Annotated in this window: 64 protein-coding genes, 2 tRNA genes, 1 pseudogene and 1 riboswitch (1 of these 68 running past the window's edge); of the genes and pseudogenes, 26 read left to right on the forward strand and 41 right to left on the reverse strand. The window is 49.8% G+C overall.

Going from position 1 to position 86,484, the window contains the following annotated elements; genetic code table 11:
- Positions 1–454: the start of an ACP S-malonyltransferase gene (gene fabD, locus B5F83_RS01190; RefSeq protein ID WP_087276005.1), read on the reverse strand. The gene continues 455 nt to the left of window position 1, outside the view; the window shows 454 of its 909 coding nt (coding positions 1–454); it begins with the start codon at positions 452–454; the stop codon falls past the left edge of the window.
- Between the two features lie 91 nt (positions 455–545).
- Here fabD and B5F83_RS01195 point away from each other — a divergent pair.
- A tRNA-Arg gene (locus B5F83_RS01195) sits at positions 546–617 on the forward strand.
- Positions 618–651: 34 nt separating this feature from the next.
- On the opposite strand, the gene B5F83_RS01200 is transcribed toward B5F83_RS01195, so the two are convergent.
- Together B5F83_RS01200 and recQ are read right to left on the reverse strand one after the other, a co-directional pair.
- Positions 652–6,111: an MG2 domain-containing protein gene (locus tag B5F83_RS01200; protein ID WP_087276008.1), complete on the reverse strand. Its 5,460-nt coding sequence runs from the start codon at positions 6,109–6,111 to the stop codon at positions 652–654.
- Between the two features lie 11 nt (positions 6,112–6,122).
- The gene (gene recQ, locus B5F83_RS01205) at positions 6,123–8,327 is read right to left on the reverse strand and encodes a DNA helicase RecQ (RefSeq protein WP_087276011.1); all 2,205 of its coding nucleotides are present in this window, start codon (positions 8,325–8,327) and stop codon (positions 6,123–6,125) included.
- 122 nt (positions 8,328–8,449) lie between these two features.
- Here recQ and nhaA point away from each other — a divergent pair, with 122 nt between their 5' ends.
- From nhaA to B5F83_RS01225, 4 genes are all read left to right on the forward strand, one after another.
- On the forward strand, positions 8,450–9,802 hold the full coding sequence (gene nhaA, locus B5F83_RS01210; protein ID WP_204207295.1) for a Na+/H+ antiporter NhaA: 1,353 nt from the start codon (positions 8,450–8,452) through the stop codon (positions 9,800–9,802).
- Between the two features lie 44 nt (positions 9,803–9,846).
- Positions 9,847–10,659, forward strand: coding sequence for an FKBP-type peptidyl-prolyl cis-trans isomerase (locus tag B5F83_RS01215; protein WP_087276014.1), 813 nt, complete (start codon positions 9,847–9,849; stop codon positions 10,657–10,659).
- A 71-nt stretch (positions 10,660–10,730) separates the two neighbouring features.
- Positions 10,731–11,165: a DUF3127 domain-containing protein gene (locus B5F83_RS01220; RefSeq protein WP_087276018.1), complete on the forward strand. Its 435-nt coding sequence runs from the start codon at positions 10,731–10,733 to the stop codon at positions 11,163–11,165.
- 346 nt (positions 11,166–11,511) lie between these two features.
- Positions 11,512–12,894, forward strand: a complete 1,383-nt coding sequence (locus B5F83_RS01225; RefSeq protein WP_087325203.1) for a hypothetical protein — start codon at positions 11,512–11,514, stop codon at positions 12,892–12,894.
- A gap of 104 nt (positions 12,895–12,998) precedes the next feature.
- Here B5F83_RS01225 and B5F83_RS01230 read toward each other — a convergent pair whose 3' ends face one another.
- The 8 genes from B5F83_RS01230 to B5F83_RS01265 all read right to left on the reverse strand — a co-directional run bounded on the left by B5F83_RS01230 (position 12,999) and on the right by B5F83_RS01265 (position 23,555).
- On the reverse strand, positions 12,999–13,160 hold the full coding sequence (locus tag B5F83_RS01230; RefSeq protein WP_087276023.1) for an Arc family DNA-binding protein: 162 nt from the start codon (positions 13,158–13,160) through the stop codon (positions 12,999–13,001).
- Between the two features lie 13 nt (positions 13,161–13,173).
- Positions 13,174–14,109 (reverse strand): SPFH domain-containing protein, encoded by a 936-nt coding sequence (locus B5F83_RS01235; RefSeq protein WP_087276218.1) that lies wholly within the window; start codon positions 14,107–14,109, stop codon positions 13,174–13,176.
- Between the two features lie 220 nt (positions 14,110–14,329).
- A complete protein-coding gene (locus B5F83_RS01240; RefSeq protein ID WP_087276026.1) occupies positions 14,330–15,772 on the reverse strand; it encodes a DUF4465 domain-containing protein in 1,443 nt (480 codons plus the stop codon).
- A gap of 120 nt (positions 15,773–15,892) precedes the next feature.
- A riboswitch (cobalamin riboswitch) is annotated at positions 15,893–16,130 on the reverse strand.
- A 388-nt stretch (positions 16,131–16,518) separates the two neighbouring features.
- On the reverse strand, positions 16,519–17,952 hold the full coding sequence (locus B5F83_RS01245; protein WP_158094121.1) for a TolC family protein: 1,434 nt from the start codon (positions 17,950–17,952) through the stop codon (positions 16,519–16,521).
- A gap of 8 nt (positions 17,953–17,960) precedes the next feature.
- Positions 17,961–21,077 carry an efflux RND transporter permease subunit gene (locus B5F83_RS01250; protein WP_087276032.1) on the reverse strand — a complete coding sequence of 1,039 codons (3,117 nt, stop codon included), beginning with the start codon at positions 21,075–21,077 and terminating at the stop codon, positions 17,961–17,963.
- Positions 21,078–21,089: 12 nt separating this feature from the next.
- A complete protein-coding gene (locus B5F83_RS01255; protein ID WP_087276035.1) occupies positions 21,090–22,124 on the reverse strand; it encodes an efflux RND transporter periplasmic adaptor subunit in 1,035 nt (344 codons plus the stop codon).
- A 61-nt stretch (positions 22,125–22,185) separates the two neighbouring features.
- Complete coding sequence (gene miaA, locus B5F83_RS01260) at positions 22,186–23,043, reverse strand: tRNA (adenosine(37)-N6)-dimethylallyltransferase MiaA (RefSeq protein WP_087276222.1); 858 nt, start codon at positions 23,041–23,043, stop codon at positions 22,186–22,188.
- A 2-nt stretch (positions 23,044–23,045) separates the two neighbouring features.
- A complete protein-coding gene (locus B5F83_RS01265) occupies positions 23,046–23,555 on the reverse strand; it encodes a hypothetical protein (protein WP_087276039.1) in 510 nt (169 codons plus the stop codon).
- A gap of 128 nt (positions 23,556–23,683) precedes the next feature.
- Here B5F83_RS01265 and B5F83_RS01270 point away from each other — a divergent pair, with 128 nt between their 5' ends.
- From B5F83_RS01270 to B5F83_RS01305, 8 genes are all read left to right on the forward strand, one after another.
- A complete protein-coding gene (locus B5F83_RS01270; protein WP_087276042.1) occupies positions 23,684–24,319 on the forward strand; it encodes a YigZ family protein in 636 nt (211 codons plus the stop codon).
- Between the two features lie 11 nt (positions 24,320–24,330).
- Complete coding sequence (gene pyrB / locus B5F83_RS01275; RefSeq protein ID WP_087276044.1) at positions 24,331–25,236, forward strand: aspartate carbamoyltransferase; 906 nt, start codon at positions 24,331–24,333, stop codon at positions 25,234–25,236.
- A gap of 31 nt (positions 25,237–25,267) precedes the next feature.
- A complete protein-coding gene (gene pyrI, locus B5F83_RS01280) occupies positions 25,268–25,741 on the forward strand; it encodes an aspartate carbamoyltransferase regulatory subunit (RefSeq protein ID WP_087276047.1) in 474 nt (157 codons plus the stop codon).
- A gap of 81 nt (positions 25,742–25,822) precedes the next feature.
- A complete protein-coding gene (gene serC / locus B5F83_RS01285) occupies positions 25,823–26,896 on the forward strand; it encodes a 3-phosphoserine/phosphohydroxythreonine transaminase (protein WP_087276050.1) in 1,074 nt (357 codons plus the stop codon).
- A gap of 38 nt (positions 26,897–26,934) precedes the next feature.
- Positions 26,935–27,858, forward strand: a complete 924-nt coding sequence (locus B5F83_RS01290) for an NAD(P)-dependent oxidoreductase (protein ID WP_087276225.1) — start codon at positions 26,935–26,937, stop codon at positions 27,856–27,858.
- 32 nt (positions 27,859–27,890) lie between these two features.
- A complete protein-coding gene (locus B5F83_RS01295) occupies positions 27,891–29,138 on the forward strand; it encodes a DUF1015 family protein (protein ID WP_087276053.1) in 1,248 nt (415 codons plus the stop codon).
- Between the two features lie 152 nt (positions 29,139–29,290).
- Complete coding sequence (locus B5F83_RS01300) at positions 29,291–30,562, forward strand: MFS transporter (RefSeq protein WP_087276056.1); 1,272 nt, start codon at positions 29,291–29,293, stop codon at positions 30,560–30,562.
- Positions 30,563–30,590: 28 nt separating this feature from the next.
- Complete coding sequence (locus tag B5F83_RS01305; protein ID WP_087276059.1) at positions 30,591–31,556, forward strand: ROK family protein; 966 nt, start codon at positions 30,591–30,593, stop codon at positions 31,554–31,556.
- 104 nt (positions 31,557–31,660) lie between these two features.
- Here the strand turns inward: B5F83_RS01305 and B5F83_RS01310 are convergent, their stop codons facing one another.
- From B5F83_RS01310 to rpsO, 5 genes are all read right to left on the reverse strand, one after another.
- Complete coding sequence (locus B5F83_RS01310; RefSeq protein ID WP_087325205.1) at positions 31,661–32,389, reverse strand: hypothetical protein; 729 nt, start codon at positions 32,387–32,389, stop codon at positions 31,661–31,663.
- 19 nt (positions 32,390–32,408) lie between these two features.
- Positions 32,409–33,767 (reverse strand): C10 family peptidase, encoded by a 1,359-nt coding sequence (locus B5F83_RS01315; protein ID WP_087276065.1) that lies wholly within the window; start codon positions 33,765–33,767, stop codon positions 32,409–32,411.
- 330 nt (positions 33,768–34,097) lie between these two features.
- A complete protein-coding gene (locus B5F83_RS01320; RefSeq protein ID WP_087276068.1) occupies positions 34,098–34,793 on the reverse strand; it encodes a hypothetical protein in 696 nt (231 codons plus the stop codon).
- Positions 34,794–34,951: 158 nt separating this feature from the next.
- Positions 34,952–37,210 (reverse strand): polyribonucleotide nucleotidyltransferase, encoded by a 2,259-nt coding sequence (gene pnp, locus B5F83_RS01325; RefSeq protein ID WP_087276071.1) that lies wholly within the window; start codon positions 37,208–37,210, stop codon positions 34,952–34,954.
- A gap of 145 nt (positions 37,211–37,355) precedes the next feature.
- A complete protein-coding gene (gene rpsO, locus B5F83_RS01330) occupies positions 37,356–37,631 on the reverse strand; it encodes a 30S ribosomal protein S15 (protein ID WP_087276074.1) in 276 nt (91 codons plus the stop codon).
- 126 nt (positions 37,632–37,757) lie between these two features.
- Here rpsO and B5F83_RS01335 point away from each other — a divergent pair, with 126 nt between their 5' ends.
- Both B5F83_RS01335 and B5F83_RS01340 read left to right on the forward strand, forming a co-directional pair.
- Complete coding sequence (locus tag B5F83_RS01335; protein ID WP_087276076.1) at positions 37,758–38,687, forward strand: YgjP-like metallopeptidase domain-containing protein; 930 nt, start codon at positions 37,758–37,760, stop codon at positions 38,685–38,687.
- Between the two features lie 56 nt (positions 38,688–38,743).
- Positions 38,744–38,826: transfer RNA gene (locus B5F83_RS01340), tRNA-Leu, on the forward strand.
- A gap of 1,409 nt (positions 38,827–40,235) precedes the next feature.
- On the opposite strand, the gene B5F83_RS01345 is transcribed toward B5F83_RS01340, so the two are convergent.
- The 8 genes from B5F83_RS01345 to B5F83_RS01380 all read right to left on the reverse strand — a co-directional run bounded on the left by B5F83_RS01345 (position 40,236) and on the right by B5F83_RS01380 (position 54,149).
- Positions 40,236–42,047 (reverse strand): BACON domain-containing carbohydrate-binding protein, encoded by a 1,812-nt coding sequence (locus B5F83_RS01345; protein ID WP_087276079.1) that lies wholly within the window; start codon positions 42,045–42,047, stop codon positions 40,236–40,238.
- 40 nt (positions 42,048–42,087) lie between these two features.
- The gene (locus B5F83_RS01350) at positions 42,088–43,521 is read right to left on the reverse strand and encodes a hypothetical protein (protein WP_087276081.1); all 1,434 of its coding nucleotides are present in this window, start codon (positions 43,519–43,521) and stop codon (positions 42,088–42,090) included.
- Between the two features lie 122 nt (positions 43,522–43,643).
- Complete coding sequence (locus tag B5F83_RS01355) at positions 43,644–45,308, reverse strand: helix-turn-helix domain-containing protein (RefSeq protein WP_087276084.1); 1,665 nt, start codon at positions 45,306–45,308, stop codon at positions 43,644–43,646.
- 105 nt (positions 45,309–45,413) lie between these two features.
- Positions 45,414–45,986: a hypothetical protein gene (locus tag B5F83_RS01360; RefSeq protein ID WP_087276088.1), complete on the reverse strand. Its 573-nt coding sequence runs from the start codon at positions 45,984–45,986 to the stop codon at positions 45,414–45,416.
- A gap of 195 nt (positions 45,987–46,181) precedes the next feature.
- The gene (locus tag B5F83_RS01365) at positions 46,182–46,805 is read right to left on the reverse strand and encodes a hypothetical protein (RefSeq protein ID WP_143822433.1); all 624 of its coding nucleotides are present in this window, start codon (positions 46,803–46,805) and stop codon (positions 46,182–46,184) included.
- A gap of 6 nt (positions 46,806–46,811) precedes the next feature.
- Positions 46,812–51,404 (reverse strand): multidrug efflux RND transporter permease subunit, encoded by a 4,593-nt coding sequence (locus B5F83_RS01370; protein ID WP_087276096.1) that lies wholly within the window; start codon positions 51,402–51,404, stop codon positions 46,812–46,814.
- A 6-nt stretch (positions 51,405–51,410) separates the two neighbouring features.
- Complete coding sequence (locus B5F83_RS01375; RefSeq protein WP_087276098.1) at positions 51,411–52,622, reverse strand: efflux RND transporter periplasmic adaptor subunit; 1,212 nt, start codon at positions 52,620–52,622, stop codon at positions 51,411–51,413.
- Positions 52,623–52,760: 138 nt separating this feature from the next.
- Positions 52,761–54,149, reverse strand: coding sequence for a Gfo/Idh/MocA family oxidoreductase (locus tag B5F83_RS01380; protein WP_087276101.1), 1,389 nt, complete (start codon positions 54,147–54,149; stop codon positions 52,761–52,763).
- A gap of 150 nt (positions 54,150–54,299) precedes the next feature.
- On the opposite strand from B5F83_RS01380, the gene B5F83_RS01385 reads away from it, so the two are divergent.
- The 4 genes from B5F83_RS01385 to B5F83_RS01400 are packed head-to-tail and all read left to right on the forward strand — an operon-like array spanning position 54,300 to position 56,935.
- Complete coding sequence (locus B5F83_RS01385) at positions 54,300–55,418, forward strand: aminoglycoside phosphotransferase family protein (protein ID WP_087276104.1); 1,119 nt, start codon at positions 54,300–54,302, stop codon at positions 55,416–55,418.
- A gap of 31 nt (positions 55,419–55,449) precedes the next feature.
- Complete coding sequence (locus B5F83_RS01390) at positions 55,450–56,370, forward strand: BACON domain-containing protein (RefSeq protein WP_087276107.1); 921 nt, start codon at positions 55,450–55,452, stop codon at positions 56,368–56,370.
- A 26-nt stretch (positions 56,371–56,396) separates the two neighbouring features.
- On the forward strand, positions 56,397–56,774 hold the full coding sequence (locus B5F83_RS01395; RefSeq protein ID WP_087276110.1) for a hypothetical protein: 378 nt from the start codon (positions 56,397–56,399) through the stop codon (positions 56,772–56,774).
- On the forward strand, positions 56,756–56,935 hold the full coding sequence (locus B5F83_RS01400) for a hypothetical protein (protein ID WP_087276113.1): 180 nt from the start codon (positions 56,756–56,758) through the stop codon (positions 56,933–56,935). Before B5F83_RS01395 ends, B5F83_RS01400 begins: the two co-directional genes overlap by 19 nt.
- Before the next feature lie 942 nt (positions 56,936–57,877).
- Here the strand turns inward: B5F83_RS01400 and B5F83_RS01405 are convergent.
- From B5F83_RS01405 to glyA, 5 genes and pseudogenes are all read right to left on the reverse strand, one after another.
- On the reverse strand, positions 57,878–59,032 hold the full coding sequence (locus B5F83_RS01405; protein ID WP_087276116.1) for a cytochrome d ubiquinol oxidase subunit II: 1,155 nt from the start codon (positions 59,030–59,032) through the stop codon (positions 57,878–57,880).
- Between the two features lie 12 nt (positions 59,033–59,044).
- Positions 59,045–60,637: a cytochrome ubiquinol oxidase subunit I gene (locus B5F83_RS01410; protein WP_087276119.1), complete on the reverse strand. Its 1,593-nt coding sequence runs from the start codon at positions 60,635–60,637 to the stop codon at positions 59,045–59,047.
- A gap of 8 nt (positions 60,638–60,645) precedes the next feature.
- On the reverse strand, positions 60,646–60,870 hold the full coding sequence (locus B5F83_RS01415) for a DUF4492 domain-containing protein (protein ID WP_087276122.1): 225 nt from the start codon (positions 60,868–60,870) through the stop codon (positions 60,646–60,648).
- A 7-nt stretch (positions 60,871–60,877) separates the two neighbouring features.
- Entirely contained in the window at positions 60,878–63,469 is a 2,592-nt protein-coding gene (locus B5F83_RS01420) for a zinc-dependent metalloprotease (protein WP_087276125.1), read from the reverse strand.
- A gap of 272 nt (positions 63,470–63,741) precedes the next feature.
- Positions 63,742–64,941: pseudogene (glyA, locus tag B5F83_RS01425) on the reverse strand (serine hydroxymethyltransferase); the annotation flags it as partial.
- 132 nt (positions 64,942–65,073) lie between these two features.
- Between glyA and B5F83_RS01430 the strand changes: the two are divergent.
- Positions 65,074–65,610, forward strand: a complete 537-nt coding sequence (locus B5F83_RS01430) for an RNA methyltransferase (protein WP_087276131.1) — start codon at positions 65,074–65,076, stop codon at positions 65,608–65,610.
- Between the two features lie 137 nt (positions 65,611–65,747).
- Positions 65,748–67,013, forward strand: a complete 1,266-nt coding sequence (locus B5F83_RS01435) for a PepSY-like domain-containing protein (protein ID WP_087276134.1) — start codon at positions 65,748–65,750, stop codon at positions 67,011–67,013.
- A gap of 996 nt (positions 67,014–68,009) precedes the next feature.
- On the opposite strand, the gene B5F83_RS01440 is transcribed toward B5F83_RS01435, so the two are convergent.
- From B5F83_RS01440 to B5F83_RS01470, 7 genes are read right to left on the reverse strand one after another with little or no spacing between them, the layout of a single operon-like run.
- Positions 68,010–68,585 carry a DUF4252 domain-containing protein gene (locus tag B5F83_RS01440; protein WP_087276137.1) on the reverse strand — a complete coding sequence of 192 codons (576 nt, stop codon included), beginning with the start codon at positions 68,583–68,585 and terminating at the stop codon, positions 68,010–68,012.
- Positions 68,586–68,611: 26 nt separating this feature from the next.
- A complete protein-coding gene (locus B5F83_RS01445; RefSeq protein ID WP_087276139.1) occupies positions 68,612–69,175 on the reverse strand; it encodes a hypothetical protein in 564 nt (187 codons plus the stop codon).
- A gap of 13 nt (positions 69,176–69,188) precedes the next feature.
- Positions 69,189–69,671, reverse strand: coding sequence for an RNA polymerase sigma factor (locus B5F83_RS01450; RefSeq protein WP_087276142.1), 483 nt, complete (start codon positions 69,669–69,671; stop codon positions 69,189–69,191).
- Positions 69,672–69,694: 23 nt separating this feature from the next.
- On the reverse strand, positions 69,695–70,183 hold the full coding sequence (locus B5F83_RS01455; RefSeq protein ID WP_087276145.1) for a DUF4252 domain-containing protein: 489 nt from the start codon (positions 70,181–70,183) through the stop codon (positions 69,695–69,697).
- Between the two features lie 49 nt (positions 70,184–70,232).
- On the reverse strand, positions 70,233–71,585 hold the full coding sequence (gene murF / locus B5F83_RS01460) for a UDP-N-acetylmuramoyl-tripeptide--D-alanyl-D-alanine ligase (RefSeq protein WP_087276148.1): 1,353 nt from the start codon (positions 71,583–71,585) through the stop codon (positions 70,233–70,235).
- 48 nt (positions 71,586–71,633) lie between these two features.
- On the reverse strand, positions 71,634–72,065 hold the full coding sequence (gene dut, locus B5F83_RS01465; RefSeq protein WP_087276152.1) for a dUTP diphosphatase: 432 nt from the start codon (positions 72,063–72,065) through the stop codon (positions 71,634–71,636).
- The gene (locus B5F83_RS01470) at positions 72,062–73,561 is read right to left on the reverse strand and encodes an oligosaccharide flippase family protein (RefSeq protein ID WP_158094122.1); all 1,500 of its coding nucleotides are present in this window, start codon (positions 73,559–73,561) and stop codon (positions 72,062–72,064) included. The genes dut and B5F83_RS01470 overlap by 4 nt, the downstream gene beginning before the upstream one ends.
- A 99-nt stretch (positions 73,562–73,660) precedes the next feature.
- On the opposite strand from B5F83_RS01470, the gene B5F83_RS01475 reads away from it, so the two are divergent.
- The 3 genes from B5F83_RS01475 (at position 73,661) to rimM (ending at position 76,979) form a co-directional block, all read left to right on the forward strand.
- Positions 73,661–74,413, forward strand: a complete 753-nt coding sequence (locus tag B5F83_RS01475) for a peptidylprolyl isomerase (protein WP_087276157.1) — start codon at positions 73,661–73,663, stop codon at positions 74,411–74,413.
- Between the two features lie 1,472 nt (positions 74,414–75,885).
- Positions 75,886–76,470: a 30S ribosomal protein S16 gene (locus tag B5F83_RS01480; protein WP_087276159.1), complete on the forward strand. Its 585-nt coding sequence runs from the start codon at positions 75,886–75,888 to the stop codon at positions 76,468–76,470.
- A 2-nt stretch (positions 76,471–76,472) separates the two neighbouring features.
- Positions 76,473–76,979, forward strand: a complete 507-nt coding sequence (rimM, locus tag B5F83_RS01485; RefSeq protein WP_087276162.1) for a ribosome maturation factor RimM — start codon at positions 76,473–76,475, stop codon at positions 76,977–76,979.
- Between the two features lie 36 nt (positions 76,980–77,015).
- Here rimM and B5F83_RS01490 read toward each other — a convergent pair whose 3' ends face one another.
- The 5 genes from B5F83_RS01490 to B5F83_RS01510 are packed head-to-tail and all read right to left on the reverse strand — an operon-like array spanning position 77,016 to position 84,381.
- The gene (locus tag B5F83_RS01490) at positions 77,016–79,664 is read right to left on the reverse strand and encodes an OstA-like protein (protein WP_087276165.1); all 2,649 of its coding nucleotides are present in this window, start codon (positions 79,662–79,664) and stop codon (positions 77,016–77,018) included.
- 15 nt (positions 79,665–79,679) lie between these two features.
- Positions 79,680–81,038 (reverse strand): peptidylprolyl isomerase, encoded by a 1,359-nt coding sequence (locus B5F83_RS01495; RefSeq protein WP_087276167.1) that lies wholly within the window; start codon positions 81,036–81,038, stop codon positions 79,680–79,682.
- 17 nt (positions 81,039–81,055) lie between these two features.
- The gene (locus B5F83_RS01500; protein ID WP_143822434.1) at positions 81,056–81,889 is read right to left on the reverse strand and encodes a hypothetical protein; all 834 of its coding nucleotides are present in this window, start codon (positions 81,887–81,889) and stop codon (positions 81,056–81,058) included.
- 10 nt (positions 81,890–81,899) lie between these two features.
- Positions 81,900–83,366: an IMP dehydrogenase gene (guaB, locus tag B5F83_RS01505; RefSeq protein WP_087276173.1), complete on the reverse strand. Its 1,467-nt coding sequence runs from the start codon at positions 83,364–83,366 to the stop codon at positions 81,900–81,902.
- Positions 83,367–83,403: 37 nt separating this feature from the next.
- Positions 83,404–84,381 (reverse strand): TIGR01212 family radical SAM protein, encoded by a 978-nt coding sequence (locus B5F83_RS01510; protein WP_087276176.1) that lies wholly within the window; start codon positions 84,379–84,381, stop codon positions 83,404–83,406.
- Between the two features lie 92 nt (positions 84,382–84,473).
- Between B5F83_RS01510 and B5F83_RS01515 the strand changes: the two genes are divergently transcribed.
- Together B5F83_RS01515 and B5F83_RS01520 are read left to right on the forward strand one after the other, a co-directional pair.
- The gene (locus B5F83_RS01515) at positions 84,474–84,764 is read left to right on the forward strand and encodes a hypothetical protein (RefSeq protein ID WP_087276179.1); all 291 of its coding nucleotides are present in this window, start codon (positions 84,474–84,476) and stop codon (positions 84,762–84,764) included.
- Positions 84,765–84,877: 113 nt separating this feature from the next.
- Positions 84,878–85,483, forward strand: coding sequence for a recombinase family protein (locus B5F83_RS01520; RefSeq protein ID WP_087276182.1), 606 nt, complete (start codon positions 84,878–84,880; stop codon positions 85,481–85,483).
- Positions 85,484–86,484: the final 1,001 nt, after the last annotated feature.

Consider the following 86,484-nt stretch of genomic DNA (forward strand, 5'->3'; position numbering starts at 1 on the left):
ATATCTCTTCTATCTTCGAGCTGTCAAGGCCGAGGATGGCCGCCATTGTCGAAGGTTTGATTTCACAGGCTTTCTGCATGGCCGAAGCACGGATTGCCACCAAACGGAGCCCGTCTTCGAATGAAAGCGCCCCGGCAGCCGTAAGTGCCGAAAACTCGCCAAGGGAATGGCCGGCAACCATGTCAGGGCAGAACCCTCCTTCGTACCCGCCTATCACGTCCCCGTCCTTCAGGCAGCTTGCCAGAAGCACCGAATGCACAAAGATGGCAGGCTGTGTCACCTTGGTGGCCTTCAGTTCTTCCGCAGTCCCGGAAAACATCACATCGGTAATATTAAAACCCAAAATCTCATTTGCACGTTCAAACAATTCCTTGGCCTTTGCATTCCCGTCATAAAGGGATTTGCCCATTCCCGTAAACTGGGAACCCTGGCCTGGAAAAACATACGCTCTCATAACTTTACGTTGTATTAATTAAGCAATTGATAAAATTTACCGCAAAGATAATACTATTTTATCTTTTTCGTATATTTGCACCTCCAAACCGGCTCCCGTAGTTTAATGGATAGAATTGAAGATTCCGGTTCTTTAGGTTGGGGTTCGATTCCCCACGGGAGTACTCACAAAGCCGCAAGGCACTTAGAAACTGTTTCTCACCAGGCCGACACAACCTTCTGCACGGCAGTCCTGCCCCCGTATTGAGGGGCGTACAGCGAAACGGCTTCCACATTCCCCGCCGAGAACACACCCGGAACCGACACGAAAAACTCTTCAGTAATCTCGGTAACCCCCTCCGGAAGATAATCGATGTAGTAATCCGTACCGCTATCCCTTATGTCCCTGTAAGAGGACAAGGAGGCTTTCCACGAATAAGTATAGCCGGAACGTATGTCGGAAACGGCGAAACAGGCAGGCCTCATCGCCCCGAGCCGCACGAAAGAACGGGCTTCGTCATTGTCAATCACATATTTGCATACGACGACATCCCCGGTCTCCAATGAAGAGCCTTCGGACAGAGGTTCCAGTGACGAAGAAGCAAGAGGACGTCTGTAAAATTCACGTCTGACGGATATGCCGTTGGAAGCATCGTCGAGTTCCCAAATCTTCGTGCTCCATATCTTCGACACGGAAACTATTTTCATATTTCCGCTTTCCGAAGCCGGCCGGCCATCGCTGGCGGATGAAGGAATCCTGAGAATACCGTCCTCATCGGCCATGGAAGCAAGCCCCTCCTCATCGGTAACGATACTGCCATGCTTGACCGGAAAATCTCCCGCGGAACGGGAAACCAGGGCTGCAACGGCCACCGAAGTCCTTATACCGTCGCCCCAGTCCAACCCCTCCTTCAGGGTGAGAAGATGCCTCTCTGTCCCGGAAATCAAAGAACTGATTTTCCCTGAAGTTCCTTTCCTGTCATCGAAGCCCGCCGCTTCCAGCCTGTCGAAAAGCATCAGGGCCGACGAATTGACATAAATCCCGCTGTCGAACATACCATAAATCCCCGGAGCTCCGGAACTGAAACAGAGATTGCCCCATCTGTCTTCGGAAGCATGCTCGTACAACGAAGCGACGATATCGGCCATACGGCGCGAACCGGCATAACGGTCTCCGTTCAGCAAGACTCTCGCATATTTGATTTTCGAAGAAACATCCGCCTTCGAAGCCCTTTTCGCCATCAGCTTCTCGCATTTTTCATAAAAACGCCCCGCCGTTCCGGAAAAAGCCACCGAATTCCGGTAGAACGACCTTACGAACATATAATCATGGACGAAACCGTCGGAATCGAAATGACGGGAAGAATATTTTCTCCACCCGACGGAATCCGACATATTTTCCATATAGGAAGAAAATTCACCGTCAAGGTAGCTTATCGCATCCGAAATATATTCCGCCTCCTCCCGCGAATGGACGATTCCGAAATCCTCCGCCACGGCATACCTTTCCAGAAGCATCAACGTCATGTAAACCGAAGGCTTTCCTCCCGGAAACCATGAAAACGCCCCGTTCGAATAACGGAAACCGCTTATCTTGCCGACGGCCTCCGCTGCGAAGCGCTGCCTCCATGACGGGGACAGGAGCGAATCCAGCAATGCCCTCCTGTCGTTCTGGCGGGACATGTAGGCATACCACGGAGTATTCCTGTAATTCTCCAAATCTTCCGGCTCAATGGATTTTATATAATCCGCCATGCCCGGCTTTTCAGCGAGCAGCATTTCGGCAATCTTCATCGTCACAAGGGCATCGGTCCAATCGGTCAGCGAGCCGGCCGAAGGAGCCAGGACAACCGGCATCGCATCGACGGCGGCAGAAACAGGCGTGGATAGGTCTATCCTGTAGACAGCAGCCCCGCCATCCGCAGGTTCTCCGTCCAGCAATCCGGAAACATCCACCGAAATATCGCCATCATGCGCATCCGAGATGGCGGAAACAGTATTTACAGCCATGACATCGGAAGACACGACATGGACGGTATGCTCTTCGGCATCGCTTACTTTCGTATCATTTTCCCCTATAAACGCGAAACGCAGCACATATTCGGATATATTGCCGCCTATTTCCGGCAATACTGCCTTCTCCACAGCGGTCTTCCCGGCCTCGACCATCATAGGTTCGCTTTCCCAAAGAAAGACCGGGGCTGCTGACGTCTCCACACCGCATGAGGCATCGTACATTTCCACGACGAAACGCCCGGAAGCAGGCAGGGACATATCATTCTTCACTGTCAGCACAAAGGCAGGACAATCGCCCTCACGCAGGAAATCCGGCACGGAAGCCGAAACCATGAGTTCTTTCTTCACGACAACCTCGTCCCTCGCAACGGCACGCCTCATGGACCTGTCATGCGCAAGAATCTGTACCACGAAAGTGGACAGGCGGGCAGAAGTGGCATATTCCACCTCAAGCCGGCCCTCGGCATCAGGCCTCAGATGAGGATAAAACGCAAGAGTGGAAGAAAAATCCTTTCTCAGTATGTCTTCAGGGATATAATCCGCCAGACCGTCCGAAGCCGACCCGGCCTCCGAAACTCGTGCAGCCTCTTCCACGACCGCCCCATCCATGACCGCCTCGTTCCTGGCCACAGGGGAAGCGGAAGAAGATTTCATCGCTACGGCATTCAGGGAAAACCCATAGTCACGCCGGTAACCGGCCCCGCCGAAATAAGCCGAAGCATAAGGGATATAAGCCCGTCTCAATACATTCTCCGGAGCGAAATAATAATTGTTCGGTACAATGTCTTCCGAGGCCTTGTCGAAAATATCCACCAAGACCTCCGCATCCGCCAATTCCGGGAACACGAGAGTAAAATGCTCGGTCACACCGGAAGTCGTCACCTTACGGAGCGATGATATCTCCATATCGAGGACATAATCCTTCTCGCCCGCGATATCGGTACGGAACACTTTGGCCTCCCCTTCCTTAACGACAAAGAGCGAGCGCACGAAATCCCTTCCGGGATAAACGCCGGAAATGCCTTCCTCGACCCTCCGGATTCCCGGAGCAAACGTATCGTGCCGTATTTCAAGCAATTCGCCGGTATTCGAATCAAAATATTCCGTCAAGACCCAGAGACTGTCGCGGCCTCCGATATAATAGGCACCAGAAGTATCGGGAAGGAAAACATAAGGTCTCTCCATATCAGGATAATCCTGGAATGCTCCCGTGTCAAGCAGTACAAAGTCCCGCGACACACTGCGCCTGAGGCCTTCGACCTCCATTGAAGCATATACCCTATAGCCGCCCGTCTCCAAATCCCGCGTATCTATCGCCAAGCCGCTCCCGGAAAGAGCCGTCCCACGTTGCACCAGGTGTTTCATCCCGTCCGCACCGATACGGAAGACAGAATAATCGCAGCCGAGGCTGTCTAAAGCCACCCCATCCATGTTATCGGCCTCCAGCGTAAAGACGAGGCTGTCCGGTTTTCTGAAATAAAACCCTCCGTCCCCCGAAACTTCGAGAGCATCGGTCACCAGCGCCAGTTCAACACCGTATTCGTCCGTCACAAGGGATTTTCTCAATTCGAGAGACTCCCCGTCCGGCAATGTTGCGACCGCATTTATCGAAATATAACCGGCAGTCATTACGACCGGGATTGAAAAACTTCCGTCCGCACCGGTATAGGTCTCTCCCGAAAATTCCTCGTAATACCAGTGGTCTTCGACAGTATAGGCTATCCTTACCCCATCGGCCCCGTAACCGCGGTAGCTTCTGACATGGCCGGTCACAGTAAGCGTATCGTCATATCTGAAAATGCCATCAACCGGGTCGAAAGAAGCCGTAAAAGTCGGAGGTTCCGCATTTTCGACCCTGAAATATTCCATTACGCCATCATCCGTCCTTATGCTGAACATGCCGTTCATCAGATTTTCAGGAATATCGAAACTCCCTGAAAACGAACCGAAACCGTTCGTAACCGCGTAAAGGCTGTCAATCTTACGGCCATCGGCGGCATAAAGCCCCACCGATACCTGTTTTCCTTCTTCAGCCACAAGGGACTTCCCGTCGGAACGGTATGCGATATACTTGAAAGAGACCTCCTCTCCCGGCCTGAAAAGCTTCCTGTCCAGAAAGAACTCCCCGTATGAAGCATCGTAAGGCCGGCTTCCCGAATAATAAGGCCGTGCCGGATATACCGGAATCGCCGGAGAACGCTTCCCGTCAGGGGAAACAAAACTCAGCCTCGCATAACAGTCCAGGTCGACAGGGAGTTCCGTAAAACCGTCGAAATCCATCACTCCCGAAAACGGGTCGCGCCCCCTGTCATCGAATTCGACAGTAAAGCCCGAGCGCTCCACAGGTTGTCCTGTCTTCGCATCGGTCAGATAGAATTCCTTCACCCCGCCGGCATCGGAACGTACCGCTACCGCGTATGAAGACACATCGAGATATCTACGCTCCTGCTTCCATTTGTCGGATTCTTCTCCGACTATATCATACCTTATATAATAATAACCGTCCTCAAGCGCAGGAAGGGTCATGACCGACACGGTATCCGGAATCCCGAAACTCCTTTCGCCCGGGCAATGCACCACCGTGTCCAGAACGAGGGTAGAATCCGATTTTTCTATCCTCACGCGCACATCGCTGCAATTCTTCATGGCAAGGACGATTTCCGTTTCGGCAGGATAAGGGAAATAGGCAGTCTGATCGGATATGGTTTTTTCCCTTAATTTTTCAACATACAATTCCATATAGCCCGTTTCTTTCTCGAGCAAATGTCTTTCATAAGGCCGGAGGCCTTTTTCAGAAAGCTTCTTCTCGGCCCAGTCAAAGGTCTGCCTCAGAAATGAGTCTGCTTCAAGACATTCCTCTTCGGTTTCAGGATAGATATAGGCAAGCCTGTAGGCTATGGACGAAAGGGGAAGTATCTTGGCCGGATTGTCCCCGCATTCTTCGGCAATCTCGTAAAATCGCCTGATTAATTCCCTGTCCGAGTCCACTACGGAAGCATGCCGTACCTCGCGGCCCGCCTTCATCATCTTGGAACTGACAAGATTGATCATGTATTCTTCCCCCGCTTTCGAACGATATTCCAGCAATTCGTCAACATAACGCATCGGGACTTTGTCCCCCTCGGCACTGTACAACGTAATGTATGAAGAAAGGAAAAATTCGTAGTCGTCGATATAGTGGAAGTCGTCACCTATGCCATAAGGCATAATGGAAGCCAGTTCTTTTGTCATATATTTCGCACCGCAAAGCTCTTCCCTGTATTTTTCCAGCCAGGAAGTAAGCGAATCCGCCCCGCGTGCAGGGTGTTCGTCCATCATGCGCAGACACATTAACATCTTCAACTGCACCGGGGAAAGCCCGTCGATTACTTCATAGACATAGTCCAATCTTTTATCCCTGTCCTTGAAATCATACCCGGCCATCCGTAGATATTCATCGAAAGCATAGAACAAATCGAGACAAGCCTTGTCCGAAGCGGCCTTGTCCATAATCCTTTTGAGTATTTTCTCCTGTGTCTTGGGCAAATCCTTTTCCTGGGCTTCGGAAAATTCCACCCAGTCCTTCCTGAACCTTATACGCTTGTCATCATAACGGTTGTTGATGGCATACGCAGCTATCGAAAAGACGGCCACGAATACCAGAAAACATAAAAAACGTTTCATGGCAGTAATGTCTAATTGCTAACTTCGCAGAGGAACTTGATTCTCACCAGACGGACTTCTTCTTCAGTAAAATCGGGACCGAGTTCCCTGATGGCATCGGCTATGGAATCGGATTCGGCTTCATTCCTGAAATAATCGTATATTTCCTCCACCTTGTCTTCATCCACCTCCTGCCTGATGTAGTAGTCTATGTTCAGTTTGGTACCGGAATAGACGATGGATTCTATCTCGTCCAAAAGCTCGTCCATCTCCATTCCCCTGGCCTCGGCTATGTCATCCAACGGGTGCATCCGGTCTATGCCCGTGATAATATGCACCTTGTTGGCGGACTTGTTCACTACTGTCTTGACAACGAAGTCGTTAGGGCGGATAATCTCATTTTCCTCAACATAACGCTTGATGAGTTCGGCAAATTCCTTGCCGAATTTTTTGGCCTTTCCCTCGCCCACGTTCTGGCAATGCTTCAGCTCGTCGACGGTTATCGGATAAAGGATTGTCATGTCTTCGAGGGCCACATCCGTAAAAATCACCCACGGCTGCAATTTCAGGCGCTTCGACATTGAGGAGCGCAGGTCTTTCAACATGGCGAGCAGGGTCTCGTCCCCACCGCCTCCGCCGCCGGCCTTGACCGGAGAAGACACCATATCGTCATCGTCATCATCACCTTCGGCGAATTCCCTGTCTTCGGTCATCATTACAGGATAAGGCTCGTCATAGAATTTTCTTCCTTTTTCGGTAACGCTGACAAGGCCGAAGGTCTCGATATCCTTGTCGAGGAACTTGTCTACTATGCCCTGTCTGATTACCGCAATCCAGTGCCGGACCCCTTTGGACTGCCCGATGGCGAACATTTCATGCGAGTTGTGATGATAGGACTTCACCAGGGCCGTCTCGACCCCGGCGAGGATATTCGCAAGATGCTCCGTCTTGAAGTTCTCGGGCATCGACGATATCAGTTCTATTACCGTAAGCAAATCCTCCTGGGCATCGAAAGTCTTTTTAGGATGCAGGCAATTGTCGCAGGCCCCGCAATTGTCTTCCGTATATTCCTCCCCGAAGTAATTCAGCAGTATCTTCCGGCGGCACTGGTTGGACTCCGCGTATGCCACGGTTTCCAGCAGCAGCTGCTTGCCTATTTCCTGCTCGGACACGGGCTTCCCCTGCATGAATTTTTCCAGTTTCACCATGTCCTTATAGCTGTAATAGGCTATGCACTTGCCTTCACGGCCGTCCCTTCCGGCCCTTCCGGTCTCCTGATAATATCCTTCGAGGCTTTTCGGCATGTCATAATGTATCACGAAACGCACGTCCGGCTTGTCTATGCCCATGCCGAATGCAATGGTGGCCACAATGACATCGACTTCTTCCATGAGGAACTTGTCCTGATTGGCCGCACGGGTGTTGGAATCCATGCCCGCATGGTAAGGCAGCGCCTTGATTCCGTTGACACTCAGCAGCTCGGCTATTTCCTCGGTCTTCTTGCGCGAGAGACAGTAGACTATGCCCGATTTTCCTGCATTCTGCTTTATGAACCTGATCATGTCCCGCTTCGGGTCAACCTTGTCCCTTATCTCGTAATAAAGATTGGGACGGTTGAACGAGGACTTGAAAACCTTGGCATCGAGCATCCCGAGATTTTTCTGGATGTCATACTGCACCTTCGGAGTGGCCGTGGCCGTAAGGGCGATGATCGGAGCACGCCCCACCTCGTCCACTATGGCCCTTATGCGCCTGTATTCCGGACGGAAATCATGCCCCCATTCCGAGATACAGTGTACCTCGTCCACGGCATAAAACGATATCTTCAGCTGTTTAAAGAAAGCCACGTTCTCATCCTTGGTCAGGGATTCGGGAGCCACATACAGCAGCTTCGTCACCCCGGACAGAAGATCCTCGTGCACCTCGGCTATCTGGGCCTTGTTGAGAGACGAATTCAGAAAATGGGCAATTCCTTCTTCATCCGAGATGAAACCCCGGATTGCATCCACCTGATTCTTCATAAGTGCAATCAAAGGAGAAATCACTATGGCAGTTCCGTCCATCACAAGCGCAGGAAGCTGATAACACAGCGATTTTCCGCCGCCCGTCGGCATCAGCACGAAGGTATCGCGGCCGCTCACGAGATTCATTATTATGTCTTCCTGCTGGTTCTTGAACTTATCGAAACCGAAGAACTCCTTTAGCTTAGCATGCAATGACTCAGATGTAATTTCCATTTCCGTTCACATAATTTCCCTTAAAGGTATCAAATACCGCACACCTATCCAAATTTTTTTTACCTTTTCAAGCAAGATTTTGCTAATTTTGCCCCCGATTAACCATTAATGACGGAATAATTATGGCCACCGACAGGGAACAGAGCCTGAAAAAACTGCGGATGTACGAAATCCGGAATATTTTCAATACATTTTTCCACAACGAATCGACCGGAGGCATCGTCCTGGTGATATGCACCATCATCGCTCTGATAGCCGCGAACGTGGATTCCATGACCGGACTGGAAACCCTATGGACAAGGGAAATGGGTATCTCCGTGGGGAATTTTTCCCTGCACATGTCCCTGATGGAATGGGTGAACGACGGGCTCATGGCAATCTTCTTTTTCGTGGTAGGCCTCGAAATAAAACGGGAGCTTCTGGTCGGGGAACTCTCATCGTTCAGACATGCTTCGCTTCCTGTTTTCGCGGCAATAGGCGGAATGCTGGCACCGGCCCTCATCTATTTCGCATTCAACGCGGAAAACCCTGTGACTCAAAAGGGATGGGGGATACCGATGGCTACGGACATAGCCTTCGCCATAGGCATCATGTCGCTGCTCGGGAAAAGGGTCCCGATGGCGCTCAAGGTCCTGCTTACCGCCCTCGCCATAGTCGACGACCTGGGTGCGATAATAGTGCTTGCGCTCTTCTACCCTTCGCATGAACTGCAAGCCGTCTTCCTTCTGTACGCCGCAGCCGTAGTGGCCGGGCTCGCACTTCTGAATTTCCTGAACATCAGAAACAAATACGTCTACATCATTGCAGGCGTTTTCCTTTGGTATTTCGTTTATATGTCAGGAGTCCATGCGACTATCGCCGGGGTGCTCCTGGCGGCGGTGACACCTGCAAGGAGCGTGATAAACGAACTCCGCTTCGGAACGAAACTCCAGTACCTCATAGACAAATTCAAGATGTCGAGCAATGCGGAAGTAGAGGTGATAGCCAATCCGGAACAACAGCACATAATCCATACGATGCACAGCATGGTGAACAAGGCCGACCCTCTCATGCACAAATTCGAAAGCACCCTGCACCCGTGGGTCACCTTCTTCATAATGCCGGTCTTCGCCCTTGCCAACGCGGGGGTCGTTTTCGACAGCAGTATTTTCAGTGCAGGAATACCCGACATCTCATCCGGGATTTTCTTCGGCCTCCTTCTCGGGAAACCGCTGGGAATATTCGCCTTCAGCTGGCTTGCAGTCAAGGCCGGACTTGCCAAAAAGCCGGAGAGCATAAAGTGGATGCAGATTCTCGGGATAGGTCTTCTCGGAGGAATCGGCTTCACGATGTCCATCTTCATAAACAACCTGGCATTCTCCGAAGCAAGCATAACGGACATAGGAAAGATGACAATCCTCGTAACTTCACTCTGTGCAGCCGTCATAGGACTAACTTTCCTGTACTTGTCTTGCAGAAAACAAAATAAATTGTAATTTTGCGGAGATTAGAAATTTTTAATAAAAATTGTCATAGAAAAATGAAAATTATCAAGATTCTTTCTGTAAGCGCACTCGCTATCGCGCTTGTGTCCTGCGGCACCGGTTCCGCTCCGAAAAATCCGGGATTCGAAGTTGAAGCGGAATTTCCTCAGCAGTCCCTTATCGATTCAGTAAGCTACTACATCGGTTTCAATTTCGGATATTTCATAAAGAACAACGGTTTTGACGAGAATGTCGTGAACATGAGCAAAATAAAGGAAGGCATGCGCGATTACTTCAAGGCATCGTCTCCTAACGACACCAACGCGTTCAAGCTGAATCCTCAGGACATGAACAAGACTTTCAGCTATTATATCGGAAAAATGAACGCTTACAATAACGAAATCAACCTCAAGAAAGGAGAAGCGTTCCTGGAAGCCAACAAGGAAAAGGAAGGGGTCGAGACTACCGAAAGCGGCTTGCAGTACAGGATTCTGGCTGAAGGCAGCGAAGTCCGTCCTACCAGCACAAAAGATACCGTTGAAGTAAGATACGTGGGAACATTCATCGACGGGAGCGAATTCGATTCTTCCAAGGATGAAACCGTAAGCATGCCTCTTTCAATCTTCATCGAAGGCTGGAAAGAAGGTTTGCAGAAAATAGGCGAAGGCGGTGAAATCGAGCTTTACATACCGGCCAATCTGGCTTACGGCCCGACAAGAAGGGGCATGATACCTGGAAACTCCACGCTGATATTCAATGTGGAGCTCATAAAGGTCAGCCCTTATGACGAAGAAGCTAACAAAAACAAGATTTCAAAAGGAAAGGAATTGCAGAAAGTCACTTTGCCAGTAAAACCGGCAAATAAATAAGCGGACTCTTCGACAAAAGACATCAGGAGGGTGGCCCGCGGGGCGCCCTCTTTTTTTAAAAGACACGGATTATGGATATAACTGGAAAAATAACACGGAAACTGGCAGTGCAGAAAGGCGTATCGGCAAGGGGCGAATGGCAAAAACAGGAATTCGTCATCGAATACCAGGAAGGCCAGTATCCAAGTTTCGTATGCTTCAATGTATGGGGCGCGGACAAAGTAAATGAACTCGCAGGATACGGCGAGGGCGACGAAGTAAAGGTTTCTTTCAATATTTCGGCAAGGGAATATGCCGGAAGATGGTACAACGACCTCAGGGCATGGAGGATTGAGCGTGTCAACGATGCCGCGCGCCAACCGGCGGCAGGCGCTTCGGCTGCCGGCACGACCGGGACAGGCACGGCTAACAATACGGCCAGCGGACAACCGGCGGCCGGCAACGGCATACCGGCCCCTACGATAGACGACCTGTCCGAACCGGAAGAGGACGATCTGCCGTTCTGATTTGGGACCAGCGGATAATTCCGGTCGGAATCTTCAGTTTTCCACCCCACAGCCAGCCATCGTTTTTGTAAAATATTGATAATAAGTAGTTTATAAAAATCACATCTGCACTTGGGTACTTTCTAAGGTACCCAAAGACAGCCTGTATTTTTGTAAGTTATTGATTATCAACCACTACGAAAGAGACCGACTGGCTGTGGGGTGGAAAATGACACTACAAATCCGCAGGTCCTGTTTTTTATTATGTAATAAAGCCATATCTTTGTAAAACAATTAAAACGTACTATTACATGAAAACGATTACAAACCCTGCCCGGGGGGGGGGTATTTTAGGAATCTCCGGATTTTGTCGCTCCTGAGCATCTTCGCTCTCTTTACCGTCTCATGCGAAAAAGGGGAAACACCTGCCGACGACCCTGAAAACTTCGTAAACCTTTCCATCTCCGATGTAAGCGACGGACACTTCACCGTCGATTTCCAAGCCGGAAAAAGCACAAAGACCATCGAATATGCCGTCTGCCGTGCCGTGAACATGAAGGCCGACTCCGTAGCCTTTATGGAAGGTTCGCTCGACAACATACGGCAGGCCATTCCCGAGGGAGACGGCAAGATATCAGTGCATTTTGATTTCTCAAATCCTCTGGATTTCGGCCCGTATACTGTCTATGCCCGCGCAATCTCCGAATCCGGACAAGCATCCCGATTCGTGAAAGAGCAGGTCTGCGCGCTGACTACGGGAGTCACCGTAGAATATGTAAGTCGCGCAAGATATAAAATGAAAACATCTTATCACGGAAAGGACTTCATCATCGCAGGATACAGACAATCAAAACAGAATTTCTTCCGGAACCTTGAGCGTAACGGATATGAACAGAGTCTGGACAGGATAGTCGATTTTATCATGAATGATGCTACCGAGAGCGTACAGAACGGCTGGCTTGATTTAAGCACCCCGATATTTAATGACGGACAGTCATGGGAAGAGCAGTTCTTTTGGGATTTAAGCTCGGATAACAGCTACACATGCCGCGACGACCAAATCGTAGGATTCGTCACGTCTGACGGGACAAAAATCACCGGTGCTTATGCTTTCGAGATTCCGCTTCAGGAATACGACCCGTCCATACCTCTTCCGGACAGCATGAAAGTTGAAATCGATTTTTCACAAACCTTGACTGAAACCGAAGAATGGAACGACGGCGGCGGCACCGCCACCACTACATACGAATATTTCCCTGTTGAAATCTCTATGGGAGATGATTATGAACACTATTTTTATGGTCATTTCACAGGCAACTTTTATGACTTTGTTTATGAATACGACGGCCTGATGGACAGGTTTGGATACCTATTCGGGCAAAACGAAGAAGAAATGTTAAAATGGTATTTTACAAGCGGAGGGTTCAATTACATATTAGACACTGAAAAGATCGACTCTTCCTTACTGTCATTCCATGGAATTACCGTTTACAGCAATGGGGAAACAGTCGAAGACTATTATCCTGAAATGACGATAGTCGCCTGTCCAGTAAACTGGAACGACGAGAGCGTCCTCGGCATAACAGTCGTACAAGTCCCTGAAGAATACCTGAAAGGTGCTGGAACGACAACAGACATGGAAACGAAGGGCATTGGTAAAACGGACATGGGTAAAACGGCTACATTCACTGTTCCGGTCACCCGTTTTACGGAAACACCGCCTTGCAAAGTCATGCCGACGGTACAATAAATACACCTGGCTGTCAGCAAAACAACAACTTACGCGTGTGGCCCGGACGGGGTTTTCCCATCCAGGCCACACTTGTTCTTTTGAAGCTGTTTCTCAGAAGCTTCTTATTTCATCCTGCCGCTTTTGCGCAACGCTTCGGCAATAATCCATTGGAGCTGGCCGTTCACGCTGCGGAACTCATCGGCAGCCCACTTTTCAAGAGCCTCCCATGTCTTCGAATCCACTCTGAGGACAAAAGATTTTATGTCGGAAGAAGGCTTCGCCATGACCAGCCGCGGTTTAATTGTACAGCGACCCTGTATTGACTACAGGCTGTGCGGCCTCATCGGCGCAAAGGACAACCAACAGGTTGCTGACCATTGCCGCCTTGCGTTCCGGGTCAAGGGTAACGACCTTGTCCGACTCGAGTTTGTCCAGAGCCATCTTGACCATGGACACCGCGCCTTCCACAATCTTTTCCCTTGCCGAAATCACGGCCGAAGCCTGCTGGCGGCGCAACATCACGGCAGCTATTTCAGGAGCGTATGCAAGATAATTTATACGGGCCTCGATGACTTCTATGCCGGCCATTTCCAGCCTCTCGTTCAGGGTCTTTTCAAGGATGTCGTTGATTTCATCGCCACCGCTGCGGAGTGTAATCTCGTCGTCCGGCCCCTCGTTATTGTCATAATTGTAATTGGTAACCACCTGCCTCAAGGCCGCATCGCTCTGGATATTCACAAAATTTTCGAACGCCTTCATCACAGACGACACTGAAGCTATGCCCTGTCCGGCTCCGGCCATAGTCTGCGAATCTATTTCGAACATGGCCTTGTAAGTGTCCCTGAGTTTCCACACAAGCACCATGCCCACCATAATCGGATTGCCCGACTTGTCATTCACCTTGATAGGACTTACATCGAGGTTGCGGGCACGAAGCGACAGTTTTTTCTTCTTATAAAACGGATTAACCCAATGGAAACCGGTACTGACAAAAGTTCCCTTGTATTTTCCGAAAAAGACCATCACCCTCGCCTGATTCGGCTCCAGCTGGAAAAACCCGAACAGCGAGAACAGGAAAACTATCAGAAGTATGGCACAGACTATCGGACACCATAGGGCATCCGTCGGCAAAGCCGCAATATAAACAATCGCCGCGACAATGACGGCCAAGAGAAAAAGGGCCAAAAACCCGTTAAGAACCAATCCTTTAAATCCGTATTCTTTCATAATGATATTATTTTGATATCGCAAAGATATAAAAATTCAGGAATACGCAAAAATTTTTCAGGCAAATTTTTAATTTGAAGCCAGGGGCACAGGTCACATCGGCCGATGCCAGATGATACAAAAAAGTTCAGGGGCCTTCATACATACTATGAAGCGCCTCCTGAACTTGGAATTAAGTTTTTATCTAAAATATATCCTTACAGCAGCCGGCTGCCGGCCCTTATTTTCATAACCTGATTTTCACCGTTTCTCCCTCGCCTTCATATACCAAATCGTCGAAGCAGAAGTACGCAGGGGTATTGAGCCCGTAATCGCCCGTATCGGAACCCTGCATGTCGAATTCCACGAACTGGCATTCGGGAAGCACGCTCAAATCGAACTCATGCCACCCTTCGAGCAGGCCAGGGGCATCCGGAGTACGGAAATCCGCAAGATAAAACTCGGCGGACCCGACCCTTTCCATGTTTTCGTCGAGAGCATAAGCCACAATCTTGAACCAGTCTCCGGTTTCATAACCGAAAGGCTCACCTGTGCCGAAAGGATTGCCGTCCCGCATCAGCAGATATGCGTATGTCGAATTGGCCACATACATGCGCAGGAGCTTCCTCGGCGTAGCAAAGTTTATCCTTGTCGGCTCGCCATAGCCTCCTACGACACTGAAATTCACCACGAAATGTTTGGAACCCCCATGTCCGCCCAGGCCTGTCACCGGGTCGGAGAAATAGACACTCAGCTGATTGTTAAAGTCACCCTGCTCCATATCGTTGCTGTATGAAACAAGCAAGGAACCGTTGTACATCTGATAACTGCCATAGGAAAGATTGGTTCCGAAGAAAACATCATAATTTTCATCACTGACAAAGTTCATCCCCTGCCATTGGTCGTCTTCGGGCACATTGTAAAAACAGTTGCCGTAATTGTCACCGGCTTCAGCCAGCCTTACATAATAGTAGTCGCCTTCGAAATCCAGGGTTATCTCCTCGGTCCCCGGCCTGTATACGTAAGCATATACAGGGAGTTTGGCTATGATACTTTCGCCATGACCCACGGCGATAAAATCTATCGTGCCCTCATATTCAGCATAGTCCAGACCTTCCTGCGGCGCCGTCACCGAAACCTCGTTTCCGGAAACAGCAACAGTCCAGCCTACCGGTTTTATCACGGAAAAATCATCCACGCCTTTCGTCTCAATAGATACGGAAACGGTTTTACCGGCCTCTACCCCATCGATTGAAGAAGCATCGATGACAAACTGCAATTCTTCATACATCGGAAGCCGGATTTCCGTGCCGTCCGCAAGCACTACGACAAAGACATCCCCGTCCACGTACGCCTCTTTGAAAAGAGCCTCCGGAATCTCGGGCGTTTCCGCTTCCGACGGATGGTTTATCGTGATGGAAGAGCCGTCGCTGAGGTTGATTACGGTAGTTTCACCGGTCTCCGCAACCGAAACAATGTGAAGGTTTTTCGAAAGGGCATCCACTATCTGCCTCAAGGCCTCGACATCCTCCTCCAGGGCATCTGTCGAAGCGAGCAAATCATTGATTGACTCCTCCAGACGGTCCAGTTCGCTGTTGATACCGCTGTCATCGTAAGGTTCATAATCCTGACATGAAAACAAGGCCCCTGCCAGAAGGGCAGCAAAAACAAAACGTAAAAATTTCTCCATAATTGAATCTATTAAAATTTAACAATTTCAAAATTCAATCAGGATAATAGTAGCGGCAAAAAAAGCGTAAACAATAATGTTCCCGTAAACAATAATGTCCGCACCTGTGGTCCCGCAGGCTAAAACCCCGAAAAGCAAGGCAGGTCTTCTGACTCGTCCTTTCCGGAGCCTTCCCGGCGGCAGACTTGCAAAGTCCGCGAAAGTGCCTGAGCAACTTTCTGGTGCCAGTGGCGCAGATTTCCGAAAAACTCAAAAGCCGGTTGTCACACGGCTTTTTGGACTCACAGCAGCGGGTACTGTCGCCGATTCGCACGGCGTTCCCTTGGCCATTGCGGGGGCAAAGATAGGCATATTTCCGAAAAAACAAGAGCCGCCTCAAAAAAAACGATGCGCAAAGTTTTCGGACGGCGAGGTGACAAAGGAACGAAAATCTGATTTTTTTCCGCCGATTTTTACCGCATTCCTGTTTTCGTGACCGGAAAAGCAATTTCCCAGCAAATTTTTCACCCCACAGCCATCTTTCCCATTTTGAACATATTGATAATCAGTATATTACAAAAACACAGGCTACTTTTGGGTACTTTCTGAGGTACCCAAGCGCAGGTCGAATTTTACTAATTTATTGATTATTAGCCATTTATCAAATCACTGGCTGGCTATGGGGTGGAAAACAGGCCCGATAGCATCTCACAAGCGCTCAACCACTCCAAGTTCCCGGCCTTGTGCAACCGAGGCCCGGGACAATGTCACTCAATCATATTGTCGTACTCCAGGACCTTGAGCTTGTAGCTGATACATTTGTCGACATACTGCCCGACACTTTGCTGGTAAAGTGCCTGCGCTTCAAGCAGGTCTGAAAGTGGCACCATTCCGGAGGCATAGTAATCACTGTTCACTTTCAGGTTTTCTTCCGCCTGGACGATTGTCTGCTCATAAATCCCCACCTGGCGGTAAAGGTCGCAAAGCTCATCCCAGGCCTGTCTGACCTGAAGCGACAGCAGGCCGCGGTAATCTTCGCGTTCGTTCACGGCTATCTGCTCCATGACCTTCTGCCTGCGGTAATTGAAAGTATTGTCCCACCATGAAGAAATCGGGATGCTCAAGGTTACGAAAACCCCGGCATTGTGGGTGTTCGCCCCCCAAAGGTTACCGTAAAAATAGCCCGCACCCAAGCCGAGCTGAGGGAGAGACTCGCCGAGAATCAGGCGCTTCTTGTATTTTTCCGCCTCTACATTGAGGCTCAACAGCTTATATTCGTCACGGCGGCTTATTTCCGTACTGTCGGGCACCATCGGAAGACGGGGCAGCGAATGCATCCCTTCCAGACCGTCGACAGGCACGACCGTATCTTCCAAAGGGAGACCTATATACTGGCAAAGGGACATATTGGCAAGCGCTATGGCGCTGTTCAGGGTAGAACGTCCCGACATCAGTTCATTGCGCTTCAGCTCCACCTTCAGCAAATCGTTCTTGTTGACAAGCCCCGCCGAATACGCCGCCTCCACATCCCGGTACAACGTATCCACAAGGGCGGACATGCTTTCGAGTGTCTTCATCTTCTCATTCAGCGAAACAAGAAGCCAGTAACGCTGCTCGGCACCATACGAAACGTCTTTCAGAGTCATCGACTTCTGGATTTCGGCAGCTTCCACCCCTACCCTGGCCAGTTTGTTCCCGTTTATGATGCGGCCACCAGAATAAAGCGGCTGCAAGGCCACGACCGAAGCCGAAACGCCTTTCTTGACCATCTGCAAAGAAGCATTATAAGACAGCCCCGACACGAAATCGCTGACTTCCTGCTTAATATCCACGCCGAACTGCTCGAACAGAGGGGCTATCTCGTCCAGAGCCTCACTGATGTATGACTCTATCGATTTTCCGTCGGAATACATTTCCACCGATATTTTCCCGTCGGTGACATCGGAAGTGGAAACATCCACCAGATAATCATGCAACAGAAAAGCGGAAACATTCGCGGAAACCGAAGGAAAATATTTCGCTACCGCGGAACGTTTCGTTTCGACAGCCGCCTGCACCTTCAGATCGGCATTCCTGACTGCCGCATTGTTTTCCAGAGCCCTCGCGCGGCAACTGTCGGCATTGAATTTCCATACATTCTGCGCCGGGCAGGTTCCGGGGACAGCCATAAACGACAGTACCAGAACCACAAATATTTTCATGACGGTTTTCATGCCACTGTTTCCTCCTTACCTGATTTTGCTTTATTGAAACATTTCCAATACGCCACCGGAAGTATCGTAACCACGAATCCGATAGCGAAAATGGTTCCGAAACATATCACAACGCCCATAGGCATCCACAGCGTACTGCGGCTGATAATCATCGGAAGCACTCCCACGGCCGTAGTCAGGGACGTCAGGAATATCGGCCGCATCCTCCGTTTTCCTGCCTCGAAAGCGGCTTCCCGGGCAGTATAGCCTTTCTGGAGCCTGAGTTCCTCGGCCAGCTCGAACAGTATTATCGTATTCCTTATATTGATTCCGAAGAGGCTTACTATACCGACGACAGCGGTAAGGCTGACATCCAGCCCGAAAATCCTGAGCCCGAGAAATGCCCCGAAAAGGCAGAGGGTCGTAGAAGCCAGCGACAGCAGCGCGATGGATATTTTCTTGAAATTGAACATCAGGAAGAAAAACAGGATGGCAAGAGAGGCTATCAGCCCGAGTATTATGCCCGGCCCGTTATCCTGATTGATGGCAGTAAGTCCCCCGTAACGGATTTCAACGCCCTCCGGAAGGGTCTTGCGGAAATCCTCCTCGACGTATTTTTGTATCTTCTTCATCGCCACCGGCTGGCTCGCCCCCTCCCTCAACTCGGAAGAAACCGTAACGGTCGGAACCCCGTTATAATGCGTAATGACCGCCGGAGTCCAGTCCGGAGTCAGATCCGCCACCTGGCGCAAAGGCACCCATACCCCTGGCACTGCGGCAGGTACCATCGCATTGTACAGGTCATTGTAGGACGGAGAACCGCCGAATCCTGTTTCCAACACTACATTTACCGAATAATCGTCCTCCCAGACCGTAGTCAGCGGGATTTCGCCGAAAAGTACCGTAAGGGCGGAAGATAGCGAAGCCCGGGAAATCCCCAGTTTTGCAGCCTCCTCCGGCTTCATGTCGATTCTGATTGTATACAGGGACTGGCCATAATCCGAATGCACCCATACCAGCTCATCGTCCATGCCATGCATGAAAGCCTTCAGGGTATCCGCATATTTTTCCAGCACGGCCCTGTCATTCCCGCACAAACGCAATTCGATAGGGCAGGTCGAAGCCTGGTAATCAAGCTGCTTGACCCTTACCGTAGCCTCGGGATACAAATCGAACGAACTATCCTTAAACTTGGCTATCAGAGCCTTTGCATCATTGTTACTCCTCGTGTTCACAATAAACTGGGCATAATTCGAGGCCGGAAGATTTGGCGAATACGCCGCCATGAAACGCGGAGAACCGCTTCCGATGAAAGCCGTGACCGAAAGCACCCTCCTGTCGGTCTTCAGATAATCCTCGAACTCCTGCGCGACCCGTGCCGTCTCGTCCAGCGTGCGGCCTTCGGGAAGATAAATCTCGACAGCGAAAGAGTCGCGTTCCGCCTTCGGCATCAACTGTATGGGGGAGAGCAGGAAAATCACCACCGCAAGGGCTACCGAACCCACAGCGGCAGTTATTGCCGCATACGGATATTTCATGCATTTCGACAGCACGAACTCGTAAGTACGGTTGACGAAAGCGAAAAACCGTTCCTGAATCCTCTCGACGAGATTCAAATCCCCCGAAAGGGACTTGCTCCCGAGCATCTTATATTCCATCAAAGGAACCAGCAACATGGCCATTATCAATGAAATGAACAGCGACAGGGCAATCATCGGAGGAAAATATCCCACGAATTCCCCGAGGTATCCGTCGATGGTGAAAATGAACGGAACGAAAATCGCGCTTATCGAGAAAGTCGCCACGAACAGAGGCATGAAAAGGCTTCTGGTACTTTCGACAGCCGCATCCCAACGGGACATACCCCTTCTGAGGTTGTCCACGAAAGCGTCCACCATCACTATCGAGTCGTCCACCAACATACCGAGGGTGACTATGAGGGCCGCGAGGGTTACGGTATTGAGTTCCATTCCGAGCACATACATGACGGCAAGGGTGATGAACGTAACTATCGGTATCTCCACGGCCGCCACTATGGCCGAACGCAACGGGAACATCATGAGCATCACCGCTATGACTATCAGGATGGAAATCATCAGGTCACGAAGGAATTCGAACACGGATATCTTCACAACCTGTGGAAGATCCGTTATCCTGAACATATCCACACTGTCGGGCAGCCCGTTTCCGAATTCATCTATTATGGCATTGACTTCCTTTCCGAACTGGACTATATTATTGCCGCTGCGCATCTCCACCGACAGCACCAGGGACTTCACCCCGTCATGGGTAATATACGAGGACGGATTGTCGTAGCGCCGTTCTATGACGGCTATATCCTTCAGCCTGACCATATTGCCGGACGTCGTAAAGGCAACGACCTGCTCCCCTATCTCCTTTTCCGTAGTGAAAGGGACGGTCACTTCCAGCGGAACATCGGAACCGTCCAGTTCAAGAGACCCTCCTATGGAAAGGAGCCCCTGAGGGAACAAAGTCGCGAAAACCGTTTTCGCATCGATGCCGTAGGATGTGATTTTCTCCTTGTCGAGCCTTATGGCTATCTCCTCGTGACAGTCGCCGTAACGTTTGATGTTGCCGATTGCAGGCACTTCACGCAGCCTGTCTTCGAGCAAGCCCATGTATGTTCCGAGCTCCCTGTAATTCTTGTCGGCCGAAGAAAGGGTTATGAGAAGCGACGTAGTGTTCCCGAAATCGTCATTCACCGATATGGCAAGGACCCCGGGAGGAAGGGTCGCCTTGAAATCCTTCAACCCGTGCCTGATTTTCGACCACGCCTGACCGTCGTTTTCGACCGTCTCGTCGAGCACCACATAGATATAGGTTATCCCGTTTTTCGTAACTGAAAAGGTATTCCTCTTGTCGACCTCTTCGTATGAAAACAGAAAGTCTTCGAGAGGTTCCGTAAGCTGTTCCTCGACCTGCTCCGCATTGGCCCCGGGATACACGCCGGCGACGACACCGAGCCTTACCGAAAATTCCGGGAACTCCTGCTTGTTCATGTTAATCAGGCCATAAACGCCGAAAACGCACAGCACGGTCACCAACAATATGACTATGCCCGGACTGCGCATTATGTTTTCGACTATGCCTTTGCCGCGATTATGCTCAGCCATATCCGTCCCCCGCTAATTTTTAACGACTACCTTCATCCCTTCGGAAATCTTCTGGATACCGTCCGAAACGACGGCATCACCGGCTTCGAGGCCTCCGGAAACGAGGACACCGTCCGGCCCGGCACTGTAGACATCCACATATTTTCTGGATACGGTTCCATCCCCGGCCACTACCCACACATACCGTCTTCCGTCATTCGAAAGCGACACCGCCCGTCCGGGAACCATGAAAACCTCCGCCGCACCGGCCTGCGGCGCGAAAGACACTTTGCAGGTCATCCCGGGCAATATGCCGAACCTCCCCGTAACGGCCAAACGCACGGAGTATCCATGGGACAGCAAATCGGCCTCCACCCCTTTCGACACGATGACGGCCGGGACTCCCTCCAGATTCATGGAAGGAACGGCCACGGAGGCCTCATCGCCGAGTGAAAACGAGGATATCTCATTTTCCGGGACGTTGATTTCAACCTCTATGGCATCCGGGTCGGTAAGCTCGGCTATCGGCCTGTAGGGCGGGACATTCATGCCCTGCTCGGCAAGCACCGACGATATCACCCCTGAAGCCGGGGCGTAAAGCCTGCAATCCTCAAGATTCTTCTTCGCAATATCGAAGAGGGCCGCCGCCTGATCGCGCTGTGAAACGACCTCTATCCATTTTACTTCCGGCAGACTGCCCTTTTCATAGACCTCTTTCGCCCTTCTGTAACCGTCCTCCGCCCTGTCGTACGAAGCCCGTGCGGCAGCAAGCGCATTTTCGGCCGTTCTCGGATCGAGTTCCGCTACAAGATCCCCGGCCTCGACACGCCCGCCCTCACGGACATATATTTTTCCGACATTTCCGGAAACGGGAAAACTGAGTACGGCCGTAAAAGAATCGTCTGCCTTGCCGACAAACTCCTTCGAAACATGGGACATGCAAGAAGAATCGACTGCAAAAACCCTGACTTCGGGCACATATCCGGCAACCTTGTTCCCTTGATTGCCGCCACATGATGACAGGACAAGGGCCGGAATCAAGACATTGAGGAAAATACGTTTTTTCATATCAGTCCAAAATAATTATCGTCAGAAACAAATCAAAAGCAAAGGCAACCACCCTCAATTTTCATTCCAACATCTTCCATTCGATACTTTTGTCACGGCCCCAGTAAGACATCTGCCGTTTGGCATAATGCCTGGTATTGCGCTGAATCAGTTCCACCGCCCTGTCCAGGGCAGTCTTGCCGTCAAGGTAATCGAAAATCTCCCTGTAGCCCACTGTCTTCAACGCCGGACAATCCCTGTAGGCCTCCAGGGAACGCACCTCGTCCACAAGGCCTTCGTCCATCATGGCGAGCACCCTGCGGTCTATCCTGCCGTAAAGTTCCGAGCGATCGCGGCAAAGGCCGATTTTGTGTATGTTGAAAGGACGTTTTTTCGAAGGGGCGCTTTTGAACGACGAGAAAGGCCTGCCGGTCATAATGCAGACTTCGAGAGCGCGCACCACCCGCTGGCCGTTGGCTATGTCAATCGTATTGTAACTCACAGGGTCGAGCATCTTCAACTCATTCCTCAGTACGGCCACGCCCTCCTCTTCCAGCCTGCGCGAAAGGGTCCTGCGGAGTTCCATGTCGGCCGGAGGGAAATCGTCCAGTCCGTTGCAGAAAGCATCTATGTAGAATCCCGAGCCGCCCACCATAACCAACCTGTCATACTCCCCGAACAGCCGGCACACAAGTTCATTCGCCTCTATTTCGTAACGCCCGGCAGTATAATATTCGGTCACGCTGTGCGTACCTATCATATAATGTTTCACCCGGGCCAACTGCTCATCGGAAGGCACGGCCGTGCCAATCCTCATTTCGCGGTATATCTGCCTCGAATCGCAATTGATTATGGGGCATGAAAACCTCTCTGCGAGTTCCACGCCCCAATCGCTCTTGCCTACGGCCGTAGGCCCCAGAACTATGTACAGATCGTTCACATTCAATCCTCGTCCTCGTCTTCCGCAGTCTCTTCGGGAATATCGTCGAATTCCTCTTCAGGCTCCTCCGATGCCGAAGACTTCACGGACGCATGGAACTCCTCATCGGTATCGTGCTCCGAAGAAAACTGGTCCGGGCGTATCCCGCGCTCGTTCACCAGCCTCGGATAAGTCTCCTTGTGCAGTTCCTCCACCTCGCCCTCGAATGCAATCAGCATGGAACGCCTGTTGAATATATCGTAGACGTATTCGAAAACAATCTCCCCCTTCATTATGCACTCGTGCAGGGTGATATTGTCCAGGGTGCCGTCCCCCATGTCGAAAAGCCCGTATTCGCTGCAAATCACCCCGTCCTTGTCCACTCCGCGGAATATGACGAGCTGGTCAGGCGAAAATGCGAGGTCGCCCACAAGAAAATTATGAAAATCATACAGCGTGGCCGATGAGGAAATCTCGTATTCCCTTAAAAACTGTTTGTTGCCGCGCATCGTGGCTTTGAATCTGTAAATCATATCCGTTATCTTTTATTCAACCCGACATCGGCCTCCATGGCGGAAACCGCGGCTCAAAAGTACAAAATCTTTCCCTCTTGTCAAAATCGTTTGCAGAATAAATAATATTGGCTAATTTTACATTTTAAATGGCAAATCCGGAAAGCATTCTCGATTTTGACGATTGCTACAAGAGCATCGGCGCCCCTTCCGAAGGCCTTTACAAGGACAACGGAAGTCGTTTCATAGCTTTGGCCTTCCCTGTAACCAGCGAAGAGGAGGTCAAGGGAATCCTGTCGTCCGTAAAGAAGAAATATTATGATGCGCGGCACCACTGCTACGCCTACCGCATAGGGTGGAAAGGCGAGACATTCAGGAGCAACGACGACGGGGAGCCCTCATCTTCGGCCGGAAAGCCCATCCTCAACCAAATCCTGTCGCACGGGCTCAGCGACATACTCATAGTGGTGGTGCGTTATTTCGGCGGCATCAAACTCGGCATCCCGGGGCTGATACGCGCATACAAGACCTCGGCGGCCGACGCAATCGGGAATGCCGCAATCATAGAAAAGACGGCCTGCAAGACATACAGGCTCGATTTCGGTTATATGGAAATAAATCAGATAATGAAAATAATAAAGGACATGGGCCTCGTGCCGGAGCGACAGGAATTCGGTATGACCTGCACCATGACCGTCCCCGTGCGAATCGGAATCTGCGCGGCTTTCGAAAAAGCCGTTTCCGAAGCCGGAGGCTGCAATTTCAGAACAATTGGAAACGACTAAAACATTGCGATATGCCTAAAAGTTTAATTTCAATCCACGATTTCACCAAGGAAGAAATCCTTCATATCCTCGATGTGGCGAAGGGATTCGAGGCCAACCGCTCCCAAAGGCTGCTCGACGGCAAGGTCGTGGCCTGCATCTTCTTCGAACCCTCCACGAGGACCCGCCTCAGCTTCGAGACCGCCGCAAACAGGCTCGGGGCAAGGGTAATCGGCTTTTCCGACTCGACCAACACGAGCGTGTCGAAAGGCGAGACATTCAACGACACCATCAAGATGGTAACGAACTACGTAGACCTGATTGTCATGCGCCATCCCCTCGAAGGAAGTGCGAGGTACGCGTCCGAAATAGCCACGGTCCCTGTCATCAACGCCGGGGACGGAGCGAACCAGCATCCTTCGCAGACCCTTCTGGACATGTACTCGATACTGAAGACCCAGGGAAGGCTCGACGGATTGACCATCAACATGGTAGGAGACCTCAAATACGGAAGGACCACACATTCCCTCCTCCAGGCCATGTCCGGTTTCGGGGCGAAATTCATTTTCACGGCTCCCGACGAACTCCGCATGCCGGACGAATACAAGGACTTCCTCGATGAAAGGGGAATCGAATACACCGAAACCGACAAAATAGAGAACCACATCGACGACACCGACATCCTTTACATGACGAGGGTGCAGCAGGAACGCTTTACCGACGTCATGGAATACGAAAGGGTCAAGGATGTCTACAGGCTCGACGCATCCATGCTGAAAAACGCAAGGCCCAACATGAAGGTGCTCCACCCGCTTCCGAGGGTCGGGGAAATCAGGACCAACGTGGACGACACCCCTTACGCATACTATTTCAAGCAGGCCGAGAACGGACTTTACGTCCGGATGGCCATAATCGCATACCTCATGGGATGCAGGTAATTTTCATGAAAATTTTAAAAAATCCGGCAAAATGGAAGAAAGACATCTAATAGTAACGGCCATTAAAAACGGAACGGTCCTCGACCACATCCCGGCCGACCAGATATACAGGGTGATGGACATACTCGGACTGCGCGGTGCCCCGAACCAGATAACCGTGGGTATAAACCTCGACAGCAAGACCCTCGGCAAAAAGGGAATAATAAAAATCGCCGACAGATGGCTCGAAGATTCCGAAGTGAACAGGCTCGCCCTCGTGGCCCCGAACGCCACCATCAACATCATAAAGGATTTTCAGGTAACCGAAAAAAAGGTCATCCGGACCCCGAAGGAAATCGTCGGAATCGCCCGCTGCAACAACCCCAAATGCATTACGAACCATGAACCTATAAAAACCAGATTCACGACAATCGAGAAAAACGGGGAAATATCCCTGCTCTGCCATTATTGCGAAAAAATCACTCCGGCACAAAAGATTAAAATTATTTCCGGAGATGATGAGTAATTGGCATAAAAACTGTAACTTTGCGGAAAGTCACGCCTTATAGACTGAAATGATTTAAATATAATTTATACAAAATTTGTAATGAAAACAGCTTATAACTTCAACGCAGGCCCTTGCGTTCTGCCTAAACAGGCAATCGAGGCTGCTCGTGCAGCGCTTGTTGATTTCAAAGGTACCGGAATGTCGGTAATCGAAGTTTCCCACAGGTCGAAAGAATGGGAAGCGGTAATGGACGAATGCCGTTCACTGTGGAGGGAGCTCCTCAATATTCCTGACGAATACGAAGTGCTTTTCCTCGGCGGCGGTGCAAGCCTCCAGTTCCTTTATGTAGCGATGAACCTCCTCGAGAACAAGGCAGGTTATCTTGAAACAGGAGTATGGGCAAAGAAAGCCCTCAAGGAAGCACAGGGAATCGGAAATGCAATCTGTGTCGCTTCTTCAGCCGACAGGAATTTCTGCTACATCCCTAAAGGATACGAAATTCCTACCGACCTCGACTATTTCCACATCACTACCAACAACACTATCAAGGGTACCGAAATCAAGTACGATATGGACTGCCCTGTAAACCTGGTTGCGGACATGTCATCCGACATCATGAGCCGTCCTGTCGACGTTAAAAAATACGCCCTCATCTACGGCGGCGCGCAGAAGAATGTCGGCCCTGCAGGCGTTACTTTCGTCATCGTCAAGAGGGACATCCTCGGAAAGGTAAGCCGTTACCTCCCTACCATGCTCGACTACCGTACACACATCGACGGACAGAGCATGTTCAACACCCCTCCTGTATTCTCCATTTTCGTGATGACCGAGACCCTCAAATGGCTCAAAGGCATCGGCGGAGTGGAAGCCATCCACAAAATCAACATGAAGAAAGCCGAAATGCTTTACAATGAAATCGACCGCAACTCCATGTTCATGGGTACAGCCGACAAGGAAGACCGTTCAATCATGAACGTATGCTTCGTAATGGCTCCGGGACACGAGGCGCTCCAGGACGAATTCCTCGCATTCGCAAAAGAACGCGGCATGGTAGGCATCAAGGGCCACCGTTCAGTAGGCGGATTCCGCGCTTCAATCTACAACGCATGCCCTGTAGAGAGCGTTGAAGCCCTCATCAAGACCATGCAGGATTTCGAGGCTTCACACAAATAACCGGCTTTAATCATTTGAAAATCATAGGAGGAAAAAACATGAAAGTACTCGTTGCCACGGAAAAACCATTTGCGGCAGCAGCCGTAAACGGAATCAGAAGCATCGTAGAAGGCGCAGGTTATGAACTCGCCCTCCTCGAAAAATACACGGACAAATCCCAGCTTCTTGAAGCAGTGGCCGATGCCGACGCGCTCATCGTCCGTTCAGACAAAGTCACCAAGGATGTAATCGATGCCGCAAAGAACCTCAAGATAGTGGTTCGCGCAGGCGCCGGCTTCGACAACCTCGACCTCGAAGCATGCTCTGCACGCAAGATTGTGGCCATGAACACTCCGGGACAGAACTCCAACGCCGTTGCGGAACTTGTAATGGGCTTCATGGTTTACATGTCGCGTAACTGCTTCACTCCTGGAACCGGCACCGAGCTCATAGGCAAACGCATAGGCATCCAGGCTTTCGGCCACGTGGGACGCCTTGTAGCTGAAAAAGCGAAGGCCCTCGGAATGAAAGTAATGGCATTCGACCCGTTCGTACCTGCCGACAGAATCAAGGCCGAAGGAGTTGAAGTCGCAGAATCATTGGAGCAGCTTTACTCTGAAAACGATTTCGTATCGCTTCACATCCCGGCAACCCCTGAAACGAAGAACTCCATAGGATACGCTTTGGTTTCAAGGATGCCTAAGGGAGGCTGCCTGATTAACTCTGCAAGGAAGGAAGTCATCAACGAAGAAGAACTGGTGAAAGTCCTTGAAGAGCGCACCGACCTCAAATACATCACTGATATCGCAGCCGGCAACCAGGCCGAACTGAACGAAAAATTCGGAAAGAGGGTATTCGCAACCCCTAAGAAAATGGGAGCCGAAACCGCCGAAGCAAACATCAACGCCGGTCTTGCCGCTGCAAACCAGATCGTAGGCTTCTTCACCAAAGGCGAAACGAGGTTCCAGCTTAACAAATTTTAATTAACGGGCTGTTTTTAATTTTTAAAGAAAACATCATGAGAGTAAAACCTTTTGCAGCCGTAAGGCCGCCGAAAAACATAGTTACCGAAGTAGCCGCACCTCCTTACGATGTGCTCAACTCCGAGGAAGCGAAGGCAATGGCAGGCGAGAAATCCCTCCTGCACATAACCAAGCCGGAGATAGACTTCAACCCTATCATCGACGAGCACTCCCAGCCTGCATACGACAAGGCAGTCGAGAACTTCAAGCTCTGGCAGGAAAAGGGCTGGCTCGTTCAGGACAAGAAGGAAGAGTACTATGTATACGCACAGACCATGGACGGACGTACCCAGTACGGAATCGTGCTCTGCGCCCATACGGACGACTATTCCAGCGGAAAAATCAAGAAGCACGAACTCACCCGCAAGGACAAGGAGGACGACCGCATGGTTCACGTGCGCATCCAGGATGCGAATATAGAACCGGTATTCTTCGCTTACAGGGACAACGAAGAGCTTAACAGGATAGTGGAAAATACCGTCAAAGGCAAACCGGCCGAGTACGACTTCGTTGCCGAGGACGGTTTCGGACACCATTTCTGGGTAATCGATGATGACAAGACAATCGCACGCATTACCGAAATCTTCGCTGGCATACCTGCATTCTATGTAGCTGATGGGCACCACAGGACGGCGGCAGCCGCTCGCGTGGGAGCCGAGAAACGCGCACAGAACCCGCACCACACGGGCGATGAAGAGTACAACTTCTTCATGGCTGTGGTATTCCCTGAAAGCCAGCTCAAGATTATCGACTACAACCGCGTTGTCAAAGACCTGAACGGAATGACTCCGGAGCAGTTCATAGAAAAACTGAAAGAGGATTTCGAAGTCGAAATGAAAGGCAAGGACATCTATGCTCCGGCCGGACTCCACAACTTCTCGATGTACCTCGGCGGCAATTGGTATTCGCTGACGGCAAAACCGGGAAGGTACGATGACAAAGACCCTATCGGTGTCCTCGATGTAACCGTGCTTTCGAATCTCGTATTCGACAAACTGTTGGACATCAAAGACCTCCGCACTTCGAAGAGAATCGACTTCGTAGGAGGCATCCGCGGTCTCGGCGAGCTCAGCCGCAGGGTAGATTCAGGCGAAATGGTTGCGGCCTTCGCACTGTACCCTGTTACCATGGACCAGCTGATTACGATTGCGGACACAGGAAACATCATGCCGCCTAAGACGACATGGTTCGAGCCTAAACTCCGCAGCGGACTCGCAATCCACAAACTGGAAAGCAGGTAACACCGGCACATTTATTAACGAAGACGGCCAGAAGAGATTTTTGGCCGTCTTTTGTTTTTGCTATTTTTTCAAAAAATCCATACCTTTGACAGTCTTTTGCGAGACATTTTCGGAAACTGCACGAAATAAATAATTCAATAAAGCAAAATATTATGAGTTCAAAGAAAAACGTTCTGGCAATCGCAATCATGTTCGCTCTGTTTTTCATGATAGCTTTTGTTACCGGCATTCAGAACCCTCTCGGGGTCATCGTCAAATCACATTTCGAGCTTAGCAACTTCCAGTCGCAGTGGGGTACGCTCGCCAATTTCCTCGCATACCTGTGCATGGGCATACCTTCCGGCATGATGTTGCAGAAAATCGGATACAAGAAAACCGCTCTCGCCGCAGTAGCTGTCGGATTCACCGGAGTACTGATATCTTTCCTGTCCGGAGTGGCCGACAATTTTTACATTTACCTGCTCGGAGCATTCATTTCCGGATTTTCGATGTGTATGCTCAATACGGTCGTGAACCCGATGCTCAACACCCTCGGAGGCGGAGGCAACAAAGGAAACCAGCTCATACAGTTCGGAGGCTCCATCAACTCCATAGCGGCGACCCTCGCGCCTGTCCTCGGAGGCTATCTCATAGGTAATCTCGCCGGGGCGCAAATCTCAAACGCCAACCCTGTATTCTACCTTGCCATGGGCATTTTTGCAGCGGCATTCATCGTGCTCGCACTCTCGAAAATACCTGAGCCTTACATAATCAAGAAAGAGGAAGGCCAGGCCAAGGAAAAACACAGCGCCTTATCGTTCAGGCATTTCAAACTCGGAATCATCGCCATATTCATCTATGTGGGAGTCGAAGTCGGCATTCCAAACATCATGAACCTGTTCATGACGGATCCGGCAAGCGGAGCTGGCATAGACCCTACCATTGCAGGAACGGTCGTCGGAACATATTGGCTGCTGATGCTTGTCGGAAGGCTTATCGGCGGAGTATTGGGAGGCAAGATTTCGAGCAAGGCCATGCTTACGGCCGTTTCGACACTCGGCATCATACTGATTTGCCTGGCAATTTTCCTTCCGAGCCACAATCTGATAAACATGCCGGTATTCAAGAGCGACCTGTCCTTCGGACTTGCCGAAGTACCAGTCAACTGCCTGCTGCTCGTGCTCTGCGGCCTCTGCACGTCGGTAATGTGGGGAGGAATATTCAACCTTGCAGTCGAGGGACTCGGCAAATATACATCGGCGGCATCCGGAATATTCATGATGATGGTATGCGGAGGCGGCATACTTCCTGCCATCCAGGGAGCAATCGCTGACGGAATAGGCTTCCTCAACAGTTACTGGCTCCTCGTAGCCGGACTCGCCTACATACTTTTCTTTGCCGTAGCCGGTTCAAGAAACGTAAACAAGGATATTCCTACAGAATAATTCACAATACCTTTTATATTATATCGACATGAACGAAGGACTCAAACCGTATGTAATCGGTATCGACATAGGAGGCCAGACGACAAAAATGGGAATTGTCGACGCCCGCGGCAACGTACTCGCGAAAAACGTCGTGCGGACGGACACCCATGACGAAGTCGGACCCTATCTCGAAGATGTAAAAAACGGGCTGAAAGAACTTATAAGCCATGCAGGTGCAGAAGGCATGGTACGCGGAATAGGCGTAGGCGCACCTAATGCCAATTATTATACAGGAGAAATAGCCAACGCTGTAAACATATCATGGTCGGCCAGGAACGGGGCGACTCCGCTTGCAAGGCTTCTGTCCGAGAAAATGGATGGCCTGCCGGTCGTGATAACCAACGATGCCAACGCCGCCGCGATGGGTGAAATGACATACGGGGCAGCCAAAGGCATGAAAGACTTCATAATGATTACCCTCGGCACGGGGATAGGTTCCGGGATAGTCATAAACGGGCAGATTCTATACGGACACGACGGTTTCGCCGGAGAACTCGGGCACACCTGCGCCGTGAGGGGCGGAAGGGCCTGCAACTGCGGAAGGAACGGTTGCCTCGAAACCTACTGTTCCGCTATCGGTGTCGCACGCACAGCCCGAGAATGGCTTGAGACCTATCCGGATGCCCGGACGGTGCTCAGAGGGAAGGTAGACATAACCTCAAAGGACATTTATGAGGCGGCCGCCAGAGGTGACGAATTTGCAAAGAAAATTTTCGATTTTACCGGAAGGATACTGGGAGAAAACATCGCGGATTTCGTCGCATTCAGCGCGCCCGAAGCCATAGTGCTGTTCGGAGGGCTTGCAAGGGCCGGGGATTTGCTGCGCATCCCTCTTGAAGAGGCGATGAACAAAAACATGCTTTCGATTTGGAAAAATAAAATCAAAATCGTTTTCTCGCAGTTGAAAGAATCCGACGCGGCAATCCTGGGAGCCAGCGCCCTGGCATGGTAATGCGTAAAACGGGGATATTGCAATAATATTCAAAAGGAGGCCGTGCATTTTCGCATAGCCTCCTTCGGTTTTTCCGTTCCCTGGCAGATTTTGTTTATCGAAGATTATGCATTTATCGTTATGGGTATAAATTTTCCCGGATTGCCGAATTCATCTACAGCAACGACAAAAAGCATTACAAACATATCGGCTGGGATACCGCTGCTTATCACAAAGTCTTCGCCGGCCTCTTTTGCCGCCAGATAGTCTTCATAATCATACACATCCTCACCTCCGGCCAAGACATCTCCGATATATTTATCATAAGGGATATTACCTTCGTTAGACAAAACATTCTGCTCCGTATATATTTTCATCATCATATCGGAAGCCCCTCCTATCAAAGTGACGGATTCGACAATCAGCGAAATCCGGCCTGCATCATCTTTGAACGGCTGTCCGGTAAAATCGATTTCTACTTCGGCATAACCTACCTGTGATATCTTCATACAGGATTTTGCCCCGTCATCATACAGCAAATCTATTACGGCACTTCTTTCTTCCGTATCCTCATTCTTATAGATATCCATGTGCAGAATCTCACCGTCCAGACGTAAAGAAAGCCAATCTTCGCTTATCTCAGAAAGTCCTTTGACTTTCCCTACCTTGATTTCCTCTGACTCCGAAGTACCGGCAAATGAAAACAGCAAAGTAGTATCGCCCAATTTAAATACTTCTTCAGTATTCCCTCCTGTCTCCTGAGAAGGATCTTTCCCGGAATTATTGAATTTATCACACCCACCTATCCCGAAACACATAAAAGGGATAAAGGCTAAAAACAGATATTTTTTCATAAAATTTCAATTTTTTATATTATTTCCTTATTTTCCCATAATAACCAATCTGATAACTATAATTACCTGGATCATTAATAACTTCACTTTTTACATTAGGATCAAAATACGAAGGACCTTTGTTAGTATTATAAACATCTGCCAAATAATATCCGTCTGCATATCCTCCCCATCCGAAGTTACACAGGAAATAATAAGTTATATTAAATAAATCATAATATTTAACACTCATTAATCCATGCAAGAGCCAGATATGCCCACTCCCATCTTCATATGAACACGGAATTACTACCGGAGGATCCGTGCCGATGATATCATAATCCTTAGCTTGAACAAAACAATAGTACCCATTACTTAATTCTTCCAGAAGTTCATCGAAAAAAATCCATGAACCTCCGTTTGAAAAGTTAAAATTCAACAGAGTATTATCTATATTATAACTATAGGCAGCAGTGCCATAAGGGCTATATATATTATCTAAATTCTCGGGAAGCCCTAACTGTTGCATCAGTCGGGCTATCTGAAGCATTGCGGAATCAGGTTCCGGCTCATACATAACAGATTCCCGAATAAGAGGCGGGGTAATAGAATCATTGCCTCCACCTATTTCTATGGGATCTGCTGATATTGGCGGAGCTACTGGAGGTTCATAATTATTGCTCGCTTCTATCATTGCATCCCAGTCGAAGGTATAACCATTATAAGATTCCGGATATTTATAACATGCCATCAACTGCGCTATTACCGTACCAGTACAACCGGTCAAACACTTATATCCAGATACCGAATCAACAGGGCACAAATAATTGTACGGATAATATTGGTCCCATTTTACCGGACAGTATCCGTTAACCATTTCAGTTATATAAACATCACCATAGATTAAATAACCTTTATCCGTTATCTGATCTGAATTCAACGTATCCAATGTCACTGTAATGTAGTCATTCAATTTGGACATGTATATCGCCAAACCCGGATTATCTATGGAGTCTCCCGCATTAAGGTTACCTTTGAACGTATAGGCCAATAGCGGCGCAATACGCCTATCAGCAGACATTATAGCAAAACCTGACTCGTTTTCGAAATTAAAAACATGGACAGTTGGACTCTCATCTCCCGACTTAGTTTCCGTTGAAAGAGTCATACTGTAACGGCCGGATATCGTCTTTTGCATACTTTCATCTCCGGATTTCGTACCAAGGGCATTCATTCTCTCCATTATCTCAAGCAGCATGTCCTCTGCCTCATCAATACTTACAGACACTTTATTGCTTTCAGATTTGTTTGGAATATCCGTGGAACCAAACTTATTACAAGCGTTTAGAATTATGGTTGCCAATATCATCAAACTGACAATTTTTATATTCATTTTCATATAAATTCAATTTCTTAATGTATTTTTTTTAGATTCCAACGCTCTACTTGTATTCCGGGCACGTCATACCCGGAAAGAAATTTCGAATTTGTTCTTTCCGAGAATGGCCAGCTTCCTGGACGTGGTCATATGGTATAGACTTACCATAAACTAATAAAACGACTTAAGACTCGAACGGCCGCAATTTAATATTTTTTTTCACAAAAACAATGTTTTATCTATTTTTTTGCGCAATTTTTAAGAAACGCCCCAAAAGTCAATGACTTTAAGGGGCATCCTTTTGATTTTTCCGTTCCTTGACGGTTCACGTCCGTGCAGCGCCGGATTCTCCTATTCGAAGGTCATCTCAAAATCCCCTTCGATCGTGATTCCCTCTCCGATGAACCTGATTGTAATTGTGTGGGTTCCGGGCTGTTCGGGCTGCTGAAGGAATTCGATAATGGAATTTGAATCAATCAGTATCAAATCATTTTCCGTTATTTCGCCGATTGGCTTGTCTATCCTTCTGAATCCGTTGCAGTAATAAGGAGGCCCGCTAAAATCTTTCATGGGATTCCAGTAATCCGGGCATGACACGTTTAATGTGCGTGAATCCGGACATCCTGCATTGATATATTCCCAAGCTGACGCACCATGGAAAACTGCTATGTCAGCAAGGGATGCTCCTGCCTTATGTCCGGCATCGAAGTCCTTGTCGCTTGTGATTTCGATTCCGGTAAATTCGATGGCAATAGCTCCTGTCGGTTCAATAAGGGTAGAGTTGAAGGTAGTGTCCCCGTATTTTTCCATCAGGATATGTTTCTCTTCATCAGTGGCAGAATCCCCTCTGATCAGTACTTTAAGGCTGTCGGCATCTCCTCTCTGTATGTCCAATTCGCATGGGTAAATGTAACTTATCAAAAACCCTTCACTATTGACAGCTCCGGTAATGTTGTCGTCGTTTCCCAGATCCTTGTCGTTTCCTCCGTGCCTTTCGCAAGATGCGCATAATAAAACGCACAATATTATGGCAGATATTCTTTTCATGATGATATGTTTAAGGTCCAATATCACAAATATAAGAAAATTATGGCACAAAACAAATTTCAGATATTTTGTTTTACGAAAAGGGGCTGCACAAAAAAACTGCGGCACATATTGGTACCGCAGCCTTTTATTATCATTTCCGTACGTACCGGAAAATCTTATTCTTGCGTATTTCCGCCCTGCCTTCTCGGCTTGCGAGGGCCTCTGTCCGCACCTCTTCTGTCGCCTTTGTCACCGTCGCGGCGTGAAGGACGCGGCCGACGCTCGGGTTCTACGTAACCTTCCGGTTTTTCCAGAAGAGCCCTGCGGGAAAGACGCATCTTGTTGTTCTTAGGGTCGATTTCCAACAGTTTTACTTCCACTTCGTCACCGACTTTGAGAACGTCCTCAACCTTGTCCGTCTTGCCCCAGCCGATTTCTGAAATGTGCAGCAACCCTTCCTTGCCTGGCAGGATTTCGATGAAAGCACCGAATTCGAGAATGGATTTTACCGTACCTTTATATACCTTTCCGACTTCCGGCACGGCCACGATGCCTTTAATCCATTCAAGGGCTGCATCCATTGACTGCTTGTCATTGCCGAATATATCGACAACGCCTTCCGTAACACCGCCTTCCTTAGCCTCTTCGGTAATGGTTATGATAGTATTGGTTTCCTTCTGAATCTTCTGTATGACTTCTCCGCCCTTGCCGATTATCGCACCGATGAATTCGCCAGGAACCCTGATCTGGACAATGCGAGGTACGTGAGGCTTGTATTCAGCGCGCGGTTCGCTTATGCACTTGAGCATTTCGCCCATGATATGCATCCTGCCGCGGCGTGCCTGCTCCAACGCCCTTTCAAGGACATCGTATGAAAGGCCGTCCACCTTGATATCCATCTGGGTCGCTGTTATGCCGTCTTTGGTGCCGGCTACCTTGAAGTCCATGTCGCCGAGATGATCCTCATCGCCGAGTATATCCGAAAGAATCGCGTATTTTCCTGTAGCCGAGTCGGAAATGAGTCCCATGGCTATGCCGGCTACCGGTTTCTTGATTTTCACACCGGCATCCATCAGGGCCAAACAGCCGGCGCAGACGGTAGCCATTGAAGAAGAACCGTTGGATTCGAGGATATCCGAAACCACGCGTACCGCATAAGGGTTTTCCTCTCCGAGCGGTACCATAGGTTTCAAAGCCCTGTAAGCCAGGTTGCCATGGCCGATTTCGCGGCGGCCGACTCCTCTCTGAGCCTTTGCTTCGCCTGTAGAGAAAGGAGGGAAATTGTAATGGAGAACGAACTGTTCCGTACCCTGCACGAGCACCTCGTCGAGTTCTTTCATGTCCATCTTCGTTCCGAGAGTGACTGTTGAAAGCGATTGGGTCTCGCCGCGGGTGAAGATTGCAGAACCATGCGCACAAGGAAGATAATCGACTTCGCACCAGATAGGACGTATCTGCTCGGTGTTCCTGCCGTCAAGGCGTACACCTTCATCAAGTATCATATTGCGCATCGCCGCCTTCTCGACATCGTGATAATAGCGGGCGAGCATCATCTTCTTCGTTTCACGCTCTTCCTCATCAGGAACAAGGGCCGCAAAACATTCTTCGGCAAGGTTTTCAAAGGCTTCGGTCCTTTCCTGCTTGGAAGTGCCGGCCTTCGCTATGGCATAACACCTGTCGTATGCGTACTGTTTTACCGCCGCACGCAGTTCTTCATCGTTTTCCTCATGGCAGTAGGCACGTTTCGTCACAGTACCCTTTTCTTCCATGAGTTCCAACTGTACGCGGCAATGTTTCTTTATCTCTTCATGGGCGAACTTGATGGCCTCCAGCATATCGGCTTCGCTGACCTCTTTCATCTCGCCTTCCACCATCATGATATTGTCAAGGGTAGCCGCTACCATAATGTCTATGTCGGCATTCGGCATCTGGCTGAAATTAGGGTTGATTACGAATTTACCGTCAATCCTTGCCACCCTGACTTCGGATATAGGCCCGTTGAAAGGTATGTCGCTCACGGCGAGGGCCGATGATGCGGCAAGGCCCGCCAAGGCATCCGGCTGGATATCCTTTTCGGCCGAAATCAGATTGACCGTAACATATACTTCTGCATGGAAATCATCCGGGAAAAGAGGCCTCAAAGCCCTGTCCACAAGGCGCGCAGTAAGGATTTCGGCATCGGAAGCCTTTCCTTCCCTCTTCATGAAACCTCCCGGGAAACGCCCGGCGGATGCAAATTTTTCCTTGTATTCGACCTGCAAAGGCATGAAGTCCACATCTTCCTTGGCCTCTTTTGCACAGGTCACGGCGGCAAGAAGCATGGTACCGCCCATTTTCACGACTACCGAACCGTCCGCCTGCTTGGCGAGTTTTCCGGTTTCGATTTCGATTACCCGACCGTCGGATAATTCAATTTTCTTATTTATTATATTCATAAAAAACTCCCGGCCTGCCTCTCCCTATGAGAGTCGATTAATATTCATGTCGTTTCATCCGTACCATCGGCCGCAGGCCGTTTTGTTAGCCGACAATACAAATAAGGGGGCACTTTCAACGCCCCCTCTCATTCCTATATGGTCATTACCGACGGAGATTGAGCTCCTTGATAATGCTCCTGTATCTCTCAATGTCAATCTCCTTCAGATAATCGAGGAGACGCCTTCTCTTACCTACAAGCCTCAGAAGAGCACGCTGTGTGTTGTGGTCCTTCTTGTGCAGCTTCATGTGCTCGGTAAGGTGAGCGATACGGTAGGAAAATAAAGCAACTTGACTCTCTGGAGAGCCGGTGTCCTTATTAGACTTTCCGTACTTCGCGAAAATCTCTTGCTTTTTCTCTGGAAGTAAATATTCTGCCATTTCGCAAAAAGATTAAAAATTAAAATAAATTAACACACTATATTGTCATTTCGAGGCGCAAAGATAGCCATTAAATTTTATTTTACAATATTTTTATTTATTTTTGTCTGGTTAAAATGTTGATATATGTATTTTTCCAAAACCGTAACCGATGCCCAGCTCGGGGAAATACACCTAAGGAAACAGGCAGGGATACACGACATAAGGCTCTCGGTACACCCGCGGAGGGGTATCGTGGTAACCGTCCCGTGGTTCATGAAGTATGAGGACGGGATGGATTTCGTACGTTCCCGGAAGGATTGGATTCTGAAAAACAGGCAGAGGCAGCAGGAAAGGGTCGACAAGGCCCGGGAGGAAGGCAGGGGCATGCCTATAATCAGGGACGGGGTATCGATTCGCACGCAACATCAGGAAATCATCATAAGGCGCTCCCCTCAGGGCACCCTGTTCAGTTTCGACGAAGCATGGGAAAAACCCCTGGACTCATACGGGAAAACGGCTTCCAAACGCCGTGGGACGATAGGGCAGACGGCCAAGATACTGACTACGGAAAGCGGAACGCTGATGGAGGGAAGCAACAACCGCGGGGCAATCGCAGTCACGAGAATCACCTATCCGTACGAATGGGGCGATACGCTGAGGCCGGGTTCCATTGAAGAAAGGATGGCCACTGAAAGCATGATAAAGGCGCTGAGAAAAGAAGCTAAGGAATATCTTCCGGCAAGACTGTCCTGGCTGGCCTCCCGGTACGGTTTCAAATATGACAAGCTGGCCATAAAGAACAACCTCACCAATTGGGGGAGCTGCTCTTCAAAGGGGAATATAAACCTCAACCTGCATCTCGTGCGCCTCCCGTCCGCCCTGTGCGACTTTGTCATTCTGCACGAGCTTTGCCACTTGAAGCATTTCAATCACGGACCGGCATTCCACAGTCTGTTTTCACAGACCTGCGCCACACACTTCGCCGACCTTATCGGCGAGGGCAAGGAATATCCGGACGGACAGTCGCTGGAAAAGGCATTTGCAAGGAATTTGAGAAAATATTATCTCTGGTAAGAAACTTTATTTTTCTTTTTTCATAAAAAGTCATATCTTTGCAGTCTGTTTACGCAGCCCAGGTGGCGGAATGGTAGACGCGCTAGTTTCAGGTACTAGTGTCAGAGATGATGTGCAGGTTCGAGTCCTGTCCTGGGCACTTAATCAAGAGGCCGGTTTCAAAACTGAAAACCAGGCCTTTTTTTTGTGGGGGCTGGCCGGCGGCGGGGGCAGCGGCGGCGACGGCGGGGCGAGGGCGTAGGCTCGCTGTTTCGGTATAATTTTCGTTGTCATCCAGGCTGCTGCGTTGTCATCCTGGCACTTTTATCCGCACTTTATCCGGGCTGCTGCGTTGTCATCCGGACACTTTTATCCGCACTTTCGGGGAAATATTGGCTTTACCGCTATTTCCGTTCGTTTTTCGGGGGAAAGTGAACCGTATTCCTGCAAATCCGAGGCACTTTCCCCTATCGCCCATACACTACAGATGCTCCACACAGGGGAACTACCTGAAAACCACCGGGAAAGTGAACCAATTTACCACGAATCCCAGGCACTTTCCCCGGCTACATTCCAGTACAACAGACATACATGCCTCCCTATCGATTAACACACCCGGAAAGTGAACCAGTTTGCCGCGAATTCGAGGCACTTTCCCCGGACAGAGAAGACAGGTGTCGCTGCTGGAATATACGACCTCCAGCAGCTTACGACGGCTAAAGATCAAGCACTGAGCCGAGCTCATTGCGGCGGCTCGTTCGTGTCTGGCTGTTATCGTTCCATCATCCCAAATGCCCAGGCGACCTCTTTTGCGGTAAGATTGCCATTCTCCGGGATTATCAATATTATCGGTATTGCCAAAATCCTTAGTCTATTTTTCTGCGGTTTTTAGGATTTCGGAAGCCGAATTTCTAAACCGTGGCGTGCGCCATCCATTTGTAAAGTATTGATAATAAGTATCTTCATAATTATCCTCACACACCACGGCCGTTTTCGCGAGTGCCGACCAGTTTTTCACCCCATAGCCACCCAGTACCTTTTGGAATAACTGACAATCAATAACTTACAAAAACAGGGCTGCTTTTGGGTACTTTCTAAGGCACCCAAGCGCAGGCCTAATTTTAACAACTTATTGATTATTAATAACTTAACAAAACACCAGCTGGACATGGGGTGAAAAATCGGGTGGAAAATCAGAGCCCACCAGAAACAGGACAATGCCCGCCAGAAACAGGACAGAGCCCGTCAGGGCAAAGCCGGACGGGCACTGGAATACTGGAGCGCAGGACCACTAGAGCATTGGCCGTTGAAACATAAGCCACTGGGCATATGGAACATCAGGCTATTGGGCCATCAGGTCGCTTGAGCACTGAAGCGCTGGAACACAAACCACTGAGACACTAACCACTGGAGTACCAGAGCGCCAGACAGATGGAGTACAGGACCAGCACAGGACCGCTGGAGCACTGAAGCGCTGGAACACAAACCACTGAGACACTAACCACTGGAGTACCGGAGTACAGGACCGCTGGAGCACAAAACCACCGGACTAGCACTGGACCACCGGGGCTACAGCCAATCGGGATACTGGGTCTCGATAGTCGCGTAATCATCGAGGCCGGTACATCCGAGGAAGCATCCGGCAGTCGTTTTCACAGTAGCGAAATCCGAATAGCCGCCCCTTTCGTAAAGGTGGCAGTCAACACCGTCAATCACGGTGTAAGGTGATTCGCCTGTAAGTGCCGAACAGCCCGAGAAGGTTTTTCCGAAATTTGTTACAGCCTTATTGTTGTCAAACAGCGAAACCGGAACGGATTTCAGCGCGGTACAGTTCAGAAATGCCGAATTGAAATTGGTCGCTCCGGCCAATGGGGCGAACAGTCCCTCAGGGACGTACTCCAATGCGGTGCAGTTGGCAAACACGCTCATCATACTTGCTTCCGTCTCGTTTTCAGGGAAAATATTTCCCGGAATGTCTTTCAGAACGACACAACCGTTAAAGGTATTGGAAAAACCGTCGGCAGCCGTACAGGATGCGAAAAGGTTCTCCGGGAGGGCCGTCAGGGAAGAATCCTGGTAAAATGTCTGACCGAAATTTTCCGCAGCAACGCAGCCGTCGAAAATCCCTTCACCTATTTCTGTAATAGACCGGCATCTCCAGAAGAGGCGGAAGAACGTTGTGACTCCGGAACAACCGGCAAAAAGTCCGTCCGGAACGGCCTTCAGGGAGCTGCAACCGCTGAACGTAGCATAAGCGCTCTCCAACTGAGGAAGATCGGCGAACAGCCTTTCGGGCAGGGTTTCCAAAGACGTATTGCTATAGAAACACTGGTACACTGTCGTAAGGAGGTCGAAAGAACCTTCATCCGGTGCCGCAACCGATTTCAGTTTTTCACAAATGTAAAAGGCATTTTTAAGGGATTCGAGCCCGATATTCCCCCACGCCTTTATGGCCGTAATGCAATCCAGCCTGACCGGCTCGCATTCAGGCTGCTGGTTTGCCCTGAAACTCGAAACCTTGCCGGTTATCTTGACATCGTAAACGCCCTCCTGTCCATAACGGTGGGTAGGATAAGGCTGCACTACCCTTTCGAGCTTTCCGTCTCCCCAATCTATGAGGCAGTTCACCACGCCCATGTTATTGTCGAAAGGCAACACCACCGTATAATCGCTGGCCTCGCCCACGGTCATCTCAATCACCATGGCCTTCACCGATGAAAACTGATGTACAGGAACAGTAACGGTCTCCCCTTCGGTAGATTTGCCGGAAGTTATCACCACTGTTCCCGAAAGGGCGCTGTAGGTAGTATTCGTTTCAGCGGAAACGACAAAGCCCGTCTCATCTTTGCTGACGGTAATCCAGCTGTCCGGAGTATATACCATCCAGCCGTCTTCGCAATTCACGTCCACTCTGTAAGATCCGCCCTCCTCAGGAATGACTATTTCGGAATCATCGCCCTGGAGCACCACTTCCGGAGCCGATGCTGACATGCCGTCCTCGGCAGGCTGCTCTACTGCGACAGTAACGGAAGCCTCGCCGGCATCATTCGACGACAGGATTGTGAAAACAGCGTTCCTCGTTCCGCCGGTCCCGTTGCCGGAAGCGGAAAAGACGATTCCCGATGCAGTGATTTCCGCAGCGCACCAGTTGCCGGAAACCTCCGAAATCTCCCAGTTCCAGTTAGATGCGACCGTAAGTTCGACCGAAGCCCCTGAAGCCGGAAGCATTATCTCGGCCGAAGTCCCGTCCGGGGATATGGTAACGCCGGTTGAAGACGAAGACAGCGAAAGTCCGGGTTCCGGCGTAACAGTCTTGGTACATGCCGGGAAAAACACGGCAGCAACGAGAATAAATATCGAGTAAATTATAATATTTTTCATGTCTGTAAAATTTTAAAATATCATGATAATCCGTCCGCAACTACCGTTTTACCGGTTCTATCGAAATAATGTCCTCAGGCAGTATTATGCCCGATACGACGGAGCAAGGGAGGCCATCGGCCTCTATGGCCGTTAGCCCGAAAGAGGAAGAGGAGGCCTCATTTTCCGAAGCCGCCGCGACAAAATCCGGAGTCATGATAAAACTCCAGTTGGAGAACATCGAATAACTTCCGCCTGAAGTGCTCCTGCCGATAAGTCCGAAGTAATTGTAAACCACCCCGTCTGCCTCTACCGCCGGAATGCTCATAAGAGAACGGTCCTCCGACAAGGAAACAGGAATGTCATTGCCTTCCGAAAGGAACAGGCCGGCCTCGAAACTGTACAGGGCAGGAAAAAGGACGAAACTTCCCGAGGAAGCATGCACGAGGGCCACCGGATTGTCCAATGCGCTGGAAGGAATGGACAGGCCGTCCCCCGTATTTTCAATAAGCATTGCGAAATCCGCCTCGAACAAATCCTCTACCAGGAATGACGAATAGTCCGGAAGACCGGAAACCGTAACGGAAAAGCCGTCGCCTTCGGAAGACTCTTCCCAGGCTTTTGTTTCGGTATTGTACACGAACCAACTGTCTGTCCGCATGTCCCACTGTCCCCCGAGGGCCAGATACAGGTTATCTTCCGGTTCAGGCCGGAAAACGAGCCCCTCATAGTAAAAACGGACAGGCCCGCCGTTTTCAGCGGAAAAAGCCCCGCTGATTACATAGCCGCCTTTTTCACGGCTGACTTCACAGACCAGTTCACCAACCGGAATATCGGAAGAACCATCGGTATAACTGCAATCCGAAATATTCCCGTAAGCCGTACTGTAATTCCCGTCAGGAAGTACCGGGGCATCCACCGTCCCTCCTGTCGTCAGGAAAGTCATCTCCAAAGCGGACTGTTCTCCGGAGAGCCTTATAAGGAACTTATGTCCGTCATATTGCCCCTTCGCATCTTCAAAATCCATGGACGAGGAAGACGAGTGTGAAAACGAAATCCCGCCGGCATCGAAACGCAGAGGAGTCCCGGAACCGTACACGACCGTGCCGCTTATTTTGCAGGTATTTCCGTCCGATGACACTGATATACCCGCTTCTTTCAACGGTTGGACTCCCGAAGAATCCGTTATTTGCGAACCGTCCAGAATCCTGAAGCCTACGTCAGAAGCGCCGATTGTATAAAGCCCGGTCTCAGGCAGAGGCACCTGCCGCGAAACCTTGTCCGGCTGGCTGCCAAGGCGAAGCTCCATAACCAATCCTTCGCTGTCATTGCCGATTACGAGCGAGAAATCTCCGGACAGGTCGTCATAGACGGCCTGCGAAGCCGTAAAAGATACAGTACTTACCGGCGAAGGAACCTCGTCCCGGTAAGTACATGCCACCGCCGCAGACAAAGCAGCGACGGCCAGCACAAAATGATAAATACAGTCTTTCATAATCAAAAATTTTTATTGCTGTCGGATAAAAAGTAAAGTTTTGAACAAAAATACGCAAATCGGACAGCCGTGGCCAACGGGATTTATCCGTGTCGTTCAAATTTAAAGCAGTCAGACAAATTTTACGCATTTTTGCGATGGACTGTATTTCTGAAAGTTCCGGGGGTGACACCGGTTTCGCGGTAGAAAGCCGAATAGAACACCGAAGGCGAATTGTACCCTATGTCGTCGGCTATTTTCTTGAACGGGACGGTCTTGTCCATTGAAATGATTTCCGTGGCCCGTTTTATCCTGAAAGTGTCCACAAAACGGTAGAACGACATTCCCGCGTATTTGTTTATCGAAGCCGATATGTAAGTCTTGTTGGTTCCGAGTTCGTCCGAAAGTGTCTGGAGGGAAATGTTTTTGTTCATGTACAGTTCCTTTTCCTTCATCACCTCGTTTATGGCCATGAACAGATTGCTGTCGGCATAATCCTTGTCGGCACCAGTGGATTGCTGCGCAATGTCCTGCATCTCCCCTCTCTTCGTATACTCGAAATATTTTGCCACGAGTTTTTCGCTGTTTTTCTTCTGACGGTACAGATAGGCGGAAACGAGGGAGATTGATATGATGATTATTATGCAGACGGCTATCGCCATGGCGTTTTTCTTCTCCTCCCGCATGAGTTCCCTTTCCTTTTCGAGAAGTTGCAGATTGTATTCACGCTCCGCCCGGTTCCTCAGAAGACGGTTGAAGTCCCTTTCCTTCTGTGAGTTGGCCGTACTGTCCTGCAAACCGATGTATTTTCTGGCATAATGCAGGGCGCGGCTCGAATCCCCCGCGGCATAGTACGAATCGGAAAGCCTTTTCAGCAAGTCCGTCCTGAATACCATGTATTTATGCCTGTCCGAATAGTCAAGGCCCTCTGAATACGCCTTCAGGGCTTCACCGTTTTTGCCATTGCTCCTGCACCAGTCCCCGTACTTCATGCAGAGCAGGATTGCCGCTTCGGGGTCCGCATCGGAAGCATATTCGAAAGCCACCGCATAACAGGAATCGGCCGCTTCCGGGCGGCCCTCACGGGCACAAAGCTCGGCCGAAAGCGTATTGACAGGAGTGAAAAGACGTTTGAGCCCTTCCTTTGTAGAGATACTGTCAGAAGCACGCACCGAAGCCTCCGCCTGCCCGAACTCGCCCCTCAGGTAATGCATCTGAGCCTTTGCAAGGTGGATATTGGCCATATAGTACGGACCGGCATCGTGTTCCTGCGCTATTCTTGAGGCGGTTTCGACATACTGCATCCCCTCGGCATTGCCCTGCGCATAAAAAAGCAGGGAAATATTCAGGAGCAGGGCTATTTTGTCGAAATACTGCTCTCCGGACTCGATTGCGTCATAACCGTTGAGATAATATTCGAGGGCGTTTACATAATTGAGGTCCGTGATAAGCGAATAAATGCCCGAGGTGTTATAAAAATAGGTATTGATCCGCGGATCCCCGTAAGGGATATAAGGTTCGACCGCGCTCAGATAATATCCGACCGAATCTATGTCCGAAGAAAACAGGTAGGCCTGGGCCAGCGAAGATGCGGCATATATGAGCGTAACTGTATCGTTGTCCCGCACCGCCGTCCTGAAAGCGGAAGTCGCCGTGGTTATCAGCGAATCGAATTGTCCGATATCGTCGTAATCCATCGGCCGCTTCTGCACGGGGGACTCCGCCTGATTGCATGACAGGGGAAGCAGAAGGAAAGGCCATAAGAAAACAGCCCTTACCAGTTTTTTCAGAATTGCCGCCTTTTTCATAAAAGCCTCATCAAACACAGAGGCAAAATTACGAAAAAGGCGGCACAATCCCGAGAGAAATTTCCTTTGTTCCGGACAATGTTCCGGGCACTTGTCCCGGACGGCCTATCTGAACCAGAAGCCGACTCCGGCGGAAAGCATCACTTTGTCATTGTAAAGGTCCGTACGATAAGGATGCCTGTACGAAATACCCAAGGCGAAATAAGGGTTTACGCGGGCAGTCCTGTCATACAGAAAGCCATAGTGCAGGGCAAGGTCGCAATACAGATTATACTCCTTGTTCGAGTAAGCCAGTACGGAACTTCCAATGCCTATGTTAAGATCCATGCGGTCCCGATCTTCGGATATTATCCTGAATGCACCGGAAAGCCCCAAATCAATTACCGAAGAAAATGTCTGCTGCCTGTCCTGGAAAGCGAAAGGGGCGACACCGACACATTCGAAACCGAGGCTCCATCTTTCCGCCAAACAATATTTCATGCCTATCGTATATTCCGCGACATAGTATCGTGACGAGGTTGAAAAATTGCCATTCAGATTGGCTTCCATGACACCTTCCCATTTCCTCGACTGCCATTCCCGGGAAACAGGTTCCGCCGTCCCATCCTGGGCATTGGCGGGAAAGATTGACAGCGACAGGGAAAACAGCGACAGGACAACGGATACAATCCTTTTCATGACCGAATGTTTTTAAATGTTAAACTTTAGGTTGATTAGATGATGCCAATTTAGCAAAATCCGCATTTAATTCAAAATAAAAAGTTTAACATCTCTGAAAAACGTATCTTGAAAATCATCTGCTTAGAAAATTCTTCCGCCCGCGGATTTAATCCCCGCGATTATTTTTAACAGGGACTATTTTTTTAGCAATGATTATTTTCTATGGGAAGACTTTTCAAGAGCAGTACGGATATAGGTACCAAGGGTTATCCTGTCCGTGACTCCGAGCTTTTTCCTGATGCGGCTGTCGATATTGTAATGGCCTCCACGCTCCAAAAATGCGCCTATGTCCTTGCCGCGCAATCCTAAGGCATACAGGCAGCAATAACCCGCCTCCCATTCCGTAAGGCCCTTGCTTTTAAGAAGCCCTATGAAATCCGGATGGAGCTTCAGATACTGATGATACGTATCGTGCAAGAACTTCTCCTTGTCCGACACGTATGAAAACAGCTCATTCTTCACATCGTCCGACAATACATCCTCTTTGCCGGATACAGCGGAAAGGAGGATTTTGTCCAGAAGCTTCAAACGTTCCGTCAGGACCGAGACAGTCTCCTCCTCTTTAACGTCCTGGCGGATATACGGCTTTCCGAGCACCTTATATATAAAAGCATTGTCGGCTTCTATACGCGAAGAAATCCACTTGGACAGCTTACTGTCCCTGCTTTTACGCCGGAGCATGGAATACCGCACGATGAAGACACCTGCCACTACGGCCAGGACGGCTATCACGGCTGCCAGACACAATATTATACGGATATATTGCGGCTCCTCCATCACATGTCACTTGTCCTGTCCGTCGTCCTGCACGTCCTGCTTGTCCTGTTTGTCCTGTTTGTCCTGTTTGTCCTGTTTTTTCTGCTCTTCGAATTTCACAGGTTCGTAATTCCAGCCGCCTCCGAGAGCCTTGTAAAGCTCTACAAACGCGAGATATTCGTTCAGGATGGCGTTGCTGTAATTGACCTCGGCATCGAAATACTGCCTCTGCGCGTCCAGAAGGTCGAGATACATGATATCCCCGTTTATATAACGTAATCTCGCCAGTTCGAGATACTTGTCGGTAGCTTCGAAGAAACTGCGCTGCAAACCGGCGCTGCGATGGGCATTGTCATAATTGATTATCGCATCGTTCACTTCCTTGAACGCCGTAAGGACACATTTTTCATACTCCAACCTGGCTTGGTCGAAGGCCGCTATCTCGGCTTCATATTTGGCCTTTTTCTTTCCGAAAGAAAAAATAGGCGAGGTCAGGTTGCCGAGAATATAAAGGTAAGGGGAACTGAAAAGCCCCTCGAATGAATTGTTCTCCAACGGGCCGGAAAGACTGAACACCAGGCGCGGGAAACGGTCCGCCCAGGCTATGCCCACGGCGGCCTCTGCCGCATCCATATTGCGTTCCGCCATGCGGATGTCGGGACGACGGAGCAGAAGTTCGGACGGCAAGCCTACCGGGGTTTCCTTTGGAAGGATGATATTGTCGAAGGAATCGCGCCTTTCCACCTTGCCCGGGAACTCTCCTGCAAGCAGGGCTATCTGACTTTCTTTCTGTGCTATGCGTGTTTCCAAATCAGGTATGAGGGTGGCCGCACTTGCCAGTTCCACCTTCGCCTGCTGGTATGGAATCTCCGAAGTAAGTCCGGCCTCGAAACGCAACTGGGCCTGATGTATCGCCTCACGCCGCGTATCAAGGGTATGGGTGACGATTTCCAGTTCCTTGTCGAGAGCCACGAGTTCGAAATAAGCCTTGGCCACCTCCGAAACGAGGGTCATTTCCATCGCCCTCCGAGCCTCGACGGCGGAAAGATACTCGGAAATACCTTGTTTGCGGCCCCAGCGAAGGCTGCCCCACAAGTCTATCTCCCATTCCAGTTCCAGCTTCAGACCTATTTCGGAATCGACATTCCTCGATTCCCCGGCATAATTCATCTCTTCACGGTCGGCGTAGGCCGTCGCCCCGAGGGAAGGCCACAGGCCCGCATTGTCTATGCGGTACATATTGCGCATCTCCTCGACACGGGCGGCTGCCGACAAGATGTCCTTGTTGTTTTCAAGGACCTTCCCGATAAGGTTTACCAAGGTCGAGTCCGTATAAACGTTCCACCATTCCATGTCCGCAAGTGTCAGGGAATCCGTATGGCCCGGAACTATTTCCTCCGGCATGTCCAGCTGTGGCTCCACGCAACGCTTCATGGACGAGCATGACGAAAGGCCTATGCTGGCGACGAGAAATACGGCGACAGTCGCGACTCCGCGCGAAATATTTTTCTTCACGGTGCCTTTCCTGGATGAAAACCTGTCCTTTATCTTATATATCATCACAAAGAAGAACGGCACGAATATGATACCTATCAGGATGGCCACTATCATGCCGCAGAACAATCCGAGCGAAATGTTCCTGCTGCTTTCCGAACTCGGGCCGTTGGCAAACACCAAAGGAAGCATGCCGAGTATGAAGGCAAGCGAGGTCATGACTATAGGCCTGAACCTCATGTGCGCCGCACGGAGGGCCGAATCCACTATCTCATGGCCGGATTCCACCTCCTTTTTGGCAAATTCCACAATCAATATGGCATTCTTCGCGACAAGGCCTATCAGCACGACAAGGCCTATCTGGAAATAGATATTGCTGTCATAACCGAAGATGAACACACCGAGAAAGGCTCCGAGGGCGGCCACAGGCATTGAAAGCAGCACCGCCAACGGCACAGACCAGCTTTCGTACTGTGCGGCAAGGAACAGGAAGACAAAGAGCATGGCAAGACCGAGAATCAGCCCTGTCTGTCCACCTTCCTTCTTCTCCTGATACGAAAGTCCGCTCCATTCAACCCCTATATTCGAAGGCAGGTGCTTGTCGGCAATATCCTCAAGCACGGCCATCGCGACACCGGAACTGTATCCCGGTGCGGCCGAACCCGACACCGTCGCCGAATTGAACATGTTGAAACGCTTGATAGTTCCCGGGCCCGTCGTATACGAAGTCGTACCGAGGGTGGTTACAGGAAGCATCACGCCCCCGTTCCCTCTGACGAAGAACAGGTTCAGGTTGTCCCTGTATGCCCTGTAAGGCGCATCCGCCTGGATGTACACCCTGTACACGCGGTTGAACATGTTGAAGTCATTGACATATACCGACCCAGTGAAAGCCTTCATAGTGGAGAAAATATCCGACATGGAAACTCCAAGAAGCTGCGCCTTGTCCCTGTCCACGTCCAGATACAGTTGCGGAATATCCGCCTGCATGTTGGAAGACACGCCGGCAAGCTCCTTTCGCTGAGAGGCATAGAACAGCATCGTATCCACAGCTCCCTGCAAATCTTCGTAAGAAGCGTCCCCGCGGGCCTCCAGAACCATCTCGAAACCTCCCGAAGAACCCATTCCCGGAATCACCGGAGGCGTATTGAGGAAGACCCTGCTTTCAGGATATTTTTCAAATTCGCTCCGCACCTGTTCCATCACATCCCGGATATTACGCTGCTCCCTCTCTTTCCATGGCTTCATTATCACGGTCAGCTGGCTTGCGGACTGGTTGGTCCCCGTACGAGGGCTCGAACCCGTCACATTGAGCACATATTCTATATTCGGATTGGACATGAGATAGTCCATGGCCCTTTCAGTAACTTTCCTCGTGCGCTCGATCGAAGCCCCTTCGGGGAGCCTCAACTCCACTGTAAAATATCCCTGGTCCTCTTCAGGAATGAAGCTGGAAGGGATGAACTCCATGAAAAGCACGATTGCGACGATTATTCCGCCCAAGGAAATCAGCATGGCTTTGGAATGGGATATCGCCCATCTTATCCCCCGCCCGTAAGCACGGTTCCCCTTGGCCAGCAGGACGTTTATATAACGGAAAAATTTGTTTTTCTTCCCTTTGGCCGGCCTCAGGACTATGGCGCAAAGCGCCGGGCTCAGAGTCAGGGCGACGATTGTCGAAATGATGACCGAAACCGCAATCGTTATGGTAAACTGCCTGTAAAGCTGTCCGGTGATGCCCGAAAGGAAGCTCACGGGAACGAAAACGGCACAGAGCACCATCGATGTGGCTATCAAGGCGCCGCTCAATCCGCCCATGGCCTTCTTCGTAGCCTCATACGGGGACAGCCCTTCCTTCTCCATAATCCTCTCGACATTCTCGACAACGACTATGGCATCATCCACCACTATTCCTATGGCCAGGATAAGGCCGAGAAGGGTCATCAGGTTCAGGGTGAAGCCGAATACAAGCATCACCCCGAATGTTCCGATAAGCGAGATAGGCACGGCCACGACCGGTATCAAAGTCGCCCTCCAGCTTTGCAGCGAAAGGAAAACGACAATGATTACGAGAAGCAGGGCCTCGAAAAGAGTCCGGTAGACATGGTGTATGGACTGCGATATGTACTGGGTCATGTCGAACGGAATATTGTACGACATACCGTCAGGAAAACTCTGGCTTATGGCCTCCATCTCCGCCTTCACGTTTTCAGCGACCTCGATGGCATTCGCCCCGGGGAGCATATACACATCGAGCACGGCTGCATTGCCTCCGTTGATACCGCTCTCGGTATTGTATGACTGCGCTTCGAGAGAAACACGCGCCACATCCTTCATCCTGATTATCGCCCCGTCAGGACTTGCACGGAGGACAATGTTTTCAAAATCCGTCACCGTGGACAGCCTCCCCCGGGTGGTTATCGGAACGGTTATCTCAACACCGCTCTCCGACGGGGCGCGACCCAACTGTCCTGCGGCAGCCTCCCTGTTCTGGTCGCGGAGGGCCTTCTGGATATCCTGGACGGTAAGCCCGAGGCTCGCCAGCCTGTCGGGCATCACCCATATCTGCATTGCATAATAACGGCTTCCTATGTTGGAAACACGTCCTACCCCGGGAACACGCCTGAGCATGTCGAGCACATTGAGTGTCGCATAGTTGCTGAGGTATATTTCATCGAATTTGGGGTCATTCGAAAGAAGGGTCACCGTCAGAAGTTTGCTCGAAGACTGCTTCTCGACGGAGATACCGTCCTGGACGACCTCCGCCGGCAAACGCGACTCGGCGAGTTTAACCCTGTTCTGAATCTCGACGGCGGCCAAATCCGGGTCGGAAGATATGTCGAAAGTGACATTCAGCGTAAAACTTCCCGTATTGGTACTCGAGGATTCCATGTAAAGCATTCCCGGAGTACCGTTCAATTCCTGTTCTATAGGGGTTGCCACGGCCTGAGACACCGTAAGGGCGCTCGCCCCGGGATAGGAAGCCGTAACCCTCACCACCGGAGGGATAATCTGCGGATACTGGTCGACAGGAAGCATGATCAACCCGATACATCCGACTATTACGATTATTATCGATATTACGGCGGAGAATATCGGCCTATCTATAAAGAAATCAGCTTTCATACCTCATCAGTCTTCTATGGGTTCTACCACCGTTACCTTCTGACCGTGGGTCAGTTTATGGAAGCCTTCCGTAACTATCCTCTCGTTAGGCACGAGACCGCGTTCCACGACAGTCCTGTTCCCTACTTCCGGGCCGAGTTCGATAAAACGCTTTTCGACTTCGCTGTCAGGCTGTACGACAAAGATATAGGCTCCGCCCTTCTCTATCACTATGGCCTTGTTCGGGACCGTCACCGCATCCTTACGGACATCGAGGAGGAGTTTCACCCTTGTCGTCTGTCCCGGAAGCAATATCCTGTCCGGATTCGGCATTTCCGCCCTTACGGAAAACGTACCGGTATTGGGATCTACCTGAGGGTCGGCAAAATCTACGATACCCTCCAGCGGATATACGGTATTGTCAGGAAGGGTTATGGTTATGTACGGGTCCCATGTTCTGGTGCTGTCCTTCTGTCCAAGGTTCACATTCCTGGCCTTTGAACGGAGATAATCCAGTCCCGTCATACTGAAATCGACCCTCACCGTGTCGCTTTTCACAATCGTGGCGAGCAACGACTTTCCTCCCGGGCCCACAAGGGTACCTATATCCACGTTCCTCTCTGAAATGAACCCCGATATCGGAGACTGCACGGCGGTGTATTCCAACGCCAGACGGGCCTGCGCAAGGTCGGCCTCGCTCATCTCCACATCGGCCGTGGCACTTTCGTAAGAAGCGATGGCATTTTCAAGGTCGAGCTGGCTGGCGGCATTCTGCTCGTAAAGCGGCCTGATGCGGTTCAAATCCCTTTCCGCTTTCAGGGCCAGCGCCTTGTCCTTGTTCAGCTGGGCCTTCGCCTTATCCACCCTCGCACGGTAAAGCCTCGGGTCTATGATGAAAAGGGTCTGTCCTTTTTCGATGTACGTACCTTCTTCGAAAAGCATCTGTTCGAGATAGCCTTCGACCCTGGCACGCACCTCGACGAATTGTTGTGCCCTGATACGCCCGACATACTCTCCGTAAATCTCGACATCCCTTGTACCGACGGTTTCCGTAACGACGGTAGGATATACCGGAGGGGCAGGCTTCGGCCTCGTCAGCAGACAAATGGCCGTAATGATTCCGGCGGTTACTATCAGTATGGCAATCCATGCAACGAGGCTCACCTTTTTCAAACCGAAGGCGATTTTCTTAATAAAACTGTTTATCGCTTCGAAAAAACCCGCTATCGTAAATCTCATTTCAGTCTGTTTTCAATAATGTTCCAATCTAATACGATAATTACAATTTTCAAAAATAGCGTTTTTTTGTTTACAAAAATCGTGCGGAGGCAGAAAACTGTCTCCGCACGATAAATTTTAACAGTATTTTACCGGAAATTATTCCGCGAAAGCATGGCGGTAGCCCTGAATCTTCTGCCATCCGCCCCTTGTAAAGTCCGGAACGGCGACCGGAGCGGAATTGTTCTCTATCGAGATTCTCGAAAGCTCACCGAGGCAGCACCATTCCGCAAGGTCGTAGACATCCATGTCCAAAGGAAGGCCGTTGTTCAGGCAATATATCAGACGGTAGTCCATTATGAAGTCCATTCCGCCGTGGCCTCCTACCTTTTTGGCCATTTCTTCAAGTTCCTTGACGATAGGATGTTTGTATTTTTCCATGAGAGCGGCCTTCACCTCGGGCGAAACAGCCCCGTGCATATTGAGGTTTTCATGGTCAGGAATCTCGTCCGACATGATTTGCTCCGGACGGAAACAGTATTCCTCTATAGGGTATTTGCTTGCGTAACCGTCCGTACCGGTGAGCTGGTACATCCTGCTGTAAGGGCGCGGAGACATCACATCGTGCTGGATATGAATGGTTTTACCGTTGGCAGTACGGATAAGGGTATGGGTATGGTCTCCGTTCTGGAAGTTTTCAGGACGTTCCCCGGTAGTACGCTCCACGTATGCCGGACCGTTCACCGCCTTGGTATCCATCGAAACGAGGGTCACCATCCTGTCGCCCCTGTGGATGTCGAGCAACTGGCAGGCAGGGCCCATGCCATGTGTCGCGTAAACGTCGCCGCGGAACTCTTCATTGAAGGACATCCTCCAGTTGTTCCAATAATACGGCCAGAACTCTTCGAGGTTGTGGATATAAGCACCCTCTACAGCGAGGATTTCCCCGAACAGACCGTGCTGCGCCATATTCAGAGTCGTCATCTCGAAGAAGTCGTAAACACAGTTTTCAAGCTGCATGCAATGTTTGCGTGTTCTTTCGGAAGTATTGATAAGTGTCCATATTTCATCGAGATTCATTGCGGCAGGAACTTCTATGGCGACATGCTTTCCGTGCTCCATCGCATATACGGCCATTTCGGTATGATGCTTCCAGTCCGTACAGATGTACACCAGGTCTATGTCCTCGCGGTCGCAAAGCTGTTTCCAGGCATCTTCGGTTCCAGAATAGGCAGGGACATCCGAAAGACCAGCATCACGCATAACCTTTTGTGCCCTTTCCACCATTTCCGGCCTGATATCGCACAGGGCGGCTATCCTGGCGCCCGGCACGTAAACATACCTCTCTATTGCACCTATTCCCCTCATTCCGAGACCGATGAAACCGACTCTCACAGTATCGATAGGCTCGGTGGCGAGACCTATGACATCTTCCTGGCCGGCAGGCCTTTCAGGGACGACAGTATAAATGGTCCTGTCGATTTCTCCGCCGCAGGCCGAAATCAGAAGGGCTGCAACGGCGGCAACAAAAAACATGGATTTTTTCATGATTCGATACATTAAAGTTATGGCGGCAAAATTACATATAAAATCCCGAATTACGAACCGGACAGGGAAAAACAGGGCAGTCAAGTGATGATTTATTATGGAAAAACGAAACCCTTGGCTATCTTTGCAGGATAAACAGTTCCGACAGACATGAAAGACATTGACAGATACCTCCGGATAGCGGACAATTTCCTTTATGAAGGGAAAATCCTCTCGATTGAGCCGTACGGCGACGGGCTCATCAACGACACTTTCAGGATAACCACTTCGGAAGAAGCGCCGGACTACATGCTGCAACGCATCAACCATTCCGTTTTCAGGAACGTCGCGATGCTCCAGGACAATATCCGTAAAGTGACCGGCCATCTGTACGAAAGGAAAAAGGCCGCCGGCGAAACGGACCTTGAGCGCAAAGTACTGAGATTCATCGACAACAAAGACGGCGAAAACTATATCTACGACCAGGATACCGCAAGTTACTGGAGGATGATGGCATTCATCCCGGATGCCCTTACCTACGACTCCGTAACCCCGGAGAACGCATACAAGACGGGGCTGGCCATAAGCCGTTTCCACTCGGAACTTTCCGACATGGGAGAAAGGCTCGGGGAGACAATCCCGCACTTCCATGACATGGCCTACCGGTTGGAAGAGTTCAGGCAGGCCGTCCGTGCCGACAAGGCCTCCCGTGCAGCCTCCGTCCAAGGGCTCATAGAGGAAATAGAGTCGAGGGCCGAGGACATGACGGCGGCCGAAAGACTTTACGCGGCAGGAAAACTGCCCAAACGCATCTGCCACTGCGACACGAAAGTCAACAATCTCCTGTTCGACAAGGACGGCGAAGTCCTTGCCGTGATAGACCTCGACACTGTCATGCCGAGCTTCATTTTCTCGGATTACGGGGATTTTCTGAGGACGGCGGCAAATTTTACCGCCGAAGACGACCCGGACACGGAAAAAGTCGGATTCGACCATAAAATATTCGAGGCGTTCACCGAAGGGTACCTCGAAGGCGCAAAAGAGTTCATAACGCCGGTCGAAACGCTCATGCTGCCGTTTGCCGTAAGGCTTTTCCCATACATGCAGTGCGTGCGTTTTCTCGGAGACTATATCAACGGGGACACATATTATAAAATAAAATATCCCGGACACAACCTCGCAAGGGCGGAAAACCAGATGGCCCTGCTGAAAAGCATCGAAAAATACGATAAGGACGGCGCCATGGCCTCTTTCATCGCAACCTGCATCCGGCAACCGGATAATGTATAAGCGGATAATGTATCATAAATTTTGTCATAAAATGAATTTATCAAAACACGTATTACCGGCAGTGCTCATACTGACATTCGGATTTTTCACATTCACTTCCTGTGAAAAGAACGCAAACGGGAATCCGGATGACGGCGGAAATACCGGAGGAGGAAACGAGGACAGCACTCAGGTCGAACCGCCCGTACAGGAAGAACCCGCACTCTACCCTGAAAACACCGATACCATAAAAGTGGCAAATAAAGGCGGAATGTTTTCATTCAGCTATGTTCTGGAAAATCCCGTGGAGGGGATAAAGACGACCGCGACCTCCGTCAATGACTGGATATCGGAAATAACCTGCCCGGGAAACGGGACCGTCTCATTCAATGTATCCCCGAACCAGGAATATACCGGACGCGAAGGATCCATCCGTGTCGAATACCCGTATTCCGAGACCGAAGAGCCTCTCTATTTTGAAACAATCATAGTCCAGGATGCGGCCCCTGAACCGGAAATACAGTACGACATCGAACTGGAAGGGAAGATGTACGGACAATACATGGGCAAGGCAGAGCCGATATACTCAACCTACCGGTACAATTTTTTTCTGACCGACAACGGATTCAACGAAGACGGGACCGCCAAGCCGAACAGCGTTTATATCCGCATGGACCTGTTCAGCGGCTACGCCCCCGAGGATATGGATACAATCTTCCCTCCCGAAGGGACTTATACTATCGACTTCAGCAGGGATTATCCGGCAATGACATTATCAGGGAATGACTGCTATTACATGACTATTGACAGCGAAGGTGTTGCCCTGGGATATTCATTCGAGGATTGCACCTGTACCGTTGAGATGACCGATACAGGCTACAGAGTAGACATCACCGCTCTGATTGCCGAAGACGGACGCACGCTTCATGCATACTATGAAGGCGACGAGCCGTTCCGGGACTATACGATATAAATACTGACAAGGTGCTATATGGGGCGTTGGGCCTATTTCGCGATACTTCTGTTCTTTTTCCCGTTTCGATTTACAGCCATGACAGGCAAAAAGAACTTGAAAGCCTCTGCGCCTGGCACGTATGCAATTTCGAATTCGATGATGCGCTGCATTGTGCGCGTTCTCTCATAAAAACAGCCGACAGTACAGGAAACGATTTCCGGAAACTGTCGGCTTATGCATTTGCAGGGCAGGCCTACATGGCCGCTGACAAGCCAGACAGCGCGTTCATCTGGCTTTGCGAAGGATTGAAGTTATGGGAGGAGGACGAAGACAGATATGTAAAAACCAAAGGATATTCCGAATTGAAGTCATCTACGATTTGCCTCAGGGAAAGATTGCCCCAATGGTATCCGGAACGATAACGGTAAAGCACGATGGAGACAAATACGACATAGTATTCGATACGGTGGACGATATGGGTTTCACCATAAAAGGCGAATACCACGGAACACTTCCCGAATTCACAGACCGTAGCGACGAAGTACATTTCGGTCCTGGAAGTATCGGGCCGTCAGTACCATAGACAACACATCTGTCAGAAAAACAGGGGCCAGCGGATAATTTTTGACCAGTGGATAATTTTGCAAAACCGGGAACAGGTCGATTATGACACATCTATGTAATTGATAGTGTTGCAATGTTTTATGGGGATGCGACAAATCATCCTTGTTTCGAGCGGCATCCACGTGGACTTCGCTGGGAACAAGGATTTTTAATAGGTTTCCGATTGCACGAGAAACAACATCTCGCCTAAAGAATGACGGGAAGCGGAATGAGGAGGAATGATAAGATTTTGTCGTCTCATTTTCCACCCCACAGCCATCCGGATTCTTTTAAAATGATTAATAATCAATAGTTTACAAAAACCCAAGCTGGCTTTGGGTACTTTCTAAGGCACCCAAGCGCAGGGGTAATTTTAATAAATTATTCATTATCAGCATCTTGCAAAAATAGTGGCTGGCTATGGGGTAAAAAATAAGACCAGGGAAGATTCCGACCGGAATTACCCGCTGGGCAGAAATAAGCCGGTGGGCAGGAATGACTCAGGTTCCGGTGAGTCAGGTTCAGGTTCCGGGAAAGTGCCACAGATTCGCGGCAAATTGGTTCACTTTCCCTGTGGCTTTCCGGCAGTTACCCTGTGTAAGCCCCTATGTAAGCCTACTGTAGTGCCCTGTAACGTATGGACCATAGGGGGAAAGTGCCGTAAATTTGCAGGAATATGGTTCACTTTCCCCCGCAGAATGTAGATAAAGTGCCAGTAATCCGATTTTTCCCCGGGGAAAGTGCCACAGATTCGTGGCAAATTGGTTCACTTTCCCCCGCAGAGAGTCGGGGCATGCCCGAAAAATCAGCCTACGTGCCCGAAAAATCCGCCATAGGATTGTCCCGTCCGGTCCCGCTTCGCTGTACGTCCTTACATATTAAGAAGCATGTCTCAAATTTTCTGAGAAAAATTTTAAACAGCTTAATATTTCTCCTCCTCTTTCTCCAGCTCTTCCGCCGAGAGTTTTTTCGAATTGATTGACTTCCACGCATAGGCGATATAGGCTATGACGAAAGGCACCAATATCGAAACGTAAGCCATCGTCTTCAGCGTAAACTCACTGCTGCAACTGTTGGCTATGGTCAGGGAACTCTGCAAATCGGCGGTAGACGGATAATATGCCGTCCCGTTGTAACCGGCGCAAAGCAGCAGACCGAAAACGGCGAGTACCGTACCGAAGCCTGAGAAAAATATGCCTTTCCCGGACAGCCTGTTCTTTCCGAGAAAACCGTCAATGATTATCCCGGAAAGCAAAAGCAGGACTCCGAGAAGGAAGACCGCGGCCACTGCCGGCATTTCGAGAAAATTGTTCAGGTACTTGTATTTTTCCATGAACACCGTACCGTCATCAGCGACTGCGAAACCCTCCCCGACAAGTATTTTCACGAAAAACGCGAGGAAAAGCACAAGGAACAGAGGGGTTTCGATTTTGAGCACTTTCCGGCTCGATGCCGCTATCTCCGGAGAATCGATATTGTTGATGAAATACAGCGCCCCGAGGATGCGGGCAAGGAAGAACACGGCAAGCCCGAAAATCACGTTCCACACGTTCAGCAAGGCATCGAGACCATGGGAAGCGTTGGCCCAGCCGCTTATCACCGGCATGGACAGTTCCGCAAGGTTGCCCTTGTCCACTATGAAATTGGAACCTGTGAAGAAAGTAGCCACCGCGCCTCCGAGCAGTATCGGGCCTACGACACCGTTTATCACAAGGAATATCCTGTAAGTCTTCCTGCCGAGCAGATTCCCGAGCTTCGACTGGAACTCGTATGAAACCGCCTGGAGGACAAAGGTGAACAGGATAATCATCCACAGCCAGTAAGCCCCGCCGAAACTCGTACTGTAAAACAGGGGGAACGAAGCGAAAAACGCGCCGCCGAAAGTCACGAGAGTGGTGAAGGTAAACTCCCATTTCCTGCCTGTCGAGTTGATGACGAGCTGTTTGCGCACATCATCCTTCCCGACACAGAACAGAAGCGAATTTCCACCCTGCACGAAAAGCAGGAAAACCAGTATCGCACCGAGCAACGAAACGACCGCCCACCAGTAATGCTGCAAAAAAACGTATGTTTCCATAAATTGTCCCTCCTATTTATTTTGTTCCAGTTCCGGCCCTTTCCTGATGGCCTTGACCATGATTCCGATTTCGGCAATCAGCAGAATCGTGAACAGTGCCAGGAACAGGAAGAACGTCACCTGTACCGAAGATGCCGACAGATTGGAAACCGCGACATTTACAGGCATCAGATCCTGTATCGCCCAAGGCTGCCGCCCGGCTTCAGCTACAATCCAGCCGGCCTGCGAACAGAAATACGCCAAAGGAAGCGAGATGACGGCCACCCATTGCAGCCATTTCTGCCTGTACCTGTCCTTGAAAGCCAGAAAGACAAGTACGATGAAAAACAGGATAAAATAAGAACCCAGTACTACCATTATCCTGAATGCGTAGAAATTCAATGGCACATTCGGAAGAAGTTCCTTTGGGTCATCGATATAACCATAACCGAAATACGGCATGTTGTTGTCTAAAATCGTATCGTACTCCTGCAATCTCGTCTCCAGCGCGGCCGTATCCGAAGAATCCGCATCCGCAGTCTTCAAGGCCCTGGAAACCTCCCTGTATCCGGCCATGGCCTCCACAGCCGCCCGTCCGCGGACCATCTTCTCTTCGGCAGAAAGCGCCATCCCGCCGTCCGGCAGAGTATATCCTCCTTCTATCAGTTCCTTGATCCCCGGCACAAAACCGTTTGCATCACGGGTAGCCAGCAAAGACAGCCCGTAAGGAATCTTGAAATCGAACAGAAAGTCCTCCTCCCCGTCATCATACCAGGCCTTGTCCGGATTGAGCACTCCGACACCGACAAGGCCGACGGACTCGCCCCCTTCGTAAAGGCCTTCGATTGCAGCAAGTTTCATCGGCTGGTACTGTGCCACGTGATAAGCCGACTTGTCACCCGTAAACAGTGTGATCAGGGAGGCCGCAAGGCCGACCGTACCCGCAACCTTGATACTTGAAAGAGCGAATTTCCTATGGCTCTCTCCCTTACGCAGAAGATACCATGAAGCCACGGCTATGACGAAAACGCTGCCGACTATCCATGAAGATATTACAGCATGGAAAAATTTTGTCACGGCAACCGGAGAAAAGGCCACGGCGAAGAAATCCGTCATCTCGTTCCTGACTGTTTCAGGATTGAATTCCATGCCTACAGGATACTGCATCCATGAATTCGCCACCAAAATCCACCAGGCCGATATGGCCGCCCCGATGCCGGTAAGCCAGGTCGAGGCAAGATGGAATTTTTTGCCCACTTTGTTCCAGCCGAAAAACATTACGGCTACAAAAGTCGCTTCCATGAAAAACGCAAGAATGCCCTCGATTGCGAGAGGGGCGCCGAAAATGTCCCCCACGAACCAAGAGTAGTTGCTCCAGTTTGTCCCGAATTCGAATTCGAGGATAATGCCAGTGGCCACGCCTATGGCAAAATTTATCCCGAAAATCTTCATCCAGAACTTGGCCGTCCTCTTCCAGAACTCATTTCCTGTCTTGTAATAAACGGTCTCCATTATGGCCATTATTACGGACAGGCCGAGAGTCAGGGGAACGAAAAGCCAATGATAAATCGCCGTCATCGCGAACTGCGCGCGAGACCAGTCTATAAGATTAACATCCAGTTCCATAACATAATCTATTGATTTTCGGACGGAACCCTTTTCACGAGTTCCGCCGACACGAAATCACTTTTTTCATCATCTGTTTTCCCACGGAGAAAATCCGGAAAGAAAAACACTTTGAGGATGGCGAACATAATGAACAGTTTGATCAGAATGACAAGCCACAGTTGGCGGCCCCAGGTCATGTTCCTGAAACCGTCGGCATAAAACCGCCATATCCTCCCGACCAGACCTTCCATAGCTAAATCACATCGATATGATTACACCAGAGGACTTTCCGTCTATCGCCGAATTGTAACCGTCTTCAAGCGCCTTTCCTATCATGTCTCCGAGATAGCGGAAATGTCCCTTCACCATAGGGTCGGAATACGATTTTTCCAACGCCGACATCCTTCCTTTGAGATAATCGAGCTGATATACGGTCATCGAAACGACATCGGTGTTGTCCGGGGAAGCCACGCCCATAAGCTTGCCCCATGTATCGGATTCGCCGGTATACAAATCGCACAAAGCCTTTATATATGACTTCTGCATAAGCCTTACATAAGGGTCGGAGGCTTCAGCCTGCGAGAATATGCAACTGTAAAGGCCGTTGAAATAGCCTTTCAGCGTATAGGCATCCTTCCCGTTGTCCACCTCGTCCCGGTACATGTTGGAAAGCACCCTCTTCGATATGAGCGAGGAGAACGTGCGGGAATAGATACGTTCCATCTGGGACATCGGGTTCACCCCGGTCTTATCCATTATGTCCTCAGGGACAAGCCAATCCGGAGCATCGAAGACATAGTCCGCTATCCACTCCATGGCCTCTTCCTGTTTTTCCTTTTCCACAGGTTCATAAAGGGCGCCCTCCTGATTGCGGTATTTCGGGGTTTCATAACGGCCTCCTACCCATTTCGCCACATGGCCGACATACCTCATATACTGGTTGAGCACCTCGCCCTGCATTTCCCTCAAATCCTCATAACCGGTATTCGGAACAGCCGTCCAGTCAATGAGATTGTCCATCACTATCTTCAGGTTCCTTATGCCGAGGGCATTGGCTTTCATCTGATTGTCCGTAAAGTCTTCCGACTGGTAACGCGGGTCGTTGGAACTTGTCTCGGTCCCGAAACGATAGTAAGGATTCTTCAGTTTTTCGGTGGTAATCTCATTAAGATAAGGAAGTTCTTCCTCCGGAGTATCGAATTGATAATATCTCCTGTAACCCCATTCTATCGCCCAGTCGTCATAATGCGACAGGCGCGGGAAAAGAAGTTCCCGAGGGATATTGTCTTCCGGCTGGGCGACATAATTGAAGCGCGAATAGTCCATGAGGGTAGTGGAAGAACCGTTTTCCCTGAGAAAATCCTCGTCCCTCAACTGTTCCGGAGTATATGAGGCGCTTCCGATAAAATTGTGCCTCAACCCGAGGGTATGGCCGACTTCGTGCGAAGACACGAAACGTATCAGCTGGCCCATGAGCTCGGTATCATAAACCATCTTCTGCGCACCAGGGTCGAGAGGTCCGCACTGCACGAAATACCAGTGGTGTATCAGTTTCATCACATTGTGATACCAGTTGATATGGCTTTCAAGTATCTCCCCGGTACGCGGGTCATGTACGTGAGGCCCGCTCGCATTCGGAATATCCGAAGGCTTGTATACTATTGCCGAATAACGGGCGTCTTCCAATGACCAGGTCGAATCTTCCTCGGCCGTAGGGGCCATCCGCGCATAAATCGCATTCTTGAAACCGGCTTTTTCAAAGACTTCGGCCCAATCGTTTACGCCCTGTATCAGATAAGGCACCCACTCCGGAGGGGTCGTAGGGTCGATATAATATACTATCGGTTTTGCAGGCTCAACCAATTCGCCGGCCATGTATTTTTCCCTGTCCTCCGGTTTCGGCTCAAGCCTCCAGCGGGTAATCATCCTGACCGTCTCCACTCCCTGCGGATTCTTGTCGAAAGATGTATAATTTGCGGTAAAATATCCTACGCGCGGGTCATAATACCTCGGGGTCATCGGATCCTCCGGAAGTTTCACCATCGAAACATTGAACTCGAATGTCGCCGGGGAGGAACCCTCCTTGCGGGCGTATGTCTTGACTACGGAGACCTCCGTATTGATAGGATATGTACGCATGGAACTTACATAGCTCTTGTCCTTTTCCATATTCATTATTCCGAACATGCGTTTTTCCCATTGTCCGAAATAGAGGCGGGCATTGTCCGAATTGAAAAAATCCGTCACATCTATTACCGAAGTGTCCTTCGCCGCATTCTGCGCCTTGATTGCGAATGAACCGATTATCGCCTGGAGGGAAGAACGTTTCAGGTTTTCGTACATCGCCGATGACGGTTCCGCCATTTCGGAATAATCCATTTCCCTTATGAATATCCTGTCATCAGGCCCTTTTTCAAAGAAAATAACGGTCTGGTTCACCTGGTCCCCGGCATATCCGCTGAACATGCCGCGCACACCGGCGGCAGCACGTGTCAGGCGGCTTACGACAAGAATCTCCTTGCCAAGAAGGGAATCCGGAACGGCAAAATAAAATTTGTCATCCTGGCTGATTATCTTTACAAGCCCGTCCTTTACCTCCGCATCCTTCTTTATGAATTTGTCAAGGGCTTCAGGGCCTTTTTTCTTTTCAGGCTTGGCCTCCGGAGCGGGAACGGCCTCCCCTTTCTTTCCTTTCCTGTTTTTTTTCACCTTACGGTCTTTCTTGTCCTTTTTCTCGGATTTCTGCACCGAATACCGGTTGCCGTCATTTTCAGGCAAGGAAGCTGCCGACGATATTCCGCCGGAGAACAGCATCATCGCACAAAGGGCTATCGTTAGAAAATGTTTCATGCTGTAAAGGTTTTATTCATTGTTCAACAAAAAGGAGGAAGTCCTGCGTGCAGCCGGACCCCTCCTCCATTATTAATTGTCTGTCGGAAAATCCTCAGTTAATATCTGTTCAGAGGCAGACCGTACATCTTCATCCTTACCTGTTTCCTGAACTCTGCCATGTGTTCCTCGTATGCATCGATACGTGTCCTGAGGGCAGGATCTTCGCACTCGATAGGTGCGCCGAGACCTACGGTAGGGAACATCTTGATGAGGTCGAGGTTGTCATTTGCAAGGGCAAGCACTTCGTCCACCAGATTTGCGATGAAAGGCATGTCCTTGTCCACGAGTCCGCGTGAAGTGACTGCCGGAGTACCGATACGGATACCGGAAGTGGAGAACGGAGTACGGGTATCGAACGGAACCATGTTCTTATTGACGGTAATGTCGGCCTTCACGAGCTCTTTCTCGGCCACTTTGCCGGTAAGGTCCGCGAATTTCGTGCGGAGGTCTATCAGCATCAGGTGGTTGTCGGTACCGCCGGAAACGACTTTATAGCCTTTCTCTATGAAGAGGCCCGCAAGTACGGAAGCGTTTTTCCTTACCTGCATCTGGTACTCTTTGAACTCAGGCTGGAGAGCCTCGTAGAACGCCACGGCCTTTGCAGCGATGCAGTGCTCGAGAGGACCGCCCTGTACACCAGGGAATACGGCCGAATTGAGTATGGCCGACATCTTCTTGATTGCACCTTTCGGAGTAGTATATCCCCATGGATTGTCAAAGTCCTTGCCCATCAGGATGATACCTCCGCGAGGGCCGCGAAGTGTCTTGTGGGTGGTCGAAGTGACGATGTGCGCGTATTTTACAGGGTTCTTGAGAAGCCCGGCCGCGATAAGTCCGGCAGGATGGGCCATGTCCACCATGAAGATGGCGCCTACCTTGTCAGCTATGGCACGCATGCGCTCCCAGTCCCACTCCCTTGAATAAGCGGAAGCACCGCCGACAATCAGTTTAGGCTTGTGCTCAAGGGCAAGGCGTTCCATTTCGTCATAGTCCACAAGGCCTGTCTCTTCATTGAGCCTGTATGCTACCGGATGATAGAGGATACCGGACATGTTCACAGGGGAACCGTGTGTAAGGTGGCCACCATGGGCAAGGTCGAGTCCCATGAAAGTGTCTCCAGGTTTCAGGCAAGCCATGAAAACAGCCATGTTGGCCTGGGCGCCCGAGTGAGGCTGCACATTGGCGTACTCCGCATCGAAAAGCTGGCATACCCTGTCGATGGCCAATTGTTCTATCTGGTCCACGACTTCGCAGCCGCCATAATAACGTGCCTTGGGATAACCTTCCGCATACTTGTTCGTACAAACGGAACCAAGTGCGGCGAGTACCTGGTTGGAAACGAAATTTTCGGAAGCGATAAGCTCCAAACCATTGCTCTGACGCTCCTCTTCTTTCTTAATCAGATTCAGAATCTGAACATCCTGTTTCATATCTACTATTATTTAAGTTTTTAATCCTTATTGGATGGCATGATAACCATACGAGCCACAAATGTAGGAAATATTTCCCGATTAAGTGACGGGAAGATGTTAAATTTGCAGCCGATTTTAATTTTTCATGGAATGGATAGAAGAAAACTGCTTAATTCCGAATTGCACAGGCTGACCGTGGACGAATTCAGAAACACTGAAAAGAACGGCATAGTCCTCATCCTCGACAACGTGCGGAGCGCACACAACGTAGGTTCCGCATTCAGGACGGCCGACGCTTTCCTCGCGGACGAAGTGGCTCTCTGCGGGATTTGCGCCGTACCCCCGTCTCCCGAGATACACAAGACCGCCCTCGGAGCCGAAAACAGTGTCCTGTGGAAGCATTTCGACCGGACGGAAGATGCAGTCGCATATTATAAGGAAAGGGGTTATAGGATAATAGCCGTGGAGCAGACTGAAAATTCGGTGATGCTCGATGATTTCGCCCCATCGGACAAAGAAAAATACGCCTTTATTTTCGGGAACGAGGTCAAGGGGGTCTGCCAGGAAGCCGTGGACCTTTCGGATTTTTCGGTAGAAATCCCCCAGTACGGGACGAAGCACTCCCTCAACGTATCCGTCTCGGTCGGAATCGTACTCTGGGACTTCATGGAAAAAAGACGGTCCTGAGAACAGACCGGGCCTCCTGTGCGGTTTGCACGTTTTGCGCGATTTTTTTTTGCGTTTTGCGCGATTCGAGTTATTTCAGAATTTTTTCAGAATTACATAAGAATTTTGCACCCGGTTAATTATATGAGGTAAAATTTATGAAAAAATTTTTGATTCTGATTGCAGCGGCGACCTTGTCAATGGCCGCTGTTTCCTGCCAGAAACACGAGACGGGAGAGACAGGCAGGATTCCTGAAAACATCCTTAAGAGTTTCAGCGAAATGTATCCTGAAGCATCAGATGTAAACTGGGCGACGAAAGGACAATACGCTGTCGCCAACTTCACATTGCCGCAGACCATGGGCGGCAGCAACAATGCATGGTACGAAAAATCCGACGGCAAGTGGGACATGACCGAAATGGACATACGCTATGAAGACCTGCCTGAAGCCGTACGCAATGCATTCGAGAGCAGCGAATACGGCCAGTGGAGGGTCGATGACGTGGACATGATTGAAAGACACGGCGTGGACATCATTTACGTAATAGAAGCCGAGGGAACTCAGGACGGACGTCCGGTCGAGATTGACCTTTACTACTCCCCTGACGGCATACTCGTCAAGAAAGTCATTGACGCTGACGAGAACTATGACTATGAAGATTTCATTATTCCTGAACCGGCCGGCAGCATCGAGGAGTTCATAAATCAGAACTATCCTGAAGCCCGCATCATAGACATCGACATTGAGCACGGCTATACTGAAGTCGAAATCATAGATGGGCGCACTGTACGCGAGCTCCTTTTCGGGGAAAATGCAACATGGATTTATACGAAGACCGAAATGAGGCGCTCCGATGTCCCTCAAGAAATAATGGGCATTTTTGAGTCATCCGAATACTCGGCATACAGGATCGATGACATAGACCACTATGTTACAGCGGAAAAAGGCGAGTTCTACCGTTTCGAGCTCGAAACACCGGAAGACGATTTTGAAATCGACATATTCGCGGACGGGACAATAACCGTAGCCGACAAAAACTGGGGAAACCCGGGCGGCACAGAACCAGGTGACGGAGGACAGGGCGGAAACATTGAGAAATTCATCGAAGAAAACTACCCTGGCGCACGCATCATTGAAAAAGACTATGACGACGGCTACATAGAAGTGGAAATCCTCCATGACGGAAGGGAAAAGAACATCTATTTCAACGGCGGTGAAGAATGGGTATGGTCCGAATGGGATGTACGCCTGCAGGAACTTCCACAGGCCGTTTCCGATGCCGTCTCCGCACAATACCCTGACTACCGCATAGACGATTGCGAATACACGGAGAGCCCTCAGGGCGAGTGGTACCGCATCGAAATCGAAAGGGGCGACAGGGAAATCGAACTCAGGATTTCACCGGACGGGACAATCCTATAGCGGATTTTCGGGCATGCCCCGACTTTCTGCGGGGGACAGTGAACCATTTTGCCACGAATCAGGTGCACTTTCCCCATGGAAAAATCGGATTACCAGCACTTTATCTACATTCAACGGGGGAAAGTGAACCGTATTTCAACAAATTCACGGCACTTTCCCCTATGATTCATACACTACAGGGCACTACAGGAAGCTTACATAAGGGCCTACACAGGGTAACTGCCGGAAAGCTACAGGGAAAGTGAACCAATTTGCCACGAATCTGTGGCACTTTCCCGGAACCTGAACCTGACTTACCGGAACCTAACCTGAGTCATTCCTGCACAGCTGATAATTCCGGTCGGAATCTTCCGTGGCCTTATTTTTCTACCCCATAGCCAGCCGGTGCCTCTGTAATATATTGACAATCAACGTCTTGTCAAAATCGCCCCTGCGCTTGGGTGCCTTAGAAAGTACCCAAAGCCAGCTTGCATTTTTGTAAATTATTGATTATCAATTATTTTAAAAGAAGTCGGATGGCTGTGAGGTGGAAAATGATACGACAGAATCCTATCATTCCTCCTCACTCCGCTTTAATTCCGCTTTAATTCCATTTTAATTCCATTTTAATTCCGCTTCCATCCCTTTTCTAGTCATTCTTTCGCAGGAGAAGCTGCATCCGGCCCGCAAAACAGAATCGTGGCGCGCAAAGATTGTGTCAAACCGGGAACGCCCCGACTTAACCGCATTGCTTGTAAATATCTATATATCAGAGCATTGCCGGAAAAAAATAAAAAAAAAAAAAAAAAAAAAATCCTTGTTCCCAGCGAAGTCCACGCGGATGCCGCTCGGAACAAAGATAATTTGTCGCACTTCTATAAAATGTTGTAAATCAACAAATTACGCAGATACAACAAAAATTGACCTGTTTCCGGTTTCGCAAAATCATTCCTGACCATCAGCTTATTCCTACCCATCGACTTATTCCTGCCCGTTAGCTCACTCCCGCCCGTCGGCTTACTCCTGCCCAGCGGTTTCCGACGCATTTTTACTGCCGAAAATCATTTTCCCGATATTTTCCGAAGTAATGTCTCCGACAAGAACGACGATGTTCACTTGGGTGTTATTCGGGTCGGGATCAGAGAGGTATTCGCCGCCGTCAGGATCCGTGTAGGAAACTACTATTATCTCGCTTTGCGCCCCGTTTTCACGATAATAAATCGTCAGTTTCTCCGGGTTTTCGTTGATTTTCACAAGGGTCTTATAATCTCCCGAGGAATTTTTCAATATCCTTTCGAGATCTTTTTCCATTCCGCATTTGTACATTGTAAGCTGGGAGACAGACATGGTGAAAATATGATCCAGTTTTTCTATTACGATATTATTCACATCTATCATGACATTCCCGTCTATCCCGTCATCCTGACCGAAACAGATTGTCCCTGCAAAATCCAACATTTCACGTGTGACATAGACCGAGGATACGGAATTCTCGGAAGACCATTTCTCATAAAACGTCTCAAAAGGCGACTGCGCCGCGGCAAACGCCGGAAAAACGCACAGTACGGCAAGAATCATCCAAATTTTTTTCATAACTAAAACTTTTATCGGTTAACACTTTATTTTTCCATATCTTTTATTTTTTCAATCGCATCGTTTATCGCCTTCCCGGATTTGTCAAAATGCCTCTCGGCGGCGACTATCGGTTCCCTGCTTTTCTCTATACCGTATGCCAGCAGATTGAACGCCTTTTCGACGGCTTCACGGGCCTCTTCCGCGGAAACTTCGGCCAGGGAATCCTCCATTGCGGCCTCATCTTTCGCGGAAAAACGCACTCCGATAATGATTCCGGCAGCAAGCACGGCAGCGGCCAGGGCGGCACGCACGAAATAAAGCCTGAAACGGGATTTGCGTGAAGCCTTGTCGACCGCACCTTCAAGGCGGTATTCAAAACCCTCGGGGACAGCGGAAAAGGCATCACCGCAACCGGCTTCGGAATCACAAGCCTTGCCGGCCAAACCGGTCACCACATCCCTGTCCACAAAATATTTTTCCGGCAAAGCGGGGTCTGACAACAGACGGACAAGTTCCAGCTCCTCCGTCCGGGACAGTTCAGCATCGTAAAACCGCTCCAGGAGGGCATCAAGCCTGCACGAATCTTTTAAAATATTTTCTTTTTTCATGACAATAATCCGATTATCCTTTGAAAATTTCCCTTATCCTGCGCCTCGCACGCGACAATGCCGTCCTGAGCGCGCCTTCGTTCATTCCCGTCAGACGGGAGATTTCATCATATTCCATTCCTTCGATATCATGCATGGATATCACTGTCCTCTGAGGTTCCGGCAGGGCGGCAATCAGTCCGATTATCCTCGACACCGCATCCTTACTCTCCGTCTGCCCGGCATCCTTGCCTTCGTCGGAAAGTTCCATCACCCCTTTATCGCCGTCGCTACGGCGTTTTTCCATAATATCGAAAGATCTGTTTCGCACGGCAGACAGCAGATATGCCTTAAGATTGGTTACAGAAGACATCCCGGAACGCTTTTCCCACATTCTAAGAAAGACATCCTGCACAACATCCTCGGCATCGGAGGAGTCTTTCAATATGCTTAAAGCCACGGCGTACATCTGTCGCGCATAGGGCATCATGCACTGTTTGAATCCGGCTGTATCCATATTGGGAGAAAAAGGATTGGGCCTCAGTCCATATTGACCTTAATCCCGTTTACCATATCTTTTATGTCCGATTCAGCCACCTTGCATTTAATCCTCACGAAAACGCAATCGGTGTCATCGGCTGTAAGGATTACCACTTCCCTTATTTTTCCACCCTTTTTCATGGCATAAATCTCGACAGCATCTCCCTCGTCAGAAACCTTCACCGGCATCGACCAGCCTTTTTCTTTCAGGGACGAGACATCCTCGGAAAACCCGCCGGACAGTCCCGTCTCCCCGTCAACAATCATGACATCCATCCTCCGGACACCCTTCAACCAGCCGGACATGTCCTCATCGCATTTCATTGCAGCCCCGAGCAATATCCTGTTGAGCCCGAAATATTCCACATCTTCGGATTTCTTGTATTTGCCGATAATCCTGTCGGCATCCGAATCCGCGGCCGCAACCGTGAAAATTGAGAAAAAAGCCAAAACCGCAAGTGCGGCAAAAATCCTGAAAAACCTTTTCATGATAAAATTCTTACTTGTTCACAAATAAGACGGGCGGCACGGAAAAACGTTACAGGATTTTTTCCATTTTCATTCCGCGGGAGCCCTTCACGAGTATGAGGGTATCGGCCAAAGGATGCGACCGGAGATATGAAGCCAGTTCGTCGGAAGTTTGAAATACGGAAAATCCGATGCCCGCACCATCAAGAAGTGCGGAAATATCCTTGTCGGCAAGCGCGGATGAAAATTCCTTGCCCACGAAGAAAGCATACCGCGGCGCCAAAGAGGCGACTTTGCGCACCACGGCCTCGTGCTCCCGCAATGAATCCTCTCCGAGTTCGAGCATGTCCCCGAGCATCACTGCCTTTTTCGCCGCCTGCATGGAAGCGAGATTGTCCAGTGCGGCCGACATGCTTGTAGGATTGGCGTTGTAAGTGTCCAGAATATAGGTATTGCCGCCCCGCTTCTCAAGCTGGGAGCGTTTGTTCGAAGGCACGTACGCCTCTATCGCGGCGGCAGCCTCTTCTTCCGGAATGCCGAAATATTTTCCAACGGCGATTGCCGCCATTACGTTGTCGGCATTGTAGGCCCCGATAAGATGTGTCCGGACTACACCGTCGCCCGGAAGCCTAATGGACAGATACGGGTCCGCCGCATCGGAAGACAACACGGAAGCCCCGCAATATTCCAGTCCGTAGGGGATTACGGACAAATCAGGCCTTGCGGCCGTCATTTCCAGCAGATTCGGATTGTCCGCATTCACGAATGCCTTGTCGGCAGTACGCTGGAGATAATCATAGAGCTCTCCTTTCGTGCGCTTGACCCCCTCAAAAGAGCCGAAACCGGCAAGATGGGCCTTTCCGACATTGGTTATAAGCCCGTAATTCGGCAACGCAATACGGGCAAGGGCCGCTATTTCGCCCGGAGCGCTCGCCCCCATTTCGATTACGGCAATGTCATGCCGCGGGGCAAGCCTCAACAGTGTAAGAGGCACGCCGATATGGTTATTGAGATTGCCTTCGGTGGCAAGCACATCGTACCTTGCCGAAAGCACCGCACGTATTAGTTCCTTGGTGGTTGTCTTGCCGTTGGTACCTGTCAGGGCTATTACGGGAAGGACACGGAAATGCCCCGATGAGACTGAAAGCGAAGACCTGTGATAACGCGCCAGATCCTGCAATGCTTTCAGCGTATCCCCGACAAGCACGAATCTTCCGCTGGCCGATGCCTCAAGGACGGGGTCCGAGACCACCGCGAAGGCAGCCCCCTTTTCAAGGGCGGATGCGGCAAAGGCATTGCCGTCGAAGCGTTCTCCCTTCAAGGCGAAAAACATTTCGCCCCCCTCTATTTCACGGCTGTCCGTGACGACCTTTCCGCATTGGAGGAATAACCTGTGCAGCGACTGTATGTTTTCGATAACCATATTTTAACGATGAAAAAACGATGAAAATTATTTTACATCATCGGAAAATCATTTTCCCGTGCTTCCGAATCCGCCTTCCCCGCGCGAGGTCTCATCGAGCGATTCGCATTCCTCCCACTCGGCTTTCTCGTAACGGGCAATCACCATCTGCGCTATCCTGTCACCGGGATTTACGGTAAAAACGGTATCCGAAAGATTGACAAGTATCACTTTTACTTCACCCCGGTAGTCCGCATCTATCGTCCCAGGCGAGTTGAGCACGGTCACGCCATGTTTTGCCGCCAGACCGCTGCGGGGCCTTACCTGCGCCTCCGTCCCTTCCGGCAGTGCGATGAAAATCCCCGTCGGCACCATCGCCCGCTGCAATGGCCTTATCTCCATCGGTTCCGCAATATCCGCCCGCAAATCCATCCCGGCGGACAGCTCAGTCGCATAGGCGGGCAGCGCGTTGCCCGACCTGTTCATTATCCTACATTTCATAATTTTCCTTTTTTACTGTTTTTCCTTATAATAAAATACGCCGAGGCAATATATGCCAGCAATATCAGAGTATGCACCGCCATTTTGGACCAATTGACAAGACGGGCTTCTGTATCGAAAATAAGACTGTCGGCAAACTGTGCCACGACATAACAAAGAAGCATCGACAGGATTATTCCCCCTATCTTGCGCCAATCGTACGGTATCGGATAGTACTTCTGCCCGAGCGCCGCCGAAATGACGAACATCACGGAGTAGCTGGCCAGATGCCCCCACGCCGAAGCATAATAGGAATAAAGCGGCATGAAGACGATATTGACAAGGGCCGTAACGGCAAGACCTGCAAGGGTTATATAAATGGCCATCGACGTTTTCCCCGACAGTTTGTACCACATCGACACATTGAACAGCATGCCCAGAACCATATAGGCCCCGAGCATTATCGGAACTATGCCCACCCCTACCCTGTAATCCGGACCGAGAATCAGGCAGAGTATGTCCAGATAAAATATCACCCCGAGGAAAACGAGGCCGCAGAAAGCCGTAAAATAATTCATCACGCCGGCATACATTTGCTTCGAACCTTTTTCCTTTTCCCTCTGGAAGAAAAACGGCTCGGCCGCATACCGGAACATCTGGATGAACAGCGACATTATCACCGCCAGTTTCGTCGCCGCCTGGTAGATTCCGAGGCTCGAACGCCATTCCGGCGAGGAGGTGTCGCAGAACCTGAAAAGGAAGCGGTCGAGAAAATCATTGACTATCCCCGGAAGTGCGGACACCATGAGTGGCAGCGAATAGACGAGCATGGACTTCATCTGCTTCCTGTCGAAAACATAACGCTGCCTTACCGCCATCGGGACGAACAGCAGGGCGCATACAATGCTGCTTATGAATATCGCGAAAATCACGTATGTAAAATCCGGTTCCGGCGAGATGAGCCCAAGCAGGAATGTATCCGGATGCGAAGCGGCGTACGCCGGGAAAACGAAGAAAAGCAAAAGGTTGGCCCCCGTCTCCGTAAGTATTTTTATTGTCTTGAAAACCGCGAACTTCAAGGCCTTATGCTCGAAACGCAGCCTCGCGAAGAATATCGAGGTCAGGGTATCCGCCACCAAAATCCCGGCCACATATTTGATGCAGGCCTCATAGCCTTTGTAGCCGAGCCACCCCGACAAAGGGCCGGCGAAGACCAGCACGAGCGCAAGGAAGATTCCCGAAGAACATACCACGGCGGCAAGCGCATTCGAAAAGACCTTGTCGGGATTCGCACCTTCCTTGCTTGCAAACCTGAAACAGCCTGTTTCCAGACCGAGGGCCAGAACAACCTGAAGCACCGCTATATAGGCCATGAACTCCGTAACCGTGCCGTAACTTCCAGTTTCGAGCACACGGGTATAGATAGGCACGAACACGAAATTCAGGATGCGCGCCAGAATCGTGCTCAACCCGTAAACCACCGTCTCGGATGCAAGTTTTCGTAAAGGCTGTGCCATAATGAACGCAAATTTAGAAAACATTCCGCACAAGAGTTGCCGAATTATGCTTATTTTTGCATGACAGTTTTTTGAAAATTCAAATCGCATAAAAGAAGAATGAAGAATTTTATCAGAATCGCATTGCTCGTTGCGGCCGCTTCCATCGCGGTTTCCTGCAACGGCGGAAAGAAAAAAGCGGCTGACGGAAACGGAGCCGAAGCAAAAGACAGCACAGAAACTATGGCAAACACATTGGCATTCGATCCGGCATTGCTTCCGGAAGAACCCGTATTCGATATCAACACGAACATGGGCACCATCACGGTAAAACTCTATTCCGACACCCCGAAACACAGGGACAATTTCGTAAAACTCGCATCTGAAAGGTTCTATGACGGAATACTTTTCCACCGCATCATCAAGGGTTTCATGATCCAGACAGGAGATCCTCTGACCAAAGACCCTGCAAACAAGGCAAAATTCGGGACAGGCGGTCCGGGATATGAAGTGCCTGCCGAGATTGTTCCTACGCACAGCCACATCAAGGGTGCGCTTGCCGCCGCACGCAAGGGCGACCAGGCCAATCCGATGAAGAACTCGTCCGGCTCGCAGTTCTACATTGTCGAGAATCCAGGCTCCTGCAAGCATCTCGATGGAGAATACACCGTATTCGGCGAGACCGTCAACGGCTTCGATGTAATCGACAAGATAGCCTCCGTACAGGTCGATGGGCGCGACTGCCCTCTTCAGGAAGTGAAAATCATTTCCATCGTTCCCGTAGGCATCGAGCAGCCGGCTACGGATGTTACGTCATCGGATGTTACGCCATCGGACTCTACGGCCCAAAACCACAACCGTTTATCCGAATAAGAGGACCCAAAAGGGTAATTTCTGCGTTACGCTTGAAATTCCTCCTTTTGGTCGGCTTCATGAATGCATGGCATGATTTGAATGCATGATTTGAATGCATGGCATGATTTTAGCAAAAGGACTTAACGGATTATTTTTTTCATAGGTTAAGTTTAAGGTTAGGAAAAAGAAGGCCGGCGCAGGCAATTGCCAACGCCGGCTTTCGATTTTTAGAAGCTGTTTAAAATTTTTCTCAGAAAATTCAAGACATGTTTCCGTGCAGGTTTTTGCCGTTTCTCCGGAGAAACTTTCGCCATTTTTCCGGAAAGTGAACCAAATTCCCACGAATCTTGGGCACTTTTCCCCTATGATTCACACGCTACTGGGCACTACATGGGGCCTACACAGGGGAACTACCGGAAACCCGCGGGGAAAGTGAACCAAATACCTGCAAATTCACGGCACTTTCCCCCTGAGGTTTGCCATTAATTTATAAAATACCGACAATCAACACATTCATAGGGTTGGCAGCACTTCACGGTTCCATTTCACGGTTCCATTTTCGTGAGCGATAAAGCAACATCTCGGACGAAAAGATGTAAAATATCATGAGGAAAGAAGGAAAACCGGATCTTATCGGCATATTTTCCACCTCACGTCCACCTTACCAAACTTGATAACATTGATAATCAGCGAGTTGTAAAAACAAGGTCTGGATTTGGGTACTTTTCAACATACCCAAGCGCAGGATGTCTTTTGGCAAGTTATTAATTATCAATAATTTGTAAAAGTACCGGCTGGCTATCGGGTTCGTCCCGTCCTGAAAAAAGTTTACCTGTCTTGAAAAGGTTGTAATTGCCTCATGGCTTCTGCCCGCCCAGTCGTTCCAGCCACTATCTCGGCAGGGCAGGTCCAAATCTGTTTCAATACATTGACAGTCCCGGTCTTCTGAGGACGACGAATTCTCTGAAAACGTTCTTCGGACACATCGAAGATTATCTACGGCTTCATCGCGGGCTTGTCGAATAGTGCGTGGACAATTTTCCAAGGTGGTATCTATTCTTTTCTTTAATGAATGAAATGACGGGAGTGGAGTGACGGGGGTGGGGAAAAGACATGACATGTCGTCTTAAAACCGGCATGATGTCTATTGTTATACGTGTATGCCATCAACCATTTTTGGTAATCATACTTCTTTTTTAACAAAAACCACGTATAAAATAGCCCCGGAAACGATTTGTGGCATGGATTTCGTAATATTTTTAACTGAATAGTTTTTTCATAGGTTTAGTTTTAGGTTTCGAGGTCGGGCGGGTTCTCCGTCCGGCCTCTTTTTCGTTTAACCTGCCTTTTTCGGACCAGCGGATAATTTCTGCTTGATTGTGCAATAATTTTTGAATTCACAAAAAGATTCGTACCTTTGCACTCCTTTTCCAGTAAAAGGAGTGTTAATTTTTTTAATTTAAATTATTAATTTTTAAAACAGATTCACAATGGCTGTTAAAATCCGTCTTTCACGCCACGGTAAGAAGAATTTCGCATTCTTCCACATTGTTGTGGCTGATTCAAGGGCACCGCGCGACGGTCGCTTTATCGAACAAATCGGGACTTACAACCCTAACACCGACCCTGCAACTGTAGTTCTGAAAGCAGACAGGGCTCTTGCTTGGCTTAACGTAGGAGCACAACCTACCGATACCGCACGCAGCATTCTCTCACATGAAGGTGTACTTTTAAGGAAACACCTCCAGATCGGAGTTGCAAAAGGTGCGATCTCACAGGAAGAAGCCGACAGGAGATTCAACGAATGGAAGGCGCAGAGGGATGCCAAGCTCCAGAGCAAGAAAGACTCAATCAATGCCCAGAATGCAGAAAAGGCAAAGGCCGCATTCGAAGCTGAAGCAAAAGTAAACCAGGAACGTGCGGAAGCGATAGCAAAGAGGAAGGCTGAAGAAGCCGCTGCCAAAGCCGCCGAGGAAGCAGCAGCAAAGGCTGCCGAAGAAGCAGAGAAAGCCGCTGAAGAAGAGGCTGCAAAAGCTACCGAGGAAAGCGCTTCCGAAGGAACCGCCGAGGCCTGACGATGAAGGCGGTAACGAAGACAGGGATGCTGCGTATCGCCCGGATAATAAAATCCAACGGGATTGAGGGCGAGGTACAGGCGGAACTGTTCATACCGTCGGATGAAATCCAAAAAGAAGAACCGGTGTACATCATATTCGATGGACTGCCGGTTCCTTTTTTTATTGAAAACCTGTCACCGAAAGGAAACAGGAAGGCCTACCTGAGGCTGACCGATGTCGAAAATCTCGAAGACGCCGATGAACTTGAAGGCAAGGAGATTTACATTCTGGATGACGGCGGACGGGATGAAACCGGACTTTTCTCCATCGAAGGCTGGACCGTATACGACACGGAAGGCAATGAAATAGGCGAAATCACAGGAAGCCTCGACATACCCGAAAACCCATGCATCATAGTGGAGCACAACGGAAAGGAAATCTATATCCCTTTCCATGAAGACCTGATTGCCGGATACGACGAAGAAACGGGAAAAATATCCATGGACATTCCCGAAGGCCTGCTATGAAACCTCTCGTTTTCCTGACGACCACCTAAGCCATTATCAATCGTATCTCCTGACAGCTTTCCTTACCGCTTTTATCTGTCGTCTCAATTCCCGTTTTTCATAGCGCAGTTCACGCCGGCGGGCCTTATCATTACCTTTCTTACGTATTTCCGCCTTCGTCTTTTCAAAATTCTCCTGCAACTCGTCAAGTATGGCCTTCCTCTGCTCCGCCGTCAGAGTCTCCAGTTTATCCATAAACTCGTCCTTCTGTTCGAAAATGTCAATGGAATCCAGAGATGCAACAAGGGAATCGATAACGGCTTCGCTTGCTTTTACGCTGTCACGCGCGGCTGCAAGGGAATCGCTTGCACGTTTGAGCGAATCGGCGGTAGCCAAGGAATCCAGGCGTGCGGCTTCCAGGGAATCAAGGCGAACCCTCTCCAGCGAATCCAGCCTCATCTGCTCCAAAGCCTTGCGACGGGCCTCCGCCACGGCCTTCAATGAATCGCGCACGAAAATCTCCCTTCTTATGCCATCGATATATCCAGGGAAAAATTCATCGGTATACCGGAATTCGGGTTGTTTTACTTTCTCGTCCGCCGCCCTCTGGCACGGCCTCAGCTCCCTGTCCGTAATGACATAACGGTCTACGGGCCGCCGTTCCTCCTGCCAGGAAAAACCTTTGAGCCGCTGGCGCTCTATCGTTATCTGCGATATGGGATAAATATCGTTTTTCGGACTTTCATAATAATGTATCCTCTGTATGCTTCCATCCTTCAATGAGGCGGACAGCATTTTGGATTCAATCTGGTTGACCAGCGAGATTTCCTCCTCTTCCCTCAAATAAAATACGGCTGAAACCCCTCCAAGCGCATCGAATCTGGAAAGTTCTGAATCATTGTTGAAAAAGGCCATCATTTCGAGGCTCTTTATCTGATTGTAATGGACTGTATCCTCCTGGGTATGGATGAAAGCGTTGGACTGGAAAGAAACTTTCGAAAGCCGCCCGTCCGACACCATGATATAGATACTGTCGGATGAAAACTGATTCTTAACCTCGTTCCAGATTATCGGTTTTATGAACATCCTCGCCAGAGAATCGAGGCTCGAATACTCCAACGAGTCGCAGACAGCCTGCAAATCGCTCTTATACGCCTTGACATTCCTGAGGGCTCTTAGGAATGTCACCGTCGAAGTATCTGGAGGAGCTACCGCCACCGTGTCCGTCACCCCCGTTGTGTCCTGAACAGCAGACATGTCCCTCACTCCGATTGTATCCTGCACCGCAGACGAATCGCGCAAAGCCGATAAATCGCCAACGGCCGATGAGTCGCGAACAGCTGCCGAATCATCAACAGCAGCAGAATCGTGCACAACCGACGAATCGCGAATGATGGATGAATCGCGCACAGCGACAGAATCTGTGGGGGCTGCTGCCATGGTCGAATCCGGAAGCGGAGGAGGAGGCATCAAGCCCCTCGACTGATTCGCGCTGCCATTGCCTGCATTACCATTGCTTCCGCCGCCATTTCCGGCACCACTGGCGGCACCATTACTGCTGCCACCGCGCTGTCCGCCGCCCCTATTGTTCTTGGCGGCTTCAGCCGCCTTCCTCTCCTGTTCTTCCTTCTTGTTCTTCTCCCTGAGGTTCTGTACGGCATCGACGGCCATATATTCTATACGCTTTTCCGCCAAGGAGAGTATGGTGGAATCGACATCGCACTTCCTCAATGAATAGTAAATCAGCGTATCGGCGCCGAAATACAGGGTGTCAAGCACATCGTCCTGATTCATTTCCATGATTACGGCAGGCTGCCGTGTCAGAGTAACGGTCCTCGGCGAATTGACGAATTCCAGTTTTCCTGAAACTGCCGAAACCGCATTTGCCTCATCGGTAATCTGCACATTCCCGTACATTTCGCCCGTACTGTTCAAACGGCTGAAATACAGGGTATCGCACCATCCCTCCTGATTTTCGGTAAGGATATGCACGTTCTTCGTGAAGAAAAACAAATCCGCAGGACGGTCGTACCAGCCTTCCCTCGATGTAAGCATGTTCTCGTCCTTCCACGCATAAACCAGACCTCCGAATTCGGCCTTGTCTATGTCGGCATGATAATCCAGCCAGCTTGTCCTTATGAAAACCGAATCCGTAAACATGTTCACACTGCCGCGGAAATTGAAAAGCTCCGCCTTGGCATCGTATTCCCCGCTCACGCTTTCGATAATATTCCCGTCCTTGTCCTTCATCGAACCTCCGGTACGAAAAATACCCACGCTGTCCTTGGTATTGTAATCAAGATATGTAGTCCTCAACAGATTGCCGTCCTTGTCCTTCAGCTCCACCAAATCACCTCTGAACTGGGCCAGGTCCCTTTTGATGATATAGTGCATCTTGTCGCTCGTAAGAATCGTGTTTTCCTGCTCGATGCTTACCCTGCCTATGGCATCTATGTATTCCCTGTCCACATACCAGAAGGCCGTATCGCATTTAAGATAAGTGTCGTTGTGCAGAAATACGGCAGGCCCTATCACCTTCCTTATTTCGGTACCCCTTTCGATGGTCTCGGCGGAAGACGCGCTCAGCAGCCGCACAAGACTGTCTCCGTCCGCCTTGCCCCCGTCGTTTTGGGAAAATAGCGGAAAGCAATGGCAGCATGAAGCCAAAACGAAGGAGAGGACGATTATCTTGAAAACGGGACGCATATTTTCCTGGAAAATTTAGTCTTTGAACCAGTCGTATTTGAAGTCGCACTCCTTGTATGAAGGGTCTATTACGATATATGTCGCGGTCATTTTTTCTTTGATAAAATCTTCCACGGCCTTATTGCCGGCCTCTTCCGTCGCAGCCCCCAGCAACAGGTCGTAATCCCGGCTCAGGTTGGCTACATGGGAAGGGTAGATTCTGTCCACCTTTATTATTTTATATACGACATTCCCTCGCCCTTCATTGTCCAGGGACTGGAAAGGCTCGGATATCTCGCCCGGGTTCAGGCCCTTTATGGCATTGTAATCGGCCGGCTTCAGTTCATCCTTGTTGAAATAGGCCGACCCGGTACGCTCATCGGCCATCTGCCCTCCGTTGGTCCGGCTTTTCAGGTCTTCCGAATTGGCTTTTGCAGCCATCTCGAAAGTAATGTTCCCCGAGAGGATTTCGTTTTTGATACTGTCCAGACGTGCGAATGCCTTGCTGCGGTCCTCCGAAGTGAATTCGGGCTTAAGAAGTATGTGGCGGGCATTGAACATGTCACCGTCCTTTTCTATCATCTGGATCAGATGGAATCCGTCCGGACTTTCGACTATCTGGGAAACCTGGCCTTCCTTCAGCGACATGGCGGCATCCGAGAAAACCGGCCAATAATATGATTTCGGTGTCATTCCGAGCTCGCCTCCACGCCTTGCGGACTCCACGTCCTGGGAGTAAAGCCGAGCAAGCATGGAAAAACTTTCACCGTTCATTATCCTCTCGCGCAATTCGAGCAGCCTTTCACGGGTAGCGAGCACGGCATCTTCCCTCTCAGGATAAAGCACAATCTGGCTCAACTGGTACTGCTCCGGGACTACTGGCAATTCGGATTCCGGAGTCGATTCCACAAATGCCTCCACATCCCGCGGAGTAAGTTTCGGCATATTCCGGTAGATGCTCGACCTCATCTGCTGGGCAAGGGCCATCTCCTGATAAGTGGCCCTCCAATTGTCCTTCAACTTGTAAAGCGGCTCGTTGAAGTATGCTTCCAAATCCTTCTGGCCTCCGAACCTCGCCATCATTTCATCGGCATACTGGCTGACTGCCTCTTCCACCATATTGACGTCATAGTCAAGCGAATCCACCCTGGCCTGCATCACATACAGCTTGTTCTCCAGTATGTTTTCAAGCACGTCGCACCTCGTACTCCTGTCCACCGGATAACCGTTCATCACCCGCTCCATTACCCCGCTTTCGATATCCGAAAGCAGCACGCTCTCGTTTCCGAGTATGGCCACGGTCTTATCCACTATGCCATCGTATTTCTGGGCGTATGCCCCGGAAGAAAGGGTCGCCAATATCAGCAGAGACAAGAAAAATTTTCCTTTATTCATATCAAAAAAATATTTTTCTATTTAACGGAAAAAGATTCCATAAGCAAGTCCCGTTCCAAATTGTCGAGAAGCTCTTTTTTTCTCAGATTCAGGATTCTTTCGCGCACCGCATCCCGACAATAATCCAAAGGGGCGATCTCCCCGGCAGGAATCCTTTCCCAGATACGCAGCAGGGACACCATCCCGTCATGCGAAGCCTCTACAAATGAAGAACTTGCGGCTTTTTGCGCAAGCGCCTCCAGCCCCATCCCGAAGTCCGGAGCGAATTCAGTCAGGGATTCCCAATAATCGTAAAAATTGTAATAACTGAAGGAAACCTTTGCTGAAAGCATCTCCATTTCCTCCGTATCGGTATCGCCCAGATTCTTCAGATTGTACCGGACGGTGGCAAGATTCGGGGAATCTTCATCCATTTTCACGAAATATCCCCTCACCAGCATTGCCGGTGTCCTGAAAAAAGCAGCGTTTTCCCGATAATATTCCTCGACTTCCATATCCGTCACCACGGTATCGAGCCTTTCGGAAACATACATGCTTTCAAAACGGTAAATCAGCAGAGACCTGCGGTAGCTTTCCATTTCGGAAGACACATCCAACTGCGCGGCAGGAAGCTCAGCTTCGGCCTTCGCCACGAGCAACTGCTCGAGTTTCCATTTCTCTATAAGCCTCGCGGCCATTGCCGCGCTGTCTTCGGAAGAAATCCCCTGCGGTATCAATCCGGCCAAATCGCTTTCGTACAATACGGACTTGCCGATTTTCATCACGACTGCATCCGAATGCGAAATCCTTTGGGCAAACTCGCATGAAACGAGCAAGCCCAGAAGGATTAACGGTAAAAACCTGACTGACATCGTCCGTATCCTATCTTCTTGAATAATTCGGGGATTCACGCGTAATCGTGACATCGTGAGGATGTCCTTCGATAAATCCGGCGGAGGTAATCCTTACGAATTCGGCTTTGCGGAGCGCTTCTATGTTCTTTGCACCGCAATATCCCATACCGGCCTTCAGACCTCCGACCAGCTGGTAGATAACCTCGGAAAGGGTTCCTTTGTAAGGGACCTGTGCGACGATACCTTCCGGAACAAGCTTCTTCACGTCCTCCTCCATATCCTGGAAATATCTGTCCTTTGAGCCCTGCTGCATGGCTTCAAGAGAACCCATACCTCTGTATGCCTTGAATTTACGGCCGTTCAATATGATGGTTTCGCCCGGCGCTTCCTCCACTCCGGCAAGCAGAGAGCCTGCCATTATCGTACTTGCACCGGCCGCGAGCGCCTTTACGATGTCGCCCGAATAACGTATTCCGCCATCGGCTATGACCGGTATTCCCGTGCCTTCAAGGGCCTTGCTTGCAAGCATGACTGCCGAAAGCTGCGGCATTCCGACTCCGGCGATGACCCTTGTCGTACAGATGGAACCAGGGCCTATACCGACCTTGACCGCATCCACGCCGGCCTCGGCAAGCGCCTTCGCCGCCTCGCCTGTCGCCACGTTACCTGCCACAATCTGCACATCCGGCATTGCAGCGCGCAGTTTTTTCACAGTATCAAGCACATATACCGAATGGGCATGGGCGGTGTCCACCACTACCGCATCGGCGCCGGCTTCCGTCAGCATGGCCACCTTGTCTATGGTGTCGGCCTTTACCCCGACCGCGGCTGCCACTCTCAGACGTCCCTTGGAATCCTTGGATGCCGTAGGGTTGTCCTTGATTTTCATGAGATCCTTATAAGTGATAAGTCCCGCAAGACGTCCGTCTTCCTCAAGCACCGGAAGTTTTTCTATCTTGTAACGGTTCATTATTTCGGTAGCATCGCTCAAGGCTATGCCCTTAGGGGCGGTTATGAGGTTGTCCTTGGTCATAATCTCGCTTATCGGACGTTCCATATTGTCCTGGAATCTCAAATCCCTGTTCGTAACGATGCCTATGAGCAGACCGCGCCCGTCGACCACAGGGATTCCCCCTATGTGATGCTGCGACATCATGCCGAATGCGTCGCCCACCGTTTTGTCAGGAGAAATCGTTATCGGGTCGTATATCATTCCGTTTTCCGCCCTTTTAACACGCTTTATCTGAAGTATCTGCTCCTCTATCGGCATGTTTTTGTGGATTACGCCTATTCCTCCTTCCCGAGCCATCGCTATTGCTACGGCAGACTCCGTTACGGTGTCCATCGCAGCGGACACAATCGGAGTGCAGAGCGTTATCTCACGTGTAAACTTAGTTGTCACATCCACTGCGCGCGGGAGCACCTCTGAACGTGCAGGAATCAAAAGTACGTCATCGAATGTAAGACCTTCTTGAATTTCTCTATTAAGATACATATGCAAAACGTTTAAATATACAAAGGTAATAAAAATTTCAGGATATTTCCGCCAATGCGCCCTGGAAAGTGTTTCTTTCCTCAAGTCTCCGGTCCAGCATCCGTAAAAGTTCCGCATTCCTCACAAGCCCCCACGGGGTCTCATTGACAAAACGCGGAGGAACCTCTCCGGCAAACCTTTCAATATACAGGTCCGGCCTCAGACGTTCGAGGAAATCCACGAAAAAATCCAAGTACTCATCAAGAGTGAACGTAACGAAATCTTCACGTTTTTCCGAAAATTCGCGCTCCATCCTCGTCCCCCGAACTATCTGCAACTGATGGAATTTTGCGGACAGTACGGGAAGGGCGTTTATTTTCGCGGCATAACCCAGCATGTCTTCACGGCTTTCACCTGGAAGGCCGAAAATGAAATGCGCCCCGCAGTCTATCCCCCTTTCCGCCGTCATTTCAACCGCCCTGCACGCCGTGGCGAAATCATGCCCGCGGTTTATCCTCGCCAATGTCCTGTCGAGACACGATTCGATACCGTACTCTATTATCACGACCGGGGGATTGCCGTTTTCATCGAGAAAACCTTCTTTTCCGTCCTTCAGCGCAGCCAGATAATCCAGTTTCCGTTCATCCACACAGTCCGGCCGCGTTCCAAGCACTATCCCCTTCACAGAAGGCACGGACAGGGCTTCGGAATAAACTTCCTTAAGGCGTTCCAACGATGAATAAGTATTGGAATAGGGCTGGAAATAAGCAAGAAAACGGGTTGCGTTCCTATATCTTACCCTATGGAAAACAATACCTTCGGCTATCTGTTCCGCTATGCTTTTGTCCGGTGAACTGTAGGAAGGGTGGAAAGCCCTGTTGTCGCAATAGGTACAGCCCCCGCGGGAAATGGCACCGTCCCTGTTCGGACACGTGAAACCTGCATCCACGACTATTTTCTGAAGCCTCTCACCATAACGCTCCCTGAAATATCCTACAAATGAGTTGTACCTTTTCCTTTCTTTGAATCCGTCCATTGCGATAAGGCCTTTAAAAGTTTGCAAATATAAAACTGTTTCTTAACTTTGCAGCCGCATTTGTATAAAAACTTCATAAAATATATAAGACTATGAATCTGAGAGACATTAAAAAAGAAATCGAATACCTCGTCGGCTCCGTAATCGATGATTGCGACCTTTACGTCAGCATGTTCCCGCAGAAAAAGGAAGAGGCCAACAAAATCATGGATGAAGCCATCGATTTGTATAACGATTTGCTGGACAGAGCAAACAATCCTGACAAGACCAGCGCCAAAACCATAAAGGAGCACTACAGGAACGTACATAAGGACCTTTACGAAGGTGTCAACTCTCTGTGCGAAAAGTTAAGCGCCGTTGCCGGCAAACCTGAAGAAAAATAAAGCATAAAGCATAGATAAAACGAACTTTTTCAAAAAATCAATCGCGCCTGGGCAGGGAATACCGCTCGGGCGCGATTTCCTGTTACGGGCCACATGAAAACGATATTCACGCCATGGTAATAGGTTATTTAAGGGTGAGCACGGGAAAACAGCATCTTGCAAACCAGAAAAGCGAAATCGTCCGTTTCGCAAGCGGACACGGGCTCGAAATCGAAAAATGGGTCACGGAAATAGTCAGCGGAAAGACCCGGGAAAACGAAAGGAAACTCGGAAAACTGCTGAACCGCATGCAAAGGGGCGACATCCTGATAGTCACGGAAATATCGAGATTGAGCCGCACTCTCACAGATATCATGAACATTATGGGAAAATGTCTGGAACGGGGCATAAACCTTTATACTACAAAAGAGGGATACTCATTCGATGACACAATCAACAGCAAAGTACTTTGCTTTGCATTCGGCCTCGTCGCGGAAATAGAACGCAACCTTATATCGATGAGGACAAAAGAGGCCCTTGCCGCACGAAAGGCGGCAGGCAAAAAGCTCGGAAGGAAAAAAGGGAGCCACACGAAACTCAACATCCTTATAAAAAATCGCGACACCATCGACATGATGCTCGGCCAGGGAGAACCCATAGGGAACATCTGCAAACGGTTCAAGATTTCCCGGGATACCTTCGCAAAATTCCGTAAACTATACTGCCGCTGCCCTTGTTGAGTTGCTTGGGGTAGGTTGCTTGGGTAGATTACTTGGATAGGTTGCCTGGGTAAGTTGCTTTAAGTAGGTTGCTTGGGCAGGTTGCTTAGTTAGGTTGCTTAGTTAGGTTGCTTAGTTAAGTTACTCGGGATAAATTGCTTCGTTAAGTTTTTTTGAGGGGGGGGGGAGGCTGAGTCGCTTTGGTTAAGCTGCTCGGTCAAATCACCTTGGTTAAGTACTCAGTCAAGTCACTCGGTCAAGTAGCTGAGTTAGGTCACTTTGAATAAGTTACTCGGTCAAATGCCCGGTTAAATTATTCTGGACCAACGGATAATTTTGCAAAACCGGGAACAGATCAATTTTGGCTACATCTGCATAATTCATTGTGCTGCAATGCTTTATAAAAACACAACAAATTATCTTTGTTCCGAGCGGCATCCACGTGGACTTCGCTTGGAATAAAAGCGAAATGAGGAGACAAAATAGGATTTTGTCGTGTCATTTTCCAAGTTTGAAGCGAGTTGTGTTTTTATAAATGCCTGATAGTTAATAACTTTAAAAATACAACTCGCTTTCGACCATGTCCTCACACCCCTCAAAAGCGAGCTTGATTTTCACAAATTATTGATTTCCAATGATTTAACAAAATGCGACTCGCTCCAAACTTTCGTTTTCTGGCGAACAGGGAAACAACATCTCTGTCGGGAAAATGCGGGAGAGGATGGACTGGTAGATGAATCGGATTTTTCCGGCAAATTTTCCACCCCACAGCCAGCCTTCTTTTCCGGAGGAGCTGACAATCAACGACTTACAAAAACAGGGATGGATTTGGGTGTCTTGGGAAGTACCCAAAAGCAGGGCTCCTTATCATAACTTATTGATTATCAAAGGTCCCACAAATAAGATACTGGCTGTGGGGTGGAAAACCTGGACCAACGGATAATTCCGGTTGGAATCTTCCGTGTCCTTATTTCTCTTCCATGACCCGAACAAAATCAACTGCCATCCTTTCGGGAGAACAG

The organism is Muribaculum sp. An289, from assembly GCF_002159555.1.
GTDB classification, from domain to species: Bacteria; Bacteroidota; Bacteroidia; order Bacteroidales; family UBA932; genus Merdivivens; species Merdivivens faecigallinarum.

Bases quoted from the DNA above. Each gene is read 5' to 3' on its own strand.
- B5F83_RS01250 (WP_087276032.1), bottom strand. From the start codon at position 21,077: ATGGCTGAGCATAATCGCGGCAAAGGCATAGTCGAAAACATAATGCGC.
- B5F83_RS01420 (WP_087276125.1), bottom strand. From the start codon at position 63,469: ATGAAACATTTTCTAACGATAGCCCTTTGTGCGATGATGCTGTTCTCC.
- B5F83_RS01270 (WP_087276042.1), top strand. From the start codon at position 23,684: ATGGCAAATCCGGAAAGCATTCTCGATTTTGACGATTGCTACAAGAGC.
- B5F83_RS01265 (WP_087276039.1), bottom strand. From the start codon at position 23,555: ATGATTTACAGATTCAAAGCCACGATGCGCGGCAACAAACAGTTTTTA.
- B5F83_RS01380 (WP_087276101.1), bottom strand. From the start codon at position 54,149: ATGAAAAAATCCATGTTTTTTGTTGCCGCCGTTGCAGCCCTTCTGATT.
- recQ (WP_087276011.1), bottom strand. From the start codon at position 8,327: ATGGAAATTACATCTGAGTCATTGCATGCTAAGCTAAAGGAGTTCTTC.
- B5F83_RS01350 (WP_087276081.1), bottom strand. From the start codon at position 43,521: ATGAAAGACTGTATTTATCATTTTGTGCTGGCCGTCGCTGCTTTGTCT.
- B5F83_RS01435 (WP_087276134.1), top strand. From the start codon at position 65,748: ATGAAAAAATTTTTGATTCTGATTGCAGCGGCGACCTTGTCAATGGCC.
- B5F83_RS01300 (WP_087276056.1), top strand. From the start codon at position 29,291: ATGAGTTCAAAGAAAAACGTTCTGGCAATCGCAATCATGTTCGCTCTG.
- B5F83_RS01475 (WP_087276157.1), top strand. From the start codon at position 73,661: ATGAAGAATTTTATCAGAATCGCATTGCTCGTTGCGGCCGCTTCCATC.
- B5F83_RS01245 (WP_158094121.1), bottom strand. From the start codon at position 17,952: ATGAAAATATTTGTGGTTCTGGTACTGTCGTTTATGGCTGTCCCCGGA.
- B5F83_RS01400 (WP_087276113.1), top strand. From the start codon at position 56,756: ATGGTATCCGGAACGATAACGGTAAAGCACGATGGAGACAAATACGAC.
- rpsO (WP_087276074.1), bottom strand. From the start codon at position 37,631: ATGGCAGAATATTTACTTCCAGAGAAAAAGCAAGAGATTTTCGCGAAG.
- B5F83_RS01410 (WP_087276119.1), bottom strand. From the start codon at position 60,637: ATGGAACTGGATGTTAATCTTATAGACTGGTCTCGCGCGCAGTTCGCG.
- B5F83_RS01335 (WP_087276076.1), top strand. From the start codon at position 37,758: ATGTATTTTTCCAAAACCGTAACCGATGCCCAGCTCGGGGAAATACAC.
- B5F83_RS01440 (WP_087276137.1), bottom strand. From the start codon at position 68,585: ATGAAAAAAATTTGGATGATTCTTGCCGTACTGTGCGTTTTTCCGGCG.
- B5F83_RS01215 (WP_087276014.1), top strand. From the start codon at position 9,847: ATGAAAATTATCAAGATTCTTTCTGTAAGCGCACTCGCTATCGCGCTT.
- B5F83_RS01355 (WP_087276084.1), bottom strand. From the start codon at position 45,308: ATGAAAAAGGCGGCAATTCTGAAAAAACTGGTAAGGGCTGTTTTCTTA.
- B5F83_RS01305 (WP_087276059.1), top strand. From the start codon at position 30,591: ATGAACGAAGGACTCAAACCGTATGTAATCGGTATCGACATAGGAGGC.
- B5F83_RS01480 (WP_087276159.1), top strand. From the start codon at position 75,886: ATGGCTGTTAAAATCCGTCTTTCACGCCACGGTAAGAAGAATTTCGCA.
- B5F83_RS01310 (WP_087325205.1), bottom strand. From the start codon at position 32,389: ATGAAAAAATATCTGTTTTTAGCCTTTATCCCTTTTATGTGTTTCGGG.
- murF (WP_087276148.1), bottom strand. From the start codon at position 71,585: ATGGTTATCGAAAACATACAGTCGCTGCACAGGTTATTCCTCCAATGC.
- B5F83_RS01220 (WP_087276018.1), top strand. From the start codon at position 10,731: ATGGATATAACTGGAAAAATAACACGGAAACTGGCAGTGCAGAAAGGC.
- B5F83_RS01495 (WP_087276167.1), bottom strand. From the start codon at position 81,038: ATGAATAAAGGAAAATTTTTCTTGTCTCTGCTGATATTGGCGACCCTT.
- B5F83_RS01490 (WP_087276165.1), bottom strand. From the start codon at position 79,664: ATGCGTCCCGTTTTCAAGATAATCGTCCTCTCCTTCGTTTTGGCTTCA.
- B5F83_RS01370 (WP_087276096.1), bottom strand. From the start codon at position 51,404: ATGAAAGCTGATTTCTTTATAGATAGGCCGATATTCTCCGCCGTAATA.
- B5F83_RS01375 (WP_087276098.1), bottom strand. From the start codon at position 52,622: ATGAGATTTACGATAGCGGGTTTTTTCGAAGCGATAAACAGTTTTATT.
- B5F83_RS01515 (WP_087276179.1), top strand. From the start codon at position 84,474: ATGAATCTGAGAGACATTAAAAAAGAAATCGAATACCTCGTCGGCTCC.
- B5F83_RS01365 (WP_143822433.1), bottom strand. From the start codon at position 46,805: ATGGAGGAGCCGCAATATATCCGTATAATATTGTGTCTGGCAGCCGTG.
- B5F83_RS01230 (WP_087276023.1), bottom strand. From the start codon at position 13,160: ATGGCGAAGCCTTCTTCCGACATAAAATCTTTTGTCCTCAGAGTGGAT.
- pyrB (WP_087276044.1), top strand. From the start codon at position 24,331: ATGCCTAAAAGTTTAATTTCAATCCACGATTTCACCAAGGAAGAAATC.
- B5F83_RS01520 (WP_087276182.1), top strand. From the start codon at position 84,878: ATGGTAATAGGTTATTTAAGGGTGAGCACGGGAAAACAGCATCTTGCA.
- B5F83_RS01390 (WP_087276107.1), top strand. From the start codon at position 55,450: ATGAATTTATCAAAACACGTATTACCGGCAGTGCTCATACTGACATTC.
- B5F83_RS01455 (WP_087276145.1), bottom strand. From the start codon at position 70,183: ATGAAAAGGTTTTTCAGGATTTTTGCCGCACTTGCGGTTTTGGCTTTT.
- B5F83_RS01315 (WP_087276065.1), bottom strand. From the start codon at position 33,767: ATGAAAATGAATATAAAAATTGTCAGTTTGATGATATTGGCAACCATA.
- pnp (WP_087276071.1), bottom strand. From the start codon at position 37,210: ATGAATATAATAAATAAGAAAATTGAATTATCCGACGGTCGGGTAATC.
- B5F83_RS01510 (WP_087276176.1), bottom strand. From the start codon at position 84,381: ATGGACGGATTCAAAGAAAGGAAAAGGTACAACTCATTTGTAGGATAT.
- guaB (WP_087276173.1), bottom strand. From the start codon at position 83,366: ATGTATCTTAATAGAGAAATTCAAGAAGGTCTTACATTCGATGACGTA.
- B5F83_RS01450 (WP_087276142.1), bottom strand. From the start codon at position 69,671: ATGGATACAGCCGGATTCAAACAGTGCATGATGCCCTATGCGCGACAG.
- B5F83_RS01345 (WP_087276079.1), bottom strand. From the start codon at position 42,047: ATGAAAAATATTATAATTTACTCGATATTTATTCTCGTTGCTGCCGTG.
- B5F83_RS01240 (WP_087276026.1), bottom strand. From the start codon at position 15,772: ATGGAGAAATTTTTACGTTTTGTTTTTGCTGCCCTTCTGGCAGGGGCC.
- dut (WP_087276152.1), bottom strand. From the start codon at position 72,065: ATGAAATGTAGGATAATGAACAGGTCGGGCAACGCGCTGCCCGCCTAT.
- B5F83_RS01415 (WP_087276122.1), bottom strand. From the start codon at position 60,870: ATGGAAGGTCTGGTCGGGAGGATATGGCGGTTTTATGCCGACGGTTTC.
- pyrI (WP_087276047.1), top strand. From the start codon at position 25,268: ATGGAAGAAAGACATCTAATAGTAACGGCCATTAAAAACGGAACGGTC.
- B5F83_RS01200 (WP_087276008.1), bottom strand. From the start codon at position 6,111: ATGAAACGTTTTTTATGTTTTCTGGTATTCGTGGCCGTCTTTTCGATA.
- rimM (WP_087276162.1), top strand. From the start codon at position 76,473: ATGAAGGCGGTAACGAAGACAGGGATGCTGCGTATCGCCCGGATAATA.
- B5F83_RS01360 (WP_087276088.1), bottom strand. From the start codon at position 45,986: ATGAAAAGGATTGTATCCGTTGTCCTGTCGCTGTTTTCCCTGTCGCTG.
- B5F83_RS01255 (WP_087276035.1), bottom strand. From the start codon at position 22,124: ATGAAAAAACGTATTTTCCTCAATGTCTTGATTCCGGCCCTTGTCCTG.
- B5F83_RS01320 (WP_087276068.1), bottom strand. From the start codon at position 34,793: ATGAAAAGAATATCTGCCATAATATTGTGCGTTTTATTATGCGCATCT.
- B5F83_RS01290 (WP_087276225.1), top strand. From the start codon at position 26,935: ATGAAAGTACTCGTTGCCACGGAAAAACCATTTGCGGCAGCAGCCGTA.
- serC (WP_087276050.1), top strand. From the start codon at position 25,823: ATGAAAACAGCTTATAACTTCAACGCAGGCCCTTGCGTTCTGCCTAAA.
- B5F83_RS01470 (WP_158094122.1), bottom strand. From the start codon at position 73,561: ATGGCACAGCCTTTACGAAAACTTGCATCCGAGACGGTGGTTTACGGG.
- B5F83_RS01500 (WP_143822434.1), bottom strand. From the start codon at position 81,889: ATGTCAGTCAGGTTTTTACCGTTAATCCTTCTGGGCTTGCTCGTTTCA.
- B5F83_RS01445 (WP_087276139.1), bottom strand. From the start codon at position 69,175: ATGAAAAAAGAAAATATTTTAAAAGATTCGTGCAGGCTTGATGCCCTC.
- nhaA (WP_204207295.1), top strand. From the start codon at position 8,450: ATGGCCACCGACAGGGAACAGAGCCTGAAAAAACTGCGGATGTACGAA.
- B5F83_RS01430 (WP_087276131.1), top strand. From the start codon at position 65,074: ATGGATAGAAGAAAACTGCTTAATTCCGAATTGCACAGGCTGACCGTG.
- B5F83_RS01405 (WP_087276116.1), bottom strand. From the start codon at position 59,032: ATGGAAACATACGTTTTTTTGCAGCATTACTGGTGGGCGGTCGTTTCG.
- B5F83_RS01385 (WP_087276104.1), top strand. From the start codon at position 54,300: ATGAAAGACATTGACAGATACCTCCGGATAGCGGACAATTTCCTTTAT.